A 111,642-nucleotide genomic window follows, 5' to 3' on the forward strand; every position below is an offset into this window, starting at 1 on the left:
GCGGCAGTTCAGGTCAATCGCAAACCGTGGGCGTGGAATCTGGCGCTCGACAGCCAGCAGGCCAAAGGCTCGGCCAGTCTTCCCGATGCCAAGGGCGCACCGATCGCGGTCAATCTGCAATACGTACGCCTGCCGGCACCGGATCCGACGGTGCAGGCCGACGAGAACTCGCCTGATCCGCTGGTTTCCGTCGACCCGACGAAGATTCCCGCGCTGGACATCACCATCAATCAATTGTTTCTCGGCGCGGATCTGGTGGGCGGCTGGTCGCTCAAGGTACGGCCAACGGCCAAAGGTCTCGCCCTGAACAATATGGACATGGGCCTCAAGGGCATCCTGTTACAAGGCAATGGCGGCTGGGAAGGTACCCCGGGTTCGACCAACAGCTGGTTCAAGGGCCGGATCAGCGGCAAGAACCTTGCCGATGTGCTTAAGGGCTGGGGCTTCGCGCCGAGCGTGACCAGTGAAGAATTCCACATGGACGTCGATGGCCGCTGGCCGGGATCGCCGGCGTGGCTGGCGACCAAGCGTTTCTCCGGCACGCTGGATGCCTCGCTGAATAAAGGTCAGTTCGTTGAAGTGGAGGGCGGCGCGCAGGCGTTGCGGGTGTTCGGTCTGCTCAACTTCAATTCCATTGGGCGCCGTCTGCGTCTGGACTTCTCCGACTTGTTCGGCAAAGGCTTGAGCTACGATCGGGTCAAGGGTCTGTTGGTGGCAAACAACGGCGTGTATGTCACCCGCGAGCCGATTCGGCTGACCGGTCCTTCAAGCAATCTTGAGCTGGACGGTACGCTGGATCTGGTTGGCGATAAGGTCGATGCAAAATTGCTGGTGACCTTGCCAGTGACCAACAATCTGCCGATCGCCGCGCTGATTGTCGGCGCGCCAGCGGTCGGCGGGGCATTGTTCCTCATCGACAAGCTGATCGGTGACCGCGTGGCACGCTTCGCCAGCGTCAAATACACCGTCAAGGGCCCGTGGAAAGAGCCGAAAATCACCTTCGACAAGCCTTTTTGAGTAGCATGAGGCTTTTCCCCGTGTAGGAGCTGCCGCAGGCTGCGATCTTTTGATCTGGTTTTAAAAAGCACAATCGAAAGATCGCAGCCTGCGGCAGCTCCTGCAGTGATAAGTGGACTCCCTGTCAGGAAGCGGCCATGTCTTTAGCGGTGATTCAAATGGTCAGCCAGAGCGATGTGCTGGCCAATCTGGCGCAGGCCCGACGCCTGCTCGAGCAGGCGGCAATCGGTGGCGCGAAGCTGGCAGTGCTGCCGGAAAACTTCGCCGCCATGGGCCGTCGTGACATTGCCGACATCGGTAGGGCCGAAGCGCTCGGTGAAGGCCCGATCCTGCCATGGTTGAAACAGACTGCTCGCGACCTCAAGTTATGGATAGTCGCCGGCACCTTGCCGTTGCCGCCGCTTGGGCAACCGGACGCCAAGTCTCACGCCTGCTCGCTGCTGGTCAATGATCAGGGTGAAACCGTGGCACGGTATGACAAGTTGCACCTGTTCGATGTCGATGTGGCGGACAATCGCGGGCGGTATCGCGAATCCGATGACTATGCTTATGGCAGTGGCGTGGTGGTGGCGGACACACCGGTTGGCCGAGTCGGCCTGACCGTGTGCTACGACCTGCGCTTTCCGGAGTTGTACAGCGAATTGCGCGCTGCCGGTGCCGAGTTGATCACCGCCCCGTCGGCCTTCACCGCTGTGACCGGAGCAGCGCACTGGGAGGTGCTGATTCGCGCCCGGGCCATCGAAACCCAGTGTTATGTGTTGGCGGCAGCGCAGGGCGGGACTCACCCGGGACCGCGTGAGACTTTCGGTCACGCGGCGATCATCGACCCGTGGGGCCGGGTGCTGGCGCATCAGGATCAAGGCGAGGCGGTATTGTTGGCCGCACGCGACAGTGACGAACAAGCGTCTATCAGGGCGCGAATGCCGGTGACCCGTCATCGGCGGTTTTTCTCGCAGGGCGCCCAGCGGCCTGCTTCAGAACATGAATTTAAGGCGTAAACCTATGAGCGAGTTGTTGTCCTCAGTCAGTGATCACCTGTTGGCGCCCGGCGGCGTAACCATCGAGAGCCTGCAAGGCGTGCTCGGCGATCTGGCCGGCCCGGGCATCGATGCCGCCGACCTGTATTTCCAGGGGCAGATCTCCGAGTCGTGGTCGCTGGAAGACGGTATCGTCAAGGAAGGCAGCTTCAACCTCGACCAGGGTGTTGGCGTGCGTGCGCAGTCCGGCGAGAAAACCGGTTTTGCCTACAGCAACGCGATCACCCTCGAAGCCCTGGGCGCTGCGGCGCGTGCTGCGCGTTCGATCTCCCGCGCCGGGCAGAACGGCACGGTGCAGGCGTTCAGCACTCAGGATGTCGCGCAGTTGTATGCGCCGGACAATCCGCTGGAAGTGCTGAGCCGCGCCGAGAAAGTCGAGCTGCTCAAGCGCATCGACGTTGCCACCCGCGCCCTCGACCCACGGATTCAGCAGGTCAGCGTGAGCATGGCCGGGGTCTGGGAACGGATTCTGGTGGCGTCCACCGACGGTGGCCTGGCCGCTGATGTGCGTCCACTGGTACGTTTCAACGTCAGCGTGATCGTCGAGCAGAATGGTCGTCGCGAGCGCGGCGGGCATGGCGGTGGCGGGCGTACCGATTACCGCTATTTCCTCGCCGAAGACCGCGCCATGGGCTATGCCCGTGAGGCGCTGCGTCAGGCGCTGGTGAACCTGGAAGCGATTCCGGCACCGGCCGGCACTTTGCCTGTCGTCCTCGGTTCGGGTTGGTCCGGCGTGCTCCTGCACGAAGCGGTCGGCCACGGTCTGGAGGGGGATTTCAACCGCAAGGGCAGTTCGGCCTACAGCGGGCGAATGGGCGAAATGGTCGCCTCCAAACTGTGCACCATCGTCGATGATGGCACCTTGAGCGGCCGTCGCGGTTCGCTGAGCGTCGACGACGAAGGCACTCCGACCGAGTGCACCACGCTGATCGAGAACGGTGTGCTCAAGGGTTACATGCAGGACAAGCTCAACGCGCGCCTGATGGGGGTAGCCCGTACCGGCAACGGTCGTCGTGAGTCATACGCGCATCTGCCAATGCCGCGCATGACCAACACTTACATGCTCGGTGGCGAAAGCGATCCGGCGGAAATCATCGCATCGGTGAAGAAAGGCATCTACTGCGCCAATCTTGGCGGCGGTCAGGTCGACATTACCAGCGGCAAGTTCGTGTTCTCCACCAGCGAGGCGTACCTGATCGAGGACGGCAAGATCACCGCACCGGTCAAGGGCGCGACGTTGATCGGCAATGGTCCCGAGGCGATGAGCCGGGTGTCGATGGTCGGTAACGATCTGGCACTGGACAGCGGTGTGGGCACGTGCGGCAAGGACGGGCAGTCGGTACCGGTGGGTGTCGGTCAGCCGACGCTGAAGATCGATGCGATTACCGTGGGTGGCACGGGCGCATAAACAAAAAAGCTGTAGGAGCTGCCGCAGGCTGCGATCTTTTGATCTTGCTTTTAACAATCAAAGTCAAAAGATCGCAGCCTGCGGCAGCTCCTACAGGGGCGAGATATCAACGCAGACCGCGTTGCGTATCGTCCAGCTCACGGATGTACTTGAAGATCTTGCGGCTGGAAGCAGGAGGTTTGTTGTGTGCAACCTCGTGCTGAGCCTGACGGATCAGCGAACGCAGTTGCTGGCGATCGGCATCGGGGTATTCGACGACGAATTTCTCCAGCACGGCATCGTCACCGGCGATCAGCCGGTCACGCCAGCGTTCGAGGTTGTGGAAACGCTCGTTGTACTGACGGGTGGAGGCATCAAGTTGATCGAGCAGGACCAGAATCGCGTCAGTGTCCTGATCGCGCATCAGTTTGCCGATGAACTGCAGGTGCCGTTTACGCGCGATGTTCGCGGTGTGCTTCGGCGCATCGGCCAGGGCCCGGCGCAAAGCGTCGGTCAATGGCAGTTTTGCCTGCAAGTCGGGCTTGAGTGTTGTAAGGCGCTCGCCAAGGTCAACCAGAGCATGCAGCTCGCGTTTGACCTGAGATTTGCTTTTTTCTCCCGTATCGAGGGAGTCGTCGTAAGAATCAACCATGGTGGCAGTCCGCAAAGAAACGCCGCCATGATAACCAGTCGGGGGCCGCTTGTCCGGCCCGGTCGCTCGATGACCCCAGCCGAAAGCAGAATTTGAGTGGAGATGAGCATGAGTGCAGTTCAAAGCGTCGGTCCGCAAGCATTGCCGGCACTGCAGGAACAGGTCGAGCAGATCATCGCCGAAGCCAAGCGTCAGGGCGCCAGTGCCTGCGAAGTCGCGGTGTCGCTGGAGCAGGGTTTGTCGACCTCGGTGCGCCAGCGTGAGGTCGAGACGGTCGAGTTCAATCGCGACCAGGGCTTTGGCATCACCCTGTACGTCGGCCAGCGCAAAGGCTCGGCCAGCACCTCCGCCACCGGGCCGGATGCGATTCGTGAAACCGTTGCTGCCGCACTGGCGATCGCCAAACACACCTCTGAAGACGAAGCCTCGGGCCTCGCCGATGCCGCGCTGATGGCCAGGGATGTGCAGGATTTCGACCTGTTCCACGAATGGGACATCACCCCGGAGCAGGCGATCGAGAAGGCGTTGCTCTGTGAAGCCGCCGCATTCGACGCCGATGCGCGAATCAAGAACGCCGACGGCACCACCCTCAGCACCCATCAGGGCTGCCGCGTGTATGGCAACAGCCACGGTTTCATCGGCGGTTACGCGTCGACCCGGCACAGCCTGAGCTGCGTGATGATCGCCGAAGCCGATGGTCAGATGCAGCGCGATTATTGGTATGACGTCAACCGTCAGGGCAGCCTGCTGGCGGATCCAGTGAGCATCGGCCAGCGTGCCGCGCAACGGGCCGCGAGTCGTCTGGGCGCGCGTCCGGTGCCAACCTGCGAAGTGCCGGTGCTGTTTTCCGCCGAGCTGGCGGGCGGGTTGTTCGGCAGCTTTCTGTCAGCGGTCTCCGGCGGCAGTCTGTATCGCAAATCGTCGTTCCTCGAAGGCACGCTGGGGCAGAAGCTGTTTCCGGAATGGCTGACCATCGATGAGCGTCCACATCTGATGCGCGCCATGGGCAGTGCCTCTTACGACGGTGATGGCTTGGCCACCTACGCTAAACCGTTCGTCGAAAAGGGCGAATTAGTGTCGTACATCCTCGGCACGTACTCCGGGCGCAAACTCGGCATGCCAAGCACCGCCAACGCGGGTGGCGTGCACAATCTGTTCGTCACTCACGGTGATGAAGACCAGGCGGCGCTGTTGAAACGCATGGGTCGTGGCTTGCTGGTTACCGAATTGATGGGTCATGGCTTGAACATGGTCACCGGCGATTATTCGCGCGGAGCGGCGGGGTTCTGGGTCGAGAATGGCGAAATCCAGTTCGCCGTGCAGGAAGTGACCATCGCCGGCAACATGCGCGACATGTTCAAACAGATCGTCGCCGTCGGTAATGATCTGGAGCTGCGCAGCAATATTCGCACGGGCTCTGTGTTGATCGAGCGGATGACTGTGGCGGGCAGCTAAAACCCGGCGGTTACAAAAAGGCGCGCCACCCAATCGGGTGGCGCGCCTTTTTCATGGCTCGACACAAAACCCTGTGGGAGCGAGCCTGCTCGCGAAAGCGATTTAACAGCCGACCGCAGCGGTGACTGACACGACGCCTTCGCGAGCAGGCTCGCTCCCACAATGAAGTTTGTGTAACCAAGTGCTCTTGTTTTGGTTCTCATTATCATCTAATAATTAATCTCATCTCCGCACGAGTCCCGGATCATGAGTTCTGCCTTGCACGAGCAGCCATACCTCGAAAGCTGGCGCTGGATGAGTCGCCAGATCCGTTGCGCGATGGACCCCGACGAACCGCGCCTGATCGAACATTACCTGGCCGAAGGCCGTTATCTGGCCTGCTGTACGGCGACTTCCCCGTGGACCATCGCTGAAACCTCCTTCCGTCTGCTGCTCGACACAGCCACCGACATCGCGTTGCCATGGCACTGGCGCAGCTTGTGTCTCGATCAAGCCTGGCGCCCGCTGCGTGAAATGGAGCGTCTGTCGCTGTGCAACTGCCGACTCCAGCGTTGGCAGCGCTACACCTGGCAACTGGCGACCTGCGAGTTGCAACCCTCGATTCCTCTCATTGAATCAGTCCAAGGATTTACCGATGACCAAGACTCGTATTGAGCGCGACAGCATGGGCGAACTGCAGGTGCCGGTGGACGCTCTCTACGGCGCGCAGACCCAGCGCGCAGTGGATAACTTCCCGATCAGCGGCAAACCGATGCCATCGCAGTTCATCCGTGCGCTGATCCTCGCCAAAGCCGCCGCCGCACGGGCCAACGTTGAACTCAACCAGCTCAGCGCCTCGCAAGGCAAGGCCATCAGCGACGCCGCGCAAGGCCTGCTCGAAGGCGATTTCATGCAGCATTTTCCGGTGGATATCTTCCAGACCGGCTCCGGCACCAGTTCCAACATGAACGCCAACGAAGTAATCGCGACCCTCGCCAGTCGCCTGCTTGGCGAGCCGGTCAACCCGAACGATCATGTCAACTGCGGCCAGAGCAGCAACGACATCATCCCGACCACCATTCACGTCAGCGCCGCCCTGGCGTTGCACGAACAACTCCTGCCGGCGTTGCTGCACCTGGTGCAGGTCATCGAAAACAAAGCCGTGCAAGTGCATCACCACGTCAAAACCGGTCGCACGCACCTGATGGATGCGATGCCGGTGCGCATGAGTCAGGTGCTCAATGGTTGGGCGCAGCAGCTCAAGGCCAATATCGGTCATCTGCAGGATCTGCTGCCGAGCCTGCAATCGCTGGCGCAGGGTGGCACGGCCGTCGGCACCGGGATCAATGCGCACCCGGAATTCGCCGCGCGTTTCAGCCGCCAATTAAGCCAGCTGACCCATGTGCAATTCACTCCAGGCAAAGATCTGTTCGCCCTGATCGGCTCGCAGGACACCGCCGTCGCCGTCTCCGGCCAGCTCAAGGCCATTGCCGTGTCGCTGATGAAAATTGCCAATGACCTGCGCTGGATGAACTCCGGCCCGCTCGCCGGTCTCAGTGAAATCGAGCTGGAAGCTTTGCAGCCAGGGTCGTCGATCATGCCGGGCAAGGTCAATCCGGTGATCCCGGAAGCCACCGCGATGGTCGCCGCGCAGGTGATCGGTAACGACTCGGTGATCACTATCGCCGGCCAGTCGGGCAACTTCGAGCTGAACGTGATGCTGCCGATCATCGCCCAGAACCTCTTGAACAGCATCGAACTGCTGGCCAACGTCAGCCGTCTGCTCGGCGACAAAGCCATCGCCAGCTTCAAGGTCAACGAGTCGCGGCTCAAGGAAGCGCTGTCGCGCAACCCGATTCTGGTCACCGCGCTCAACCCGATCATCGGTTACCAGAAAGCCGCGGAAATCGCCAAGCAGGCCTACAAACAGGGGCGCCCGGTGATTGACGTCGCGCTGGAGCACACCGATCTGTCGCGCAGCCAACTGGAAGAGTTACTCAACCCCGAGAAACTCACTGCCGGCGGCGTATAAATCCCGCAACCGCTTTGGAGGTTCACCATGGAGCACTGGAAACGCACGATCGAACGGGCCAATCGCTGCTTCATGCTCGGCGAGCTGATTGACGCCCGCGAGGCTTATCTGCAAGCCCTGGCGTTGGCTCAAGTGCTGTTCGAACGCTGGACGGATGCCGACGAAGCGGTGGCGGCCTGCGTTATCTCCCACCACAACCTGGCGGACCTGCACCTGCGCCTGAACCAGCCGGAGGAGAGCGCCGAGTACCTCTGCGCGATTCATCAACGGCTGTTGCAAACCATGCAGGACGAGCGCCTGCGCCCGACCCTGCGGGAGGCGGCGTTGCGCCAGAGCAGCAAGACCTACGTCGAGCTGCTGAATTTCATCGGCGAACACGGCGAATACCCGCGCACCCAACGCCTGCTGCACCCGGATACCGGCAACGCACGCCGCGCTTCGGCTTCACACCATCATGGAGTCCACTGAAATGGCCTTTACCTTGCCTGCCTTGCCGTACGCCTACGACGCCCTGGAACCGCACATCGATGCGCAAACCATGGAGATTCACTACACCAAGCACCACCAGACCTACATCAACAACCTCAACACTGCCGTCGAAGGCACAGAGTATGCCGAGTGGCCGGTGGAGAAACTGGTCGCCAGCGTCCAGCAGTTACCGGAAAAACTCCGTGCGGCCGTGATCAATCAGGGGGGCGGTCACGCCAACCATTCGTTGTTCTGGGAAATCATGGTGCCCAACGGTGGCGGCAAGCCTGAAGGCGCGCTGGCCAAGGCGATTGATGACCAACTGGGCGGCCTCGACAGCTTCAAGGAAGCCTTCACCAAAGCCGCACTGACCCGTTTCGGCAGCGGCTGGGCCTGGCTCAGCGTCACTCCCGAGAAGAAGCTGATCGTGGAAAGCAGCGGCAATCAGGACAGCCCGCTGATGAATGGCAATACGCCGATTCTCGGTCTGGACGTCTGGGAACACGCCTACTATTTGCGTTATCAGAACCGTCGTCCGGAATACATCAACGCGTTCTACAACGTGATCAATTGGCCTGAAGTTGCCGCGCGTTATCAGGCTGCTCTGGTTTGAGTCATCCATGAAAACAATCCAAGGCTGACTATGGGTACTGAAACACTGGCGATCGGCGGTGGACGTATGTTTCGTTACGCAGTCGGTACGCTGTTGCTGTTAGCGGGCACGACCTTGCTGGTGGCACACGGGCTGGAATGGCTGAATCTGGAGCCCAAGCTGTCCCGGGCATTGCAGGGCGGCGCGATCTGCGCCCTCGGCACGGCGCTCGGGGCGGTGCCGGTATTGGTGATCCGGCGCATGCCTCAGAGGCTCAGCGATACGCTGCTGGGTTTCGGCGCCGGGGTAATGCTGGCGGCGACCGCATTCTCACTGATAGTGCCAGGCATCGCATCTGCTGAAAACCTGGGCCTGACACCGTGGGCTGCCAGCGGGTTGATCTGTTTCGGCATCATGCTCGGTGCATTCGGTCTGTATCTGGTGGATCTGAAACTGTCCGGCGCCTCACCGGAAATGCTCGTCGGTACCCCTGAGCGCCCGGTGATCCCGCCAAGGATCTGGTTGTTCGTCTTCGCCATCATTGCTCACAACATCCCGGAAGGCATGGCGGTGGGGGTGTCTGCTGGCGGCGGCATGCCGGATGCCGACAGTCTGGCGATGGGCATCGCCTTGCAGGATGTGCCGGAGGGGTTAGTGATTGCGCTGGTGTTGGCCGGGGCCGGGATGTCGCGGGTCAAGGCGTTTTTGATCGGTGCGGCGTCAGGGCTGGTCGAGCCGGTGTTTGCGCTGCTCTGTGCGTGGCTGGTCAGCCTGGCAGAGTTGTTGTTGCCGTTGGGGCTGGCGCTGGCCGCGGGAGCGATGTTGCTGGTAGTGACGCATGAGGTGATCCCCGAGTCGCGACGCAATGGTCATGACAAGCTGGCCAGTATTGGTTTGCTGATCGGGTTTTGTCTGATGATGGTGATGGATACGGCGTTGGGCTGAAAAAACATCGCAGCCTTCGGCAGCTCTTACAGTGAACGCATTCCAATGTAGGAGCTGCCGAAGGCTGCGATCTTTTGTTTCTGAGCTGTCAGCCGCCTTCGTCGAAGTAGTTGTTGATCAACTTCACCAGCGCATCCAGCGCTTCCTGTTCCTGATGGCCTTCAGTACTCAGATAGATCTTCGTGCCCTTGCCGGCAGCCAGCATCATCATCGCCATGATGCTTTTACCGTCCACGGTTGTTTCTGGTGTACGACCCACTCTGATCGTGCAATCCGGGAACTGGCCCGCCACCCCGACGAACTTGGCCGACGCTCGGGCATGCAGGCCCAGTTTATTGATGATTTCGATTTCCAGAGCAGGCATCGCGGTGTGAATCCTTTAAGTGAGGTCGCGGTGGCGAACCTGGACGTTCTTCAGGGTTTTCTGCAGGGCCTGACCCAGGCGTTCGGTCAGGTAAACGGAGCGGTGATGCCCACCTGTGCAGCCAATGGCAATGGTGACGTAGGCGCGGTTGCTCGCAGCGAAGCGTGGCAGCCATTTATTCAGATAGCCGAAGATATCCTGATACATCTCCTCGACTTCCGGTTGCGCCGCCAGGTATTCGGCGACCGGTGCATCGAGACCCGATTGGGCGCGTAGCTCCGGCTTCCAGTACGGGTTGGGCAGGCAGCGCACGTCGAATACCAGATCCGCATCCACCGGCATGCCGCGCTTGAAGCCGAACGACTCGACCAGAAATGCCGTGCCCGGCTCCGGCTGGTTCAGCAGGCGCAACTTGATGGTGTCACGCAGTTGGTACAGATTCAGGTTGGTAGTATTGACCTTGAGGTCGGCCAGGTCCGCAATCGGGCCCAGCAGGGCCGTCTCGTCTTGAATCGCTTCGGCCAGCGAACGATTGGCAGTGCTCAGCGGATGGCGCCGGCGGGTTTCCGAGAAGCGCTTGAGCAGCGTTTCTTCGTCGGCATCCAGATACAACACATCGCACTGGATGTGCCGGGCACGGACTTCTTCAAGCAGTTCGGGGAAACGCGACAGGTGGCTCGGCAGATTGCGTGCATCGATCGACACGGCCACCAGCGGCTGGGCCAGCTCGGTATGAATCAGGGCGCGTTCGGCGAGTTCCGGCAGCAGGCCGGCCGGCAGGTTGTCGATGCAGTAGTAGCCGTTGTCCTCAAGGACATCCAGGGCAGTACTTTTACCCGAGCCGGAGCGGCCGCTGACGATGATCAAACGCATGATTAATGACCGTTCTGCTCGCTCAGGACGACCTGATACAAGGCTTCGTTACTCGGTGCGCTGCGCAGTTTTTCGCGCACTTCCTTGCGATCGAGCATGCTGGCGATCTGGCGCAGTAATTCCAGGTGAGCATCGGTGGCCGCTTCCGGGACCAGCAGGACAAACAGCAAGTCAACCGGAGCGCCGTCGATGGCATCGAAATCGATGGGGGCATCAAGGTGCATCAATGCGCTGATAGGCGCTTCGCAGCCTTTGAGGCGACAGTGGGGAATGGCGATGCCGTTGCCGAAACCGGTGGAACCGAGTTTCTCACGGGCGATCAGCGCATCGAACACATCCTGCATGGCCAGATCCGGCACTTCTTTATGGATGAGGTTGGCAATCTGTTCGAGGGCTTTCTTTTTACTGCCGCCCGGCACGTTCACCAGGGAACGGCCGGGGGTCAGGATACTTTCAAGTCGGATCATGGGTTGGGGGTGTTAACGACCGGTTGCGCCCTGGAGGAGGCTCTGGGTCTTTTCCTTATGCTTTTTGAGTTGGCGATCCAGCTTGTCGGTCAGTGAGTCGATCGCAGCATACATGTCGGTATCTTCTGCGTTGGCGACCACTTCGCTGCCGGGAATATGCAAGGTGGCTTCGATTTTCTGCTTGAGCTTTTCGACGCACATCGTGACCTGCACGTTGGTGATCTTGTCGAAATGGCGCTCCAATCGTTCGAGTTTCTCGTTGATGTAGGTGCGCAGAGGTTCGGTCACTTCCAGTTGGTGTCCACTGATGTTGACTTGCATACAGCTTCTCCTTCGTTGCCAGTGCATAAAGCGGCAGGCCGGATAGCCTGCCACTGGAACGCTGTAACGTGGCTTACATCAACCGCTTGCGTTCGCTCGAAGGCGCGATCCCGAGGGATTCGCGGTACTTGGCGACGGTGCGGCGAGCCACCTGAATGCCTTGTGCCTCCAGTAAACCAGCGATCTTGCTGTCACTCAATGGCTTTTTCTGATTTTCCGCCGCGACCAGTTTTTTGATGATCGCGCGGATCGCCGTGGAGGAGCATTCACCGCCTTCAGAGGTGCTGACGTGGCTGGAGAAAAAGTATTTCAGTTCATAAATGCCCCGAGGGGTATGCATGAATTTCTGCGTGGTGACCCGGGAAATCGTCGATTCGTGCATGCCGACCGCCTCGGCGATGTCATGCAGGACCAACGGTTTCATGGCTTCATCGCCGTATTCCAGGAAGCCGCGCTGATGCTCGACGATCTGGGTGGCCACCTTCATCAGGGTTTCGTTGCGGCTTTGCAGGCTCTTGATGAACCAGCGTGCCTCTTGCAACTGGTTGCGCATGAAGGTGTTGTCGGCGCTGGTGTCGGCGCGTCGCACGAAGCCGGCATACTGCGCATTGACCCGCAGACGAGGCACCGACTCCTGATTCAGCTCGACCAGCCAGCGTTCGTTGTCCTTGCGCACAATCACGTCAGGCACCACGTACTCGGCTTCGGTGGATTCGATCTGTGAACCCGGGCGCGGATTGAGGCTCTGCACCAGTTCGATGACCTGACGCAGCTCGTCTTCCTTGAGCTTCATGCGTCGCATCAGCTGGCTGTAGTCGCGACTGCCAAGCAGATCGATGTAATCGCTGACCAGACGCTTGGCCTCGTTCAGCCAAGGAGTCTTGGCCGGGAGCTGACGCAGTTGCAGCAACAGGCATTCGCCGAGGTTGCGTGCGCCGATGCCGGCGGGTTCGAACTGCTGGATGCGATGCAGGACGGCTTCGATCTCGTCCAGCTCGATGTCGAGTTCCGGATCAAAGGCGTCGAGAATTTCTTCGAGGGTTTCGTCGAGGTAGCCCTGATTGTTGATGCAATCGATCAGGGTCACGGCGATCAGGCGGTCGGTGTCGGACATCGGCGCCAGGTTCAGTTGCCACAGCAGATGGCTTTGCAGGCTTTCCCCGGCGGAGGTGCGGGTGGTGAAGTCCCACTCATCGTCATCGCTGCTGGGCAGGCTGCTGGCGCTGGTCTGGTAGACGTCTTCCCAGGCGGTATCAACGGGCAATTCGTTAGGAATGCGCTCGTTCCATTCGCCTTCCTCCAGGTTGTCCACCGTCGGGGCGGTTTCCTGATAGGAAGGTTCCTGAATCTCGGTGTTGGTTTTTTGTTCGGCGTTGTCGGCCAATGGATCGGAGTTGTCGAAGTCGTCGCCTTCTTCCTGGCGCTCGAGCATCGGATTGGATTCCAGGGCCTCCTGGATTTCCTGTTGCAGGTCCAGGGTCGACAATTGGAGCAGGCGGATGGCCTGTTGCAGCTGCGGTGTCATCGTCAGCTGCTGGCCCATTCTCAAGACTAGCGATGGTTTCATGGCAGGGGCTTAACACCTTATTCGCCGGCGCGCATGCGCCATCCACTACAGGGCGCCGAAGCGCCAAACTTAAGCAAATTATATGCCTGAAACTGTCGTGTTTGCCTAGAGCGCTGTAACAATAAAGCGTATAAAAAAAGCGCTTCAGCGTTACAGCACCCGGACGGCTGGCCGAATGCGCTCGCGCTTTAGAGGCGGAACTCGTGGCCCAGGTACACTTCCTTCACCAGATCGTTGGCAAGGATGGTTGCCGCATCGCCTTCAGCGATCAGTTGACCGTCGTTGACGATGTAGGCGGTCTCGCAGATATCCAGCGTCTCACGCACGTTGTGGTCGGTGATCAGCACACCGATGCCCTTGGCCTTGAGGTGATGGATGATCTGCTTGATGTCGCCGACCGAGATCGGGTCGACACCGGCGAACGGTTCGTCGAGCAGGATGAATTTCGGGGCGGTCGCCAGGGCGCGGGCGATTTCCACCCGACGGCGTTCACCACCGGACAGGCTCATGCCGAGGTTGTCTCGGATGTGGCTGATATGGAACTCCTGCAGCAGGCTTTCCAGCTCCTTGCGACGGCCGGCCTTGTCGAGTTCCTGACGGGTCTCGAGGATGGCCATGATGTTGTCGGCCACCGACAGTTTGCGGAAGATCGACGCTTCTTGCGGCAGATAGCCGATACCGGCCTTGGCGCGACCGTGCATCGGCTGGTGGCTGACGTCCAGATCGTCGATCAGCACGCGACCCTGATCGGCCTGCACCAGGCCGACGATCATGTAGAAGCAGGTGGTCTTGCCGGCACCGTTCGGGCCGAGCAGGCCGACGATCTGGCCGCTGTCGATCGACAGACTGACGTCACGCACGACCTGACGGCTTTTATAGGCCTTGGCCAGGTGCTGAGCTTTCAGAGTTGCCATTACTGGGTTTTCTCGTCGGTTTTCTTCTTCGGCTGGATCACCATGTCGATGCGCGGACGCGTCTCGGTGACCTTGTTGCCGGTAGCGCGACCGGCGCTGGCCAGTTTTCTCACCGTGTCATAGACGATTTTCTCGCCTTGGGTGGTGTTGTTGTCCTTGTCGACAACCTTGGCCTTGTCGATCAGCACGACGCGGTTTTGCGCGGCGTGATACTGGATCGTCACGCCCCAGCCCTGTACAGGCTTGGTGTCACCCTGGGTTTGCAACTGCTCGAAGTAGGCAAGGTTACCCACCGAGGTCACCACGTCGATGTCGCCGGTCGGGGTACGGGTGATGGTTACCGTATTGCCCTTAACGATCATCGAACCCTGGGTGATGATCACGTCACCTTTATAGGTGGCGATGCCGTTCTTGTCGTCCAGTTGGGCGTCGTCGGCCTGAATGCGGATAGGTTGCTGCTGATCGTTCGGCAGAGCCCAGGCGCTCACGCTTCCCAGTGCTGCGCCCAGACTGAGCAAAATAGGGAGGGTTTTAACGAGCCTCATACTGTCCTCTTACGTTCGATTGCAGGTGTATCCTGCTTTCCTTCAAATACGCCTTCATTCCCACGCCAGTCGATACACCGCCAGCGCCGTCGATTCTAACGGGTTGCTCGGTCTGCGCATATTGCTGCTGAGGGAACACCGTCATGCGGGTGCTGGTGATCAGGGTGTCGCGGTTCTTTTCATCGGTGCGCTTGATGCGTACCGAGTCGATCAGTTCTACCTGGGTTCCGTCCGGGTTCACTTCGCCACGCTCGCTGGTCACGTGCCACGGAAAGTCTGTGCCGCGGAACATGTTGAGGTCGGGTTTGGTGACCAGTGTCACGTCCGTCGCTTTCAGATGCTCGGCCTTGTCCGACGTCATTTCGTACTGCACCTTGCCGTCCGGAAGGTATTGCAGGGTATGCGTGTTCGTGGCGTACCAGTCGATGGCGGTGTCTTCGACCTTGGTCACAGGTTTGTCGAGGAACCGTTCAGGGCTGATGTTCCAGTAGCCGACCGCTGCGAACAGGGCAGCGATACAGCCGAACAACAGGAAGTTGCGAAATTTTTTGCTAAACATGGTTTGGCTCACAGGTACGCGGCGTTGGCCGCATCGAGGCGGCCCTGGGCGCGCAGGATCAATTCGCAGAACTCTCGGGCGGCACCTTCGCCACCGCGGGCCCGAGTGACGCCATGGGCGTGTTCGCGCACGAAGTCGGCAGCATTGGCCACGGCCATGCCCAAGCCTACGCGGCGGATCACCGGCAGGTCAGGCAGGTCGTCACCGAGGTAGGCGACCTGTTCATAGCTTAGGCCCAGTTGCGCCAATAGGCCGTCCAGAACCACCAATTTGTCTTCGCGGCCCTGAAACAGGTGCGGGATGCCGAGGTTCTTCGCCCGGCGCTCAACCACCGGCGTCTTGCGGCCGCTGATGATGGCGGTTTCGACGCCGGCATTCATCAGCATCTTGATGCCCTGGCCGTCGAGGGTGTTGAAGGTCTTGAATTCGCTGCCGTCTTCGAGGAAGTACAGGCGCCCGTCGGTGAGGACGCCATCGACGTCGAACACCGCCAGTTTGATCGCTTTGCCGCGTTGCAGCAGATCGGTTGTCATTACATCACTCCTGCACGCAGCAGATCGGAGAGGTTGAAGGCGCCGATCGGGCGATCTTCTTCGTCCACGACCACCAGTGCGTTGATTCGGTGGTCTTCCATGATTTTCAGCGCTTCGGCGGCGAGCATCTCGGGCCGTGCGGTCTTGCCGTGCGCGGTCATGACCTGGTCGATGGTGGCGCTGCGGATGTCGATGCTGCGATCCAGGGTGCGGCGCAAGTCGCCGTCGGTGAAGATCCCGGCGAGTTTGCCATCGGCTTCAACGATCGCGGTCATGCCCAGGCCCTTGCGGGTCATTTCCATGAGCGCGTCCTTGAGCAGGGTGCCGCGTTGCACTTGCGGCAGCTCCTGGCCGGCGTGCATGACGTTTTCCACTTTCAGCAGCAGGCGTCGACCCAGGGCGCCGCCCGGGTGGGAGAAAGCAAAATCTTCGGCGGTAAAACCCCGGGCTTCCAGCAGCGCCACGGCCAGGGCATCGCCCATGACCAGCGCAGCGGTGGTCGAGGAAGTCGGTGCCAGGTTCAGCGGGCAGGCTTCGTGCTCGACGTGAACGTTGAGATTGACTTCGGCGGCCTTGGCCAGCGGTGACTGTGGATTGCCGGTCAGGCTGATCAACTGGATGCCCAGGCGTTTGATCAACGGCAGCAGGGTGACGATTTCGTTGGTCGAGCCGGAGTTGGAGAGGGCGAGGATCACGTCATCGCGGGTGATCATGCCCATGTCACCGTGGCTGGCTTCGGCTGGATGAACAAAAAAGGCCGGGGTGCCGGTGCTGGCCAGGGTCGCGGCAATCTTGTTGCCGACGTGCCCGGATTTACCCATGCCGACCACTACCACACGGCCCTTGCTGGCCAGAATCATCTCGCAAGCGCGTACGAAATCGGCGTCGATATGGGGCAACAAGCCTTGTACGGCTTCCACTTCGAGGCGGATGGTGCGTTGTGCCGATTGAATCAGGTCGCTGGATTGGCTCATGTCAGAAATCGTATAGCCCGATGAAAAGGCGGCGATTATAGCGGTTATGTTGAAAAGCCTCACGCAAGTTCGTCGAGCTTTGTCATTCCTGGCAACCAAAACCCCGAAAAAGTGCCGTCGGGCCTGTCATATCGTTGAACGCGGAGGGGCATGGGCCTTGGGCGCTTGGCGTTTGCAGTGATATAGTTCGCCGCCAGTTCGGCCTGCCCGGGAGGTATGTGCTTTCTGCGGAAAGCCAGGCGTCCGAGTGAGAGGCTGCATCGCAAGGAGTTTAGATGAGTGCCGATAACGCCTACGCGGTCGAGCTGAAGGGAGTCTCCTTCAAGCGCGGTGCGCGCAGCATTTTCAATAACGTCGATATTCGCATCCCGCGTGGCAAGGTTACCGGCATCATGGGGCCTTCCGGGTGTGGCAAGACCACGCTGCTGCGACTGATGGGCGCGCAATTGCGTCCCTCCAGCGGGGAAGTCTGGGTCAACGGTCAGAACCTGCCGACGCTGTCGCGCAGTGATCTGTTCGATGCGCGAAAGCACATGGGTGTGCTGTTTCAGAGTGGCGCGCTGTTTACCGATCTCGATGTCTTCGAGAACGTCGCTTTCCCCTTGCGGGTTCATACCCAATTACCGGACGAGATGATCCGCGACATCGTCCTGCTCAAATTGCAGGCGGTTGGACTGCGCGGCGCGATCGAGCTGATGCCGGACGAGCTGTCGGGCGGCATGAAACGTCGCGTGGCGCTGGCGCGGGCGATCGCGCTCGATCCGCAGATTCTCATGTATGACGAGCCTTTCGTTGGTCAGGATCCGATCGCCATGGGCGTGCTGGTGCGCCTGATCCGTCTGCTCAATGATGCGCTGGGCATTACCAGCATTGTGGTTTCCCACGACCTGGCCGAAACCGCGAGCATCGCTGACTACATTTATGTAGTGGGTGATGGTCAGGTGCTGGGGCAGGGTACGCCGGACGAATTGATGAACTCGGATGAACCGCGTATTCGCCAGTTCATGACCGGCAACCCCGATGGCCCGGTGCCGTACCATTTTCCAGCGACGGATTACCGCGCAGATCTTCTGGGGAAGCGCTGATGCGCAGAATTTCATTGATAGAACGCGTACGCCGCTTTGGCGAGACGGCGATCGACGCCGTGGCGGTGTTTGGCCGCGCGACCCTGTTCCTGTTTCACGCCCTGCTCGGTCGTGGCGGCATCAGTGGCGGTTTTGGTCTGCTGGTCAAGCAACTGCATTCGGTTGGCGTGATGTCGCTGGTGATCATCGTCGTCTCCGGGATTTTCATCGGCATGGTGCTGGCGCTGCAGGGCTTCAGTATTCTGTCGAGCTACGGTTCGGAGCAGGCAGTGGGGCAGATGGTCGCCCTGACCTTGCTGCGTGAATTGGGTCCGGTGGTGACGGCGCTGCTGTTTGCCGGGCGTGCCGGTTCGGCGCTGACGGCCGAAATCGGCAACATGAAGTCCACCGAACAGCTTTCCAGCCTGGAAATGATCGGTGTCGACCCGCTCAAGTACATCATTGCTCCGCGCCTGTGGGCCGGTTTCATTTCCCTGCCGGTGCTGGCGATGATTTTCAGCGTGGTAGGCATCTGGGGTGGATCGTGGGTGGCTGTCGACTGGCTGGGTGTGTATGAAGGCTCTTATTGGGCGAACATGCAGAACAGCGTGAATTTCACCAGTGACGTGCTCAACGGCGTGATCAAAAGTATTGTTTTCGCCTTTGTAGTGACCTGGATTGCCGTATTCCAAGGCTATGACTGTGAGCCCACTTCCGAGGGTATCAGTCGTGCCACCACCAAGACCGTGGTGTTTGCCTCGCTGGCAGTGCTCGGCCTGGACTTTATTCTGACCGCTTTGATGTTTGGAGATTTCTGATGCAAAACCGCACCCTGGAAATCGGTGTCGGCCTGTTCCTGCTGGCAGGGATCCTGGCCTTGTTGCTGCTTGCGCTGCGGGTCAGTGGCCTGTCTCCGACCTCGACCACCGACACCTATAAGCTGTATGCCTACTTCGACAATATCGCCGGTTTGACGGTCAGAGCCAAAGTGACCATGGCCGGTGTAACCATCGGCAAGGTCACGGCCATCGATCTGGATCGCGACAGCTTCACCGGTCGGGTCACCCTGCAAGTGGATAAAAAGGTCGACAACCTGCCGACCGACTCCACAGCGTCTATCCTGACCGCTGGCCTGTTGGGCGAGAAATACATCGGTATCAGCGTGGGTGGGGAAGACACTCGTCTGAAGGATGGTGGAACCATCCACGACACGCAGTCGTCTCTGGTACTGGAAGACCTGATCGGTAAATTCCTGCTCAATACCGTTAGCAAAGACGCCAAATGAGGAGCTTTTGAATGATCTCTACCTTGCGACGTGGCCTGTTGGTGTTGCTTGCGACACTGCCACTGCTGGCTAACGCTGCGCCCGGGCAATCGGCGCACGATCTGGTTCAGGACACCACGAACCGGATGCTGGCCGACCTGTCGGCCAACAAAGCGAAATACAAGCAGGATCCGGCTGATTTCTATGCCGCGTTGAACAACATCGTCGGCCCGGTAGTGGATGCCGAGGGCATTTCCAAGAGCATCATGACGGTCAAGTATTCGCGCAAGGCCACGCCGGCGCAGATGCAGACCTTCCAGGAAAACTTCAAGAAAGGCCTGTTCCAGTTCTACGGCAATGCCTTGCTCGAATACAACAATCAGGGCATCACGGTTGATCCGGCCAAGGATGAATCGGGTGATCGCACCAGCGTCGGCATGACCGTCAAGGGCAGCAACGGCGCGATCTATCCGGTGCAGTACACGCTGGAGAAGATCAACGGTGAGTGGAAGCTGCGCAACGTGATCATCAACGGCATCAACATCGGCAAGCTGTTCCGTGATCAGTTCGCGGATGCGATGCAGCGCAATGGCAACGATCTGGACAAGACCATCAACAATTGGGCTGGCGAAGTGGCCAAGGCCAAGGAAACCACCGAGAAAGCTGCCGAGAAGCCAGCGCAATGAATGAGGCGGCAGTTCGTATGAGTGATGTCGACGAGCTATTGCTCAGCGGAGTGCTGGACTATCGCACGGGCCCCGACCTGCGCAAGGAGGGCCAGGCGCTGATCAAGTCCAGCAAGGCGGCATCGCTGGTGATTGATTGTTCGGCAGTGAAGAAGTCCAGCAGCGTCGGCTTGTCCTTGCTGCTGTGCTTCATGCGCGATGCTCAGGCGGCCGGCAAGGCCGTCAGCGTCCGCGCGATGCCGGAAGACATGCGCGAAATCGCTCAGGTCAGCGAACTGACCGAGTTGCTGGCGCACCCCTGAACCCGCATCGACAAACAAGCCCCCCGTCAGAGTCCTGCCAATGCGGGGTTCGCAGGCGCGGGGCTTTTTTGTATGATGTCCGACCCGTGCGCACAGGGCGCCGATTGAGGTTGAGCATGCAGGCCGTAGAAGTGAAGAGCTTCCTTGAAGGAAAGCTGCCAGGAACGCAGGTGGAAGTTGAAGGCGAAGGCTGCAACTTCCAGCTGAACGTGATTAGTGATGAACTGGCGGCGTTGAGCCCGGTCAAGCGTCAGCAAAGCATCTATGCCCATTTGAACCCTTGGATCGCTGATGGCAGCATCCACGCGGTCACTATGAAATTTTTCAGCAGCGCGGCCTGGGCCGAGCGCACCTGAGCCCTAGGGCGTCGAGATTCTTATGGATAAATTGATTATTACCGGTGGCGTTCGTCTTGATGGCGAAATCCGTATCTCCGGGGCGAAGAACTCCGCCCTGCCGATTCTGGCTGCCACCCTGCTGTGCGATGGCCCGGTGACCGTTGGCAACCTGCCGCACCTGCACGACATCACCACCATGATCGAGCTGTTCGGTCGCATGGGCATCGAGCCTGTGATCGACGAGAAACTCAGCGTTGAAATCGACCCACGTACCATCAAGACCCTGATCGCGCCGTACGAGCTGGTGAAAACCATGCGTGCCTCGATCCTGGTTCTGGGGCCGATGGTTGCCCGTTTCGGTGAAGCCGAAGTCGCTCTGCCTGGCGGTTGCGCCATCGGTTCGCGTCCGGTTGACCTGCACATCCGTGGTCTCGAAGCCATGGGCGCGGTGATCGACGTCGAAGGCGGCTACATCAAGGCCAAGGCGCCTGAAGGCGGCCTGCGCGGTGCGCACTTCTTCTTTGATACCGTCAGCGTGACCGGTACCGAAAACATCATGATGGCGGCTGCCCTGGCCAAGGGGCGCAGCGTGCTGCAGAACGCTGCGCGCGAGCCGGAAGTCGTCGACCTGGCGAATTTCCTCAACGCCATGGGCGCCAAGGTTTCCGGTGCCGGTACCGACACCATCACCATCGATGGCGTCGAGCGCCTGGGTTCGTGTTTCTACAAGGTCATGCCTGACCGTATCGAAACCGGCACCTACCTGGTGGCCGCTGCGGTCACCGGTGGCCGCGTCAAGGTCAAGGACACTGATCCGACCATTCTTGAAGCGGTCCTGGAAAAGCTCCGTGAGTCCGGTGCGGAAATCACCTGCGGTGAAGACTGGATCGAGCTGAACATGCACGGCAAACGCCCGAAAGCGGTCAACGTGCGCACAGCGCCGTACCCGGCATTCCCGACCGACATGCAGGCGCAGTTCATCTCGCTCAACGCCATTGCCGAAGGCACCGGTGCAGTGATCGAGACGATCTTCGAAAACCGTTTCATGCACGTGTACGAACTGCACCGCATGGGCGCCAGGATCCAGGTCGAAGGCAACACTGCGATCGTCACCGGTACTGAAGTGCTGAAGGGCGCGCCAGTGATGGCCACCGACCTGCGTGCTTCGGCGAGTCTGGTGATTTCGGCCCTGGTGGCCGAGGGCGATACCCTGATCGACCGCATCTACCACATCGACCGTGGTTACGAGTGCATCGAAGAAAAACTGCAGATGCTGGGCGCCAAGATCCGTCGCGTTCCGGGCTAGTCGCTGCACTGGGCACAGGGAGGTGTCCACTGAATTTGTTTCGAGTCGAGCCGGTATCCGGCTCGATGTGTGTCCGGCGCCGATTGCGACCGGACATGAGTACCTTGATAAGGACTGACGTTTCCCATGTTGACCATCGCACTGTCCAAGGGCCGCATCCTTGACGACACCCTGCCGCTTCTCGCTGAAGCGGGCATCGTGCCGACCGAGAATCCGGACAAGAGCCGCAAACTGATCATCCCCACCACTCAGGATGACGTACGTCTGTTGATCGTGCGTGCCACCGACGTGCCGACCTATGTCGAGCATGGCGCGGCCGACCTCGGCGTCGCCGGTAAAGACGTGCTGATGGAATACACCGGCCAGGGCCTCTACGAGCCGCTGGATCTGCAGATTGCCCAGTGCAAGCTGATGACGGCCGGCAAGATCGGCGCAGCCGAGCCCAAGGGCCGTCTGCGCGTGGCGACCAAGTTCGTCAACGTTGCCAAGCGCTACTACGCCGAGCAGGGCCGTCAGGTCGACATCATCAAGCTCTACGGCTCGATGGAGCTGGCGCCGCTGATCGGTCTGGCCGACAAGATCATCGACGTGGTCGACACCGGCAATACACTGCGCGCCAACGGCCTGGAACCTCAGGAACTGATCGCCACGATCAGCTCGCGCCTGGTGGTCAACAAGGCTTCGATGAAGATGCAACACGCCCGAATCCAGGCGTTGATCGATACCCTGCGCACGGCAGTGGAATCGCGACACCGCGGCTGATGTACCTGCGCGACCTTGAGTCGCGCCCGTCTATCCGCCTCATAGCCAGAATCTCAGGTGCCCAAGCGGAAACGACTGCTAAGTTAGGGCGCCTGAGTTTTTGCCATTCCTATGAGGCTCTCGCTATGACCGCACCGACTGCAATTCGCCGACTCAACGCTGCTGACCCGGATTTCGCGCATCATCTGGATCATCTGCTGAGCTGGGAAAGTGTGTCTGACGACTCGGTCAATCAGCGCGTGCTGGACATCATCAAGGCGGTGCGCGAGCGCGGTGACGCGGCGCTGGTCGAGTTCACCCAGAAGTTCGACGGCCTCGAAGTCGCCTCCATGGCCGACCTGATCCTGCCGCGCGAGCGTCTGGAACTGGCCCTGACCCGCATCACTGTCCCGCAACGCGAAGCGCTGGAAAAAGCCGCGGCGCGGGTGCGCAGCTACCACGAAAAACAGAAACAGGATTCCTGGAGCTACACCGAAGCCGACGGCACCGTGCTCGGGCAGAAGGTCACACCACTGGATCGCGCCGGCCTGTACGTGCCGGGCGGCAAGGCGTCGTACCCGTCGTCGGTGTTGATGAACGCGATTCCGGCCAAGGTCGCCGGCGTGACCGAAGTGGTCATGGTGGTGCCGACCCCGCGCGGTGAAATCAATGAGCTGGTGCTGGCGGCGGCGTGCATTGCCGGCGTTGACCGGGTGTTCACCATCGGCGGCGCGCAAGCGGTTGCTGCGCTGGCTTACGGTACCGAAAGCGTGCCGCAGGTGGACAAAGTCGTCGGCCCGGGCAACATTTATGTCGCCACCGCCAAACGACACGTGTTCGGTCAGGTCGGCATCGACATGATCGCCGGCCCGTCGGAAATCCTCGTGGTCTGCGACGGCCAGACCGATCCGGACTGGATCGCCATGGACCTGTTCTCCCAGGCCGAGCACGACGAAGACGCGCAGGCGATTCTGGTCAGCCCGGATGCCGAATTCCTCGACAAGGTTGCGGCGAGCATCGACAAACTGCTGCCGACCATGGACCGCGCGGCCATCATCGAAACTTCGATCAATGGTCGCGGTGCGCTGATTCACGTGCGCGACATGGCGCAAGCCATCGAAGTCGCCAACCGCATCGCCCCGGAACACCTCGAATTGTCGGTGGCCGACCCGCAAGCCTGGCTGCCGCAGATTCGCCACGCCGGCGCGATCTTCATGGGCCGCCACACCTCGGAAGCGCTGGGTGATTACTGCGCCGGCCCGAACCACGTGCTGCCAACGTCCGGCACCGCGCGTTTCTCCTCACCGCTGGGCGTGTACGACTTCCAGAAACGTTCGTCGATCATCTTCTGCTCCGAGGCCGGCGCTTCCGAGCTGGGCAAGACCGCGTCCGTGCTGGCCCGTGGCGAATCCCTGAGCGCGCACGCCCGCAGCGCCGAATACCGCATCAAAGACGAAGTGAAGGGGAATTGAACATGAGTAAATTCTGGAGCCCGTTCGTCAAGGATCTGGTGCCGTATGTGCCGGGCGAACAGCCGAAGCTGACCAGACTGGTCAAGCTCAACACCAACGAAAACCCTTACGGCCCGTCGCCCAAAGCCCTGGCGGCGATGCAAACCGAGCTCAACGACAACCTGCGCCTGTACCCGGATCCGAACAGCGATCTGCTGAAAACCGCCGTCGCCCACTACTACGGCGTGCAGAGCAATCAGGTGTTCCTCGGCAACGGTTCGGACGAGGTGCTCGCGCACATTTTCCACGGTCTGCTGCAACACGAGCAGCCACTGCTGTTTCCGGACATCAGCTACAGCTTCTATCCGGTGTACTGCGGTCTGTACGGCATCCAGTTCGATGCCGTGCCGCTGGACGCGCAGTTCCAGATCAACCCGGCGGACTACGCCAAACCGAACGGCGGGATCATTTTCCCGAATCCGAACGCACCGACCGGTTGCCTGCTGGCACTGGAAGCGGTCGAGCAGATCCTCAAGGCCAGCCCGGATTCGGTGGTTGTGGTGGACGAGGCTTATATCGACTTCGGCGGCGAAACCGCGATCAGCCTGGTGGACCGTTATCCGAACCTGCTGGTGACCCAGACCTTGTCCAAGTCGCGCTCGCTGGCCGGCCTGCGCGTCGGTCTGGCGGTGGGTCATCCGGATCTGATCGAAGCGCTGGAGCGAATCAAGAACAGCTTCAACTCCTATCCGCTGGATCGCCTGGCGATTGTCGGAGCGGCGGCCGCGTTCGAGGATCGCGAGTATTTCGACAAGACCTGCCGTCTGGTCATCGAAAGTCGTGAGTGGGTCATCGCGCAATTGCAGGTCAAGGGGTTTGAGGTGCTGCCGTCGGCGGCAAACTTCATCTTCGCCCGGCACCCGCAACACGATGCAGCGGGGCTGGCAGCCAAGTTGCGCGAGCAGGGCGTGATTGTGCGCCACTTCAAGCAGGAGCGGATTGCCCAGTTCCTGCGGATCTCGATCGGTACGCCGGAGCAGAATCAGGCGCTGATCGACGGCCTCGGCGACCTGTAGAACACCGCTAAACCTGTGGGAGCGAGCCTGCTCGCGAAAGCGGTCTGTCATTCAACATCATTGTTGACTGTGACGACCTCTTCGCGAGCAGGCTCGCTCCCACATTGATTTGTACTGGCGGCTTACTCTTCTTCTTTCACAGGCGCCGGCGGTGGACGCAGGCCGATTTCAGCAGTCAGCTTGATCTCTTTGCCGTTGCGCATGACCTGAATGGTGACCTTGTCGGTCGGTTTGATCCGCGCCACCTGATTCATGGACTTTCGCCCATCACCCGCCGGTTCTCCGTCGATACTCAGAATCACGTCACCCAGCTGCAGGCCGGCCTTCTGTGCCGGGCCATCGCGGAAGATTCCCGCCACGACAATTCCCGGACGCCCGGACAGGCCAAACGACTCGGCCAGTTCCTGGGTCAGCGGCTGCACTTCAATACCGAGCCAGCCACGAATCACCTGACCGTGCTCGATGATCGACTTCATCACCTCCATCGCCAGTTTTACCGGAATCGCAAAACCGATGCCTTGCGAGCCGCCGGACTTGGAGAAGATCGCGGTGTTGATCCCGGTGAGATTGCCGTTGGCATCGACCAGTGCGCCGCCGGAGTTGCCCGGGTTGATCGCCGCGTCGGTCTGGATGAAGTCTTCGTAATTGTTCAGGCCCAACTGGTTGCGCCCGGTGGCGCTGATGATGCCCATGGTCACGGTCTGGCCGACGCCGAACGGGTTGCCGATGGCCAGTGCGACGTCGCCGATGCGGATGTTGTCGGAGCGGCCGACGGTGATCGCCGGGAGGTTTTTCAGGTCAATCTTCAGCACCGCGAGGTCGGTTTCCGGGTCGCTGCCGATGACGCGGGCGAGGGTTTCGCGCCCATCCTTGAGTGCCACCACGATCTGATCGGCGCCGGTGGTCACGTGGTTGTTGGTCAGAATGTAGCCTTCCGGGCTCATGATCACGCCGGAACCGAGGCTCGATTCCATGCGTTTCTGCTTCGGCGAGTTGTCACCGAAGAAGCGCCGGAACTGCGGATCCTCAAACAGCGGGTGCGCCGGTTTGTTGATGACTTTGGTGGTGTAGAGGTTGACCACCGACGGTGCGGCGATGGTCACCGCGTCGGCATAGGACACCGGGCCCTGTTGCACACTGGTGGTTTGCGGGGCCTGTTGCAGGTTGACGTCGAGGCTCGGAAGCCCGACCCACTGCGGGTAACGCTGAATAATCAACAGAGCGATAAGCACGCCGGCCAACAGCGGCCAGCCAAAAAAACGCAGCGCCTTGAGCATTAAGCACGTCCTGGAAAAGTTGCAGGCGGGGGCAGACCGCCGATAATGTCGCGCATTATACGAGGCCGCGCGCGCCTCTGAACGGGATATTTAGGAGTCTTTCATGGCCGTCGCCCTCAGCACCCTGGTCGAAGAAGCCGACCGTTACCTCGGCAGTGCGAAAATCGCCGATTATTGCCCCAATGGCCTGCAGGTGGAGGGGCGTCCGCAGGTGATGCGCATTGTCAGTGGCGTCACCGCCAGTCAGGCCTTGCTCGATGCTGCGGTGGAAGCCGAAGCCGATCTGATACTTGTGCATCACGGCTATTTCTGGAAAGGCGAAAACCCGTGCATCACCGGCATGAAGCAGCGCCGCCTGAAGACCCTGCTCAAGCACGACATCAGTCTGCTCGCTTATCACCTGCCACTGGACCTGCACCCGGAGGTCGGCAACAACGTGCAGTTGGCGCGTCAACTGGACATCACCGTCGAAGGGCCGTTGGACCCGGACAACCTGAAGATCGTCGGGCTGGTCGGCTCGTTGAACGAGCCAATGACTGCGCGAGACTTCGCCCGCAAGGTCAAAGACGTCATGGGCCGCGAACCACTGCTGGTCGAGGGCAGTGCGATGATTCGCCGGGTCGGCTGGTGCACAGGTGGCGGGCAGGGTTATATCGATCAGGGCGTGGCGGCGGGCGTTGATCTGTTCCTCAGTGGCGAAGCCTCCGAACAGACCTTCCACAGCGCTCGGGAAAACGACATCAGCTTCATCGCCGCCGGCCACCATGCCACCGAGCGCTATGGTGTGCAGGCGCTGGGTGACTACCTGGCCAAACGTTTTGCCCTGGAACACATCTTCATCGACTGCCCGAACCCGATCTGACGTCTCGCGGCGAGCCTGATCTGAAATGCAGCTCCTACAGGGTTAGTAGGGCAAACTGGTGGGCATATTCATATGCCCTTTCGATCTAGTTGGCGTCCTGATTAGAAGAGGGCGCTGTGCTAGGATTCCCCGCTCGAACACGGCCCGCTGGCCGTTCATAAGAAAGCTTTCGTGAGTAGCCATGGTCGACAAACTGACGCATCTGAAACAGCTGGAGGCGGAAAGCATCCACATCATCCGCGAGGTGGCCGCCGAGTTCGACAACCCGGTGATGCTGTACTCCATCGGTAAAGACTCCGCCGTGATGCTGCACCTGGCACGCAAGGCGTTCTTCCCGGGCAAACTGCCGTTTCCGGTGATGCACGTCGACACTCGCTGGAAATTCCAGGAGATGTACAAGTTCCGCGACAAGATGGTCGAAGAGCTGGGCCTGGACCTGATCACCCACATCAACCCCGATGGCGTGGCGCAGAACATCAACCCGTTCACCCACGGCAGCGCCAAACACACCGACATCATGAAGACCGAGGGCCTGAAGCAGGCACTCGACAAGCATGGTTTCGACGCCGCGTTCGGTGGTGCCCGTCGTGACGAAGAGAAGTCCCGCGCCAAAGAGCGCGTGTATTCGTTCCGCGACAGCAAGCACCGCTGGGACCCGAAGAATCAGCGTCCGGAGCTGTGGAACGTCTACAACGGCAAGGTCAACAAGGGCGAATCCATTCGTGTGTTCCCGTTGTCGAACTGGACCGAACTGGACATCTGGCAGTACATCTACCTCGAAGGCATCCCGATCGTGCCGCTGTACTTCGCCGCCGAACGCGAAGTGATCGAGAAGAACGGCACCCTGATCATGATCGATGACGAGCGCATCCTTGAGCATCTGTCCGACGAGGACAAGGCGCGCATCGTCAAAAAGAAAGTGCGTTTCCGTACCCTTGGCTGCTACCCGTTGACGGGCGCGGTGGAGTCCGAGGCCGAAAGCCTCACGGACATCATTCAGGAAATGCTCCTGACGCGAACTTCCGAGCGCCAGGGCCGGGTCATCGACCACGATGGCGCCGGCTCGATGGAAGATAAAAAACGTCAAGGCTATTTCTAAGGGGTTGTCATGTCGCACGCATCTGATTTGATCAGCGAGGACATCCTCGCCTACCTGGGCCAGCACGAACGTAAAGAGCTGCTGCGCTTTTTGACCTGCGGTAACGTCGACGACGGCAAAAGCACCCTGATCGGGCGCCTGCTGCACGACTCCAAGATGATCTACGAAGATCATCTGGAAGCCATCACCCGCGATTCGAAGAAAGTCGGCACCACCGGTGACGACATCGACCTGGCATTGCTGGTCGACGGCCTGCAGGCCGAGCGTGAGCAGGGCATCACCATCGATGTTGCCTACCGCTACTTCTCCACCGCCAAGCGCAAATTCATCATTGCCGACACCCCCGGCCATGAGCAGTACACCCGCAACATGGCCACCGGTGCATCCACCTGTGACCTGGCGATCATCCTGGTCGACGCCCGTTACGGCGTGCAGACCCAGACCCGTCGTCACAGCTTCATCGCCTCGTTGCTCGGCATCAAGCACATCGTCGTCGCCATCAACAAGATGGACCTGAAAGACTTTGATGAAGGTGTGTTCGAGTCGATCAAGGCCGACTACCTGAAGTTCGCCGAAGGCTTGAAGATGAAGCCGACCAGCATGCACTTCGTGCCGATGTCTGCTCTCAAGGGCGACAACGTGGTGAACAAGTCCGAGCGCTCGCCTTGGTACAAAGGGCAGTCGCTGATGGAGATCCTCGAGACCGTGGAAGTGGCGGGCGACCGCAACTTCACCGATCTGCGCTTCCCGGTGCAATACGTCAACCGTCCGAACCTGAACTTCCGCGGCTTCGCCGGCACCCTCGCCAGCGGCATCGTGCACAAGGGCGACGAAGTGGTGGTGCTGCCGTCGGGCAAGAGCAGCCGCGTCAAATCCATCGTCACCTTCGAAGGTGAACTGGAGCAGGCCGGTCCTGGTCAAGCGGTGACGCTGACCATGGAAGACGAAATCGACATCTCCCGTGGCGACTTGCTGGTGCATGCCGACAACGTGCCGCCGGTCACCGACAGCTTCGAAGCGATGCTGGTGTGGATGGCTGAAGAGCCGATGTTGCCGGGCAAGAAATACGACATCAAACGCGCCACCAGTTATGTGCCGGGCTCGATTGCCAGCATCGTCAACAAGGTCGACGTGAACACCCTTGAAGAAGGTCCGGCGAGCGCGTTGCAGCTCAACGAAATCGGCAAGGTGAAGATCGCGCTCGACGCGCCGATCGCCCTCGACGGTTACGACAGCAACCGCACCACCGGTGCGTTCATCGTCATTGACCGTTTGACCAACGGCACCGTTGGCGCCGGCATGATCGTCGCTCAGCCACTGAGCCACGGCACGGCCACCCACCACGGCAAACTGGCCCACGTTGCTACTGAAGAACGTGCCCAGCGCTTTGGCCAGCAACCGGCGACCGTGCTGTTCAGCGGCCTGTCCGGCGCAGGCAAGAGCACCCTGGCCTATGCGGTCGAGCGCAAGTTGTTCGACATGGGTCGTGCCGTGTTCGTACTCGATGGGCAGAACCTGCGTCACGACCTCAACAAGGGCTTGCCACATGACCGTGCCGGTCGCACCGAGAATTGGCGGCGTGCGGCGCACGTGGCGCGTCAGTTCAATGAGGCTGGTCTGTTGACCCTGGCGGCGTTTGTTGCGCCGAGTGCTGAAGGTCGCGAGCAGGCCAAGGAGCTGATCGGCAAGGATCGTCTGTTGACGGTTTATGTGCAGGCCTCGCCGGCGGTGTGTGCCGAGCGTGATCCGCAGGGCTTGTATGCTGCGGGTTGCGATAATATTCCGGGTGAGTCCTTTCCGTATGACGTGCCGCTGAATGCCGATCTGGTGATCGACACGCAGTCGCTGTCGCTGGAAGAGAGCGTCAAGCAGGTGTTGGATCTGCTGCGCAAGCGTGGCGCGATTTAAGCGTTAGTTGGAAATGAAAGGCCCGCGGATGAGTGATCATCGGCGGGTTTTTTGTTGGCTGCGATTTTTGCGCGAGCTCATTCCACTGTGGGAGCTGGCTTGCCAGCGATGGCGCCCTTATAGGCGACCATGCTCTGTCTGGCTGAGTGAATATCCGTTTCTTCGGGTGCTGCGGCTGGCGGTTTCGCCCTTACGGCGACTCACTTTTTTTACAAACGCCTAAAAAAAGTAAGCAAAAAAACGCTTGCTCCTGCGTCCGGCCCGCTCGCTAAAGCTCGGGGTCCCTTCGCTGCGGGATTGATCCGGGTGCAGCGCCTACGGTTTGCTTCGCTGCACCTCCTCTCGCTGTGTTTGGCTGCGCCAAACGGTCGCTGCGCTCCCACCCCCGGATCAATCCCTCCGCTCAGCCTTCCGACGTCGCCCGTGGATCAAGATCAAGAGCTGCAGCCGAGCTTGCGCTCATCCTGGAGTGGTGCGGCATGCGCCGCGTGCGGGTTGTATTATCTTCCCTGTAGGAGCTGCCGCAGGCTGCGATCTTTTGATCTTGATTTTGTGGGGGCTGGCCTACCAGCCGACCGATACCTAACTGAACACACCCAACCCAATTGTGGGAGCTGGCTTGCCAGCGAAGGCGAGTCGACCAATCCCTAACTGAACGCACCCAATCCAACTGTGGGAGCTGGCTTGCCAGCGAAGGCGGCCTGCCAGCCGACCAATCCCTAACTGAACGCACCCAATCCAACTGTGGGAGCTGGCCTGCCAGCGATGGCGCTATGTCATTCACCAGTGATGCTTGCTGATCTCGGCCATCGCCAGCAGGCCAGCTCCCACAAGGTTAGTGCCGGTTCGGGAATTCGCGGTGCATCTGTTCCAGCAGCGCATCCTTGTCCTGCCACAGCTGGTTGATCCAGCCCTGAAACTGCAGACGGTATTCGCCGTCCTGATCGTAGTTCTTGCCAATGAACGCTGGCGGAATCTGCAGTTCTTCAAAGTGCACCACCACGTCGCGCACGTTGCCGCACAGCAGGTCCCAGAACCCTGGACGCCCGCCCGGATAGTGGATGGTCACGTTGACGATCGATTCCAGCTGTTCTCCCATTGCGTCCAGCACAAAGGCGATGCCGCCAGCCTTGGGCTTGAGCAGGTACTTGAACGGTGATTGCTGCTGAGCGTGCTTGCCTTCGGTGAAGCGTGTGCCTTCGACGAAGTTGAAAATCCCCACCGGGTTGTCGCGAAACTTCGCGCAGGTCTTGCGCGTGGTTTCCAGGTCCTTGCCTTTCTTTTCCGGGTGCTTTTCCAGATAGGCCTTGGAGTAGCGTTTCATGAACGGAAAGCCCAGCGCCCACCACGCCAGGCCAATCACCGGGACCCAGATCAGCTCCTGCTTGAGGAAGAATTTCAGCGGCTGGATGCGCCGGTTGAGTACGTATTGCAGCACCAGGATGTCGACCCAGCTCTGGTGGTTGCTGGTGATCAGGTACGAGTGTTGGTAGTCCAGACCTTGCAGGCCGCTGATGTGCCAGCGGGTGCGGCGCACCAGGTTCATCCAGCCCTTGTTGTTGCTGATCCAGGCTTCGTGGGTGTGGCTCATCAGCCACAGTGAGGCGCGGCGGGCGAGGTCGAAGGGCAGCACTTTGATCAGCGCGACGCAGAACAGGAACGAGCACAGCAGAATCGTATTGAGTGCCAACAGCAGCGCGGCGATCACGCCGCGAATCGGGGCGGGCAGAAAGTCCAGCATTTACACATCCATAGGTCGGTTGGCGGCTTGAATCGCGGTCAGGGCGATGGTGTAGACGATGTCGTCGACCTGCGCGCCGCGCGGCAGGTCGTTCACCGGTTTGCGCAGGCCTTGCAGCATCGGGCCGAGGCTGACGCAGTCGGCACTGCGCTGCACGGCTTTGTGGGTGGTGTTGCCGGTGTTCAGGTCGGGGAACACGAACACCGTGGCGCGGCCGGCCACCTGGCTGTTGGGCGCCAGTTGCCGGGCCACATCGGCGTTGGCAGCGGCGTCGTATTGCAGCGGCCCGTCGATCAGCAGCGAGTGCTGTTGCTCGTGGGCGAGCAGGGTGGCTTCGCGGACTTTCTCGACTTCTTCGCCGCTGGCCGACTCGCCGCTGGAGTAACTGATCATCGCCACGCGCGGGGTGATGCCGAAGGCCGCTGCCGAGTCGGCGCTTTGCAGGGCGATCTCGGCCAGCTCAGTTGCGCTTGGGTGCGGATTCATCACGCAGTCGCCGTAGACCAGCACTTCTTCGGGGAACAGCATGAAGAACACTGAAGACACCAGCGTGCAGCCTGGCGCGGTCTTGATCAGTTGCAGCGCCGGGCGGATGGTGTTGGCGGTGGTGTTTATCACGCCCGACACCAGACCGTCGACTTCATCCAGCGCAAGCATCATGGTGCCAATGACCACGGTGTCTTCCAGTTGCTGCTCGGCCATCGGCGCGTTGAGGCTTTTGCTTTTGCGCAGGGCGACCATCGGTTCGATATAACGCTCGCGGATCAGATCCGGATCGAGAATCTCCAGCCCCGGCGGCAGCTCGATGCCTTGCGCGCGGGCCACGGCTTCAACATCCGCCGGTTTGGCCAGCAACACGCAACGGGCGATGCCGCGCTCCTGACAGATCGCCGCCGCTTGCACGGTGAGCGGCTCGCTGCCTTCGGGCAGGACGATGCGCTTGTTCGCCGACTGCGCCCGTTGAATCAGTTGATAGCGGAATACTGCGGGTGACAGGCGCATTTCCCGCGGGGTGCCGCAGCGCTGGTGCAGCCACTTGGCGTCAAGATGGCTGGCGACGAAGTCGGTGATGATCTCCGCGCGCTCGCGGTCATCAATGGGGATTTCCTTGTTCAGGCCATTGAGCAGGTTGGCGGTGTCGTAGGAGCCGGTGCTCACCGACAATACCGGCAGACCGGCCTGCAACGCGCCACGGCACAAGTCCATGATGCGTGGATCGGGCAGGGTGTCACTGGTCAGCAACAGCCCGGCCAATGGCACGCCGTTGAGCGCCGCAAGGCTGACCGCAAGAATGATGTCGTCGCGATCGCCGGGGGTTACCACCAGCACGCCGGGTTTGAGCAGCTCCACGGTGTTGCGCATGGTGCGCGCGCAGATGATGATTTTGGTCATGCGCCGCGTTTCATAGTCGCCGGCGTTGAGCACCTGTGCGCCCATCAGGTCAGCGACGTCGCGGGTGCGCGGTGCGTTGAGCTCGGGCTGGAACGGAATGCAGCCGAGCAGGCGGAAGTCACCGCTGCGCAGCAACGGCGAATGCTCCTTCAGGCGCGTGGCGAAGGCCTCCATGCTCTCCTCGGTCTTGACCTTGTTGAGGATCACGCCGAGGACTTTCGGGTCTTTCGGACCGCCAAACAGTTGCGCCTGCAATTCCACGCGGCCGGAGAGTTCGGCGAGCACTTCGTTTTCCGGAGCCGACACCAGAATCACTTCGGCATCCAGGCTTTTCGCCAGGTGCAAATTGACCCGCGCCGCATAACTGGCGCTGCGGGTCGGCACCATGCCTTCGACCACAAGCACGTCCTTGCCGACAGCCGCTTGCTGATACAGGGCGATGATTTCTTCGAGCAGCTCATCGAGCTGACCGTCGCCGAGCATTCGCTCGACGTGGGCCAGGCCCAGTGGTTGCGGCGGTTTCAGGCCGTGAGTACGTGCCACCAGTTCGGTGGAACGCTCGGGGCCGGTGTCGCCCGGATGCGGCTGGGCTATCGGTTTGAAGAAGCCGACTTTCAGTCCGGCCCGCTCCAGGGTACGCACCAGCCCGAGGCTGATGGAGGTCAGACCCACGCCAAAATCGGTGGGCGCGATAAAAAAAGTTTGCATGCGGATTCTCTAAGGGTGCATGGCAAGGGTGGCGATCTATACGTGACCGCCTACCGAAATTCAGTCGCCAAGGTTATCGCTAACCGAGCCTTGTGCGCACCAACCGCAGGTAAAGGCTTGGCCTATTTTTTCAATACGTTGCGCCGGGTCAAGGACCCAGGCGCGCGATTGCCATGGCGGCTGATGACGCAGGTGCTGGGTGTGGCCACAGGAAAGCTCGGCCACCCAGTGACCGTCCTCGTCCTGATGGAAGCCGGTGATCGTCGAAACCCGTTTGTCCGGGTTGTGTTCGCTTTCGCGCGATTGCTTCGCTAAACTTGGCCTTTCTATATTCTTATGCAAAAGGTCTCGCCCCATGCTGATCGCCGCCAATAAGGCTGTCTCCATCGACTATACCCTGACCAACGACGCTGGTGAGGTCATCGACAGCTCCGCCGGCGGCGCTCCGCTGGTCTACCTGCAAGGCGCAGGCAACATCATCCCGGGCCTGGAAAAAGCGCTGGAAGGCAAGGCTGTTGGTGACGAGCTGGAAGTTTCCGTTGAGCCGGAAGACGCTTACGGCGAATACGCTGCCGAACTGGTCAGCACCCTGAGCCGCAGCATGTTCGAAGGCGTTGACGAGCTGGAAGTCGGCATGCAGTTCCACGCTTCGGCGCCGGACGGCCAGATGCAGATCGTGACCATCCGTGACCTGGACGGCGACGACGTCACCGTTGACGGTAACCACCCACTGGCCGGTCAGCGCCTGAACTTCAAAGTGAAGGTCGTTGCTATCCGTGACGCCAGCCAGGAAGAAGTCGCTCATGGCCACGTCCATGGCGAAGGTGGCCATCACCACTGATTTTCTGCGCTAAGCTTCGAGTACTGGAGAGGCGCCTGCGGGCGCCTTTTTAGTCCGCGGCTGTCCTTGGTGGCCTCGCCAAGTGGCTGTTTCGAATAGAACACGGGAATCTGGAGTCCGTCATGAGTGCTTTTCACGACCTTAAGTTGACAGCCCTGGATGGTCAGGAGCTACCGTTGGCGCCTTTCAAGGGCCAAGTCGTGCTGGTGGTCAACGTCGCCTCCAAATGCGGCTTGACCCCACAGTACGCGGCACTGGAAAACCTCTACCAGCAATTCAAGGGCAAAGGCTTCAGTGTGCTGGGCCTGCCGTGCAACCAGTTTGCCGGCCAGGAACCAGGCACGGAGCAGGAAATCCAGGAATTCTGCAGCCTGAACTATGGCGTGACGTTCCCGTTGTCGAGCAAGCTTGAAGTCAACGGTCACGAGCGGCACCAGCTGTACCGCTTGCTGGCGGGCGAGGGCGCGGAGTTTCCCGGGGATATCACCTGGAACTTCGAGAAGTTTCTGCTCGGCAAGGACGGCCGGGTGCTGGCGCGGTTCTTGCCGCGTACGGCGCCGGATGATCCGACCATCGTTCACGCGATTGAAAAAGCGCTGGGCTGAACCAGCAAGATCAAAAGATCGCAGCCTGCGGCAGCTCCTTGTATCTCGACTATCGCTCCGTCAGGAGCGATAGTTCTCGACTGATCATCGAGGGAGGGACTTGGAAGCCGTGCAGCTCCTTAGGCTTTTTGCCTGTGATGTAGATCGTGCTCCAGCCCTCCACACTCACTCATATAGTTCGAACGGTATCTTGGGCCCGTCTCTGGCGAGAGCTCGCATTCGCAAGGTTGGACAGAGTGCAGTGATGATCGAAAACAGATCAATGGAGAGACACTCATGTCCAGTTTCGTCGGTGTCGATATCGCTAAAAACACCTTTGATATCGCCACGCACTTGCCAAACGGTAAGCACAAAACCAAGGCCAAGCTGCCTAATGACGCGAAGGGTTTCAAAGAGTTTGAAGCTTGGTTGAACAAGCAGGTCGAGCCTACAGCCTTGATCGTGATGGAAGCCACCAGCGTCTATCACCTGGAACTTGCCGAGTTCATCTACAACAAGGGTTACCGGGTCTGTGTCGTCAATCCGGCCACGACCCATGCTTACGCCGACAGCGAATTGCGCCGGATCAAAACCGATAAAAGCGACGCCAAACTGCTCGCTGATTTTGCTCGGGAAAAGGCTGAAAAGCTTCAGCTTTGGGCTCCGGAGCCACTGAAATACCGCCAACTGAAGGCGATGGTGCGTCGATTGGATGATCTTCAGGAAATGGAGCAGATGGAGCTCAATCGTCTGGATGTGTCCGACGAAAAGGTCAAAGACTCGATCAACTCCGTTCTGCGCCACATCGAAAAAGAGATCGCTGAAACGCACAAAGCGATCAAGAAACACATCGATGATGATCCGGACATGCGCCAGATGCGCGACTTGATCGTGACCATCGACGGTATCGGGCAGAAAACCCTTGAGCGGCTGCTGGCCGAGCTGGGCGACCTGCGCAAATACGACGACCCTCGCAAACTGGTCGCTGCTGCAGGGTTGAACCCTAAGCTGCAGGAGTCAGGAAAACTCAAAGGCAGAACAATTATTTCGAGGGTCGGCTCGGCTCGCGTTCGGGCGGGTCTGTACATGCCAGGCCTGGTAGCGCTGAGGCACAACGAGGCGATCATCGCCATGAAGGAACGCTTGAAGGCCAATGGCAAAGCCCCCAAACAGATCATCTGTGCAGCCATGCGCAAGTTGTTGCACTTCGTCTACGGAGTGCTCAAATCGGGCCAACCATTTGACCCGAAATTGGCACTTGCCCGGTGAGGGGCAAGACGGTATCTACACGTCATCGAGTTATCGAATAATTGTAGGCGCTGCCGCAGGCTGCGATCTTTGCTTTGGCCCTTTTGATCCTTGATCACTCAAATCAATAATGCTGTTCAAGGCTTGCAACTCTCCATATTATCGCCGTCATAAAGTCATTCCCTGTGGAGCCTTCCAATGCCGGTGCAAGCCCTGTTCAAACCGTTCCATCTCGGTGCCCTCGAACTGCCGACCCGCGTGGTCATGGCGCCAATGACCCGCTCATTTTCCCCGGGTGGCGTACCCAATTCCAAAGTGATCGAGTACTACCGTCGCCGCGCTGCGGCCGGTGTCGGTCTGATCATCACCGAAGGCACCACGGTCGGTCACAAGGCCTCCAACGGTTACCCGAACGTGCCGCAGTTCTTCGGTGAAGCGCCACTGGCCGGCTGGAAAAAAGTGGTCGACGCGGTGCACGCCGAGGGCGGCAAGATTGTTCCGCAACTGTGGCATGTCGGCAGCGTGCGCCGTATCGGCACCGAGCCGGACGCCAGCGTGCCGGGTTACGGCCCGACGGAAAAACTCAAGGACGGTCAGGTCGTGGTGCACGGCATGACCAAACAGGACATTCAAGACGTAATCGCCGCATTCGCCCAGGCCGCCAAAGATGCCAAAAGCATCGGCATGGACGGCGTGGAAATCCACGGTGCCCACGGTTACCTGATCGACCAGTTCTTCTGGGAAGGCAGCAATCAGCGCAGCGACGAATACGGCGGCAGCCTCGCCAACCGCTCGCGTTTCGCCATCGAATTGATTCAAGCGGTGCGCGCCGCCGTCGGCGAAGGCTTCCCGATCATCTTCCGATTTTCGCAGTGGAAGCAGCAGGATTACACCGCGCGTCTGGTACAAACGCCCGAGGCGCTGGGCGAGTTCCTCAAGCCGTTGGCAGACGCTGGCGTGGACATTTTCCACTGCTCGACGCGGCGTTTCTGGGAACCTGAATTCGAAGGCTCCGAACTGAATCTGGCGGGCTGGACACGCAAGCTGACCGGCAAGCCGACCATTACCGTTGGCAGCGTCGGCCTGGACGGCGAGTTCCTGCAGTTCATGGTCAACACCGACAAGGTCGCGCAACCGGCCAGTCTGGAAAAACTGCTGGAGCGTCTGAACAACGACGAGTTCGACTTGGTGGCGGTGGGCCGTGCGCTGCTGGTGGATCCGGACTGGGCACTGAAAGTCCGTGAAGGGCGTGAGCAGGACATTCTGCCGTTCAGCCGTGAGGCGTTGATGACGCTGGTTTAAGCGGCGCTCAAACTGATGCTATCGCTGGCAAGCCAGCTCCCACAGGTATTGCGGGTGTTCACAAAAATTGTGTTCACCGCAGCCCCTTGTGGGAGCTGGCTTGCCAGCGATGGCGGCTTCAAAATCAGCAAAGATCTAAGGCAATGTCTGCGCATTCGGCAACACCTGCTCCCGCAGACACGCCCCACGCAAATGCTTTTCAAATTGCTCGATGATCGCCGCCCACCCCTGGCGACTGGCATGCTGACGCGCATTCAGGCGCACGCAGCGCAACCGCTCATCTTCTTCCAGCAGCCAAGCCGCCGCATCGCAAAACGCCTCTTCATCACCCGGCATCGCCAGCACACCGTTGTAGCCGTGGCGAATATGCTGCGCTGCCGCTGCCTGATCGTACGCCACCACCCCCAGGCCTGAAGCCAGTGCTTCGAGCACCACATTGCCGAAGGTTTCGGTCATGCTCGGGAACAGAAAAATATCCCCCGAGGCATAGTGCGCCGCCAGCGCTTCGCCGCGCTGTGAACCACAGAAAATCGCCTCAGGCAGCTCTTTTTCCAACGCAAGCCGTTGCGGTCCGTCGCCGACCACAATCAGCTTCAGGGTGCGCTGTGGATAAGTGCTGCGGAGTTTATCGAAGCAGCGCTTGAGCAGGCCCAGGTTCTTCTCCGTGGCCAGACGTCCTACGTGAATCACTGCGATGTCCTGCTCGCTCAGGCCCCATTGCTCACGCAACCCGTTCAGGCGCCTGGCCGGGTGGAACAACTGGCTGTCCACGCCTCGGGAGAGCAGGGCGAGGCGGTCGAAATGCCGGCGCTCCAGTTCCAGACGCTGACTGACGCTCGGCACCAGGGTCATCGACGAGCGATTGTGGAACCAGCGCAGATAATGCGTCAGCAAGCGCGTCAGCAAACCCAGCCCGTACTGATGGGTGTACTGCTGGAAATTGGTATGAAAACCGCTGACCACCGAGATCCCCAGGCGTCGCGCCGCCCGCAAGGCTGACAAGCCGAGCGGACCTTCTGTGGCGATGTACAGCACGTCCGGACGATGACGCTGCCAGCGCCGCAGCAGCTTGTGCATCGACGACTGACCCCATTGCAACCCCGGATAACCCGGCAACGGCCAGCCCCGGCACAACAGCAAGGCATCGTCCTCGACACGCTGCGGATCGCCCGCTTGTCGCGGTCGCACCAGTTCCACTCGATGCCCGCGCGCGCGCAAGCCATCGCACAAGCGACCAAGGGTATTGGCCACCCCGTTGATTTCCGGTGGGAAGGTTTCGCTGATCAGAGTGATATGCAGAGCTGTCGTCATGACCTCAGTGTCGGCTGAGGCCATGTCGTGCCTGTGACGTTCGGATGATGGATTTGTGACTGGCGGTCTGTGAGCGGCTCAGCGCTGTGCGACAAGGTTCTCCGCGCCGCGCTCACGTACCCAGAACAAGGTCGCGCCGGCAACGGCGGCCGGCATCATCAGGATGTTGACCACCGGAATCAGCAGCGCCAGGTAGACGATTCCGCCAAAACTCATGCTCTGCCAGCGCTTCTGGCGCAGCCAGGCGAGCATTTCGTTCCAGCCCAGTTTGTGGTTGTCCGCGGGGTAGTCGATGTACTGGATCGCCATCATCCACACGCCGAACAGCAGCCACAGCGGTGCGGCGACGATATTGACCACCGGAATGAACGAGAGAATGAACAGGCCAATTGCCCGCGGCAGGAAGTAGCCGAGTTTGCGCATTTCCCGGGCGAGGGTGCGCGGGATCATCGCGATCAGTTCGCCCCAACTGAAGGCCGGGAAATCATCAGTGCCGCGCACCACCACTTCAACTTTTTCCGCGAGGAAACCGTTGAACGGCGCCGCGATCACGTTGGCCAGCATGGTGAAGGTGAAGAACACCATCAACGCCACCAGCACCACGAACAGCGGCCACAGGATGTAGCTGAGGAAACTCAGCCAGTCGGGCAGCGACGGCATCAGGCTGTCGACCCACAGGCTGAACTGATGGCCGGCCAGATAGATCAATCCGACGAACAGCACCAGGTTGATCGCCAGCGGCAGCAGCACGAACAGGCGCAGGCCCGGGCTGAGAACCAGTTTGAGGCCTTCGCGCAGGTATTGCGGGCCGGACAGAACGGGGGCGGGCATAAGGGGCTCCGAGCAAGGGAAAACGCGCCGACCTTACCGACTTTGCAACAGGTGCGAAAGCGCGGCAGAGCGATCGACATTCACTGTAACAAAGACGTCGATCCGGTCGGAGTCTGCGCATAGAGACCACCTATGAGCTGGATTGTTAATCCGTATTTCCTTAATCTTGCCCCCCTCGATACGCTGCACCCAACTTTTTACAGGACTGTCGAGCTCATGCCTTCCCCAAGGTTATCCACAGTCCTTTTTTATTCCCGCCGGCAGTCCGGCGTTCCGCGCCAGTGTTTCGGCCCGGTCAACAGGAGCAGGTCATGTCTGAAGTCCGTCATTCGCGAGTGATTATTCTCGGTTCCGGCCCTGCCGGTTACAGCGCTGCGGTCTACGCCGCCCGTGCCAACCTCAAGCCACTGCTGATCACCGGCATGCAGGCTGGCGGTCAGCTGACCACCACCACTGAAGTCGACAACTGGCCGGGCGACGTGCACGGCCTGACTGGTCCGGCGCTGATGGAGCGCATGCGCGAGCACGCCGAGCGGTTTGAAACCGAGATCGTTTTCGACCACATCAACGCCGTGGACTTCGCCGCCAAGCCGTACACCCTGACCGGTGACAGCGCGACCTACACCTGCGACGCGCTGATCATCGCTACCGGTGCCAGCGCGCGTTACCTGGGCCTGCCGTCGGAAGAGGCGTTCATGGGCAAAGGCGTGTCGGCCTGCGCGACCTGCGACGGTTTCTTCTACCGCAACAAGCCAGTGGCTGTGGTCGGCGGCGGCAACACCGCTGTTGAAGAAGCACTGTACCTGGCGAACATCGCCAGCACCGTGACCCTGATCCACCGTCGCGAAACCTTCCGCGCCGAGAAGATCCTGATCGACAAGCTCAACGCCCGTGTGGCCGAAGGCAAGATCATCCTCAAGTTGAACGCCAACCTCGACGAAGTGCTGGGCGACAACATGGGTGTGACCGGTGCGCGCCTGAAAAACAACGACGGCAGCTTCGACGAAATCAAGGTCGACGGCGTGTTTATCGCGATCGGCCACACTCCGAACACTTCGCTCTTCGAAGGCCAGTTGACCCTCAAGGACGGTTACCTGGTGGTGCAGGGCGGCCGTGACGGCAACGCCACTGCTACCAGCGTTGAAGGTATCTTCGCTGCCGGTGACGTCGCTGACCACGTTTACCGTCAGGCCATCACCTCGGCCGGCGCCGGCTGCATGGCGGCACTGGACACCGAGCGTTACCTGGACGGTCTGCAGAACGCTTCGTTCTAAGACCGCAGGCACAAAAAAACCGGCTTCGGCCGGTTTTTTTATGAGAGTCAAAAGATCGCAGCCTGCGGCAGCTCCTACAGGGATCAGTGTAGGAGCTGCCGCAGGCTGCGATCTTTTGATCTTGAATCAGCGACGTGTCAGCGGCTGTGCTTCGAACTTCACACCGGCCAGCCCGTGCTTGATCAGCGCACGGATATTGCCGTGGTCACTGCCTTCAGGCGTCGCCAGCACCGAGCGGTAATGCTCGCCGAATGCCAGCAGCGCTTCTTCATCGCTCAAGCCTTCCAGCAGTGCCAGACCCAGGGTCTTGCACGAACCTTCGTTCTGCCCGGCAGCGTTTTCCACGCCACCATTGTTGAACGCTTGCGGCTGGTAGTCATAACCGGCAGCGATGAACGCCAGGGTATCGGCGAAAGCGTGTTCGCCGCTGTTGAGGCTGGCGCGCAGGGTGTTCAGATCACTCATTGGGTTTTCCTTTGGCGAACGCCGCCTGTTGTTCGGCGCTGGCCTCTTGCTGGTATTGGGCTTTCCACTCGGCGTACGGCATGCCGTAAACCACTTCGCGGGCGTCATCGAGGCTGACCTCGATCTGACGGTCATCGGCGGCGGCCTTGTACCATTTGGACAGGCAGTTGCGGCAGAACCCGGCAAGGTTCATCAGGTCGATGTTCTGCACGTCCTTGCGGCTGTCCAGATGGGCGACCAGCCGGCGGAAGGCGGCGGCTTCGAGTTCGAGGCGTTGTTGCTCGGTCATGATGGGCTCTGTGCAGTCTATTCGTGGCGCGGATGATAAAAGTCTGGCGAGCAATGCGCCAGACGCGCTCAGCGGCTTGCCGCGAGGGTGATCGACACCGACTCGGCAAATCGCAGGGCATGCGGCTTGTCGACTTCGACTTCGGCGTAAAGCACGGCGGTATTGCTCATCACCAGATCCAGCAGCTCCTGGGTCAGGCGTTCGAGCAGCGCAAAGCGATTGCCCTCGACGTGGGCGATGATCGCCTTGGTGATGGTGCGGTAGTTGAGCGCGTGATCGATGTCGTTGTCGCGCACCGCTTCCTGCGCGGCGTACTGGATGGTCAGGTTGATCAGCACATCCTGTTTGTTGAGGATCTCGTCCTCATTGATCCCGATAAAGGTGCGCAAGCGCAGATCCTTGACCCGGATGCGCGCCATTCCCGGTTGAAGTTGTGACATTTACTTGCTCCGTCCAATCAATTGCAGGAACTCCTGGCGGGTGTTGCTCGAGTCGCGAAAGGCGCCGAGCATGACCGAGGTGTTCATGGTCGAATTCTGTTTCTCGACACCGCGCATCATCATGCACATGTGCCGGGCCTCGATGACCACCGCGACGCCAGCGGCATCGGTGACCTGTTGCACCGCTTCGGCAATCTGCCGGGTAAGGTTTTCCTGAATCTGCAGGCGCCGGGCGAACATGTCCACCAGCCGCGCAATCTTCGACAGTCCCAGCACCTTGCCGGTCGGAATATATGCCACATGGGCCTTGCCGATGAAGGGCAGCAGGTGATGTTCGCACAACGAGTAGAGCTCGATGTCGGCGACGATAATCATCTCGTCGCTGTCGGAAGCAAACAGCGCGCCGTTGACGATCTCCTCCACACGCTGTTCGTAGCCGTGACACAGGTATTGCATGGCCTTGGCCGCGCGCTGCGGAGTGTCGAGCAGACCTTCGCGGTCGGGGTCTTCGCCGAGGCCGATGAGGATCTCGCGGTAATTCTCGGGCAGGGTACGGCTCATGGGAGATCCTCGCGCAGCAGCTTATTTGACGTGCCGTCCGCCGTTGACGGTCAGGGTCGTGCCGGTGACATAGGGGTTGTCGAGCAGATAGCGCAGGCTCTGGTAGATCACTTCGCTGCCGGGTTCGATGCCCAGCGCGGATTTGGCCAGCGCCTTGGCGCGGTACGCCGCGTCGTCGTCGGGATTGAACAATAGCAGGGCTGGCGCGATGCCGTTGACCTTGATTGCCGGCGCATAGCGCGCGGCGAAGGACAGGGTCAGGCTGTCGAGCCCGGCCTTGCTGGCGCAATAGCCGATGTGTTTGCTGCTGCCCTTGCGCGTGACGTCGTCACTGATGTGGATGATGTCGGCCGGTGTCGAGCGCTTGAGCAGGTCGGCGCAGTGCAGGTTGATCAGGTACGGCGCGAGCAGGTGCACGTTGAGCATGCGTTCGAAGGCTTCGGCTTCGTTGCCCGGGGTTTCCGCCAGCCATTCGGAGGCGTTGTGGACGATGGCGCGCAGGCGGTCGGTATGGGCTTTCAGTTCATCGATGAAGGCGAGAATGGCGGCTTCGCTGGAGAAGTCGGCGAACACTCCGATCGCGCCCAGATCCCGCAGCGCTTGCACGCCGGGACGTTCGCTGCGGTAGGTGAAAATGACCTGATGGCCGTCTTCAAGCAAACGCTGCGCGCAGTGCAGACCGACACGCTGGCCGGCACCGGTGATGAGAATCGGGGCGGAGGAAATGGTCATGAACGGCTCGCGTCGCGGCTGGAGCAAAAACTATAACAGCGACGCTGTCGAAAAGATCGCAGCCTTCGGCAGCTCCTACAGGGGCGCCTTCATCTGTAGGAGCTGACGAGTGCAACGAGGCTGCGATCTTTAGCGATTCTGCGTAGAGGGTGTTGCAGGCAAAGGTCGCGCCGGCACAGCGTTCAACCAGTTGGACAGCAACCGCGTCGACAGCGGAATAAAGAAATACACCATCAACGGCGTCAGGCACGCCGTGCTGATCAACACCCGCGGCAGCAGGCTCATGTCGCCGAGCAACGGCCCGAGAACAAAGTTGAACAGCAGCGACACCGGAAAGAACGCCAGCCAGATGGCCACGGCCTGTTTCCAGCGCGGTGGCCGCTGACCGGCCGCGCCGAACCAGCCTTCGATACCACTGACCCGATGTTCTTTGGGATGCGCGAACAGATCGCTGCCTCGCGCGAGCCACGCGGTACGCGAGACCGAGTGCTCCCAGGCATGCAGGGTCTGTTCGTTGACAAAGCGGAAAATGATCTGGAATTCGTTGTCACCGGGTGGCGGAGCGAGCACGCCGGAGCCCAGATAACCGGGAAAGTCAGTGGCCAGTTGTTCGCCTTCGCGTAGCCAGGCAATCAGGTCCTGATAGCGGCCGTCGGCGACGCGACGCGCAACCATCAGCGTGACGGGGGAAGTAGACATTATGTATCTCCGTATTCCGAGTGCGTCGCTCCGGGTAGGAGTTTCGCAATACGCAGGCGGGGGTAGGAGCCTGCGCTTTTTGACAAGCAAGGATTATTCCTGATTTTAATGACAGTTTCAGAGACTTTCGTCTCTATTCATGGGTTGAACCGATAGAGGGCATCGGAGGTAGAATGGGATCCAAATCTACCGAGTGGATGCACCTGCACAATGGCTGTTATCACGGACGCTGACCCTGCTTCGCAGGCCTCTGTCGCACTTGAGCGCGAAGAGTTGTTCCCTATTCGTGAGGTGTCGCGCCTGACCGGCGTCAACCCGGTAACGCTGCGTGCATGGGAGCGTCGCTACGGTTTGATTCAGCCGACTCGCACCGAAAGCGGGCATCGGCTGTATTCGATGACCGAAATCGAGCGCGTGCGCAGCATCGTCGACTGGATCGACCGCGGCGTGGCGGTGAGCAAGGTCGGCAAGATCCTCGCCAAGACCGAGCCGCTGAAAGTGCTGGCGCATATCATTCCTGATGATCTGGTGCAGGCTGATTACGCGCAGTGGCAACAACAGGTGCAGGTTGCAGTCAGCGCATTCGATGACCGCGCGCTGGATCAGGTCTACAACCAGATTTTCTCTTCATATTCGTTGTCAGTGGTGTTCCAGGACATTCTCATGCCGTTGTGGCTGCAGATGCTGCAGCGTCAGGATGCCTTCGGCCAGACCAGCGAATGGTTGTTTTTCGACGGGTTCCTGCGGGCGCGAGTCCTGCAGCGGATTGTCGCGCTGCGCGGCGCGCAACCGCGCAAAGTGATTGTCAGTGCGCTCGCCGGTCAGTGTCGTGAACTCGAATTGCTGGTTGCCGCGTTGTTTCTGAGTGGCAATGACGCCGGAGTGCGGGTGCTCACCACCGGTCAGCCATTCGATGAGTTGGCGCTGGTGTGCGAGCGGATCAAGCCGCAGGCGCTGGTGCTGTTTTCCAATCACGCCCCGACAGCCGATTTGCCGCGACGGTTGAACCGTCTGGCGTTAAGTCTGGATTGTCAGGTGATGCTGGCCGGCGATACCGCCGATCTGGCACAGGACAGCCTGGCGGGATCGTCGATCGGCTGTCTGGGCAATGAAGGGGCGACGATGCGTCAACGCATGACGCAGTTTCTCGCGGGGACGCTGGATACCTGAATATCAGGTGTGCAGGGCGGGGTGGGTCAGACGGTGTTGTTGCAGGATGAACTGGCGCAGGCGTTCGGTTTCATCGGCATCGGTCTGGCTCAGCTCGTAGGCGTAGAAGCCGTGCTCGGTTTCGCGCTCGAAATTGCCGCGCAGGGAGATCCGCTCATACCCTGAAGGGCTGAACCACAGGGCGAAATGCTTGGGCGGTTTGGTCTTGTTGCGCATTTCCAGCAGCACGCCTTTGTGCGACACCTCGTGCACCCACATCATCCCCGGTTGGCCCTTGGCATTTTCCAGCGCGACCGGCTCTTCGAGGGTCAGACGCCATGGGCGAACCATCGGCCCGTCTTCGTAAATGCTTGGTACGCCCAGACGCAGGTGCAACGCGTGAAATTCGTCTTCCACCAGGTGCAACGGGAAGGTCATCTGCTGATTTTCGAAGTTGGCCTGGATGGTCACTTGCTCATGAGCCGCCAGGCGCGTGAGCAGGTCACGGATCTGCGAGCCACCATTGACCAACAGGCTCGACGTCGCATCCCGCACATTGAGTTGCGGGTTGTGCTGCATGGTCTGGATGAAATCCAGCTCATCCTGGGTCAGGAGGGCGTCGCGTTGCATGGCCTGGCTCGAAAGAATTAGTTACAAAGTCATTGGTGATTGTAGTTACTGACACTTAGTTCGCAGTTTTGTTTGCGCCGTTCGTCGCTTTCAGGGCAGAGAGTTCGGCTTGCAAGGCGGCAACCTGTGCTTCCAGTTGCGCGACGCGTTGCTGCGCCTTGACCTGAACCGTGACGTCCTTCTGCACGCCGACGAAATAAGTCTGGCCGTCCTTGTCGTTTTTCACTGTCGACAGCGACAGTTCGTTCCAGAATGGCGTGCCGTCCTTGCGGTAGTTACGCAGGATTTCCCGGCACGCCCCGCCATTGCGCAAGGTGTCACGAATCCGCGTCAGATTGGCCTGATCGCGGTCGCCGGACTGCAGAAAACGGCAATCCTGGTAGAGAATTTCTTCGCTGGTGTAACCGGTCAGGCGCTCGAAGGCCGGGTTTACGTAAATCAGGATGTTGTCCTGTTCGCCTTCCTTTTCTGCAACCACGATCCCGTCGTTCGAAGCGTTGATCACCATTTGCAGCAGATTGGCGTTGATCATCAATGAATCCTTTCAGTGTCGATATTGGCTGGCATTCTAGAAGTTCCAGCCAGTCTGTCTACTGGCCATCACGGCTATTCGGGCCTGGATCGCGGCTTTTACGTCGGACTGCTACTATCGCCGCTCTTTTTTTCAGCTTCAGGATCAGATTGATGAAAGTCGCCATCCTCTCCGGCTCGGTTTACGGCGCGGCCGAAGAAGTCGCCCGTCACGCGCAGAACCTGCTGAAAGACGCCGGTTTTGAAACCTTCTACAACTCGCGCGCCAGCCTGGCGGATATACAGGCGTTCGGCCCTGAAGCGATTCTCGCGGTGACCTCGACCACCGGCATGGGCGAATTGCCGGATAACCTGCAGCCGCTGTATTTCAGCCTTCGCGATCAATTGCCAATGGCCTGGCGCGGCTTGCCCGGCGCGGTGATCGGTTTGGGCGATGCCAGTTACGGCGATACGTTCTGCGGTGGCGGCGAGCTGATGCGTGAGTTGTTCGCCGAGCTGGGCCTGCGCGAAGTACAAGAGATGCTGCGTCTGGACGCCAGCGAAAGCGTGACCCCGGAAACCGATGCCGAGCCTTGGCTGGCGCAATTGATCGCCACGCTCAAGGGCTGATCGCGCGCTCGCGCAGCAGGGCCAGCCAGGCCTGCGCGGCTTTCGACAGATAGGCGCCGCGACGCCAGATGAACGCGATATCCCAACGCAGATAATCTGGCGCGCGCAAGGTCAGGCGCACCACGCCCGGACGCTCCAGTGCCCGGGCGACCACGCTCGGCAACAGCACCACGCCTTGCCCGGCCGCCACCAGCGCCACGAGAAAATCCGCCTGGCCACTGCGCCCGCCTTCTTTCGGGGTAAAGCCCAGTTGCTGGCACGCCTGCAATAACCGGTCATTGAGCACGAAGCTGCGCTGATACAGCAGGAACGGTGTCTCGGCCAACTCCTCCAGAGCAATTTCACCGCGCGCCGCCAGCGGATGATCCACCGGCAGCAACGCGTCGAGCTTCTCATCGCAGAACGGCTGAAAATCGAACTGCGGATCCTTGGGCAGCAAGCTGCCACCCAACTCCAGTTCACCGCTGAGCACCGCCTGCTCGACGTTACGGCTGCCGCCCTCAAGCAATTGAATGCTGATGTTCGGATAGCGCCGTCGATACTCGGCGAACAACCCGGCGAACAGCGCATCGCTGCCCAGCAACGGCAGACCGAGGCGCAATTCGCCGCGCGCCAGTTGGCTCAGATCATCCAGTTCGCTGAGCAACTCCTGACGCAAGCGCAGCATGCCCTCGGCGTGTGACAGCACCACGCTGCCCGCAGCGGTCAGGTGCAACTGGGAGCCGAGCCGTTCGAGCAATGGCGTGCCGAGACTCTGCTCCAGTTGCGCGACTTGTTTGCTCACCGCCGACTGACTGACGTGCAGGGTTTTCGCCGCCTGGGTAAAGCCGCCTTGACGCATGACTTCGACAAAACTGCGCAGCTGTTTGAATTCCATGGTCCGATTCCGTTTTGGAATAGCCATGAGTCTAACAATTCGCTTCTGGTATGGCAGGCCGCTTCGTAAAATAGCCCCCTGTAAGGAGCCCATCATGAACGCTGCATCCCTCACGTATGTTTCCCGTCTGATAGCAGAACTGGCCGTGTTGCTCGGTCTCTATCTGCTCGGCTGTCAGATCGCCGCGTGGCTGGCCTGGCCAATTCCCGGCGGCGTCATCGGCATGGCCCTGTTGCTGCTGGCGTTCGCGTTTGGCTGGGTCAAACCGGCGGCGCTGCAATTGGGTGCCGGATTGCTGATGGCCGAGATGCTGCTGTTCTTTATTCCGGCACTGATGAGTCTGCTCGACTACGGCGCACTGCTGCGTGATGACGGTTGGCGGATTTTGCTGGTGATTGGCGCCAGCACCCTGATGGTGATGCTGGTGACGGCCTTTACCGTGGAGTTGGCTGTGCGTCTGAGGCGGTCCCATGAAGCTTGAATGGATGCCGATGTTCTGGCTCGCTTTCACCCTGTTGGCGTACCTGTTCAGTCGCTGGATTTACCGGCGTACCGGGCGCTATCTGCTGTCGCCGCTGATTCTGGTGCCGGCGCTGCTGCTGGCGCTCGCCATACCGTTGCACACGGCCTATGCCGAATACTCAAGCAACACCCATTGGCTGATGCTGGTGCTCGGGCCGGTGACCGTCGCTTTCGCGGTGCCGATCTGGCAGCAGCGACGTCTGCTGGTGCGGCACTGGTCAGCGCTGTTGCTGGGCATGCTCGCCGGCAGCGCGGCATCGATCGCTACCTCGTTTGGTCTGGCCAGGGCGCTGGCGCTGGATACCTCAGTCACGATGTCGCTGGTGCCGCGTTCGATCACCACGCCGTTCGCCATGCCGCTGGCGCAGAATCTGGGTGGCGTACCGGAACTGACGGCCGTGTTCGTGATGTTCACCGGCGTGTTCGGTGCGATGCTCGGCGGCGTGCTGCTCAAGTGGCTGCCGCTGCGCAGTGCCTTGGCGCGCGGTGCGTTGTTTGGGGTTGGCGCGCACGGTGCCGGCGTCAGTCGGGCGCATGAAGTGGGCGGTGAAGAAGGCTCGGTGGCCGGGCTGGTGATGGTGCTGACAGGACTGCTCAATCTGTTCGCTGCGCCTTTGTTGGCGTCGTTGCTTTGACATGGATCCAAGCTGTTTGCATGGCTGACCCGCTCAGTCATCAAGCTGGCTGGCAATGCAACTACGTGAGCCCCGGGAGCTGACTAGACTGCTGACACGTGCAAAACAATAAGAACGCAGAGGTGCATACAGTGAGCGTAGCCCCCGTCCAGTCGCCCGTTAATGTCAAAGACCAGGTCAGTGCTGCGGAGTGGCAGACCCGGGTCGATCTCGCCGCCTGTTATCGACTGGTCGCCCTGCATGGCTGGGACGACCTGATCTTCACCCACATTTCCGCCAAGGTCCCGGGCACCGAAGACTTCCTGATCAATCCGTTCGGGTTGATGTTTCATGAGATCACCGCGTCCAGCCTGGTCAAAGTCGACCAGGCCGGCAACAAGCTGATGGACAGTCCCTACGAAATCAATCCCGCCGGTTACACCATCCACAGCGCCGTGCACGAAGTGCGGCACGACGTGGTGTGTGTACTGCACACGCACACTGCGTCCGGCGTGGCCGTTTCAGCGCAGAAGCAGGGCGTGTTGCCGATCAGCCAGCAGTCGCTGTTCGTGCTGTCGAGCCTGGCCTATCACGCCTACGAAGGCGTGGCGCTGAATCACGAAGAGAAAGCGCGCTTGCAGGCCGACCTGGGCGAGAACAATTTCCTGATGCTGCACAACCACGGTCTGCTGACCTGTGGCGGCACCATCGCCGACACCTTTCTGATGATGTTCACCTTCCAGCGTGCCTGCGACATTCAGGTCATGGCGCAGACTGGCGGTACTGAATTGATCGCCATCGAACCGCAAATTCTGGCGGGCGCCAAGGCGATGATCGCCGGCGTGACCAAAAGCGCTCAAGGCATGGGCGGCGCGCTGGCCTGGCCGGCGTTGCTGCGCAAACTCGATAAACAAGACCCCGGATATAAACTCTGATGCCTCTTGCCGAGATTCCTCTGTGTGTCTGGCGCAAACGCAGCCGGACATTTGTCTTTCGCGGCCAGTCGATCCGTTATTGGACGGCGGGGCAGGGTGAGCCGCTGTTGCTGATCCATGGCTTTCCGACGGCCAGTTGGGACTGGCACTACTTGTGGCAGCCGCTGGCCCAGCGTTATCGGGTGATCGCCTGTGACATGCTCGGTTTCGGTGATTCGGCCAAACCGTTGCATCACAGCTACAGCTTGCTGGAACAGGCTGATTTGCAACAGGCGCTGCTGGCCCATCTGCAGGTCGAGCAACCTCTGCATATTCTGGCTCACGATTACGGCGACAGCGTCGCCCAGGAACTGCTCGCGCGGCATTACGAAAACCGGCTCGCCGTCGCCAGTTGCGTGTTCCTCAACGGCGGGCTGTTCCCGGAAACCCATCGCCCGGTGCTGATGCAAAAGTTGTTGCTCAGCCCCTTGGGCTGGATGATTGGCCGGGCCTTCAGCCGTGATGCATTGGTGAAAAGCTTTCGGCAGATTTTCGGCCCGCAGACCGGCCCCAGCGAAAGCGAACTGGATGATTTCTGGAGCCTGATCGAGACCCACCGCGGTCCGCGCATCCTGCACAAACTGATTGGCTACATCCCCGAGCGCCGGGCGCAACGCGACCGCTGGGTGGCGGCCATGCAGCGTGATGACATCCCGTTGCGAGTGATCGACGGCGAAGTCGATCCGGTCTCGGGTGCGCACATGGTCGAGCGTTACCGCCAGTTGATCGCCGACGCCGACACGGTGTTGTTGCCGGGCATCGGCCACTATCCACAGATCGAGGCGCCGGTGCAGGTGCTCAAACATTATCTGGCGTTTCGTGACCGCCTGGAGTTGCCGCCGCGCAAGGTCGCGTGCTCCTGAGAGATCAAAAGATCGCAGCCTGCGGCAGCTCCTGCACAAATTAATGCAGGAGCTGCCGCAGGCTGCGATCTTTTGATCTTTTGACGCCCTCATCATCCCCCACCCTTATCGCGCACCATTCAGCCTCAGCCGTATTTGTTGTGACCCAAAGCCCTGTGCCTGACACTCGGACTCAATACTGGCCTGCTGGAGATTCTGCGATGAATGAGTCCGTACGTTTCGAAGATAAAGTCGTGATCGTCACCGGAGCCGGTGGTGGCCTGGGCCGGGCGCATGCTTTGCTGTTCGCCCGGCACGGCGCCAGAGTGCTGGTCAACGACCTCGGCGGCTCGACCCAGGGCGAGGGCGCCAATGCCTCCGCCGCCGACCGTGTGGTGGCGGAAATTCGCGAAGCCGGCGGCATTGCCGAGGCCAACCACGACTCGGTCACCGACGGCGACAAACTGGTGCAGAACGCCCTCGACGCCTTTGGCCGTGTCGACGTGGTGGTGAACAACGCCGGGATCCTGCGCGACAAGACCTTTCACAAGATGGACGACGCCGACTGGGATCTGGTCTATCGCGTTCACGTCGAAGGCGCCTACAAAGTCACCCGCGCCGCCTGGCCGCACCTGCGCGAGCAGAACTACGGCCGGGTGATCTTCACGGCATCCACTTCGGGCATCTACGGCAACTTCGGTCAGTCCAACTACGGTATGGCCAAACTCGGCCTCTACGGATTGACCCGTACCCTGGCCATCGAAGGGCGCAAGAACAACATTCTGGTCAACGCCATCGCGCCCACTGGCGGTACGCGCATGACCGAGGGGCTGATCCCGCCACAAGTGTTCGAACAGCTGAAACCGGAACTGGTCAGCCCGCTGGTGGTGTACCTGGCCAGTGAGCAGTGCCAGGAAACGTCCGGTCTGTTTGAAGTCGGTGGTGGCTGGATGGGCAAAGTGCGCTGGGAGCGCAGCCTCGGCGCCGGATTCGATCCACGCAGCGGTTTCGCCCCGGAAGACGTCGCGGCGCATTGGCAGCAGATCTGCGATTTCGAAGGGGCGGCGCATCCCAAGGACAACATTGAAGCGCTGAAGGAAATGATGGCGAATCTGCAGAAGTATTCGCTTTGACATCTGCCATGACCGTCAAGCGACCTGTCCCACCGGCATGAATCTCGCCCATAAAAAAGGCCGCTGCAAACGCAGCGGCCAAGGTAAGACGTTGGATCAAGGAGCTACAAATCAACGTCAGTGAACACCGGGGCGATCAATCGAAGCATCGATTCATCTGAAATCGGTCAGCGCAGGCGCGAGTTGCTCGGCAGCCAAGGCTGGTTGCTTTGCGGCGTGCGCCGTGAAAGCCCGCTCAGAATAAGCACTTGAGATCGAAGGAAACAGAGCGATTCCGGACATGCACTGTTACGGGGCATGCAACAGTCGTGTCCGGCTACGCTATTGGGTCACTGAAGGGATTGTGGCTGTTGTTTCAAGGGCGCAGGTCGTCGGCCTGATAGCCCATGCGCCAACTGACGGCGCGTGCCGCCGCCAGCAATCGCCGGGCGGCCGGACCGTTTTCATCCGCATGAAACAATGAAGTCGGGCCGACAATCGTCAGTACTGCTGCGATCTGCCCGACGGCGTTGAACACTGGCGCCGACAACGCATCCACGCCCGGCATCAACAAACCGTGCACATGATGCAGACCGCGTTCGCGGATCTGTTCACACAGGCTGACGTAGTTTTTTTCATCGGCCAGCGGATGGTCGGCGATGGCGGTTTCCAGCACGCGCAGTTCATCGGTTTCGCGATGCGGCAGATAGGCACTGAACACCAGGCCAGTGGATGAACTGAGCAGCGGCAATACCGAACCCAATTGCGTGACCACCGTCACCGCGCGCACCGCCGGCTCGATGTGCACCACGGTCGCGCCCTGATTGCCCCACACCGCCAGAAAACAGGTTTCATTCAGTTCGTCGCGCAACTCGGACAGCGGCAGGGCGGCGACTTTCAGCACGTCCATACTGTTCAGGGCTGCCAGGCCCACGCGCAACGCTTCACGGCCGAGTCCGTAATGGTTGGTGGCAGCGTTCTGCTCGGCGAAACCACTGGCGATCAGTGCCTGGAGATAGCGGTGCACCTTGCTTGCCGGCATCTGCACATGTTCGGCCAGACGCGACAGTGAGGTAGAGGGCGACAACTCGGCCAACGCCTTGAGGATGTCGGTGCCGACCTCGGCGGAGCGGACTTTCTGTTTGCCGTTGCTGTCGCTGGTTTTTTCCATGGTGCGGCCGGGATCCGAAAACGAATGGGCGTCTTTATAGCTTGACGCTGGATAGCGAGCAAATTACGTTATGCGTAATCGAATTACGATAATAACAACCCCGGCGTGCGCAAAGCTCTGAGCCAGAGCGATGGGCCACTGCCGACTCCCTGTTCAGGAGGCTCCATGAACCTCGATTCAAACGCGTCGGCGCTGGCGTACCAGTCCGGTTTCGGCAACGAATTCAGCAGTGAAGCGTTGCCCGGCGCCTTGCCCATCGGCCAGAACTCCCCGCAAAAAGCCCCGTACGGTCTCTACACCGAATTGCTCTCCGGCACGGCGTTCACCATGACCCGCAGTGAAGCCCGGCGTACGTGGCTGTACCGGATTCAACCGTCGGCCAATCACCCGGCGTTCGTCAAACTGGAGCGGCAACTGGCCGGCGGCCCGCTGGGTGACGTAACCCCGAATCGTCTGCGCTGGAATCCACTGCAGATGCCCGCCGAGCCAACCGACTTCATCGACGGCCTGGTTGGCATGGTCGCCAACTCGGCGGCGGAGAAGCCTGCCGGCATCAGCATCTATAACTATTGCGCCAACCGCTCGATGGAGCGGGTGTTCTACAACGCCGACGGCGAGCTGCTGCTGGTGCCGCAACTCGGGCGACTGCGGATTGCCACCGAACTCGGTGAGCTCGAAGTCGCGCCGCTGGAAATCGCCGTGTTGCCACGCGGTCTGAAATTCCGCGTCGAACTGCTTGATCCGCAGGCACGCGGTTACGTTGCCGAGAACCACGGCGCGCCGCTGCGCCTGCCGGACCTGGGGCCGATCGGCAGCAACGGTCTGGCCAATCCACGGGACTTCCTCGCGCCGGTCGCTGCCTACGAAAACCTGCAGCAGCCGACGACGCTGGTGCAGAAATTCCTCGGCCAGTTGTGGGGCACCCAACTCGATCATTCGCCGCTGAATGTGGTCGCCTGGCACGGCAACAACGTGCCGTACAAATACGATCTGCGCCGTTTCAACACCATTGGCACCGTGAGTTTCGATCATCCTGATCCGTCGATTTTCACCGTGCTGACCTCGCCGACCAGCGTGCATGGCATGGCCAACCTCGACTTCGTGATCTTCCCGCCACGCTGGATGGTCGCCGAGAACACCTTCCGTCCACCGTGGTTCCACCGCAACCTGATGAACGAATTCATGGGCCTGATCCACGGCGAATACGACGCCAAGGCTGAAGGCTTCGTGCCCGGCGGTGCATCCCTGCACAGCTGCATGAGCGCCCACGGCCCGGACGGCGAAACCTGCACCAAAGCAATCAACGCCGAGCTCAAGCCGGCGAAGATCGACAACACCATGGCCTTCATGTTCGAGACCAGTCAGGTGCTGCGTCCAAGCCGCTTCGCCCTCGACTGCCCGCAACTGCAATCCAATTACGACGCCTGCTGGGCCACGCTGCCCGCCACGTTCGACCCGACCCGGAGATAACCCATGACTCAGACTTCCATCACCCGCAGCTGGGTTGCTTCGGCCAACGGCCACGCGGATTTCCCGTTGCAGAACCTGCCGCTGGGCGTATTCAGCATCAACGGCTCGGCGCCGCGCGCGGGCGTGGCGATTGGCGAGCACATTTTCGATCTGCAAGTGGCGCTTGAAGCCGGTCTGTTTGACGGCGCCGCGCGCAGTGCGGTCGAGGCCATGCACGGCGGCCTGTTGAACGCCTTCTTCGACCTCGGTCGCGAAGCCCGTGTCGCCTTGCGTACGCGCTTGCTGGAACTGTTCAGCGAGGGCAGCAGCCATCGCGGCGCCATCGAAGCCCAAGGCGCAAAACTGCTGCCCTTGGCTGCCGATTGCCAGATGCACCTGCCGGCACGCATCAGCGATTACACCGACTTTTACGTCGGCATCGAACACGCGCAAAACGTCGGCAAACTGTTCCGCCCGGACAACCCGTTGTTGCCGAACTACAAGCACGTGCCGATCGGTTATCACGGTCGCGCCTCCACCGTGCGCGCCTCCGGTACCGACGTGCGCCGCCCGAAAGGCCAGACCCTGCCGGCCGGTGCCAGCGAGCCGACCTTCGGCCCTTGCGCCCGACTGGACTACGAGCTGGAGCTGGGCATCTGGATCGGTCAGGGCAACGACATGGGCGAGCCGATTGCGATTGGTGACGCCGCCGAGCACATCGCCGGTTTCTGCCTGCTCAACGACTGGTCGGCCCGCGATATCCAGGCCTGGGAATACCAGCCGCTGGGCCCGTTCCTGTCCAAGAGTTTTATCACCAGCGTCTCACCATGGGTGGTGACGGCCGAAGCGCTGGAGCCGTTCCGCACGGCACAACCGGCGCGCCCTGAAGGTGATCCGCAGCCGCTGCCTTACCTGTTCGACAAGCGCGATCAGGAGGCCGGTGCCTTTGACATCGAACTGGAAGTGCTGCTGCTCACCGAAGCCATGCGCGAGCAGAATCTGCCCGCCCATCGCCTGACCCTGAGCAACACGCGTTACATGTACTGGACCGTCGCACAAATGGTCGCGCACCACAGCGTCAACGGTTGCCAGTTGCAGGCCGGCGACCTGTTCGGTTCGGGCACCTTGTCAGGTCCGGAAAACGGTCAGTTCGGCAGCCTGCTGGAAATCACCGAGGGCGGTAAAAAGCCGATCGAACTGGCCTCCGGCGAAGTTCGCAAATTCCTCGAAGACGGCGACGAAATCATTCTGCGCGCGCGTTGCGCCCGAGACGGTTTTGCCTCGATCGGCTTCGGCGAATGCCGCGGCACAGTGCTGGCGGCGCGCTGACAGGAGCGGCTCATGGATCTCTACACCTATTACCGTTCCACCTCGTCGTACCGGGTGCGTATCGCTCTGGCGCTGAAGGGGCTCGACTACAACGCGCTACCGGTCAATCTGATTGCGCCGTCCGGGGGCGAGCATCGGCAGGCTGCCTATCTGGCGATCAATCCGCAGGGCCGGGTGCCGGTTTTGCGTACTGATGACGGCGAGTTGCTGATTCAGTCGCCGGCGATCATCGAGTACCTGGAAGAGCGTTATCCACAGCAGCCGCTGCTGCCGGAAGACCTCGCCGCCCGCGCCCATGTGCGTGGCGTCGCGGCGGTGATTGGCTGCGACGTGCATCCGCTGCACAACGTCAGCGTGCTCAATCGTCTGCGCCAGCTGGGCCACGAAGAGCCGCAGGTGGTGGAGTGGATTGCGCACTGGATCAGTCAGGGGCTGGCGACCGTCGAGCAATTGATCGGTGACAGCGGTTTCTGCTTTGGCGAGTGGCCGTGTGTGGCGGATGTCTATCTGATTCCACAGTTGTACGCGGCGGAGCGCTTCGGTGTTTCGCGGGAGGCTTATCCACGGATTTGTCGCGTAGCCGCGTTGGCGGCTGAGCATCCGGCGTTCATCAAGGCGCATCCGGCGAACCAGCCCGATACACCGTAAGACCCTGTGGGCGCGAGCCCGCTCGCGAAGAGGTCGTATCAGCAGACATTCTTTTAGCTGGCACACCGCTTTCGCGAGCAGGCTCGCTCCCACATGGGGTTCGTGTTGCCCCTAAACAATCATAAAAACAAAACAGGTACCTTGCGATGCACAACCAGATTGCCAGCTTCCGCGCGGCACTCGACGCCCGTCCTGTGTCCCGCTATCAGTGGTTGCTCTTGATCCTGCTCGCCTTGTTGCTGGTCACCGACGGCTATGACGCCCAGGTGCTCGGTTACGTGGTGCCGGCCCTGGCGCAGGACTGGGGCCTGGAGAAAGCCGCCTTCGGGCCGGTTTTCAGTGCCAACCTGTTGGGCCTGACCCTTGGTTCGCTCGCGGTGACGCCGCTGGCCGACCGCTTCGGCGTGCGGCGGATTCTGCTGGCGTGCGTGCTGATCTACGCCACCCTCACGGTGCTGATGGTGTTCGCCGATTCCCTGAATACCCTGATGATCGCGCGCTTTATCTGCGGCATCGGCATGGGCGGGGCGATGCCCAGTGCCATGGCCCTGATGTCGGAGTATTCGCCGCCGCGCCTGCGCACCTTGATGGTCACGCTGGCCGCTTGTGGGTTTTCGTTTGGCGGTGCGGCGGGTGGTTTCGTTGCGGCGGGCTTCATTGATCGCTTTGGCTGGCAAGCGGTGTTCCTCGCCGGTGGTGTCACGCCGTTGCTGCTGTTCCCGTTCCTGTGGTGGATGCTTCCGGAATCGCTGCCGCGTCTGCTGCGTGACGCACCGCCTTATGCGCGCTTGCGCCAAGTCACCGCGCGAATGCTGCCGGACTGGCAGCCACCGGCTGCCTCGGTCGAGCAGAACGAGCGCGAGCAGGGCAGCAAACTGACCGTGGTCGAGCTGTTCCGCAACGGTTATGCACGACCGACCCTGCTGATCTGGGCGACGTTTTTTGTCAGCCTGATTCTGCTGTATTTCATGATCAGCTGGCTGCCGACGCTGTTGCTGGAAAGCGGTCTGCAACTCAATGAAGCTAATCTGGTGACCTCGATGTTCCTGTTCGCCGGCACCTTGGGCGCGGTGTGCATGGCGTGGTTCGCCGACCGGCTCAAGCGCAAGGTGCGCCTGCTCTGCGCGGTATTGGCCGGGGCGGCTGTGTGCACGGTTCTGCTGGGCCTGAATCACGACAATCCGCGCTATCTGGTGGCCTGCGTGTTTGCTGCCGGGTTTTGCATCATTGGTGGGCAACTGACGTTGAACGCCTTCGCCAGTAACTTCTATCCGGCGCAGGTGCGCGCCACGGGCACTGGCTGGGCGTTGGGGGTAGGGCGCTTCGGTTCGATCCTCGGGCCGCTGTTTGGCAGCCTGCTGCTGGCGATGCACATTCCGGTGGCGCAGATATTTTTCTTCTGCGCGATTCCGGCGGTTATTGCGGCACTGCTGATCATCCAGGTGCGTTCGCCCTCAGAAATCCCGCAATCCAATGTAGGGGCGAGCCTGCTCGCGAAGAACGATAACGCGGTCTAAAGGATAAACCGAGGCGCCTGCTTCGCGAGCAGGCTCGCTCCCACACAGGGATTAGTGGACCACGGAATTCGGAGGCAGGTGCCCGAGCCGTTCGGTCAGGCGCAGGCGCTGGATCGGATCGTCACTGAGCAGCAGCGCATGTTCCAGATCGAAGCGTTCGGCGTTGGGGCAGTCGAGGCGCTGATACAGGCTGGCGCGGGCCAGATAATCGGCAGCGCTGGCACCGCCCAGTTCCAGCACGCGTTCGGCATCGATCAACGCAGCGATGTAATCCTCGTGCGCCAGATGCAACTGGCGCAGGTTGCGTGACAGGCGCTGCAGCATTTGGATCGGGGTGGCGACCAATAGATGCTCGGCATTGAGTTTCATGTGCGCGCCGTACTGACGCTGCAACAACTCGCGACAATCATTCGGGTAAAGCCGCCGACCGCCGCAGGGATCCAGCAAGTGATCAGCGCCGGGCACCCGCAGCAGGAAATGCCCGGGAAAGTTCACGCCGACCAGCGGAATCTCCAGACTGCGTGCCAGTTCCAGGGCTATCAGGGACAGGCTCAGTGGCTGGCCGCGACGGGTCTGCAACACCTTGTGCAACAACGCGACCTGTGGGCGCAGCGGCAGAAAATCGTCCTGAGAAAAGCCCAGATCATTCATCCGCCGCAGCAACGGTTGCGCCAGTTCGCTGACTGGCAGCATCGGCAAGCCGTAGCTGACGCGCTGTTGCAGCTCCTTGAAGTCCTGTTGCAGTGCTTCGACATCCAGGCCTTTTTCGTGCTCGGCAGCCATCCACAACGCCGCTTCGAACAGTGCGGGCGGTGAACGGTGCAGACACTCGAAAAAACGTTGGCGCGGACTCATCGAAATCTCCGGGGCATGCCTCGTTTTAGCCCCGTCCGTGCCATTCGTCCAGTACCGGCCGGGTTATGCCGCAAAGTCGCCGTCGGCGCCGACGCTTATTCCGGTGCGCTTCAGCAATTTTTGGGCGCAAGCCTATACTGGCGACTACCAGAAGTGATTCGGGAGCCTGCCGATGTTCGCTCTCATGCAAAGCACTCGCCTGGAATCGCTGCACCTCAGCGTTGACCCGGTCACCGGGTTGAAGGCGGTCATTGCCATTCATAACAGTCGCCTCGGGCCTGCCCTGGGCGGTTGCCGTTATCTTGCCTATCCCAACGACGAATCCGCAGTCGAGGACGCCATTCGCCTCGCGCAGGGCATGAGCTACAAAGCGGCGCTGGCCGGACTGGCCCAGGGTGGCGGGGTGGCAGTGATCGTACGCCCGGCGCATGTGGAAAACCGCGGTGCGCTGTTCGAGGCTTTCGGGCGCTGCATCAAGCAGCTCGACGGTCGCTACATCACCGCCATCGACAGTGGCACGTCGGTGGCGGACATGGATTGCATCGCCCAGCAGACCCGGCATGTCACCAGCACCACCTCGGCCGGTGACCCGGCACCGCACGCGGCGATGGGGGTGTTTACCGGAATTCGCGCCACCGCCATGGCGCGGCTGGGCAGCGACAATCTCGAAGGATTGCGCATAGCGATTCAGGGGCTGGGGAATGTGGGTTATGCACTGGCGGAACAACTGCATGCGGCGGGCGCCGAATTGCTGGTCAGCGACATCGATCACGGCAAGGTGCAACTGGCGATGGAGCAACTCAACGCGCATCCGATCGCCAACGATGCGTTGCTCAGCACACCGTGCGACATCCTTGCGCCGTGTGGCCTCGGCGGGGTACTCAACAGTCACACAGTGACGCAACTGCGTTGCTCGGCGGTGGCGGGTTCGGCGAACAATCAACTGACGCATCTGGACGTGGCCGATCAACTGGAGCGTCGGGGGATTCTGTATGCGCCGGATTACGTGATCAACGCGGGCGGGTTGATTTATGTTTCGCTCAAGCATCGCGGTGAAGAGCTGGGGACGATCACTGCGCATCTGTCGAAGATTTCCTCGCGACTGACCGAAGTGTTTGCCCATGCGCAGGCCGAGAAACGCTCGCCGGCGCGGGTGGCGGATGAGTTGGCGGAGAAAGTCCTGTATCGCTGAAAAGCAAAAGATCGCAGCCTGCGCCAGCTCCTACATATGGAATGCGTATTCCCTGTAGGAGCTGCCGCAGGCTGCGATCTTTTCGATTCAAACGTGGTTACTTGGCAGCTTTCGCCGCTTTAACCGGCTTCACTGGAGCTTCTTCCGGCTCAGCTGCTTCGTTTTTTTCGACTACTTCTGCCGGTGCATTGATCAGCTCCGACAGCGCATCAGGCTGGCTCTTGAACGCCTTGGCGAACACATCGCGGTTCTTCGCCATGTAGATCCCGACTTCTTCAACCTGTTGCTCGTTCAGCGACGGCACGGCTTTTTGCAACACTTCGGACAGCATCTCGGCCAGTTCGAGCATTTTGTCATGACGGTCAGCTTCGGCTTTATCCATGAACAAGCGCTCCAGATCTCGGCTGCTGCGGTATACCACTTCGACGGCCATTCACCACCTCACATGCCTTCACATTTAGTTGTCTTAGCGACTACTGTATTTATATACAGCGAAAGGATAAGCGAATCCCTGCGCTTTGGGTAGTGGCTTTTCAATGTAGACCGGATTCGGCGATTTTCCTGATTTACGCCCCTCAAACAAAACGACCCGCACACGGCGGGTCGTTGGTTTATTTGATGTCAGAACTTGCCGCTGGCGTAACCCCCATCGATGGGCATGATCACACCCGTGACGTATGCGGATTGATCGCTGAGCAGCCAGAGCACCGCGTTGGCCACTTCGTCCGCCGTGCCGAAGCGTTTCATCGACGTCACGTTGATTTTGCGCTGGGTGTTTTCCGGTGCGGCTTTCAGGCGTGCCTCGCTGTTCATGCCGCCGAGGATCGGCCCCGGGGCGACCGCATTGACGCGAATGCAGCCACCGTCTTCCAGCCGCGCATTTTCGATCGACGCCACCTGGGTCATGCCATTGATCGCCTGCTTGCTGGCGACATAGGCCACCTGGCCGCCAATCGGCACCACGCCGGCGCAGGACGAGGTGTTGACGATGGCCCCGGTGCCGCGGTCGAGCATCAGTTGCAGTTCATGACGCATGCAGTGGTAGGTGCCGTTGACGTTGATGTTCATCACCTTCATCCAGTCATCCGGGCACGATTGCGCGAGCGCTCCGTACTTGGCGGTCACGCCGGCATTGTTGAACGCGCAATCGAGGCGGCCGTAGACCGAACGAATGGTCGCGAACGCCTGCTCGACCTGCGCCGGATCACCGACATCGCAGGCGATGAAGCGGCAGTGTTCACCCAGCCGATCGGCCAGCGCCGCGCCTTTTTCCTCGTCCCGGCCGAACACGATCACATCGGCGCCGGCCTTGATCAGGCGTTCGCTGACGGTCTCGCCAATGCCGCTGGTGCCGCCGGTGACCAGGCATACTTTTCCCAGAAAATCGTACATATGTCGCATCTCCTTATGCCAACGCGGGGCGTAAATATTTCGGGTTCACGCAGCAATACACCCGATCCAGTCGCGGATTGCTCTTGTCGCTGAAGCACTGGCTGTCCCACCGGCATTTGTGGATATCGGCGGAGCGGCCCTGCAGGGTTTTGTTGATCAGGTCGTTGTCGGCAAACAGCGCCCGCGACATGCCCACCCAATCGCATACGCCGTCGGCCAGCAACTGCTCGGCCTTGTCCAGACCGTCGATGAAACCGGCGTACCCCACCGGCACTGTCGCCACGGACTTGATCGCCCGCACGCCGGCTTGCAGGTAGTGGTCCATGGTCTCGGAGTGCACGATCAACTGGCCGAAGGTCGCGCCCATGCACATCGAACATTCCAGCGCGGCAACGCCGGCCTGACAGAGCGCTTGAACGGTTTCCTTGAGGTCCGGATATTGCAGCCCTTCCGCGCCCAGGCGGTCGTCGATGCCCAGACGAATGGTGACGATCAATTGGCCCTGGGTGCGCTCGCGGATGGCCCTGACCACGTCGAGCAACAGCCGCGCGCGGTTCTCTTCGCTGCCGCCATAGCGGTCGGTGCGCTTGTTGGTGTGCGGTGAAAGAAAGCTGCTCAGCAGGTAGCCGTTGGACGCCTGCAACTGCACCAGGCGTGCGCCGTTGGTCCAGGCCAGCCAGGCGGAGTGGGCGAACTGCTCGATCACCAGGGCGATGTCGGTTTCGTCCATGATCCGCACGCGATAATCCGGATCAAGTTTCGACACGCGCGGGCAGGGCACGCCGCTTGGGGTCAGCACGGCAACCCCGGTGTGCGTGGTGGTGCCCTGGCCGCCGTAATGTTGCAGTTGCACACCCACCGGCGTGTTGACCTGCTCGGCCATGGCGAACATCGCCCTGAGCGATTCGCCCTGATGCGCCTCGAACAGGCCGAGCCCGGTGCTCTGTAGACGCGACTGCGGCGAGACCGTGGCGTTGCACAGAAACGCCATGGAGCAGCCGCCCTCCATGATGCCCTGATAAAACTCGATCATGGCGGGCGTCACGCACCCGCTGTGATCGGCCAGGTCCACGCCCATCGACGCGAAGAACAGCCGATTGCGCAACTCCAGCCCGCCGGCCAGCCGCAGCGGCTCCAGCACGTGGGGATAGCGCGTCATCATGCTTCCTTCCTGTGTTCGGGCATTGCGGTGGTCTGATCGAAGGTTATCCACACCGGTTGTCCGAGAGCGGGCGCCGGGGCCGGGGCGGTTTCTTCGTGGGAGAAGTAAGCGAATTGTTTGAGCACCTCGCGCCACTTGAAGCGCAACGGCGAATCCAGCTCTGCCAGGTGCAGTTTGAGCGTGCCGGCCTTTGTCGCGTCGCTGGCGTGCAGCGATTGCAATGGCAGGCTGAGCATCCCTTCGTTTTCCAGGTACAGGTAGACGTGTCCGCGCTCGGAGGCGTCAAGCGGACTGTCGCATTGCACTTGCAGCCCGGCCATCGACAGCAGCTCCAGACGGGCGGAGAGGTGACGACCGGAATCCAGGCGCACCAGCACTTCATGGCGTATGCCCTTGAGCGGGCGGAACCAGCAGGCCGGGTCGATGTTGATATTCCGCATTCGCTTGAACACCGGCATCTTGATCACTTCGCCATGCAGGCGAATGTCGGCCACCAGTTCGCCGCGCTGAAAGAAGCGCGCACGCTTGTCGACCTTGCGCGCCCGTGGCTGGGCCATGCCCTCGTAGTCGCCGACCAGCACATCCACCTGAAACGAAGACTCGGTGTAACGGGGAAAACTCGACAGCAGATCAACGATGGAAATCGACACCTCGCCGCGGGCGTAACCGCTGTGCTCGTAGAACTGCGCGTACATGGCCTGGCGTGCCGCTTCGATCAGCATCAGGCCCGGGACGTGCTCGTGGTGCTTGCGGTAGAAAAAGTAATTGGCGGTGTCGTTGAACAGGGTGAAATACAGCAGGCCCTGTTGCGGGCAACCGTCCAGGGTTTTCAGGACGTCATGCACCTGTCGGCGCTGATCGAGGCTCAGGCCATTGCCGCAACCGGGCAGTCGCGCCAGTTTGGCTTCGGTGCTTTCCAACACCCAGACGCCGCTGAGGATCAGGTGGTCGGTGGTCTTTTCGTAATTCGTCAGCAGCTCCGGCAGACAGTCCGACAGGCCCGCCTCTTCGAGCGCCTGCAGGTCGATGATGGTTGGCAGTGAACGCAGCACCAGTCGCTCGCTGTCCAACCGATAGGCCTGATTGATAACCTCCAGATCCATCGGATCAAGGTTCGCCCGTTGCACGATGGCCGCAGGCAGCCAGGCCGGCAGCAAGTGGTGAGCGTCGTAAATCAGCACATCGTCATCGTGGCCCTTGTGGACGATGTCTTTGGCAACTTTCCTGTGCATGTCGATCATGATCATCCCTCTGTGTTGAACGTTGGTTTAAGGCAGTTGCTATCCATGGCGTGAAATCGACCCACACCGAAAGGTGCTGCTCGACGCGTGTCAGCAGCTTCAGTTGATGTGTTTTTTTGTTATCGCGTGTCGGGCAGTTTTACTGCACCGTGATGTAGCAGGCGCCGAGGGTTCGGTTGTCCAGGACCTGAGGCGGCGCCAGCCATTTGTAGTCAATACCGCCGCGTTTGAGCAGGCGGCCGATGGCAACCGGGGACACCGACACCAGATGTGAAACGCCGCAGGTTCGGGCGTACTCGAGCGTGGCCATGAACAGGCCGACGGTATTTTCGTCGGACATCACTTGTTCGTTTTTGCCGCCCTCGGCATCGAGGTCCAGTGAGGTGAAGCGTGACAGCTCCCAGATGTCATCGCCGCACGGTGCAGGCTGGTCACCGAGCAACGCGGTGAACACCTCACTCAGCAAATACGGCTGGGTGGTCGGCAACAGGCGTGCGCAACCTTTGATGTTGCCGTCTTCTTCTTGCGCAACAATGTAATGGGTGCCGCTGTGGTCGAACTGATCAAACTCGAAATCGTCCGGTGTTGATAATTGCCAGCCGAGGCGTTCGACAAAGACCTGATAGCGATATTGAGCCAAGCGTTGACGCTTTACTGTCGTCAACTGGTCATAACGTCCTGACAAATAATCCATCACAGATTCCGTTTAGTGATTGGTTGGGTGGCGATTAAAGTGCACACTGCGCTCGCAGACTACCTGTCACCCTTGACAGCTAGCGGAAACATTTGGAAATATGCTAGGCATGTTGGCAAGAGGCCGACAGCAATAACTGTGGGAAAGGAATCTCTATGTCATATTGGCAGGCTGAACTGTTGGAAAACGCCATGTCTGCAACGGATGTCGAGTTGTTGTTCGACAATATCAAGACCGTTGCCAGGCAGTTGGAGTTTGATTATGTGGCCTATGGTTCACGCAGGCTTTTCCCCATCACCAAACCTTGCCTGTTTCTCGCCAATAACTATTCGCCGGCCTGGCAAGCTGCCTATTCCGCCAATCGTTACCTGGACATCGACCCTTACGTGATGCGCGCAATGCGCAGCGTGAAACCGGTGCTGTGGGATGCTGAACTCAAGGCTCAGGCGCCCGAATTCTGGCAGGAAGCGCATGCTCATGGCATCTGCGAAGGTTGGGGGCAGACGCTGCTGAACAGCGAAACTCAAGGGCTGGTGACGTTTGCCCGGGGCAGCGAAGCGATCACCGCACTGGAACTCGAAACCAAGCAGGCAGCGCTTTCATGGCTGGCCCAGATCACCCATCTGGGCCTGACGCGCCTGCAGATGCGCGGCGCCGATTCGGTAATCCCGGTACCCATAGAACTGTCGCAAAGGGAAAAGGAAATTCTGCAATGGACCGCTGACGGAAAGTCATCGGACGATGTTTCGGTGATCCTCGGCATCAGCAAAAGGACCGTAAACTTCCATATAAACCATTGCCTGAAGAAACTCGGTTGCCAAAACAAAATCGCCGCTGCCGTTAAAGCTTCGCTGATGGGCCTGCTCTGGAAATAATTACACGAATAATTTATTCGATAACTAACTGGTGAATTACCGGGGAGTGTGCGCGAGTTCACAGAATGACCCGGTTAACAATATTTCATTTATAAGCTAATGCTTTTTCAGCGTAACGAACTTATCAAGAAACTTTAGTTGGATCGTCACAATCATTCCTGTCGACGATGCCTGTTCAACGGTGCGACCAAACGCCACGGCGCAGGTTTCATCCCGGCTCGCCATGATGCGTGGCCTCGTTTCTGCATGGCGCACAGCGCATACGGAAAACCGTCACGTCCAACCGGCATCATCCGCTCGCATCGGGCTAAGGAACATCATCGTGAAAATCAACTGGGCCGAGAAATTGCGGCAAAACGTGCATCAACTGGCCGAGTCCCTGGGCAACCTGTTTGTCGAGACCTTCCACTACCTGGCGCTGTTCGCCATCGGTGCGGTGACCGCGTGGGCGGCGGTGATGGAATTTCTCGGCATGCTCGAAGAAGGCCACATCAAGATCGATGACATTCTGTTGCTGTTCATCTATCTGGAACTGGGCGCAATGGTCGGGATTTACTTCAAGACCAACCACATGCCGGTGCGCTTCCTGATCTACGTGGCGATCACTGCGCTGACTCGCCTGCTGATCTCCAACGTCTCGCACCACAACCCGCCGGACATGGGCATCATCTACCTGTGCGGCGGCATTCTGCTGCTGGCGTTCTCGATTCTGGTGGTGCGTTACGCCTCGTCGCAATTTCCGTCGGTGAAGATCGAAAAACCGCAACGCAAACTCGGCGCCGGTTCCGGTGAACACCCCGAGATCGAGAAGGGCGAGCTTTAAAGGCCCATCGACGGCCGAGGCTGGCCGTTGTTCTGCTGCGGTGGCGGGGGCAGCCCGTCGCCGCTGGTCATCGCTTCGAGGATCGCCATAGCACTGTGGCCCTGTTCGATGGCAATGCCGAATTGAATGCTTTGCACCAGCCGCTTAAGCCGTACCGGGTCGTTGCGCTGTTCGGCGCTGATCATCCGTTTGGCGACGATCCGGCCGCTGTTGGACAGGGTCAGCATGATGCTGCCGTCCAGTCCCTGAATGCTCAGGTTGATCTGATAGTCCGGCGCGAAGGCATCGGTAATGATCTGAAAAGGGTTGTCCATGATGCGTCACCGCCTGATTGAACGTGCAGTTGTTGACCGGCCGTGATCGGGTTGGTTCGCAATACCTGATCATCGGCGATTCCGTGGCCTGTGTTGTTGCGTTTTGTAGGAGCTGCCGAAGGCTGCGATCTTTTGATCTGCGCTGTTTTGACTTCGGTCACAAAGATCAAAAGATCGCAGCCTGCGGCAGCTCCTACATAGGAATTGCAAGGGCTGTGCCGGGAAAATTGTTGGACAATGGATACGGCATAAAAAAGGCGAGCTCATGGCTCGCCTTTGTCATTTGTGGCCCGTTTCAGGGCAGAACCGAGTAGATGATCGCCGACAGTGCAATCAGGCCGATCAGCACCACGAACACGTTGGACGCCTGTCCCGAGTACTGGCGCAAGGCTGGCACGCGGCGGATGGCGTACATCGGCATCAGGAACAACAGGCAGGCGATCACCGGCCCGCCAAGGGTTTCGATCATGCCGAGGATGCTCGGGTTGAAGGTGGCCACGGCCCAGCAACTGAGGATCATGAACAGCGCGGTCGCACGGTTCAGCCAGCTCGCCGACATCACCTTGCCACGGCCACGCAAACTCTTGACGATCATGCCCTGAAAGCCTTCGCTGGCGCCGATGTAGTGGCCGAGGAAGGATTTGGTGATCGCCACCAGCGCAATCAGCGGTGCGGCGTAGGCGATGACCGGGGTCTGGAAGTGGTTGGCCAGGTACGACAGGATCGATATGTTCTGCGCCTTCGCTGCTGCAAGATCCGCCGGCGACAGCGCCAGTACGCAACTGAAGCAGAAGAACATCACCGTCACCACCATCATGCCGTGGGCCATGGCGAGGATGCCGCTGCTCTTGCGTTCGGCTTCCGCGCCGTAACGCTGTTTCTGATCGACCGCGAAGGCGGAGATGATCGGCGAATGGTTGAACGAGAACACCATCACCGGGATCGCCAGCCACAGGGTCTTGAGGAACGTCGACAGCGGCATTGGCTCTTGAGCGCTGGCGAAGAACGCGCCGTTCCAGTTCGGAATCAAACTGAGGCCGAGTAACAGCAGCGCGGCGACGAACGGGTAAACCAGCACGCTCATGGCTTTGACGATCACGTTCTGGCCGCAGCGCACGATCGCCATCAGGCCGAGGATCAGCACCAGCGACAGGATTGCCCGTGGTGGCGGGGCGATGTGCAACTGGTGTTCGAGAAAACTGCTCAGGGTGTTGGTCAGCGCCACGCTGTACACCAGCAGGATCGGAAAAATCGCGAAGAAATACAGCAAGGTAATCAGCTTGCCGGCGCCGATACCGAAGTGTTCTTCGACGACTTCGGTGATGTCGCCGGAACGCCCGGACAGCACGAAGCGGGTCAGGCCTCGGTGGGCGAAGAAGGTCATCGGGAAGGCCAGCAGCGCCAGAATCAGCAACGGCCAGAAACCGCCGACGCCGGCATTGATAGGCAGGAACAATGTGCCGGCACCAATCGCGGTGCCGTACAGACCGAGCATCCAGGTGGTGTCGGATTTGCTCCAGCCCTTGTGAGCAGTTTCGGTGTTGCGCGTGCGATCTACAGCGGGATTTTCGGCAGCAGGTGTACGTACATCGGTCATCGTTTTTGCCTCGTTATTATTTTTGCTCGGGCTCACGTTTGGCAGGCCGCTGTCTGCGGCCTGCCGGGGCGCTCAGGGAATGCGCGTCAGCACTCCACCCAGCTCACGGCCAGGCCGCCCCGTGAAGTCTCTTTGTATTTGTCGTGCATGTCGGCGCCCGTGTCGCGCATGGTGCGGATCACCCGGTCGAGGGAAATGAAGTGTTTGCCGTCGCCGCGCAGGGCCATTTGTGTGGCATTGATCGCCTTCACGGCGGCGATGGCATTGCGCTCGATGCACGGCACCTGTACCAGGCCGCCGACCGGGTCGCAGGTCAGGCCGAGGTTGTGTTCCAGGCCGATTTCAGCGGCGTTCTCCAGTTGTTCCGGGGTTGCACCCAGCACTTCAGCGAGGCCCGCCGCGGCCATCGCGCAGGCCGAACCGACTTCGCCCTGGCAGCCGACTTCAGCGCCGGAGATCGAGGCATTTTTCTTACACAGAATGCCGACAGCGGCGGCGCCCATGAAGAACGCGACCACGTCATCGTCAGAAGCGTCCGGGTTGAATTTCATGTAGTAGTGCAGCACCGCCGGAATGATCCCGGCCGCGCCATTGGTCGGCGCGGTCACCATGCGCCCGCCGGCAGCGTTCTCTTCGTTAACGGCGAGGGCGAAAAGATTGACCCACTCCATCGCCGACAGCGTCGAACTGATGACATTCGGCTTGCCGATTTCCAGCAGGCTGCGGTGCAATTTCGCCGCGCGGCGCGGCACGTTCAGCCCACCGGGCAGGATGCCTTCGTGGCGCAGGCCCTGTTCGACACACTCGCGCATCACCGACCAGATGTGCAGCAGGCCGTTACGGATTTCAGCGTCGCTGCGCCAGGCCCGTTCGTTGGCCATCATCAGCTCCGACACGCGCAAGTTGTGCTGCTTGCACAGGCTCAGCAGTTCGGCGGCGCTGGAAAAATCGTACGGCAACACCACGTCGCCGGCCGGCGCCACACCGGACTCGGCTTGCGCCGCTTCGATGATGAAACCGCCGCCAATCGAGTAGTACGTTTGCGTGAACAGCTCGGCGCTTTCGCCAAAGGCTGTCAGCGACATGGCGTTGGGGTGGTAGGGCAGGCTTTCGTCCAGTAGCAGGAGATCGTGCTGCCAGTTGAAGGAAATTTCTCTCTGACCCGCCAGAAGCAACTGGCCGCTTTCGCGCAGTTGCTGAATGCGTGGGTCGATGGTCGCCGGATCAATGCTGTCCGGCCATTCGCCCATCAGGCCCATGACGGTGGCGCGGTCGGTGGCGTGGCCGACGCCGGTGGCCGACAACGAGCCGTATAAACGGATTTCCACGCGGCGCACATCGTTGAGCAGGCGTTGCTCGATCAACGCCTGAGCGAAGGTCGCGGCGGCGCGCATCGGGCCGACGGTGTGGGAACTGGACGGACCGATGCCGACTTTGAATAGATCGAAAACACTGATAGCCATGCTAAACCCTTACAAGCAATGGAGTAGGAATCGCTGCCATTTTTTGTAGGACAAGCGCAATGTCGGCGATACTGCCCACCTCGGTCCTACGTGACCAACGAAACTTCCTAAGAAAGCCTTTAGCAGGACTAAACGATGAGTCGTCAATTGCACGCCCAGACCTACGTCTGGCTGCAGGTGTTTTCCTGTGCCGCGCGGCACCTGTCTTTCACCCGTTGCGCGGAAGAGCTGCACATCACTCCGGGGGCGGTCAGCCAGCAGATTCGTCAGTTGGAAGAGCGTCTTGGTTTTCGCCTTTTCCATCGCCGGGCGCGAGGGGTCGAGTTGAGTGCGGAAGGCCAGCGGCTGGCCATCACCGTCAATGAGGCCTACGGCAGCATCGATGCTGAATTGCGTCGTCTGGATGCCGGGATGATCAGCGGAATTTTGCGGGTGCGTTCGATTCCGTCGTTCCTGAGCAAATGGCTGACCCCGCGTCTGCCGCGACTGCAACAGCGCTATCCGGACATCCAGTTGCGGCTGGTGGCCGAGGACAGCAGCGTGCCGTTGCACGAGGGCGATTTCGATCTGGCGATTGACCTGAACGACGGCAGCTACCCGGGGCTGTTATCCACAGCCTTGCTCGATGAGCAGATTTTCCCGGTGTGCGCGCCGAGCCTGTTGCGCGGGCGCCCGCCGCTGCATGGGCCGGCGGATCTGGTGCATTTCCCGTTGTTGCACGACATCACCGCCTGGCGCGGCAGTTATGAATACGCGGAGTGGGAGTTCTATCTGAATGCGATTGGCTTTGAAGGCGCCGACGTACGGCGGGGGCACACGTTCAATCGCAATCACCTGACCATCGAAGCGGCGATCGCCGGCATGGGCGTGGCGATTGCCCGGCGCACGTTGCTCAACGATGAGCTGGAGCGTGGGACGTTGATTGTTCCATTCGGCCTGTCGGTGCCCAACCACAAACGCTACGTGCTGCTGTATGCGCCGGGGGCGTTGAGCCATCCGGGCGTGCGTGCGGTGCATGACTGGCTAGTGGAGGAAGCGGGGATTTTCCGCAGTTTGCATCCGTTGAACGACGGGCAATTGTGAGCAGATTTTGCAGGGTTGCGAGGCAACCCAACTCCCGACCTTACCAGTGACTTGCTCGGTTGTCCGGCTTTTTTTGCGAATGAATATTTATCTTTTTTCAGGGGTTGAAATGTTCGTCAGTCGGGCCGATTGTTGTAACCAAGGGGTCAGGAAATTCAATTCAAGGCCTCTCGCGAGCTAGCTGAAATAAGGGATGAACTATGCAAATCCAAGTCAACAGCGATAACCATATTCAAAGCAGTAAACGACTGGAGGAGTGGGTACGTACAACCATTGAGAGCACGCTCGACCGTTATGAAGAAGACCTGACCCGTGTCGAAGTCCACCTGAGCGACGAGAACGGCGACAAACCAGGTCCCCATGACTTGCGCTGCCAACTGGAAGCGCGGCCAAAAGGCCATCAACCGATTTCCGTCACCCATAAAGCCGATTCGCTGGAACAGGCGATCGACGGTGCAGCCGAAAAACTGGAACATGCGCTGGAGCACCTGTTTGGCAAACTGCGGGGCAAACCGCGCGCTGCCATCGTGCCATTCAGCAAGGCGAACGACGCACTGCTGGAAGAAGAGTTTCTGGAGAACGAACAGGCAGCGATCAACAGTTGATGCGCTGATTTTTCAAGCCACCCCATGAGAACGGGCCTGCGCAAGCAGGCCCGTTTTTGTTTGTGTTGCTGAACAGTGTGGCGAGGGAGCTTGCTCCCGCTGGGCTGCGAAGCGGCCCCAAAACCTGCAAAGGCGTTCAACAGCCAGACCGCATTAGCAGGATTTACGGCTGCTTCGCAGCCGAGCGGGAGCAAGCTCCCTCGCCACAGTTCTTTTAGAAAGCTACAGACGTTTGTACATACACCGTGCGCGGTTCACCCACGTACTTGCCCTTGTTGTTGTCGTCAAACGAGCGGGTGAAATACTGCGTGTTGAAGATGTTCTTCACCCCCACTGCCACGTTCAGATCCGACAGTTGCGGGCCGAAGTCGTAACCGGCGCGGCTGCTGAACAGCATGTAGCCGGGGATCTTGCCGGTGCTGCCGTCAGCACTTTCCTTGGAGGTGTTGGCGTTGTCGGCGAACTGGTCACTCTGGAAGCTGCTGTCAAAGTTGAGCTTCCATGGCCCTTCGGTGTAGCCGACGCCAATTGTGCCTTTGTGTTTCGAGGAGAACGGCACGCGGTTGCCCTTGTTCGGCCCGTCTTCGCGGATCGTCGCGTCGACATAGGCATAAGTGGCGTACACATCGAAACCGGCCAGTGCCGGGCTCAAGTCATCCAGCGCGTAATTGACGCTGGTCTCAATGCCCTGATGGCGGGTCTCGCCACGGGCAATTACCGAATCGTTGGTCTGATTGCTTTCGTACTGGTTGTCGAAGTTGATCAGGAATGCACCGATCTCCGCGCGCAATGCACCGTTGTCGTAACGGGTACCGAGTTCCCAGGTGCGAGCCTTCTCCGGTTTCACTTCGCCGCTGCTCACGCGGTTAGGCATCTGGCTGTACTGCACGCTGCCGAACGAGCCTTCGGTGTTGGCGTACAGATTCCAGCTGTCGGTCAGGTGATACAGCACGTTCAGTGCCGGCAGCGCGGTGTTGTAGTCGCCTTGGTATTTGACGTTGGTCAGATTGTTGGTCTGCTGCGACTCGATCATCTCGTAGCGCACGCCCGGGGTGATGGTCCATTTGCCGATGTCGATGCGATCGTCGACGAACAACGCATTGGCTTCAGTGCCACCTCGGGTGTCGCGGTCGTTGCGGCTGTTGGTGGTCGGGTATTGGTTGCTGCTGATCGGCGTGCGATAGCGCAACTCGTGGCCGGCCTCGTTGATGTAGCGGTAGCCGACGCCGACTTCATGGCTGGTCGGGCCGAGATCAAAACCTTGGGCGAAGCGCGTTTCGAAACCGCGTACCCAATACTCACGCGGCGACAGCGAGAGAAAGCTGCCCTGGTCCAGATAACCGCTACGCAGGGTTTTGGTGAAGAAGGTGTTGGCGGTGAATTCGCGGCGATCTTCCTGATAGCGATAGCCAAAGTTGAACATCGTCCGGCGACCCCAGAACTGGTCTTTCAAGCGCGTCGACTGGTACGGGTCGGCGTCGTAATCGGCGACGCTCAGGCCACCGGGCATGTCGGCCTTGCCTTCGTAATACTGGGCCATGGCGTTGAAGCTGTTGGCCTCGTCGAGCTGGTATTTGCCCTTGAGAATCAGGTCGTCGATCTCGCTGTCGCTGTGTTCACGCCAGTCGCCACCGCGAGTGCCAGAGTACAGCAACGCGCCGCCCAGACCGTTGGCATGGGTGCCGCCGGCCAGCAGATTGGCGCTGGTCTTGAAGCCGTCATGGCTCGACGACGGACTGGTTTCTGTCTGGAACCCACCCTTGACCGTCGGCTCATCGGGGATGGCACGGGTGACGAAGTTGACCACACCGCCGACGTTTTGCGGGCCGTAACGTACCGCGCCGCCGCCACGCACCACATCCACCGCGTCCATGTTGCCCATGCTGATCGGCGCAAACGACAACTGTGGCTGGCCGTAAGGGGCGAACGGCACGGGAATGCCGTCCATCAGTACCGTCGAACGTGCAGCCAGGCGCGGGTTAAGACCGCGAATGCCAAAGTTCAGCGCCATGTCGTGGCTCCCGGTGCCGTTGTTTTCCGGCGCGTTGACCCCGGGGATGCGGTTGAGCACATCGCGCGCCTGGGTCGCGCCTTGGCGTTCGAAGTCTTCACGGCGGATCACGTCGCGGGCGCCCGGATGCTCGAACACGTTGACCTGCGCCGCGTCACCGAGCCAGTCACCGACGACTTTCGAGGCGTCCAGCTCCAGCGCGGTGTCGCCGACCGGTTGCAGGCTGAACGCGTTGTTACCTTCGGCGCGGGCTTGCAGGCCGGTGCCTTCGAGCAGTGCCTCGAGACCTTGGGCGGCGGTGTAGCTGCCTTCCAGGCCACGACTTTGCACGCCGCTGGTGATCTGCGAGCCGAAGGAAATCAGGACGCCGGCTTCACGACCAAACTGGTTGAGGGCATTTTCCAGCGACGCCGGGGCGATGTGGTAAACCTTGGTTTCGGCGGCCATCGCGGCGGGCAGGACGCTGAAACTCAGGCTGGCGCCCAGTACGAGGTTGCGCAGGCGGCGGGCCAGTGGCGTGAGGCGGGTGGGGTGCATGAAGGTTGATCCTGAGAAGGTTGAATCAAGGGGGCTTTCCTTCTCTGTCACGCCAGATCTGAAAAACGGCTCATTTATTTTCGAGAGCAAAAGATCGCAGCCTTCGGCAGCTCCTACATTGGCTTGATGTACATCCTGTAGGAGCTGCCGCAGGCTGCGATCTTTGGATTTTGCCTCTAAGCCCGCGCTTCGACGCTCACCCAATAGCGGGTAAACCGCCGTACGTTCACCGGCAGACTGATTTGCAGCAGATCCAGAATCCGCTCGCTGTCGTCCAGTGGATAGGTCCCGGAGATCAGCAAGTCGGCCACTTTCGCATCGCAATGCAACTGGCCGCGTCGGTAGCGCCCGAGCTCTTCAAGGAAGTCGCCCAGGCGCATGTGCGCGGCGATCAACATGCCGTCGGCCCAGGCGCCGCTGTTGGCGTCCAGTGGCTTGGCTTCGCTGATCGAGGTGGCGCTGAAGCTCAGTTGACGGGCGATGGGCAGCCACACCGGCTCGTGCCCGGGGCGGGTCAATTCAACCTGGCCTTCGAATAGCTCCACCTGCGTGCGATCGGCAAATTGCCGGACGTTGAGCCGGGCAGCAGCGGTTTTCAACAGCCCTTGCGCCGTGCGCACTTCGAACGCTTGCGTGGTGCTCAGGAGGATCTCGCCTTCCAGCAGACGGATCAGACGTTGCGTGCTGTCCACGTCCGCTGCACTGGCGGTATTGAGCTGCAACTGGCTGCCCGTGCCCAGCGCCACCTTGCGGCGCTGACCCAACGGGCTGCGGTAATCGGCGAGCAGCGTCGGCAGCGGATTGTGCTCGCGCATGCCCCAGGTGACGGCGGAACCGGCACCGAGAAGCAGGAGCAATTTGAGCGCCTGACGGCGGCTGGAGGACTTCGGCCCGTTCAACGCGGCATGGGCCAATGGCGAAGATACACCGCGCAAGCGCTGGTTGACCCGCTGCATGTGCTCCCACGCGCGACGGTGTTCGCTGTGGGCGTCCAGCCATTGTTGCCAGGCTTGTTGCTGGCGCGGGGAGAGCGACCCCTGCTGCATTTCCATCAACCAGTGCACGGCCTGCTCGGCCACTTGCGCAGAGAAATCCGGAGCGCGGTTCATAAAGCGAAATAGCAGCGCAGGGCGGCTTTTTGCAAGTGACGCTTGACCGTGGCTACGGAGATGCCCAGCTCGGCGGCGATTTGCGGATAAGTCAGGCCATCGACCTGCGCCAGCAAAAAGGCGCGTTTGACCAAGCGCGGCAAGCCATCGAGCAACTGGTCCAGCTCGATCAGGGTTTGCAGGATGATCGCTTTGTCTTCTTCCGATGGCGCAACCATTTCCGGCATCTGCGCCAGGGACTCGAGATAGGCGCGTTCCAGGTCCTGGCGACGGTAATGATTGAACAGCACGCGTTTGGCGAGGGTAGTGAGAAAGGCGCGCGGTTCGATGATCGCTGCAGGTTCGCGGGCGCTGAGCACGCGAATGAAGGTGTCCTGGGCCAGATCTGCGGCGCTGTCCGGGCAGCCGAGTCTGCGCCGCAACCAGCCGGTGAGCCAGCTGTGGTGGTCGTGGTAAAGCGATTCGACGGGATGGGCGGACGACAAGGGAATTACTCCGGGCGCATGATCGATGCGTTAGAGAACAAGAACTGTTCGCATTGTAGGGGTGTGTAGCGCTGCCCGGCAATCAGATGCTTTTGCGTATGAGAATATTTATCATTAATATTGTTCGCCTGTTGGTTCGGCTTTATCGGCTGGACGTTTTTTCGTTTCAGGGTCGAAACATGAAAGGCAAACTCGCCTCACTTTCCATGTCCTATCGTCTGGCCATCACCTCGCGGGTGCTGGCGGCGGTGTTCGGCGGCTATCTGGTTGCGGCGCTGGCCAGTGTCGCCCTGACGCTGTGGCTACCGTTAAGTCGTGCAGAAGCGGTGGTGACCGGCATGACCATTTCCTTTCTGGTTTATCTGGTCGCGGCGCTCTGGTGTTTCGCCTGTCGCACGGCGTGGTCGGCGTGGGTCGGTCTGCTGGTGCCCAGCGTGATTCTGGCGACAGTGTCCGGCGCCGCGCGGGGCTTGGGCTACGCATGAAGGAGGGCTTTCGTCAGTCGATGGCCTGGCTGCATACCTGGACGGGACTGGTGTTTGGCTGGCTGCTGTTTGCGATTTTCCTGACCGGAACGCTGGCCTATTTCAAGGCTGAAATCAGCCACTGGATGCAGCCGGAAATTCCCGTGCACGCCATCGATTCAGCGAACAGCCTGAGCCTGGCGCAAGGCTATCTGCAGCAGCACGCGCCGGCTGCTTCGCGTTGGTTGATTGATTTGCCGAATGCCCGTGATCCTGCGTTGATTGTGCGCTGGCAAGACACACCGGCCGAAGCCGGCAAACGTGGAAGCTTCACGCAAAAAACACTCGATGCGCAGACCGGTGCAGAAATACAGGCCCGGGACAGCCGGGGCGGCGAGTTCTTCTACCGCTTCCATTTCCAGCTGCAAATGCCTTATCCGTGGGGCCGCTGGCTGGCGACGGCGGCCGCGATGGTAATGTTCATTGCGCTGATCACCGGCATCATCACCCACAAGAAAATCTTCAAAGACTTCTTCACCTTTCGCCCGCGCAAAGGCCAGCGTTCATGGCTCGACGGGCATAATGCGGTCGGCGTGCTGGTGCTGCCGTTTCATCTGATGATCACTTACAGCAGCCTGGTGATTTTCATGGCGATGGTCATGCCGGCCAGCATTCTGGCGTCCTACGGCACTGATCGCGAAGCGTTTTACCAAGACATGTTTCCCGAAACGCCAACCCCGCAACGCGCCGCTCAAGCGAGTTCGCTGCCACCGCTGGCACCCTTTTTGGTACGGGCGAGCGAGCAGTGGGCGGGGGGGCATACGGCGCGAGTCAGCGTCATCAACCCCGGCGACGCCAATGTCACGGTGCAGCTGTCGCGCGCGAGTTCCGACCGGATCGCCTATGAGTACGCCAGCAACCTGACCTTCAACGGCGTCACCCGGCAGATGCTCGGCGCCACGCCCGACAAGCCGCTGCCGATGACGATCGCCAGTGGTTTCTACGGTTTGCACATCGGTCATTTCGCCGGTCCGATCCTGCGTTGGCTGTACTTCATCTGCGGTCTGGCGAGTACCGCTATGATCGGCACCGGGCTGGTGATCTGGCTCGGCAAGCGCCAGCTCAAACATGCCAAAAGCGGCGTGATGCCGTTCGAATTGCGCGTGGTGGAGGTGCTGAACATTGCCAGCATGGCCGGGCTGACAGCGGCGGTGGCGGTGTTCTTTTTGGCCAATCGCCTGTTGCCGGCGGATCTGGCCGGGCGCGCCGATCAAGAAGTGAATGCGTTTTTTATCGCCTGGGCCTTGAGCGTGGTGCATGCGCTGCTGCGCAAGGGGCGAACGGCCTGGGTCGAACAGCTGGGGCTGGCTGGCGTGCTGTTTATCGCGGTGCCACTGATCAATCTGGCCACGCCATGGAGTCTCGGCGTAACGCTGGCGCAAGGCGACTGGACGCTGGCGGGTTTCGATCTGACTTGTTTGGGCGCAGGCCTGTTCCTCGGTTGGGCCGCCTGGAAAATGCAGCGTGCCGGCAGCGCCGTCAGCGTGAAAAAAACTCCCCGCGAAAAGCCGCGGCCGATCACGCTTGAACAGGAGGTGAGCTGATGTTGCTGGCGTTATTGCTGTGCTATGCCGGGTTCAGCGCGTTGTGTCTGTCGATGCCACGGCACCACGATGAGCTGCTTGGCAACAAACCCTCGGCCCGACGTGCACGGGTTCTGAAACTCGCCGGGTGGCTGTTGCTCGGGCTGTCGCTTTGGGCAGCTGTCGGGGCGAACGGCTGGAGTTTCGGTCTGGTCGACTGGTTTGCGGTCCTCATGCTCAGCGCCTTGGCGTTGGTGTTGTTGCTGCCCTATCGCCCACGTCTGGCCCTCGCACTGGCCGGGTTGAGCCTGCTGGCCGGTCCGGTCGCTGCTTGGGCGCAGGGCTGACATGCTGATCGGTCATCCTCCGGAGTCCCGCGACGACGAGCCGCACGGCGCGCGTGCGCATTTTCTCCAGGTGTTCCTGTCGCAGCGCTCGCAAATGGAAGCGCTGGTCAACCGACGCGTTGGTTGCCGGGCCACGGCGGCGGATCTGGTGCAGGACCTGTTCCTGCGGTTCTGGCGCAGGCCGCTGGTGCAGGTCGAAGAGCTCAGCACCTACCTGTTGCGATGCGCCGGCAACATCGCCATCGATCATTTGCGCAGCGAAGGCACGCGGGTGCGGGTCAACGAGGGCTGGCAACCGGATGCGCCGGACAGCCACGGCAGCGAACCGCAGGCCGCGCTTGAAGCGGGCAATGATCTGCGCCATGTCGAGGCAGCGTTGCGCGCCTTGCCCGAGCGCACCCGGCAGATTTTTTTGCTCAATCGCATTCACGGTCGCAAGTACGCAGACATCGCCAAGGCGATGGGCCTGTCTCAAAGTGCCGTGGAAAAACATATGATGCGCGCCCTTGAGGCCTGCAAGGCCAGCCTGCGCGAACCCGCGCCACGCCTGCCAGGGAAAGCACCGTGAAAGCCACCGACCGCATCATCCCTACACCCGCTCAGGAACAGGCCGCACTCGCCTGGCTGAGCCTGTTGCACGACCGCCCGAGCACTGGCGATCAACTGACCTTCAGCCAGTGGCTGCGCGCCGACCCGGCCCACGCCGAGGCCTACGCCCAGGCGCAAGTCGTGTGGGAGTTGAGCGAAAGTCCGGCGCGCACCCTGGCCGATGAGGACGCGTTTGCGTTGCAGGGCTACCTCAATGCAATGGAGCGTCCGCGTCGTTCAACGCTGCTGCGCTGGTCGGGCGCGCTGGCGATGGCCGCGTGTCTGATGCTGATGCTCAGCCTTGGCACGGGTTGGCAGCCGCAGCGCTGGATCGATGATCTGGGCGCCGATTACGTTTCGGCACCGGGGGAAGTCCGCACGGTGACCCTGGCCGATAATTCGCAAGTCACGCTGGACGCTGACAGCGCTATTGCCGTGGATTTCAGTCGAGGTGAGCGGCATGTGCAGTTGCGGCGTGGCGCGGGTTTTTTCAATGTGACGCACACCGGTGATCCCTTTGTGGTCGAGGCCGAGAAAGGCCAGGCGCGGGTCCTCGGTACGCAGTTCGAAGTCCGTCTGCAACCGCAGGGCGCGCAGGTCACGGTGTTGTCCGGGCGCGTTGGCGTGACGGCGGATCGCAATGCGCAACAGCAGATTCTGACGGCTGGCCAGCAAGTGGCGTACGGACAAGGCCGCGCAGAAAAACTGCACGCCGTGGACAGCGAAGCACAACTGGCCTGGCGGCAGGGCTGGCTGACGTACTACAAGGCGTCGCTGGCCGATGTGGTGCAGGATTTGCGTCGCTATTACCCAGGGCGGATTGTTGTACTCAACGATGAGTTGGCTGCGCGCAAGGTCAGCGGCAGTTTTCCGAGCGAGGATCCGCAGGCTGTTTTGAGTTCGCTGCAAGGGGTGATGGGGTTTGAGCAGCGTCAGGTGTTGGGGCATCTGATTATTTTGCGCTGATTCAACGTCAAAAGATCGCAGCCTGCGGCAGCTCCTACAGGTACACGCGATCACCTGTTGGAGCTGCCGCAGGCTGCGATCTTTTGATCTTCAGAAATATTTTCAGATTTGTGGTGAGGTAAACCACAGCCCCATCCGTGTAGTGACTGAAACTGCGAGTCATTCGCATCCGTAGCGGTTCTACACAGGTCATTGAGCAATGAAGTCCAGGGCAAAATCGGGTTCGGTCAAACAGTGGTTGGGCGTTTCGGCATTGAGTTTTTCAGCATTGGCGCTGTTGCCGATGAGCGTTGCACTCGCCGCTGAAGCCGTCAGCAGCCCCGCGCAGAAGCAGTTCAATTTTTCCCTGAGCGCCAAACCGCTGCCCCAGGCCCTGAGCGATTTCAGCCGCGTCACCGGGCAGAGCGTGGTTTACACCGATGAGGCGCCGTACGGCATTAACGCCCCGGCCGTCAGCGGCCAGATGAGCGCCGAACAAGCGCTGCAACGCCTGCTCAGTGGTTCGGGCATGACCTTCCGCCGTACCGACAGCCACACCCTGGCGCTGGAACCGCAGCCCACCGCCGGTGCGCTCAACCTCGGCGCCACCACCATCACCTCGTCCCGCGACGAGTCGATGAGCTACCAGCCGCCGCAGACCAGTTCGGTGATGCGCTCCTCGGCGTCGCTGCAGGAAATCCCGCAGACCGTCAACGTGATCCCGGCCCAGGTGATCCGCGATCAGGCCCCGCGCAATCTCGACGATGCGCTGGCCAATGTCAGCGGCATCACCCAGGGCAACACCTTGGGCAGCACCCAGGACTCGGTGATGACCCGCGGCTTCGGCGACAACCGCAATGGCTCGATCATGCGCGACGGGATGCCGATCGTGCAGGGCCGTGGCATGAACGCGACGGTCGATCGGGTCGAAGTGCTCAAGGGCCCGGCCTCGTTGCTCTACGGCATTCAGGACCCGGGCGGGGTGGTCAACCTGGTCAGCAAAAAGCCGGAATTGACCCAATACAACGCGCTGACCCTGCGCGGTTCGAGCTACGGCGACGGCAAGAATGGCAGCGGCGGCACCTTCGACAGCACCGGGGCACTGGGTGAATCCGGGCTGGCCTACCGGCTGGTGCTGGACCATGAAGACGAAGATTACTGGCGCAACTACGGCACCCATCGCGAGACGCTGATCGCGCCTTCGCTGGCCTGGTTTGGCGAGCGCACCCAGCTGTCGTTCGGCTACGAGCATCGCGAGTTCCTCACGCCGTTCGACCGGGGCACGGTGATCGATCCGCGCACCAACCACCCGCTGGACATCTCGCGCAACGAGCGTCTGGACGAGCCGTTCAACGACATGGAAGGCCGCTCGGACCTCTACCATTTCGAGGCCGACCACGAACTCAACGACGACTGGAAAGCCCACTTCGGTTACAGCTGGAACCGCGAAACCTACGACGCCAGCCAGGTGCGCGTGACCGCCATCGACACCAAAAAAGGCACGCTGACGCGCAGCATGGACGGCACGCGAGGCGCGATCAGCACCGACCGCTTCACCACCGCCAGCCTTGAGGGCAAGGTCAACCTGCTGGGCATGCAACATGATCTGGTGTTCGGCGTCGACGACGAGTACCGCAAAATCTACCGTGCCGACCTGATCCGCCAGAAAAGCCTGAGCACCTTCAGCTACGTCAATCCGGTGTATGGCCGTGAAGTCGAAGGCACCACGGTCAGCCCGGCGGACAGCGCGCAGACCGATCTGCTGCGCAGCGATTCGGTGTTTCTGCAGGACTCCATTCACCTCAATGACCAATGGATTCTGGTCGCCGGTGGACGCTTTCAGGAGTACGACCAGTACGCCGGCAAAGGCGTGCCGTTCAAGGCCAACACCGACAGCAACGGGCAGAAGTTCGTGCCGCGCGCCGGTCTGGTGTATCGCTACACCGACGAGTTGTCGTTCTACGGCAGCTACACCGAATCGTTCAAACCCAACTCGACCATCGCCCCGCTCAGCGGCAGCAGCACCGTGCTCGACGGCAGTATCGCGCCGGAAGAAGCCAAGTCGTGGGAACTGGGGGCGCGGCTGGATATACCAGGACGAATCACCGGCAACATCGCACTGTTCGACATCAAGAAGCGCAACGTGCTGGTCTCCAATTCTGAAGGCCCGACCACCATTTACAGCGCGGCTGGCGAAGTGCGTTCCCGAGGTCTGGAACTGGACCTGACCGGTCAACTGACTGACCGTTGGAGCCTGATCGGCGCCTATGCCTACACCGATGCCGAGGTCACCGAAGACCCGGACTACAAAGGCAATCGCCTGCAGAACGTGGCGAAAAACAGCGGCTCATTGTCAGCGGTGTATGACTTCGGTAGCGTGATCGGTGGCGACCAACTGCGGGTCGGTGCCGGGGCGCGGTATGTTGGTGAGCGTGCGGGCAACGCGGTGAATGATTTCGACCTGCCGAGCTACACCGTGGCCGATGCGTTCGCCACTTACGACACCCGACTCGAAGGGCAGAAGGTCAAGTTCCAGCTCAACGTGAAGAACCTGTTCGACCGCACCTACTACACCTCGGCGGCGAGCCGGTTCTTTGTATCGATGGGCGATTCGCGGCAGATTTCGCTCTCCAGCACGCTGGAGTTCTGATCCGAAAACAGCAAAAGATCGCAGCCTGCGGCAGCTCCTGCAGGGGAAACGCATTCCTACTGTAGGAGCTGCCGAAGGCTGCGATCTTTTGATCTGGCTCTAACGCAAAAACGCCTGCCGATATTCCCCCGGCGTCCCACCCAACACCTGGCGAAACCGGTTGGTGAAATGACTGGCGCTGGCAAACCCGCATGCCAGCGCAATCTCTCCCAGCGGCAACGCCGTGCAGCGCAACAACTCCCGCGCCCGGCTCATGCGTCGCGCCAGCACGTACTGATGCGGCGGCAAGCCGAAGCTCACGCGAAACATCCGCGCAAAGTGGTATTCCGACAACGCACACAGACCGGCCAGTTGCCCGAGGCTGATCGGTTCGGCCAATTGGCTGTCGATGAACTCCACCAGCTGCCGGCGCTGGTGGGGCGCCAGTCCGCCCTTGAGGCGCAAATCCTGGCGCGCGCCGACCTGGCTGAGCAGGGTGTGGCTGATCAATTCGTGAGCGAGGCTGCTGGTCAGCAAACGTTCGGCCGGCTCGTCCCAGTTCAGCGTGAGCAATTGCCGAAAGCGCTGTGCCTGTAGCGGATCTTCGAGAAAAGTCTGCTCGCGCAACTGCATTTCTCGCGGCTCGCGATCGAGCAAGGTGACGCAGCCCAACGCAAATTGCTCAGCACTGAAATACAGGTGAGCGAGGCGAATGTCACCGTTGATCACCCAGCCGGATTGGTGATCGGCGGGCAGGATGCACAACTTGTCCGGCCCGCCCTTGTGCCCCGGCTGCCCGCGCCGAAAGGTGCCGGTGCCACCGGCGATGTAGCAGGACAGCGTGTGGTGGCTCGGCGCTTCGTATTCCTGGGCATCGTGGTGGTTGGTCCACAGGGCCGCAGACAAGCCGTCACCGAGCTCGGCGCTGTGCACAAGGCGTGCGTTCGGCGAGCGGTTGAGGGCTTGAAAGACTTGCAGGGTATCAATAGCGGCCATGTGCGGTTCTCTCCAACGCCTTGCATCCTACTCCGTAGACGTCGCGCTGCCAGCCTGCCGGGCGACAAAAGCGCAAGAATCTGCAAGCGCCCCGATCCTGGCTGCCGCACCCTGAATCTCCATACAACACAACCCTGTGGCGAGAGAGCTCGCTCCCGCCGAGTGCGCAGCACTCATGAACGGGGCTGCTGCGCAGCCCGGCGCGAGCAAGTCCGCTCGCCACAGAGGTCCGGTGTCCTCAGGAGTCTCGCCATGAACCTTTCGCTGTATCTGCTGACTGTGCTGATCTGGGGCACCACCTGGATTGCCCTGAAATGGCAATTGGGGGTGGTGGCCATTCCGGTGTCGATCGTCTATCGCTTCGGCCTCGCCGCGCTGGTGCTGTTTGTGTTGTTGCTGCTCAGTCGGCGGCTGCAACCGATGAATCGGCGTGGGCATCTGATCTGCGTGGCGCAGGGTCTGTGCCTGTTCTGCGTCAACTTCATGTGCTTTCTGACGGCCAGCCAGTGGATTCCCAGCGGTCTGGTGGCGGTGGTGTTTTCCACCGCCACCTTGTGGAACGCGCTCAATGCGCGGGTGTTCTTCGGCCAGCGCATTGCGCGCAATGTGTTGATGGGGGGCGCGCTCGGTTTGTTCGGTCTGGGAATGTTGTTCTGGCCGGAACTGTCCGGCCATCAAGCCAGTCCGCAGACCTTGCTCGGTCTGGCGTTGGCCCTGTGCGGCACGCTGTGTTTCTCGGCGGGCAACATGCTGTCGAGTCTGCAGCAGAAGGCCGGTCTGAAACCGTTGACCACCAATGCCTGGGGCATGGCCTACGGGGCGGCGATGTTGTCGGTGTGGTGCCTGGTCAAAGGTATTGCGTTCGACATGGACTGGTCGCCACGTTACGTCGGCGCGCTGTTGTATCTGGTGATCCCGGGTTCAGTGATTGGCTTCACTGCCTACCTGACGCTGGTCGGGCGCATGGGCCCGGAGCGCGCGGCCTATTGCACGGTGCTGTTCCCGGTGGTGGCGCTGAACGTTTCGGCGTTTGCCGAAGGCTACCAGTGGACTGCTCCGGCGCTGCTCGGCCTGGTGTTGGTCATGCTTGGCAACGTCTTGGTGTTTCGTAAACCTCGTGCCGTGGCATTGCCCCGTCAGGGCAAGTTGGCTTGAGCCTGTAACTGTACGAGCGCTGATGTTCAGCGCTCGACTTTTATCACGATGTAAATCATCAGCGGCAAGATAAAGTCGACAATATGTCGGGCCCAATCCTTGGCGTTCCAGACTTTCGAAGTGTCCATGTCGAACCATTCGACACCGACAACTTGAAAGCATACGTAGTAAATGAAAACAGCGATTAAAAGACCAATGATCGAAAACTTCTTGGCTTCATGGAATTCCTCGCTGGAGCCGTTGATGTTCTTGAGTAATTGATAGACACCCAACATGCAAAATGCGCTGAAAGTGACTTCCAGGGTAATGATCAGCCAATATATACGGTGGTGCAGCATTGGCGAGGTGATGGCGCGGTAGCGCAGGTTGGCGTTGTGTTCGGTCGTGTCCATGCTCAGGACGTGCGCGACATATTCGTAGTTTGAACCGTAGTCGGTGAAATTGCTGAACATCATCAGCAAGCCAAAAAAACTGAAGTAACTCATCAGTATGACTTTGCTGTAGCGGATAATTTTATCCATGGTCAGAGCGTTCAAGTGTGTTCTCCATAACATTTGTCGAGGGTTCGATATGTCGGGAGAGTTTATAGCGGGGTCTATTGTTTTGGTGTCGGGTTGAATTGCAAAGTATGTGTGCGTGCATAACGTGTCGGGCAAGTGTCTTTTGGCACTTGCCCGATTTTGTTTAACCGCGCCAGACCTGCGGGTTCACCAGATCCTGTGGACGCTCGCCCATCAAGGCGCTGCGCAGGTTGGCCAGCGCGCGATTGGCCATGGCTTCGCGGGTTTCTCCGGTGGCCGAGCCGATGTGCGGTAATGTCACAGCATTTTTCAACTGGAACAGCGGGGACTCGGCCAGCGGTTCTTTTTCGTAGACGTCCAGACCGGCGCCACGGATGCGATTGTTCTGCAGCGCCTCGATCAGCGCCGGCTCGTCGACCACCGGGCCACGGGAGATGTTGACCAGGATCGCGCCCGGCTTCATCAGGCCCAGTTCGCGATGGCTGATCAGGTGGCGGGTCTTGTCGCTGAGCGGCACCACCAGGCAGACGAAATCGGCTTCGGCGAGCAACTGGTCGAGGCTGCGAAAATGTGCGCCGAGTTGTTGTTCCAGTTCGGGCTTGCGGCTGTTGCCGCTGTAGATAATCGGCATGTTGAAGCCGAAGTGGCCACGGCGGGCGACGGCGGCGCCGATGTTGCCCATGCCGACGATGCCCAGGGTCTTGCCGTGGACGTCGCAGCCGAACAATGGCGCGCCGACGCTGGCTTGCCACTGCCCGGCCTTGGTCCAGGCATCGAGTTCGGCGACGCGGCGGGCGCTGCTCATGATCAGGGCGAAGGCGAGGTCGGCGGTGCTTTCGGTGAGCACGTCCGGGGTGTTGGTGAGCATGATTCCGCGTTGGTTGAAGTAATCGAGGTCGTAGTTGTCGTAGCCGACGGAGACGCTGGAGACCACTTCGAGTTTTGTGGCGGTTTCGAGTTGGGCTTTGCCGAGTTTGCGGCCGACGCCGATCAGTCCGTGGGCGTGGGGCAGGGCTTCGTTGAATTGGGCGTTGATGTCACCGTTCTTCGGGTTGGGGACGATGACGTCGAACTCTTGCTGGAGGCGTTCGATCATGGGCGGGGTGATGCGGCTGAAGGCCAGGACTGTTTTTTTCATTGGGCTTGGGCTCGGCTGTCTTTATTACCAAGCACGCTAACATTTCTTTGTGGGGTTTGGCTTGTCTTGGCGGCCTCTGGGCCGACCATGCTCCTGGGGTTTTGGGTGTTTATCCGTTGCTTCGGGTGTTGCGGCTGGCGGTTTCGCCCTTACGGCGAGTCACTTTTGCAGACGCCCAAAAGTAACCAAAACGCTGGGCCCCGGCGTACGGCCCTCGCTCAGGCTCGGGTTCCTTCGTTGCGGGGTTCATCCGGGGGCATCGCCTCCGGTTTGCTTCGCTGCACCTCCTCTCGATGCCTTTGGCTTCGCCAAACGGTCGCTGCGCTCCCACCCCCGGATAAACCCCTCCACTCAGCCTGCCGATGGGGCCGGCACGGCAAGATCAAGAGCTGCAGCCGAGCTAACGCTCATCCTGTTGAGTGGTGAAAAGCATGCGGTCTGCCTGAACTGCTTTGCTTTTCTGTAGGAGTGAGCTTGCTCGCGAAGGCGGCCTGACAGCCGACCAGTCTCTAACTGAATCCACTCAGTCCTTGTGGGAGCTGGCTTGCCAGCGATGGCGGACTGACAGCCGACCAGTCTCTAACTGAATCCACTCAGTCCTTGTGGGAGCTGGCTTGCCAGCGATGGCGGACTGACAGCCGACCAGTCTCTAACTGAATCCACTCAGTCCTTGTGGGAGCTGGCTTGCCAGCGATGGCGGACTGACAGCCGACCAGTCTCTAACTGAATCCACTCAGTCCTTGTGGGAGCTGGCTTGCCAGCGATGGCGGCCTGACAGCCGACCAGTCTCTAACTGAATCCACTCAGTCCTTGTGGGAGCTGGCTTGCCAGCGAAGGCGGCCTGACAGCCGACCAGTCTCTAACTGAATCCACTCAGTCCTTGTGGGAGCTGGCTTGCCAGCGAAGGCGGCCTGACAGCCGACCAGTCTCTAACTGAATCCACTCAGTCCTTGTGGGAGCTGGCTTGCCAGCGAAGGCGGCCTGATAGCCGACCAGTCTCTAACTGACTCGCCCTCTCCCACAATGGCTCAGCTGTGTGCTGCAGATTGGCTGATTTCCACGTTGTCCAGCACCCGGTTCACCGCCAGTTCGGCGAGCATGATGATTTGCTGGATCGCCAGTATCGTTTGTCGCTGCGGGCTGTCGACGTAGGCCGCAATGTCGCTGGTCATGATGTTCGCCGAGGCCAGTGATTCGCAGGCGTGAACCAGCAGGCTTTCGTTGTCCATGTCGGGGGCGACCTGGAACATGCTGCTGGGTTTGTGGCATCTCACAGCGGCGGCGGGCGGTTTCAGGTAGTGGTCGAGGGCGCGTTCGGCGGCGTCGTGGAGCTTTTTTGAATCGAGGGATTCGTAGGGGGAGGTGCTTTCCGCTTGGGGCGGATTGGGTGAGGGCTTAATCATGGCAAAGATCCTTTTAACGAAATGGAACTGCCACTTTTCGTTTCCAGGCGAAGTGGGTGGCAGCTGTACGCAGGCTGGAAAAACCGGCAAAGGATCAAACCCGGCAGACCCGAGGGTCTCCCACGTACAGCCGCCATAACTGAAACACCGGCGCTGAAGAAGCGCGGCATTATGTCATGTGCTTTGACCCTTCGGGTTTTCCAGACCCGGTCGCTGATGTGTCAGCGACCGAACCAGCCTATCCACCCAACTTCCGAGCCACAACCGTCAAAACCTGTCGGAAAACTCCCTTCAAATGACCGCTTCTGTAGGAGCTGCCGCAGGCTGCGATCTTTTGATTTTTAAACATCAAAGGCAAAGATCGCAGCCTGCGGCAGCTCCTACAGGTTTGGCGGTGTGTTTAAGTCAGGTGGCGACGCGGGCGCCGGCGAGGCTGCCGCTGAGTTCGTAGGCGGCCAGTTCTGCCTGGTGCGCGGCAAGGATTTCCGGCAGTGACCCGCGCAAATACTCGACCCAGGTCTTGATCTTCGCATCCAGGTATTGCCGCGACGGGTAGATCGCGTACAGGTTGAGTTCCTGCGAGCGGTAGTTGGGCATCATCCGCACCAGTGTGCCGTTGCGCAGGCCTTCGATGGCGGCGTAGACCGGCAGGACACCGACGCCCATGCCGCTGATTATCGCGGCCTTCATCGCGTCGGCGGAGTTCACCAGGAAGGGCGAGCTGTTGATGGTGACCATTTCCTGGCCATCGGGGCCGTTGAAGGCCCATTTTTCCAGGGGGATCACCGGGCTGACGAGGCGCAGGCAGGCGTGGTTCAGCAGGTCGCTGGGTTTTTGCGCGCAGCCGTTGGCTTTCACGTAGGCCGGGGAGGCGCAGACGATGCTGTAGGTGATGCCCAGGCGTTGCGAGACGAAGCCCGAGTCCGGCAGTTCGCTGGCCAGCACGATGGACACATCGTAGCCCTCGTCGAGCAGGTCCGGCACGCGGTTGGCCATGGTCAGGTCGAAGGTCACGTCCGGGTGGGTCTTGCGGTAGCGGGCGATGGCGTCGATCACGAAGTGCTGGCCGATACCGGTCATGGTGTGCACTTTCAGTTGGCCGGCGGGGCGCGCGTGGGCTTCGCTGGCCTCGGCTTCGGCTTCTTCGACATAGGCCAGGATCTGTTCGCAGCGCAGCAGGTAGCGCTTGCCGGCCTCGGTCAGGGCGATGCGCCGGGTCGTGCGATTGAGCAGGCGGGTTTGCAGGTGGGCTTCCAGGTTGGAGACCGCGCGCGAGACGTTGGCCGTGGTGGTGTCGAGTTGCACGGCGGCAGCGGTGAAGCTGCCGGCTTCGGCCACGCAACTGAAGGCGCGCATGTTTTGCAATGTGTCCATGGGGTGCTCTCAAGGGAGATGGCAAATTGTGACACGAAGTTTCAGGGGCTGAGACCCCCGACCAAGGGATTATCTCGTTAACGGTAACAAAGATTCACAGGAATCCCAGCTTATCGCCACCAAGGCGTCCACCTAGAATTGCGCCGTTCCCTGTAGGAGCTGCCGAAGGCTGCGATCTTTTGATTCTGTTTTAAGGGAATCAGGATCAAAGATCGCAGCCTTCGGCAGCTCCTACAGAAGGGAACACGTCCCGCCTTATCCTCTTTCAGGAATTCGCAGCTGTGCCGCGTCGCATCAACAGAGCGCTTTTGCCGCTCAGTGTTCTGGCTTTTACTTTGGGTCTTGGCGGCTGCATCGGTACCGGAGGAATTGCCCCGCAGGGCAAGGCACTGGAGGCCAATACCCTGGCCACCGACGACGCGATTGCCCACGCCGCCAAAGACGCCAATTGGCCCACCGCACAATGGTGGCAAGCCTACGGCGACCCGCAACTCAATCGCTGGATCGACCTCGCCGTGCAGGGCAGTCCGAGCATGGCCATGGCCGCGGCGCGGGTGCGTCAGGCCAAGGCGCTGGCCGGTGTCGCCGAAGCGGCCGAGTCGTTGCAGATCAATGGCGAGTCGACGCTCAAGCGCCACAATTGGCCGACCGACCAGTTCTACGGCCCGGGCGAGCTGGCCAACACCACCACCTGGGACAACAACGCCGCGCTGGGTTTCAGCTACGCCCTCGGCCTCTGGGGGCGTGAAAGCAATGCCAGCGAACGCGCGGTGGATCTGGCGCACATGAGCGCCGCCGAAGCGCGGCTGGCGCAGCTGGAATTGCAGAACAATATCGTGCGCGCCTACATCGAGCTGTCGCTGCACTATGCCCAGCGCGATATCGTCGCCGCGACCCTCAAGCAGCAACAGCAGATTCTGGATCTGGCGCAGAAGCGTCTGGATGGCGGGATCGGTACGCACTTCGAAGTCAGTCAGGCCGAAACACCGTTGCCGGAAACCCATCGGCAACTGGATGCGCTCGACGAAGCCATCGCCCTGAGCCGCAACCAGATCGCCGCGTTGGCGGGCAAAGGCCCGGGCGACGGTGCGCAGTTGCAGCGGCCGACGTTGGCGCTGGGGGCTGCGTTGAAACTGCCGTCGGCATTGCCCGCCGAGTTGCTCGGTCAACGCCCGGACGTGGTCGCCAGTCGCTGGCAGGTCGCGGCGCAGGCGCGCGGTATTGATGTTGCGCATGCCGGTTTCTATCCCAACGTCGATCTGGTTGGCAGCCTCGGCTACATGGCCACCGGCGGCGGGGCGCTGGAGTTTTTGACTGGCAAGAAGCTCAACTACAACGTCGGCCCGGCGATCTCCTTGCCGATCTTCGACGGTGGGCGTTTGCGCAGTGAGCTGGGCGAAGCGTCCGCCGGGTATGACATCGCCGTGGCGCATTACAACCAGACGCTGGTCAATGCGCTGAAGAACATCTCCGACCAGTTGATTCGCCGCGAGTCGATGGACAAGCAGCAAGCCTTCGCCGCCGAATCCGTGGCCACTGCGCAGAAGACCTACGACATCGCGATGATCGCTTATCAGCGTGGCCTCACTGATTACCTCAACGTGCTCAATGCGCAGACCTTGCTGTTCAAGCAACAGCAGGTGCAGCAGCAGGTGCAGGCGGCGCGCTTGAGTGCGCATGCCGAGCTGGTGACGGCGCTGGGCGGCGGCCTCGGGGCGGGCAATGACGTGCCGACTGCCGAGCAAACAGCAGCCCCGAAAACCCCGACCCTGTTGCGGTGAACACACAATCCACTACACAAAACCTTTGTGGTGAGGGGATTTATCCCCGATGGGCTGCGGAGCAGCCCCAAAACCTGCAAACCGGTTCTGCTTGGCACACCGCATTGGCTTTTCTTGGGGCTGCTGTGCAACCCATCGGGGATAAATCCCCTCACCACAGAGTTTGTGTTCACCACAAAAATTGATGTTTGCCACAGATAACTCTTCAGTCCTCAATCATTGAGCAAGATTTAATGACTCCCTTGCCCGCACCTCTACGCTGGCTCTCCTCCCTGGAATGGCGCCGTGGCTTCTTTGACTGGGCGCGCAGTGATGGCGTGACCTGGGTCTACATCTTCAAGGTATTGCTCGCCGCGTTCCTCACGCTATGGCTGGCCATGCGTCTGGAGCTGCCGCAGCCGCGCACGGCGATGATCACCGTGTTCATCGTCATGCAGCCGCAGAGCGGCCAAGTGTTCGCCAAAAGTTTCTATCGCTTTCTCGGCACTCTGGCCGGGTCGGCGATGATGGTCACGCTGATCGCGCTGTTCGCGCAGAACACCGAATTGTTCCTGGGCTCGCTGGCGATCTGGGTTGGCATCTGTTCGGCGGGGGCGGCGCGCTGCCGTAACTTTCGCGCCTACGGTTTTGTCTTGGCGGGCTACACCGCGGCGATGGTCGGGCTGCCGGCGCTGGCGCATCCGGACGGTGCGTTCATGGCCGCCGTGTGGCGAGTGCTGGAGATCTCGTTGGGGATTCTCTGCTCGACCGTGATCAGCGCCGCGATCCTGCCGCAAACCGCCAGCGCAGCCATGCGCAACGCGCTGTATCAGCGCTTCGGTGTGTTCGCGCTGTTCGTCACCGATGGCCTGCGCGGGCGCAGCAAGGCCGAGTCGTTCGAAGCGAGCAACGTGCGCTTCATCGCCGAAGCCGTAGGCCTGGAAGGGCTGCGCAGCGTCACCGTTTTCGAAGACCCGCACATGCGCCGACGCAACGGTCGCCTCAGCCGTTTGAACAGCGAGTTCATGGGCATCACCACACGCTTCAACGCCCTGCATCAGTTGCTCGAGCGCCTGCGCGGCAACGGCGAAGAACATGTGGTGGCCGCGATCAAACCGGGCCTGCAGGACTTGGCCGAAGTGCTCGACGGCTTCAGTGGCCGTGCCTTGACCAGCCCGGACGCGGCACGTCTGGCGACGGCGTTGGCGACGTACAAGGAAGGCCTGCCGACACGCGTGCGAACCTTGCGCGGGATTTTCCAGGAAACCGCTCCGAGTGAAGCCGAGCAACTGGACTTCCACACCGCCTACGAATTGCTCTATCGCTTCGTCGATGACTTGCACAGTTATGCACAGACCCACGCCTCGCTGGCCGATCACCGCCACGAGCGTGAGCGCTGGGACGAGCCGTTCACCCCGCAAACCAACTGGTGGGCCGCGGCGGCTTCGGGGATCCGCGCGTCGTTCATCCTGATTGTGCTGGGCAGCTATTGGGTGGCCACCGCGTGGCCGAGCGGCGCGACCATGACCTTGATCGCCGCCGCCACCGTGGGTTTGTCCGCCGCCACACCGAACCCGAAACGCATGGCGTTCCAGATGGCCTGCGGGACGTTCCTCGGGGCGCTGATCGGCTTCGTCGAGATGTTTTTCATCTTTCCGTGGATCGACGGTTTTCCGCTGTTGTGCGTGATGCTCGCGCCGGTGATCGTGCTCGGTTCGTTCCTCACGTCGCGGCCGCAATATGCCGGGGTCGGCCTGGGGCTGCTGATCTTCTTCAGCACAGGTTCGGTGCCGGACAACCTGACCGTCTACAACCCCTACACCTTCATCAACGACTACATCGCCATGGTCATGGGCATGCTGGTGTGCGCGGCGGCGGGGGCAATCATTCTGCCGCCGAACAGCCGCTGGTTGTGGAAGCGCCTGGAGCAGGATTTGCGCGGTCAGGTGGTCTACGCCATCAGCGGCAAACTCAAGGGGCTGGCGTCGAGTTTCGAGAGTCGTACCCGCGATCTGTTGCATCAGGCATACGGCCTCGCTGCCGGCCAGCCGAAGGTACAAAAAAACCTGCTGCGCTGGATGTTTGTGGTGCTTGAAGTCGGCCACGCGATCATCGAGTTGCGCAAGGAACAGGCAATCCTCCCGGTGCACCCGGCGTATGCCGAATCGCAGCCGTGGCGCCAGGCTATTCGGGTGATGGGCCGGGCGCTGGTGCGGCTGTTTCTGCAACCGAACCCGAGCAATCTGGAGCGCGCACTGGTCGCGGTCGATCACGCGATCAGCCGGGTCGCCGCGACCGACGAGCCGTTCGCGCCGCACTTCGACACGTCCGCGCTGCGTCGGGTGAAGAGCTATCTGCACTTCATCCGCACCTCGTTGCTCGACCCGCAATCACCACTCGCTGCCTACGCCGTCGCCAAGCCCGAAGGACTTGCCCATGCCTCGTGAAATCGCCTTCCACGGCGTGTACATGCCGACCATGACCCTAATGTTTTTTGTCGCTGCGGCGCTGGCCTGGGCGCTGGACCGGTTCCTCTCGGGGTTCGACCTGTACCGCTTTTTCTGGCACCCGGCGCTGCTGCGCCTGAGTCTGTTTACCTGTCTGTTCGGCGCCATGGCGCTGACCGTCTACCGTTGAGAACGTTCTGATGAAAAAGTTTTTCAGCCTGCTCGCGACCCTGCTGGTGCTGGCCCTGGCACTGTGGATTGGCCGGACCCTGTGGGAGCATTACATGAACACCCCGTGGACCCGCGACGGCCGGGTGCGGGCGGACATCATCAACGTCGCGGCCGATGTCACGGGTGAAGTCATCGATGTGCCGGTGCGCGACAACCAGTTGGTGAAGAAGGGCGACCTGCTGATGCAGATCGACCCCGAGCACTACCGCATCGCGGTCAAGCAGGCGCAGTCGCTGGTCGCTTCGCGCAAGTCGACGTGGGAGATGCGCAAAGTCAACGCACATCGCCGCGCCGACCTCGACAACCTGGTGATCTCCAAGGAAAACCGCGACGACGCCAGCAATATCGCCGACGCCGCGCTGGCCGATTACCAACACGCGCAAGCGCAACTGGAAGCCGCCGAACTTAACCTCAAACGCACCGAAGTGCGCGCGGCGGTGGACGGTTACGTGACCAACCTCAACGTGCATCGCGGCGACTACGCGCGCATTGGCGAAGCGAAAATGGCCGTGGTCGACATGAACTCGTTCTGGGTCTACGGCTTCTTTGAAGAGACCAAGCTGCCGCATGTGCGCGTGGGTGACAAAGCCGACATGCAACTGATGAGCGGCGAAGTGTTGAAGGGCCACGTGGAGAGCATTTCCCGCGGCATCTACGACCGCGACAACCCGGAAAGCCGCGAGCTGATCGCCGACGTCAACCCGACATTCAACTGGGTGCGTCTGGCGCAGCGGGTACCGGTGCGCATTCACATCGATGAAGTGCCGGAGGGGGTGTTGCTGGCGGCGGGGATTACTTGCACGGTGGTGGTGAAACAAGAGCCTGTGGATAACTGACAGGCCGCGTCGCGGCCATTCGCGAGCAGGCTCGCTCCCACAGGGGATCTTCGATGTGTCACAGATCCAGTGTGGGAGCGAGCCTGCTCGCGAAGCGAACAACCCGGTCTTTCAGACCAATACCGAGTAATCATTCAGCGCAAAACGTCTCCTGCAAATGCCGCCACAACACCCGCCCGTCTTCGCTCTTTTCAAACACCACTGTCGACCGGCGATCGGTGTGCAACCCGCTCGCATCGCTCTGCTGCTCGCGATAACTCAACGTCGCGCTATGCGCATGCAGGGCAATCCCGCGCAGCTCACTGAGCTCGATCCGGAACCCGGGCTTCTTCCCGCCTGCTGACTGAAACAGCCCGCGCAAGGCTTCGATATCCAGCACCCGGCCCAGCGGCGTGACCATGGAAAAATCCGTGGAGAACCGGCTCAGCAAACGCGCCAGTTCCGCCGGATCCTGCTCCACGGCAAACCAGCGTTCGATGACCAGGTGGGCCTGGATCACTTCATCAAAATATTCGTTGTAGTCAATCATGTGGATTTTTCCTGAAGGGAAGGTGGGCTCAGCAGGGCGAGCACTTTGGAGGCGTCGAAACGCAGCACGGCGATCATCGGCAGCAATGTGAGCAAGGCAGCCGCGACAAAACAGTATTTGAATCCGTTGTTGCCCAATGCGCCCAACAGCGAACTGAGCAGCGCGGCGCCAAGACAGAAACCGAGCTGGCGATTGATGTTCCACAGCGCGCTGGAGTGGCCCATTTTTTCCGGCGCGATGCCGACAAACGCCAAGGTCTGTGCGGTCACGCTGCACAGGCTGCCGCCCAGTCCCATCAAGGCATAGGCGATGATCAGCGGCGCGGCGGCGGGCTGCTCGATGCGCATCAACAAGACAATGCCCAGACATTGCAAAAGCATTCCGGCGATCAGCAACGGTTTGGGGCCGATGCGGTTGAAACTGCGTTTGCCGAGCATGATCGCCACGCCCGAGGCAGCGGCCCAGGACAGCATCAGCGCACCGGTTTGCGCGGCGCCGAAGCCGAGGTCATGCAGGTACAACACGGCAATCATGTTGGTGCCGGTAAACACCCCGGGCACAAACAGATAAATCAGCATTGCCAGGCGCAACGACGGACTCTTGAGTAGTTGCAGGTCGAGCACCGCGTCGGGCTTGTGCCAGCCATCACGCAGGTATAGCCATAAGGTGATGGCGCCGATCAGCAGCACGCCGCCCGCAAGATGTCGGGTCGTGGGCGCGCTCGCCAGACTCACGGCCATCAACAACAGACTCAGGGTTGCCACCGCCAGCAGCAGGCCGCGTACGTCCAGCGTCGGACGCTCGGTGGTGGGTTGATCCGCTTGCAACCACAACAGACCCAATGCGAACACGAGCAGCGCCAGCGGCATGTTCAGGTAGAAAATCCAGCGCCATGACAAGGCCTCGACGATCAGGCCGCCCGCCGCCGGCGACAGGGCTGGCACCATCAGCGCAACCAGCAACACCACACCAGTGAGGTGTGCCCGCTGCGTCGCCGGGAATTGCCGATACGCCAGGGCCTGCCCGATCGGCAGCAACAATCCGCCGCCGAGCCCTTGCAGCAGACGCCAGCCGATCAGGCTTTCAATCGACCCGGCCTGGGCCACCAGACCGGAGGCGATGCCGAACATCAGCAACGAGCCGAGAATCAGCCGCCGCTCGCCCAGCCGCGCCGCCAGCCATACGCTCAGCGGAATGATCAGCGTCAGCCCGAGCATGTAGGCGTTGGTGATCCACGCCAGTCGCGTCACCGAGGCGTGCAACTCCCGCGCGATGTTCGGGTAGGCAATGCTCGCGGCGAACATGTTCAGCAGGTCGAGGGCGAACCCGGACAAATACACCAGCGCGACTTTCGAGCGATAGGCCATGACAGCCTCCCTGTGATGAGGTGTGCAGGGTAGGGCGGTTCGGACGTTAGGAAAACGCGGGTTTGCCTGCTAGTTTGTCAAAATTATTTTGACAGGGAGTGCACCGGAGATGGTCAGCCTGGACCGTTTTGACACCTTCAAAGCCGTGGTCGAGGCCGGGTCACTGACGGCCGCCGCCGATACCTTGGGCCAGACCCGCGCCGTGGTGAGCTTCAACCTCAAGCGTCTGGAAGAGGAATTGGGCGTCACGCTGCTCACGCGCAACACCCGGCAACTGGCCCTGACCGATGCCGGCGAGCGCTTTTATCGCCGCTGTCTGCGCACCCTCGACGAAGCGCGATTGGCGATCGAGGAGGCGCGCTCCGAGCATGCGCAACTCAAGGGCACGTTGCGCATCACCACCACCGTGGAATTCGCCTTGGCTCAGGTGGTGCCGGCGCTGGAGGTGTTTCGTCAGCAACAGCCGCAACTGAACATTCATTTGTCGACGTCCTCGACCCATGCCGATCTGATCTCCGAACGCTTTGACCTGGCGATTCGCCTGGGCCGCATGCACGACTCCAGTCTGCGCGCGGTGCAGTTGTCGACGTTCGAAGTGTTTGCGGTGGCGGCGCCGCCGCTGGTCGAGCGCTTTGCCCCGGCTGCCACGTTGGCGATGCTGGAATCAATGCCGACGCTGGGGCATGGCCGCGTCCCGGAAATGCCCGTGACCGACCCGGCGGGTACTGAGCATGTCTACCAGCCCAAACCGGGGACCACCGCCATCGTCGCTGACAACTCGGCAACGCTGCGAGCGTTTGCGTTGACCGGGCAAGGCGTGGCGATTCTGCCGCAGTGGCTGATTCAGGATGATCTGGAGGCGGGGCGATTGGTGCGATTGCTGGCCGATTACCGTTTTGCTCAGCAGGGGGTGTATGCGCTGTACCCGGATACCCGGCATTTGCCGCTGAAGGTGCGGGCGTTCATTGATTTCATGAAGGGCTGGGGCTGAGTGTTGGCTGATCTGGCCCCTTCGCGAGCAGGCTCGCTCCCACATTTGGAACGCATTCTCTTGTGGGAGCGAGCCTGCTCGCGAAAGCGTCAACCCGGTCTCAGAGCTTCCCACGCAACCCGAACCGCCGCATCAACGTCGTTTCCAGCAACCCCTTGGGCAACACCATCGCCAGCAACGGCAACGCCCGGCTGCCATTACCGATACGAATCAAGCGTGGTGGCTTGTCCCGCTGCACAGCCTTGAGCAACTCAGCCGCAAACTCACTGGCCGGCGTCGGCTTGTCCTGCGAGGCCTTGGCCCGTGCGCGGATCCCCTCACGCAAGGGAAACCAAGGCGACTGCTCGTTGATCAACTGCTCGGCCTCATGCCCTGCGTTCTTGGCGAAGCTCGACTGAATCGCCCCGGGCTGGACCTCCATCACGCGAATGCCGAATGGCGCCAGTTCCATGCGCAGTGCATCGCTCAACGCATGCACCGCCGCTTTCGAGGCGCAATACGCGCCAGCGAACGGCGTCACCAGCACGCCTGAGACACTGCCGATGTTCACCACCAGCCCCTTGGCCCGGCGCAGTACCGGGAACAGTGCGCGAGTCACGCCGACAATCGAGAACACGTTGGTTTCGAACTGGCGCTGCATGGCCGGCACGCCGCCGTCGAGCAGCGGCCCCATGGCGCCATAACCGGCGTTGTTGATCAGCACATCGAGGCCGCCGTGTTGCTGGTTGAGGCGTTCGGCGAGCTGTTCCAGCGCCACGTTGTCATTGACGTCCAGCGCAATGGCGGTGAACCCGGCAGCGGTGAGGGCCGCGACATCTTCGGTTTTGCGCGCCGTGGCCCAGACTTCGTAGCCGGCGGCTTTGAATGCATCGGCGAGGGCGCGGCCAATGCCGCTGGAGCAACCGGTAATCAACGCAACGGGCATGGCGCATTCCTTGTGCAAAAAAGGGTGGGGAGAAGGATCAGTCGGAGAAACTGCCCTGCAAACGCTCGGCGCGAAACTCCAGGGTTTGTGGGCGATAACCGGGGCGCAGCGGTGGCATGGGCAGGCAGTCTTCCCAGTTACCGCCGGCCTGCAGTTCGCCGGGGCCGCGATAGCGCGGGGCGGTGTATTGGTTGTCGGCCAGATTGACCGTGTCGCCGGGCGCGTAGGCTGCGATGCGCCAGCGTAATTCGGTCAGCGGCACGTCGTTGCCGTTTTTCATTTTCAGTTGCAGCGGACGATCCGCCGGGCATTGTTCAGGCGCATAGACAATGCGCATCTCCAGACGCGCCAGTTGCTTGAGCTCGCGGTTGTCCAGCCACACTACCCAGACCGCGACCAGTCCCAGACCCACGGCGGCCGCGACGGACACCGGCACGGCCTTGGCCGGATAGCGCAGCAACAGGATCAGCCAGGTAATGACCAGCAGCACGCCGATGAACATGTTTGAACGCTCCTTGAACTCATGAGCACCATCCTACCGAAGGGGCGCGGGAATGGATATTCACCGAGCAAGGCATGACGCCATTGGTCGGGACTGTAATTTCTGACAGTGGGCATCCGGACTGTCGAGCGGTTTGATGTCTCCGCCGGAACGAAATGGCGCGGTCATGAATATTGAGTACGAGACATATGGGCGTTCATTACAAGACTCCGACCCTTTCGGCGAACGACCCTCGGGGGCTTGCGATTCGCACGGTCGACTATTGGCGCGGTGATGACGTCGGCCCCGCTCAAAGTCGCATCCACCGTACCTTGCACGACGTGGCCGGGCGTGCTGTTGCGCAGTGGGACCCGCGTTTGTGGGCACTGCAAATGTCCGACCCACTGACCCCGGCCAATCTGACCACGGTGTACTCGTTGAATAGCCAGGTGTTGCGCTCGGACAGCGTCGACGCGGGCACGCAGGTCGCGTTGTACGGTCTCGGAGCGCAAGTGCTGCTTGATTGGGACAGCCTTGGAACCCGTCGTGAGGCGGAATATGACGTGTTGCTGCGACCGCTGGCGGTGTTCGAAGAAGGTGTAGCGACGCCCCGACGCTGCGTCGAGCGTTACCGGTATGGCCAGCCCGGCGCCGGTGAACCGAGTAAAAATCAGCTCGGCCAGCTGATACGCCATGACGATCCGGCGGGCAGCGTGTTGTTTGAAACCTTTGCGATCACCGGCCAGTGCAGTGAAAACATCCGCTATTTCACCCACGACCCTGTCGCCCCCGATTGGCCCGAGCGAATTGAAGACCGTGCACGGTTGCTTGAGCCGGGCGAGGGCGCCGCTAGCCGATGGCGCTTCGGCCCGCTGGCACAAGTGCTCGAACAAGTCGACGCGCGAGGTAACAGGCAGGGGGTTGAACTGACCGTCGACGGGCGCTTGCGTGCGGCACATGTGCAGTTGAAGCTGCAGCCCGATACCCGGCCCATGGTCAGCGACATTCGTTACAACGCTGACGGGCAGGTCGAACATGAGTTGGCGGGCAACGGCGTTCGTGCCTCGCTGATCTATCAGCCGCAGAACGGTCGTCTCGTCAGCCGTCGCACGACTGACGCCAGCGCCAAGCTGCTGCAGCATCTGCTTTACACCTATGACCCGATGGGTAATGTGTTGAGCATCGAAGACGCGGCCCAGCCTATCCGTTACTTCGCCAATCAGCGTATTGACCCGATCAGCCGTTTCACTTACGACAGCCTCTATCAATTGAGTGAGGCGAGCGGCTGGGAGGCGGGGGCAAATAATCAGGGGCCGACGCCGGTGAGTCGCGCTGATCCAGCGGCGTTCAGCAACTACCGGCAAACCTATCGTTACGATGCCGGCGGCAATTTGCTCGAGTTGACGCATGTCGGCGCTCAAGCGCACGGACGCCAGTTCAAGACCGCCCGCTACAGCAATCGCGGCCTGTCGTGGCGCAACGGCGTGGCGCCGACTGAAGCGCAAATCGCGGCAGCTTATGACGCGCGTGGCAATTTGCTGGAGCTGGATCAAGGGCGGTTTGTGCAGTGGGATCTGCGCAATCAGCTGCACCTGGTCAGCCCGGTGGAGCGCGTGAGCGAATCTGACGATCAGGAAATTTATCTGTACGACGCCGGCGGTCAGCGCGTGCGGAAAATCCGTTCGCTGCAGACCCATACCCGTACTGTCATCAACGAAGTGCGCTACCTGCCAGGACTGGAGTTGCGGGTCGACAGTGCTGGCGAAGTCCTGCAGGTGATCTCGGCACAAACGGCGATTAACAGCATCAACGTCCTGCACTGGGAAGGTCCGCCGCCGGCGGGAAGCAATGATCGGTATCGGTACAACGTTGTTGATCATCTTGGGTCGGCCAGCCTGGAGTCAGGCGAGGACGGGCGGATCATCAGTCAGGAAAGCTATTACCCGTTTGGCGAGACGGCGTGGAGCCGTGAGTCCGAGGTCAGTTACCGCACGCTTCGATATTCGGGCAAGGAGCAAGATGCGACGGGACTGTATTACTACGGTTTGCGCTATTACGTCCCGTGGCTGCAGCGTTGGATGAACCCGGATCCCAAAGGCTTCATCGATGGAAGTAATCTCTACAGGATGGTGTTGAACAACCCGATGACCTATCTCGACAGCGATGGAGCGATCACGCGAAAACCGTTGGCCAATGGCTTATGGGAACCTGTCATTGCATCAGGCTCAAAGCGCGAAATGACCGCCGTCGCATTCACGGATAAAGGCGAACCCAATCGGTTTGTACCTGCAATGGGTAAGCCCACCAATATCGGGAAAGCATTGCAAGTACCTGAGTTCGGCAAGGTGGTGGTCGACACCAAGTTTTTAGACCCGACGCCCGGGCGTTATTCCAAAGCGGTGGTCAGCGGCCTCAGTAATACTGCGGGTGGAGCCGAATTCATATTCACCATGGATAAGCTGACCTACTCAGGAGCCAGCAATGGTGCTTTCAACGCATTGAGAATTGTCGACATCGCTGCCGGCCAGATGCCTGATAAAGCCAACGCCGTTTCTGGCTATTGGGCGCCTCAGGGGGGGTATGTCGATATTCCTGTGAATCCTTCCGGGGTCCAGCCAGATCATGTCTTTACCCCGGCCTTCAGTGGCTGCTCGCTGACGGTGGAACAGTTGAACAGAAACGTCCTCCGCGTGCGTCACGTGGAGGGTGGCAAGGAAGATACCCAGTTCAATAACCTGCCGCGCAGCGAGCATGGTCTGGGCCTCGGTGCAACAATGGAGTACCCGGACTATGGCTATGCCGCTAACGACAGCGGACAGCTACAGGAGTTTAAAAACGCGTTCGCCTTCATGAAATTCGATCGCAAACAGCAGACATGGAATATCCACTACCAGACCATTGAGGGTACCGCCAGCATTACGCGTTACGAGCCGGCCAAGAGGGGCTTGTTCACCAAAACCAATGCCAGTGTATCCGCGCATGCTTCTATCAAAGTCCGGCAGTCGATGAGCAAGCGTGTGGCGATTGCGCGGTAACCGACAAAAGAATGAAAAAGCCCCCGCCCAACCCACTGCGGATAGGGGACGCAGCGGGCTGGACGGGGGCTTCTTATTGCCGGGAGATCACTGTGCGATGGTTTTCACCGACACGCCGCGTTCGATCGGGGTGGAGCGACCGTAGATGTCTTCGAAGCGCTCGATATCGTCTTCACCCAGGTACGAACCCGACTGCACTTCGATGATTTCCAGCGGGATCTTGCCCGGGTTGCGCAGGCGATGCACCGAAGCGATCGGGATGTAGGTCGACTGGTTCTCGCAGAGCAGGAACACGTTGTCATCACAGGTCACTTCGGCGGTGCCGCTGACCACGATCCAGTGTTCGGCGCGGTGGTGGTGCATCTGCAGCGACAGGCACGCGCCCGGCTTCACCGAGATGTGCTTGACCTGGAAGCGGCCACCCATGTCCACCGAGTCATACGAGCCCCACGGACGGTAGACCTCGCAGTGGTTCTGGGTTTCGCTGCGGCCCTGTTCGTTGAGCGTGTTGACCATCTGCTTGACGCCCTGAACCTTGTCCTTGTGGGCGATCATCATCGCGTCTTTGGTTTCGACCACGACGATGTTTTCCAGGCCGATCACCGACACCAGTTTGCCGTTGCCGTGGATCATGCAGTTCTTGCTGTCCTGGATCACCACGTCGCCTTTGCTGACGTTGCCGTTGGCATCCTTCTCATTGACTTCCCACAGCGACGACCAGCAACCGACATCGCTCCAGCCGGCGGTCAGCGGCACCACGCAGGCGCGCTGGGTTTTTTCCATGACGGAGTAGTCGATGGAATTGTCCGGGCAGCAGGCGAAGGTGGCTTCGTCGAAGGTGATGGTGTCGGCGTCCTGCTGGCTGCGCTCAAGGGTCAGCAGGCAGGTGTCGTAGATGTCCGGATCGTGCTTTTTCAGCTCTTCGAGGAAGCGGCTGGCGCGGAACAGGAACATGCCGCTGTTCCAGTAGTAGCCGCCGGATTCGACGTATTCGGTGGCGCGTTTGACGTCAGGTTTCTCGACGAAGTGCGAAACGCGGCTGACGCCTTCGGGCAGCAGCGAGTCGCCGGTGGATTTGATGTAGCCGTAGCCGGTTTCCGGTTTGGTCGCCGGCACGCCGAACAGCACCATCTCGCCGTTTTCGGCGGCGACGGTGGCCAGGGCGAGGGCGCGTTGCAGGGCTTTCTGGTCTTCCAGCACGTGGTCGGCCGGCAGCACCAGCATCAGTTCGTCACGCCCTTCGTTGACCAGCATCATCGCGGTCAGCGCCACCGCCGGCGCGGTGTTGCGGCCAAACGGTTCCATGAGGATGCGCTGGCATTCGAGATTACGGTTGGCCAGCTGTTCGTTGACGATAAAGCGGTGATCCTTGTTGCAGACCACGATCGGCGTGTCCATGCCTTCGAACACCAGGCGCTCCAGCGTTTGCTGGAACAGCGTGTGTTCACCGGTCAGGGCGAGGAATTGTTTAGGGAATTGCTTACGCGAAAGCGGCCAAAGACGTGAACCGCTACCACCTGACAAGATCACCGGAATCATGTTGTTTACTCCATAAAAATCGATTGGTTAGAGGCACGAACGTTGTGTCGTTTCACTCTTGTTGTTGTCGCGTATCCGAACTCTTGCCTCGGTCCCTGTGGGAGCCTGGCTTGCCAGCGATGGCATCACCTCGGTGTATCTGCAGAACCGAGGTGTCTGCATCGCTGGCAAGCCAGCTCCCACAGGGGGCCGGGTCAGTTCATGAAATGTGTTAGCGCGTCGACACCGGGCGTTTCACCCAGACTGGCGACAGGCTGCTGCCGGAGCCGGTGACATACAGCACCGCGGCCTCGCCACGCTCCAGCGCGACCGGTTTCACGTCGCCGACTTTCTTGTCGCCTTCGTACAGCGCCAGGCTGACTTTCACCGGGTTGATTTCACGTTCGCCACGGCCCTTGGCGGCCACGTTCGGCACCACCTCGGTCTTGCCGTCGGCGGTCTTCAGGGTTAGCGGCTTGTCGCTGAGGTTCTGCACGCGCACCAGGGATTTCTGCTTGTTCTTGAACGGCGGTTCTTCGATCAGTTGCGGCGCGGCGGACGCGTTGTTGACCAGGGTGTAGTAGTGGTCACCGGCGAGTTTGACCGGCAGGGTCTGGCTGCCGACTTTGGCGCTGTAGTCGCCGCCCGGCATGAAGCTGAAGTCGCTGCTGGCCAGTGGCGCAACGTCGCTCAGGTTGGTGCTGCCGACGGTGGCGCTGACTTCGGCGTTGCTGGCGTTGTAGACCCGCACGAAGGTCGAGCCTTTCGGGGCGGTCGGGCCGTACAGCGCGGCGTCGCCACCGGCGAAAGCCTGGACGGAAAGCACGCTGAGGCCTGCAACCAGTGCGAAGCGTTTGGCGAGACGACGAGGAGTAGTAGTGAAAGTCATGGTGTACCTCTCTTTCAGTTTTGCGCCCGATCGGGCGTCTCGGATTTAGTGTTGATTGCTACGTTTTGTTGGCGCGCGCCGGCTTGTTTGAGCTCTGCGACCCACTGCGGGTCGGCGTCGCCGATTTCGTTGTTCACAGGCAGATATCGTTCAGGAAACTCCCAGATCAGCACCTGTGGCGGGCTGTTCTTGAAGTCATCGCTTTTCAGGTAGCTGAGCATCGGCAGGATCGGGCCGTGGCCGTCCTCGGCGTAGTTCACGACGTCGCTGTGCAGCGCTTGCTTGAGCGCCCCGACGAAGTTCCAGTTGGGGTTGGCGCTGTAGCTGGTGCCGATCAGTGCGACCGGTACTTCGCTGCTGGCGAACAGTGCGTCGTCACCGGCCGGTTGCTCGGCGGCCACGGTGTTGCGCTTTTGCAGCGGCTCTTGCGCCGGCATCAGGTTTTCGAACAGCGGATCCAGCGGCAGGAACAGACGCAGGTCGCCCTTGTGCGTGACCTTTTCGGCTGGCGTGGTGACGAAGCGCTGCGGCTCGCCGCTGAGCGGGAACTTGTCGGCGATGGTCTTGGCCAGGGTGTTGGCGGCGATTTCGGCGCCTTCCGGGGTCCAGTGGGTGTCGGTGCGCAGGAACACTTGCTGACCGTTTTGCTTGGCTTGTTGCAGCGGGCCGAGCAGGTCCGGGGCGAGGATCTTGTCTGCCGCGACACGGGCGTGGAAGTCCTGATAAAGGTTGGCGTGAATGCTTGCCGGTTTCACTTCACCCAGGTGTTCCGGGTACAGGCGCACCTTGGCCGGCACGATGGCCATCACCAGTTTCACGCCTTTCTCTTTCAGGGTCTGACGCACGCCTTCGACCAGCGCGTAGTTGCCTTGCAGGTTCAGCTCTTCGTTGACGATCGGGTTGAATTCCTCGTCGCTGTACAGCCACTGATCGCGACCAAGCACTACGCCCGGACGACCTTCGTTGAACAGTTTGAAATCCAGCGCCGCCCAGAGGTTGGTGCCCAGTCGCTTGATCGGAAACTGATCGTCGTAGTGGGTTTCCACGGCTTTGGTCCAGCGGCCGTTGAGCACCGTCGCGTCGGCATTGGTGTTGAAGCCGAAGAAGCTGCGCACCGACCATAGACCGAGCACCAGCAGGGTCAGCAGAAACAGCGCGATGTAGAAGATGCGTAATGAGCGGGTCATGTCAGATCCCTCAGAACTGGAAGTAAAGGAACGGCGAGAAGCTTTGCGCCGAGAGTTTGAGAATCGAGGCGATGAACAGCAGCAGGATCAGCCCGCGCATCACGTAGCGCGACCAGTCCGCCGTCCAGTACGCCGGTTGCACCTGGGCTTCGACGCCGACGGTGTAGCCAGGCTCGTGGATGCTCGCCGGGTTTTCGCCGGGGGCTGCCTTGATCATGCCCGGGGTCGCGGTGGCAGGGCCGTTGGCCTCGACGTTGACTTCAGGTTTGCTCTTCACCGGAGGCTGATTGGTGTACAGATCACGCAAGCCAAAGAACGCCAGCGTTGCGTACGCCACCACCAGGGTTGCCACTTGCAGACCGGTGAGGCTGGCACGGTTGAGTTCCGACAGCGACCAGTCGCTGAAGCTGAACATCGCGCCGTACATGCGCCCGGCGACGTGCAGGTTTTCGGCACGGAAGATCACCCAGCCCATCACCACCAGCAGGAAAGTCAGCGCCCAGCGGATCGGGTTGAGGCTGCGCGGCGAGGTGTTGATGCCGAGCATTTTTTCGATCGCCAGCCACATGCCGTGCCAGGCGCCCCAGACGATGTAAGTGATGTTCGCGCCGTGCCACAGACCACCCAGCAGCATGGTCAGGAACAGGTTGCGATAGGTCATCAGCGTGCCTTTACGGTTACCGCCGAGGGTGATGTACAGGTAGTCACGCAGCCAGGTCGACAGGCTGATGTGCCAGCGACGCCAGAACTCGGTGATCGACTGGCTGATGTACGGCTGCTTGAAGTTTTCCATGAAGCGGAAACCCATCATCAGGCCCAGACCGATGGCCATGTCGCTGTAACCGGAGAAGTCGAAATACAGCTGCGCGGTGTACGCCAGTGCGCCAAGCCAGGCATCCCCGGTGGTCGGGTTTTGCAGGGCGAAGCAATGGTCGGCGACCACCGCGAGGGTGTCGGCGATGAACACCTTCTTGATGAAACCCTGCATGAACCGCGTGCAGCCTTCGGAGAACTTGTCGAGGGTGTGGGTGCGGTTGTTGAATTGATCGGCAAGGTCGCGGAAGCGCAGAACCGGGCCGGCAATCAGGTGCGGGAAGATCGCCACGAACGCCGCGAAGTCGATGAGGTTGCGCGTGGCCGGGGTGTCGCCGCGGTACACGTCGATGATGTAGCTGATCGATTCGAAGATATAGAACGAGATGCCGATCGGCAGCAGCACGTGGGTCAGGATGAACGGCTCCAGACCGAACGAGGTCATGATCGCGTTGATGCTGTCCACGCCGAAGTTGGCGTACTTGAAGTAGCCGAGGATGCACAGGTCGACCGCGACGCCGAGCAGCAGCCAGCGCTGCGCCGGTTTGGTGCGCACGCCGGCGGCGCCGACTTTCAGGCCGATCCAGTAGTTCCACAGGGTGACGCCGGCGAACAACGCCAGGAAGTCCACCCGCCACCACGCGTAGAACACGTAGCTGGCGATCAGCAGCAACAGGTTGCGATAGCGTTGCCCGCTCAAGTAGTACAAGCCGAGAAAGATCGGCAAGAACAGAAACAGGAACACGTTGGATGAAAATACCATCCCGATCTCTCCATGTTTGAACCAACAGTCAAGGGCCAAAGCCCCCCCAAACCCCCCCACGTAAAACCGGAGGGCTAACTCAAATCTTGCTGCCCCCTGTAGGAGCTGCCGAAGGCTGCGATCTTTTGATTTTTGTCTTTGGAAATCAAAGTCAAAAGATCGCAGCGTGCCGCAGCTCCTACAGGGTTTTGTGTCCTGCCTTAAGAACCCTTATTGCCCTTCTCATGCGACGGGTCGTAGACCTTGGTCAGGTCGCCGCCGAGGCGGAAGGTCTTGAACGGTTGCATGCCGTGCTTCTTCTCGATCACATCCGCCGGGCAGGTGTAGAGGGTGCAGAACGGTTCGAGCCAGGCGAATTTCATGTCCTCTTTCAGGTCGGTCATGTCCTGCTCTTTGCCGTTTTTCTTCTCGAACTGATCCGGGTCTTTCACCCCGGCCAGCACCCGGTCACCCAGACGCTTGAGCGCGCTGTTGTTTTCCTGACGCAGATCGACGCCGTTGACCTGGGCGAAGCTGGCAATCATCGCCAGTGGCGGCAGGGCGTAGTTGTGATAGGCGAGGGCGCGTTGCTGGCGCTTGAGTTCGTTGGGCAGGAAGCCGTCGGCGTCGACTTGATTGACCCCGACCTTGTATTCCTTCACCGCCCAATCAAACAGGTCGCGACGGTTGGTGGCGATCGAGGTCGCCATCACCGACCACGCGGCCCAGTACGAGTGGTTGTTGGTTTTTTCCAGCGGCAGGTTGTCCCAGTCGCTGACCACCTGATCGGCCATCTTGCTGAACCACGCCTCGATCTGCTGCGCTTCTTGCTGATGCGTGGCCAGCGGATGCGAGTCGGAGAACTTCAGGCGAATGTACGACGAGGCCATGCTGCCCAGCGCCCATTTGCGCATCGATTTGCCGGTGTGGTTGAAGTCTTTCGACATCAATGCATCGGCCTTGGCCCACGCGGTCAGCCAGTTCAGCGTGCAGTCGAGCTGCTCCGGGCGACCGTCGCGCATGAACTGCATCACTCGTTTGGCGGTGCCGCGCTCCAGCGTGGTGATGTCCTTGGTGGTGTCGCGGAAGGCTTTTTCCGACTGCACGTTCAGCGTCGCGCGAGCCTTGTCCGAGCCTTCGTATTTGCTGCGAAATTGCAGCGGTCCGGTGTACGGCGCCGGCATCGCATCGCAGCCTTCGCTCTTGTCGCCGCTCTTGAATTTATCCACCGGGGCGAAGTAGCCCTGCGGCGGGCGCAGTGGCGCGGCGGCCTGAGTGGCCCCGGCGAACATCGCCAGGGTCAGCAGGGATGGCGCAAGCAAGTGTTTGATCGTTCGATTTCGCATAGCAGACCTCATTGCCCGAGCTGAGCGGTTTGTGGCCCGGCGCCCGGGAATACGTTGCGTTTGCAGATTTTCGCTTCGACTTTTTGCGGCGCGGTACCCGCTTCCGGGCCCTGAACTTCGACGGCCAGCAGATTTTGCGAGGCCCAGTCTTCGTCCGTGCGCAGCTCAAAGGCGAAACGACCGTCGGTGTCGGAGGTTTCCGGTTTCTCGATCTTGATGTCCTCGTGGCGACCGTTCATGTACCAGAGGGTGGCTTGCAGGGTTTTCACCGAGGTGTCGGCGAAGCGGATGTCGACCTGATGGCTGCTGTTCTGCAGGTTCAGGTTCTTGCTGTTGACCAGCAGTTCCTGTTTGCCGCCAGGCTTGAGCGTGGTGCTGGCGGACATTTGGGTTTCCTTGCCTTCGCAACCGTTATCCAGCAGCGCCATCATTTGGCGATAGATGGTTTCCTGGTCGAGGCGGTACAGCGGCGAGAATTCCCAGATGAGGATCTTCGGCGGGGTCTTCTGGAATTCGTCGCTACCGAGGTACTGCAGCATCGAACCTTCGAGACCACCGCCGGGGAAGGCGACGTTGAGGATGTCGGCGCCGATTGCCTCTTCGAGGAAGCCGGCGAAGTTGTAGTTCTTGCCGCTGTGCGAGGTACCCACGAGGGTGATTTGCGGGTTGCCGGAATCACCGAACAGGTCGCCGTCACCGGCTTCGCCTTTCGGCTCGGTGGTGAACTGGTCCATGTACTGGATCGCGTAACTGGTGCCGCACAGTTGCCCGGCCATGTTGTGCAGGGTGCCGGTCTTGCCCATGCGCCCGGTGCGCTTGGTCTCGAATTCACGCTTGGGAATGTCGGCGAAGGCCGGAATCTGCTTGACCTTCTCGGCAACGATTTTCGCTGTGCGCTGAGCACCGTATGGGGTCCAGTGCTGGTCGCCACGGAAGTAGAAATCGTGGGCGGGCAGGGTGTCCGGCAGCGATTCGTTGGTCAGCGGCGACAGGTCCGGTACCACGTAACCCATCTTGGCGAAACGGCCGAGCATGGTCTTGTAGTTACCCAGCGCTTTCTCGTAATCGAACGCGGCTTTTTCCTGCGGGTTGAGCTTGTTGCGGTTCACCAGGCCACGGGTCGGCTGGTAGACGATCACCAGTTCGACGCCTTTGGCCTTGAACGCATCGTGCAGCTGTTGCAGGCGTTTGTAGCCGGCCGGGGTGGTGTTGAACTCGGTGCGCAAATCTTCCTGGGTACGGAACAGCCAGTCGCCCTGCGCCTGCACCAGGGTGGTGAAGTTCTGCTGATAACGGGTGGTGTAGTTCTTCGCGTCGTGCGCGGCCGGGCACAGGTTGCAGCACGGTTCGGCGCTGAATTTTGGCGCGGTGGCGCCCGCCGCTTCATCGGCGCGAGCAGCATTGCTGGCCGCCAGAATGCCCACGGTCAGGGCCGACAGGCTGAGTAATTTGATCAAGTGTGGGTGCATAAAATTATCCTCAGTCCCGCAGTTCGGTCTGGCGTTCGACAGGGTCGATCAGTACGGCTTTCTGCTGGCGTACCAGCAGGTCGAGAATTTCATCCTGGCGCTCGCCGAGGATGCCGTTGAAGCTGATGCCGCTGGACTTGGTCGGCGCCAGCATCGATACGCGATACAGCTCGACGCTCAACGGCGAGTCGATGGCCATCGGGCCGCTGCCGTTGGCCGCCAGTTCACCGCCGACCACGATCAGCGAGACTTGCGCGTCGAACGGGTCGAGCTTGATGTCACGGTCGGTGTCGGTCAGGTCCTTGATGTGGCCGTAGACGCCGGTCAGGCCGTTGGCCATGGCGACGTTTTCGTAGAGGCGGATGTTCACGCTGTTACGAATGCGGATGCCGTGACGTTTGTTGCTGATGACCTTGTTGCCCCACAGCAGGTTGTCGGCGGACTCGTAGAGTGTGATGCCGTCGGTGTGGTTCTTGTAGATCTCGTTGTAGGCAATGATGTTGTTGACGCTGTTACGGTCGATCACCAGGCCCGAGAGGTGGTTGTCGTAGCTCTTGTTGTTGAAGATGAAGCTGTCGTTCACTTCTCGGGAAATGATGATGCCGTGCTTCTTCTTCGTACCGTGGACGGTGTTCTCGGCAATGATCAGACCGTGGGAACGGTCGTGCGGGTCGATGCCGTAGACGATGTTGTCCTTGTAGGTGTTGCCCTTGACCACGAAGTCGCGGGTCTCGTAGCAGTAGAAGCCGTACCACATGTCGGAGAACTCGGAGCCGACGATCCAGCCGGTCGGTTCAGGGCGCTTGAGCACCTTGGCCATGTTCGGCGTGTACTGGGAAATACTCACCCCGTACGACTTACTGTTGGCGTAACCGAAACTGGCCATCTTGCTGTTGACGATGTAGGTCTCGGTGCCGCCCCAGGCCAGCAGGAACGGACGGAATTCCTTCGGCGAACGGAAGGTGGCCGGGCCGTTGTCCTTCTCGCGCCAGCCAGTGACTTTGGTGTCACGCACAAACAACTGACCGTCGTTGACCAGGAACGAACCGGCCTCTTGCGACAGGCGCAATTCCTGGGTCTGGCCGTCGATTTCGAGGATGCCTTTGCGGCCCACCACGATCGGCAGCTTCGCCAGGTACACGCCCGGCGCGGTCTCGCTGAAGTACTGCTTGGGCAGCTTCTGCGCCAGGTCCTTGAGGTTCAGGTAACCGTCATCGACGAAGATCGCCTGCGGGATACCGTGCTGACGCACCACCCATTCGGCCATCTTGTTGTCGCCGCCGATGAAGTCCTTCAGGGCGTCTTCCTGCATCATCCGGCGTACGCTGATCTTGCCCGGTTTGCTGCGGTTGATCTTCGCAGCGGCAGCCTCGGCGGTGAAGCCGGACAGGTCGGGCAGTTTCGGCTTGGCCAGTTCCAGCGCCTCGGTCGGCGCGCTGCTGACGGTGTAGGTCTTGGCTTGTTGCAGCTCTTTGGCGGTGGTCACCGGTTTGCCCTGTTGAGGCACGGCCGGTTCCACCGTGGCGAACGCGCCAGCGGAGGCCAGCAGCATGGCGCCGGCCAACAGGCTGAGCGAGCCTTTCCTTGCATGGTGCATGTCGGGCACTCCCTTGGCGGTTTGCATCAGAAGCGCCAGATCACGTCGATGAACGCGCGGTGCATGTACGAATCGACCTGGCTGCCATAGGCATCACCGGGCTTGAACACACCGCCACGGAAACGCACCAGCGCCGACGGTTCGTCGATCGACTGGCTCAACGCCGCCGGCAGCAAGCCTTGCTTGAAGTACTTGGTCACCACCAGATCCATTTCCTGACCCAGGTCCTTGTTGCCATCCTGCAGCGGCAGCGAGGTGCTGGAGAGGATCGCGCCAGTGACGTCGTCGGTGTTGTTTTCCACGGCGTTGATGCCGTTGCTGCCCACCGGCTTGTTGCCGTCCACGCGCCAGAACTTGTGGTAGATCACGCTGGCGTCGTACTGGTCGTTGAGCATCCACGAACCGAACAGGGTGGCGGTCTGCATGTTGTTCATTTCGCCACGGAACGCTT

General features: G+C 60.6%; 111 protein-coding genes and 1 pseudogene (2 of these 112 only partly in view). 56 read left to right on the forward strand and 56 right to left on the reverse strand.

All coding sequences use genetic code 11. From position 1 onward, the window contains the following. The 3 genes from ACYZUM_RS00740 to tldD form a co-directional block, all read left to right on the forward strand. Positions 1-1,017, forward strand: the 3' portion of a protein-coding gene (locus tag ACYZUM_RS00740) for a YhdP family protein (RefSeq protein WP_108181678.1). 2,787 nt of this gene lie to the left of the window's left edge; only the last 1,017 of its 3,804 coding nucleotides appear in the window; its start codon lies beyond the left edge, outside the window; the stop codon is at positions 1,015-1,017. A gap of 137 nt (positions 1,018-1,154) precedes the next feature. After that, positions 1,155-2,015: a carbon-nitrogen hydrolase family protein gene (locus tag ACYZUM_RS00745; RefSeq protein ID WP_108181679.1), complete on the forward strand. Its 861-nt coding sequence runs from the start codon at positions 1,155-1,157 to the stop codon at positions 2,013-2,015. A 4-nt stretch (positions 2,016-2,019) separates the two neighbouring features. Beyond that, positions 2,020-3,462, forward strand: a complete 1,443-nt coding sequence (tldD, locus tag ACYZUM_RS00750) for a metalloprotease TldD (RefSeq protein WP_007961588.1) — start codon at positions 2,020-2,022, stop codon at positions 3,460-3,462. A gap of 106 nt (positions 3,463-3,568) precedes the next feature. Here tldD and yjgA read toward each other — a convergent pair whose 3' ends face one another. Beyond that, positions 3,569-4,093: a ribosome biogenesis factor YjgA gene (gene yjgA / locus ACYZUM_RS00755; protein WP_007961589.1), complete on the reverse strand. Its 525-nt coding sequence runs from the start codon at positions 4,091-4,093 to the stop codon at positions 3,569-3,571. Positions 4,094-4,201: 108 nt separating this feature from the next. Here yjgA and pmbA point away from each other — a divergent pair, with 108 nt between their 5' ends. From pmbA to ACYZUM_RS00785, 6 genes are all read left to right on the forward strand, one after another. Next, the gene (pmbA, locus tag ACYZUM_RS00760) at positions 4,202-5,548 is read left to right on the forward strand and encodes a metalloprotease PmbA (RefSeq protein WP_027610838.1); all 1,347 of its coding nucleotides are present in this window, start codon (positions 4,202-4,204) and stop codon (positions 5,546-5,548) included. Between the two features lie 246 nt (positions 5,549-5,794). Then, positions 5,795-6,202, forward strand: a complete 408-nt coding sequence (locus tag ACYZUM_RS00765; protein ID WP_108181680.1) for a FagA protein — start codon at positions 5,795-5,797, stop codon at positions 6,200-6,202. Continuing rightward, positions 6,183-7,559 (forward strand): class II fumarate hydratase, encoded by a 1,377-nt coding sequence (locus ACYZUM_RS00770; protein ID WP_108181681.1) that lies wholly within the window; start codon positions 6,183-6,185, stop codon positions 7,557-7,559. The genes ACYZUM_RS00765 and ACYZUM_RS00770 overlap by 20 nt, the downstream gene beginning before the upstream one ends. 27 nt (positions 7,560-7,586) lie before the next feature. Next, complete coding sequence (locus ACYZUM_RS00775) at positions 7,587-8,027, forward strand: hypothetical protein (RefSeq protein ID WP_108181682.1); 441 nt, start codon at positions 7,587-7,589, stop codon at positions 8,025-8,027. Between the two features lies 1 nt (position 8,028). Further along, complete coding sequence (locus ACYZUM_RS00780; protein ID WP_108181683.1) at positions 8,029-8,640, forward strand: superoxide dismutase; 612 nt, start codon at positions 8,029-8,031, stop codon at positions 8,638-8,640. Positions 8,641-8,670: 30 nt separating this feature from the next. Then, the gene (locus ACYZUM_RS00785) at positions 8,671-9,564 is read left to right on the forward strand and encodes a ZIP family metal transporter (protein WP_108181684.1); all 894 of its coding nucleotides are present in this window, start codon (positions 8,671-8,673) and stop codon (positions 9,562-9,564) included. An 88-nt stretch (positions 9,565-9,652) separates the two neighbouring features. Here ACYZUM_RS00785 and ACYZUM_RS00790 read toward each other — a convergent pair whose 3' ends face one another. The 10 genes from ACYZUM_RS00790 to ACYZUM_RS00835 all read right to left on the reverse strand — a co-directional run bounded on the left by ACYZUM_RS00790 (position 9,653) and on the right by ACYZUM_RS00835 (position 16,681). After that, entirely contained in the window at positions 9,653-9,928 is a 276-nt protein-coding gene (locus tag ACYZUM_RS00790) for an HPr family phosphocarrier protein (protein ID WP_041072841.1), read from the reverse strand. Between the two features lie 15 nt (positions 9,929-9,943). Beyond that, positions 9,944-10,801, reverse strand: coding sequence for an RNase adapter RapZ (rapZ, locus tag ACYZUM_RS00795; protein WP_041072843.1), 858 nt, complete (start codon positions 10,799-10,801; stop codon positions 9,944-9,946). A 2-nt stretch (positions 10,802-10,803) separates the two neighbouring features. Beyond that, the gene (gene ptsN, locus ACYZUM_RS00800; RefSeq protein ID WP_041072845.1) at positions 10,804-11,268 is read right to left on the reverse strand and encodes a PTS IIA-like nitrogen regulatory protein PtsN; all 465 of its coding nucleotides are present in this window, start codon (positions 11,266-11,268) and stop codon (positions 10,804-10,806) included. Between the two features lie 12 nt (positions 11,269-11,280). Further along, a complete protein-coding gene (gene hpf, locus ACYZUM_RS00805) occupies positions 11,281-11,589 on the reverse strand; it encodes a ribosome hibernation-promoting factor, HPF/YfiA family (RefSeq protein ID WP_025109458.1) in 309 nt (102 codons plus the stop codon). Positions 11,590-11,662: 73 nt separating this feature from the next. Further along, positions 11,663-13,156, reverse strand: a complete 1,494-nt coding sequence (locus ACYZUM_RS00810) for an RNA polymerase factor sigma-54 (protein WP_108181685.1) — start codon at positions 13,154-13,156, stop codon at positions 11,663-11,665. 188 nt (positions 13,157-13,344) lie between these two features. Further along, complete coding sequence (lptB, locus tag ACYZUM_RS00815; RefSeq protein ID WP_041072850.1) at positions 13,345-14,070, reverse strand: LPS export ABC transporter ATP-binding protein; 726 nt, start codon at positions 14,068-14,070, stop codon at positions 13,345-13,347. Next, positions 14,070-14,615: a lipopolysaccharide transport periplasmic protein LptA gene (lptA, locus tag ACYZUM_RS00820; RefSeq protein ID WP_025109456.1), complete on the reverse strand. Its 546-nt coding sequence runs from the start codon at positions 14,613-14,615 to the stop codon at positions 14,070-14,072. Before lptA ends, lptB begins: the two co-directional genes overlap by 1 nt. Next, positions 14,602-15,174 (reverse strand): LPS export ABC transporter periplasmic protein LptC, encoded by a 573-nt coding sequence (gene lptC, locus ACYZUM_RS00825; RefSeq protein ID WP_041072852.1) that lies wholly within the window; start codon positions 15,172-15,174, stop codon positions 14,602-14,604. Before lptC ends, lptA begins: the two co-directional genes overlap by 14 nt. An 8-nt stretch (positions 15,175-15,182) precedes the next feature. Beyond that, on the reverse strand, positions 15,183-15,707 hold the full coding sequence (locus ACYZUM_RS00830; protein WP_007967216.1) for a KdsC family phosphatase: 525 nt from the start codon (positions 15,705-15,707) through the stop codon (positions 15,183-15,185). Further along, a complete protein-coding gene (locus ACYZUM_RS00835) occupies positions 15,707-16,681 on the reverse strand; it encodes a KpsF/GutQ family sugar-phosphate isomerase (protein ID WP_027610849.1) in 975 nt (324 codons plus the stop codon). The genes ACYZUM_RS00830 and ACYZUM_RS00835 overlap by 1 nt, the downstream gene beginning before the upstream one ends. Positions 16,682-16,956: 275 nt before the next feature. Here ACYZUM_RS00835 and ACYZUM_RS00840 point away from each other — a divergent pair, with 275 nt between their 5' ends. From ACYZUM_RS00840 to hisC, 10 genes are all read left to right on the forward strand, one after another. Continuing rightward, complete coding sequence (locus tag ACYZUM_RS00840) at positions 16,957-17,766, forward strand: ATP-binding cassette domain-containing protein (RefSeq protein WP_003221703.1); 810 nt, start codon at positions 16,957-16,959, stop codon at positions 17,764-17,766. Further along, on the forward strand, positions 17,766-18,563 hold the full coding sequence (gene mlaE / locus ACYZUM_RS00845; RefSeq protein WP_025109452.1) for a lipid asymmetry maintenance ABC transporter permease subunit MlaE: 798 nt from the start codon (positions 17,766-17,768) through the stop codon (positions 18,561-18,563). The genes ACYZUM_RS00840 and mlaE overlap by 1 nt, the downstream gene beginning before the upstream one ends. Further along, the gene (mlaD, locus tag ACYZUM_RS00850) at positions 18,563-19,030 is read left to right on the forward strand and encodes an outer membrane lipid asymmetry maintenance protein MlaD (protein WP_007967220.1); all 468 of its coding nucleotides are present in this window, start codon (positions 18,563-18,565) and stop codon (positions 19,028-19,030) included. The genes mlaE and mlaD overlap by 1 nt, the downstream gene beginning before the upstream one ends. A gap of 11 nt (positions 19,031-19,041) precedes the next feature. Further along, positions 19,042-19,695 (forward strand): MlaC/ttg2D family ABC transporter substrate-binding protein, encoded by a 654-nt coding sequence (locus ACYZUM_RS00855; protein WP_041072855.1) that lies wholly within the window; start codon positions 19,042-19,044, stop codon positions 19,693-19,695. Beyond that, positions 19,692-19,997 carry an STAS domain-containing protein gene (locus tag ACYZUM_RS00860; RefSeq protein ID WP_108181687.1) on the forward strand — a complete coding sequence of 102 codons (306 nt, stop codon included), beginning with the start codon at positions 19,692-19,694 and terminating at the stop codon, positions 19,995-19,997. The genes ACYZUM_RS00855 and ACYZUM_RS00860 overlap by 4 nt, the downstream gene beginning before the upstream one ends. Positions 19,998-20,113: 116 nt before the next feature. Further along, the gene (locus ACYZUM_RS00865) at positions 20,114-20,353 is read left to right on the forward strand and encodes a BolA family protein (protein ID WP_007953556.1); all 240 of its coding nucleotides are present in this window, start codon (positions 20,114-20,116) and stop codon (positions 20,351-20,353) included. A 22-nt stretch (positions 20,354-20,375) separates the two neighbouring features. Then, positions 20,376-21,641: a UDP-N-acetylglucosamine 1-carboxyvinyltransferase gene (murA, locus tag ACYZUM_RS00870; RefSeq protein WP_027610854.1), complete on the forward strand. Its 1,266-nt coding sequence runs from the start codon at positions 20,376-20,378 to the stop codon at positions 21,639-21,641. A gap of 126 nt (positions 21,642-21,767) precedes the next feature. After that, entirely contained in the window at positions 21,768-22,403 is a 636-nt protein-coding gene (gene hisG, locus ACYZUM_RS00875) for an ATP phosphoribosyltransferase (protein WP_041072861.1), read from the forward strand. A gap of 125 nt (positions 22,404-22,528) precedes the next feature. After that, on the forward strand, positions 22,529-23,854 hold the full coding sequence (gene hisD, locus ACYZUM_RS00880) for a histidinol dehydrogenase (protein WP_108181688.1): 1,326 nt from the start codon (positions 22,529-22,531) through the stop codon (positions 23,852-23,854). A gap of 2 nt (positions 23,855-23,856) precedes the next feature. Continuing rightward, a complete protein-coding gene (hisC, locus tag ACYZUM_RS00885; protein ID WP_108181689.1) occupies positions 23,857-24,909 on the forward strand; it encodes a histidinol-phosphate transaminase in 1,053 nt (350 codons plus the stop codon). A gap of 122 nt (positions 24,910-25,031) precedes the next feature. On the opposite strand, the gene algW is transcribed toward hisC, so the two are convergent. Next, positions 25,032-26,186, reverse strand: coding sequence for a Do family serine endopeptidase AlgW (gene algW / locus ACYZUM_RS00890; RefSeq protein WP_108181690.1), 1,155 nt, complete (start codon positions 26,184-26,186; stop codon positions 25,032-25,034). A gap of 103 nt (positions 26,187-26,289) precedes the next feature. On the opposite strand from algW, the gene ACYZUM_RS00895 reads away from it, so the two are divergent. From ACYZUM_RS00895 to cysN, 3 genes are all read left to right on the forward strand, one after another. After that, positions 26,290-27,048 carry a Nif3-like dinuclear metal center hexameric protein gene (locus ACYZUM_RS00895; protein ID WP_095139506.1) on the forward strand — a complete coding sequence of 253 codons (759 nt, stop codon included), beginning with the start codon at positions 26,290-26,292 and terminating at the stop codon, positions 27,046-27,048. A 181-nt stretch (positions 27,049-27,229) separates the two neighbouring features. Beyond that, a complete protein-coding gene (gene cysD, locus ACYZUM_RS00900; protein WP_007912374.1) occupies positions 27,230-28,147 on the forward strand; it encodes a sulfate adenylyltransferase subunit CysD in 918 nt (305 codons plus the stop codon). Between the two features lie 9 nt (positions 28,148-28,156). Then, positions 28,157-30,055 (forward strand): sulfate adenylyltransferase subunit CysN, encoded by a 1,899-nt coding sequence (gene cysN / locus ACYZUM_RS00905; protein ID WP_108181691.1) that lies wholly within the window; start codon positions 28,157-28,159, stop codon positions 30,053-30,055. 835 nt (positions 30,056-30,890) lie between these two features. Here the strand turns inward: cysN and ACYZUM_RS00910 are convergent. Genes ACYZUM_RS00910 through ACYZUM_RS00920 form a run of 3 tightly spaced genes read right to left on the reverse strand, consistent with a single transcriptional unit; the run spans position 30,891 to position 34,283 of the window. Further along, entirely contained in the window at positions 30,891-31,796 is a 906-nt protein-coding gene (locus tag ACYZUM_RS00910) for an acyltransferase (protein ID WP_108181692.1), read from the reverse strand. After that, entirely contained in the window at positions 31,797-33,896 is a 2,100-nt protein-coding gene (gene pta / locus ACYZUM_RS00915; RefSeq protein ID WP_047291738.1) for a phosphate acetyltransferase, read from the reverse strand. It lies immediately after the preceding gene. A 60-nt stretch (positions 33,897-33,956) separates the two neighbouring features. Beyond that, the gene (locus tag ACYZUM_RS00920) at positions 33,957-34,283 is read right to left on the reverse strand and encodes a DUF3565 domain-containing protein (protein ID WP_041073923.1); all 327 of its coding nucleotides are present in this window, start codon (positions 34,281-34,283) and stop codon (positions 33,957-33,959) included. Between ACYZUM_RS00920 and ACYZUM_RS00925 the strand changes: the two genes are divergently transcribed. From ACYZUM_RS00925 to ACYZUM_RS00940, 4 genes are all read left to right on the forward strand, one after another. Then, the gene (locus tag ACYZUM_RS00925) at positions 34,252-34,737 is read left to right on the forward strand and encodes an FKBP-type peptidyl-prolyl cis-trans isomerase (protein ID WP_007968032.1); all 486 of its coding nucleotides are present in this window, start codon (positions 34,252-34,254) and stop codon (positions 34,735-34,737) included. The two genes, ACYZUM_RS00920 and ACYZUM_RS00925, sit on opposite strands and share 32 nt — an antisense overlap. 122 nt (positions 34,738-34,859) lie before the next feature. Further along, positions 34,860-35,342, forward strand: a complete 483-nt coding sequence (locus tag ACYZUM_RS00930; protein WP_108181693.1) for a glutathione peroxidase — start codon at positions 34,860-34,862, stop codon at positions 35,340-35,342. A 276-nt stretch (positions 35,343-35,618) separates the two neighbouring features. Continuing rightward, on the forward strand, positions 35,619-36,590 hold the full coding sequence (locus ACYZUM_RS00935) for an IS110 family RNA-guided transposase (protein ID WP_473061225.1): 972 nt from the start codon (positions 35,619-35,621) through the stop codon (positions 36,588-36,590). 177 nt (positions 36,591-36,767) lie between these two features. Beyond that, entirely contained in the window at positions 36,768-37,871 is a 1,104-nt protein-coding gene (locus ACYZUM_RS00940; protein WP_041073927.1) for an NADH:flavin oxidoreductase, read from the forward strand. Positions 37,872-38,006: 135 nt separating this feature from the next. Here the strand turns inward: ACYZUM_RS00940 and ACYZUM_RS00945 are convergent, their stop codons facing one another. Then, entirely contained in the window at positions 38,007-39,206 is a 1,200-nt protein-coding gene (locus tag ACYZUM_RS00945) for a glycosyltransferase family 4 protein (RefSeq protein ID WP_108181695.1), read from the reverse strand. 54 nt (positions 39,207-39,260) lie between these two features. After that, positions 39,261-40,013, reverse strand: a complete 753-nt coding sequence (gene cysZ, locus ACYZUM_RS00950; RefSeq protein ID WP_108181696.1) for a sulfate transporter CysZ — start codon at positions 40,011-40,013, stop codon at positions 39,261-39,263. A 311-nt stretch (positions 40,014-40,324) separates the two neighbouring features. Here cysZ and trxB point away from each other — a divergent pair, with 311 nt between their 5' ends. Next, positions 40,325-41,287, forward strand: coding sequence for a thioredoxin-disulfide reductase (gene trxB, locus ACYZUM_RS00955; RefSeq protein ID WP_003221727.1), 963 nt, complete (start codon positions 40,325-40,327; stop codon positions 41,285-41,287). Between the two features lie 126 nt (positions 41,288-41,413). On the opposite strand, the gene ACYZUM_RS00960 is transcribed toward trxB, so the two are convergent. The 6 genes from ACYZUM_RS00960 to ACYZUM_RS00985 all read right to left on the reverse strand — a co-directional run bounded on the left by ACYZUM_RS00960 (position 41,414) and on the right by ACYZUM_RS00985 (position 44,473). After that, a complete protein-coding gene (locus ACYZUM_RS00960; RefSeq protein WP_108181697.1) occupies positions 41,414-41,752 on the reverse strand; it encodes a HopJ type III effector protein in 339 nt (112 codons plus the stop codon). Next, complete coding sequence (locus tag ACYZUM_RS00965) at positions 41,745-42,041, reverse strand: DUF1244 domain-containing protein (RefSeq protein WP_007968038.1); 297 nt, start codon at positions 42,039-42,041, stop codon at positions 41,745-41,747. The genes ACYZUM_RS00960 and ACYZUM_RS00965 overlap by 8 nt, the downstream gene beginning before the upstream one ends. 68 nt (positions 42,042-42,109) lie before the next feature. Next, positions 42,110-42,481: a dihydroneopterin triphosphate 2'-epimerase gene (folX, locus tag ACYZUM_RS00970; RefSeq protein WP_041073935.1), complete on the reverse strand. Its 372-nt coding sequence runs from the start codon at positions 42,479-42,481 to the stop codon at positions 42,110-42,112. Beyond that, positions 42,482-43,042: a GTP cyclohydrolase I FolE gene (gene folE, locus ACYZUM_RS00975; protein WP_108181698.1), complete on the reverse strand. Its 561-nt coding sequence runs from the start codon at positions 43,040-43,042 to the stop codon at positions 42,482-42,484. It abuts the gene before it with no gap. A 21-nt stretch (positions 43,043-43,063) separates the two neighbouring features. Continuing rightward, positions 43,064-43,774, reverse strand: a complete 711-nt coding sequence (gene folM / locus ACYZUM_RS00980; protein ID WP_108181699.1) for a dihydromonapterin reductase — start codon at positions 43,772-43,774, stop codon at positions 43,064-43,066. 129 nt (positions 43,775-43,903) lie between these two features. Next, on the reverse strand, positions 43,904-44,473 hold the full coding sequence (locus ACYZUM_RS00985; protein WP_108181700.1) for a putative antibiotic biosynthesis monooxygenase: 570 nt from the start codon (positions 44,471-44,473) through the stop codon (positions 43,904-43,906). A gap of 210 nt (positions 44,474-44,683) precedes the next feature. On the opposite strand from ACYZUM_RS00985, the gene ACYZUM_RS00990 reads away from it, so the two are divergent. Continuing rightward, positions 44,684-45,643, forward strand: coding sequence for a MerR family transcriptional regulator (locus ACYZUM_RS00990; RefSeq protein WP_142579860.1), 960 nt, complete (start codon positions 44,684-44,686; stop codon positions 45,641-45,643). Between the two features lie 3 nt (positions 45,644-45,646). On the opposite strand, the gene ACYZUM_RS00995 is transcribed toward ACYZUM_RS00990, so the two are convergent. Next, positions 45,647-46,252 carry a hypothetical protein gene (locus ACYZUM_RS00995; protein WP_025109427.1) on the reverse strand — a complete coding sequence of 202 codons (606 nt, stop codon included), beginning with the start codon at positions 46,250-46,252 and terminating at the stop codon, positions 45,647-45,649. 55 nt (positions 46,253-46,307) lie between these two features. Then, entirely contained in the window at positions 46,308-46,784 is a 477-nt protein-coding gene (locus ACYZUM_RS01000; protein WP_108181702.1) for a PAS domain-containing protein, read from the reverse strand. A gap of 152 nt (positions 46,785-46,936) precedes the next feature. On the opposite strand from ACYZUM_RS01000, the gene ACYZUM_RS01005 reads away from it, so the two are divergent. Next, positions 46,937-47,392, forward strand: a complete 456-nt coding sequence (locus ACYZUM_RS01005) for a flavodoxin (protein ID WP_041073948.1) — start codon at positions 46,937-46,939, stop codon at positions 47,390-47,392. On the opposite strand, the gene ACYZUM_RS01010 is transcribed toward ACYZUM_RS01005, so the two are convergent. Next, complete coding sequence (locus tag ACYZUM_RS01010; protein ID WP_108181703.1) at positions 47,382-48,269, reverse strand: LysR family transcriptional regulator; 888 nt, start codon at positions 48,267-48,269, stop codon at positions 47,382-47,384. The genes ACYZUM_RS01005 and ACYZUM_RS01010 overlap by 11 nt on opposite strands. A gap of 94 nt (positions 48,270-48,363) precedes the next feature. Here ACYZUM_RS01010 and ACYZUM_RS01015 point away from each other — a divergent pair, with 94 nt between their 5' ends. The 5 genes from ACYZUM_RS01015 (at position 48,364) to ACYZUM_RS01035 (ending at position 52,354) form a co-directional block, all read left to right on the forward strand. Beyond that, entirely contained in the window at positions 48,364-48,750 is a 387-nt protein-coding gene (locus tag ACYZUM_RS01015; RefSeq protein ID WP_041073952.1) for a CidA/LrgA family protein, read from the forward strand. Continuing rightward, on the forward strand, positions 48,740-49,426 hold the full coding sequence (locus ACYZUM_RS01020) for an LrgB family protein (RefSeq protein ID WP_108181704.1): 687 nt from the start codon (positions 48,740-48,742) through the stop codon (positions 49,424-49,426). Before ACYZUM_RS01015 ends, ACYZUM_RS01020 begins: the two co-directional genes overlap by 11 nt. Positions 49,427-49,557: 131 nt before the next feature. Next, positions 49,558-50,340, forward strand: coding sequence for a class II aldolase/adducin family protein (locus ACYZUM_RS01025; RefSeq protein ID WP_108181705.1), 783 nt, complete (start codon positions 49,558-49,560; stop codon positions 50,338-50,340). Next, positions 50,340-51,242: an alpha/beta fold hydrolase gene (locus ACYZUM_RS01030; RefSeq protein WP_108181706.1), complete on the forward strand. Its 903-nt coding sequence runs from the start codon at positions 50,340-50,342 to the stop codon at positions 51,240-51,242. The genes ACYZUM_RS01025 and ACYZUM_RS01030 overlap by 1 nt, the downstream gene beginning before the upstream one ends. Before the next feature lie 200 nt (positions 51,243-51,442). Next, positions 51,443-52,354 (forward strand): SDR family oxidoreductase, encoded by a 912-nt coding sequence (locus ACYZUM_RS01035; RefSeq protein WP_108181707.1) that lies wholly within the window; start codon positions 51,443-51,445, stop codon positions 52,352-52,354. A gap of 355 nt (positions 52,355-52,709) precedes the next feature. Here the strand turns inward: ACYZUM_RS01035 and ACYZUM_RS01040 are convergent, their stop codons facing one another. Further along, a complete protein-coding gene (locus ACYZUM_RS01040) occupies positions 52,710-53,504 on the reverse strand; it encodes an IclR family transcriptional regulator (protein ID WP_047291777.1) in 795 nt (264 codons plus the stop codon). Positions 53,505-53,669: 165 nt separating this feature from the next. Here ACYZUM_RS01040 and hmgA point away from each other — a divergent pair, with 165 nt between their 5' ends. The 4 genes from hmgA (at position 53,670) to ACYZUM_RS01060 (ending at position 58,447) form a co-directional block, all read left to right on the forward strand. Further along, positions 53,670-54,974 (forward strand): homogentisate 1,2-dioxygenase, encoded by a 1,305-nt coding sequence (gene hmgA, locus ACYZUM_RS01045; RefSeq protein ID WP_108181708.1) that lies wholly within the window; start codon positions 53,670-53,672, stop codon positions 54,972-54,974. Between the two features lie 3 nt (positions 54,975-54,977). Continuing rightward, positions 54,978-56,282: a fumarylacetoacetase gene (fahA, locus tag ACYZUM_RS01050; protein ID WP_108181709.1), complete on the forward strand. Its 1,305-nt coding sequence runs from the start codon at positions 54,978-54,980 to the stop codon at positions 56,280-56,282. A 12-nt stretch (positions 56,283-56,294) separates the two neighbouring features. Continuing rightward, positions 56,295-56,930 (forward strand): maleylacetoacetate isomerase, encoded by a 636-nt coding sequence (gene maiA, locus ACYZUM_RS01055; protein ID WP_108181710.1) that lies wholly within the window; start codon positions 56,295-56,297, stop codon positions 56,928-56,930. 146 nt (positions 56,931-57,076) lie between these two features. Beyond that, positions 57,077-58,447, forward strand: coding sequence for an MFS transporter (locus ACYZUM_RS01060; protein ID WP_108181711.1), 1,371 nt, complete (start codon positions 57,077-57,079; stop codon positions 58,445-58,447). 51 nt (positions 58,448-58,498) lie between these two features. Here the strand turns inward: ACYZUM_RS01060 and ACYZUM_RS01065 are convergent, their stop codons facing one another. After that, positions 58,499-59,302, reverse strand: coding sequence for a SirB1 family protein (locus ACYZUM_RS01065; RefSeq protein WP_041073965.1), 804 nt, complete (start codon positions 59,300-59,302; stop codon positions 58,499-58,501). Between the two features lie 172 nt (positions 59,303-59,474). Here ACYZUM_RS01065 and ACYZUM_RS01070 point away from each other — a divergent pair, with 172 nt between their 5' ends. Next, a complete protein-coding gene (locus ACYZUM_RS01070; RefSeq protein WP_108181712.1) occupies positions 59,475-60,494 on the forward strand; it encodes a Glu/Leu/Phe/Val dehydrogenase family protein in 1,020 nt (339 codons plus the stop codon). A 178-nt stretch (positions 60,495-60,672) separates the two neighbouring features. Here ACYZUM_RS01070 and ACYZUM_RS01075 read toward each other — a convergent pair. From ACYZUM_RS01075 to ACYZUM_RS01095, 5 genes and pseudogenes are all read right to left on the reverse strand, one after another. Then, a pseudogene (locus tag ACYZUM_RS01075) lies at positions 60,673-60,927 on the reverse strand (YebG family protein); the annotation flags it as partial. A gap of 188 nt (positions 60,928-61,115) precedes the next feature. After that, complete coding sequence (locus ACYZUM_RS01080; RefSeq protein WP_108181714.1) at positions 61,116-61,886, reverse strand: SDR family NAD(P)-dependent oxidoreductase; 771 nt, start codon at positions 61,884-61,886, stop codon at positions 61,116-61,118. A 13-nt stretch (positions 61,887-61,899) separates the two neighbouring features. Beyond that, positions 61,900-63,048, reverse strand: coding sequence for an oxidoreductase (locus ACYZUM_RS01085; protein ID WP_108181715.1), 1,149 nt, complete (start codon positions 63,046-63,048; stop codon positions 61,900-61,902). Next, positions 63,045-64,289, reverse strand: coding sequence for an AfsA-related hotdog domain-containing protein (locus ACYZUM_RS01090; protein ID WP_108181716.1), 1,245 nt, complete (start codon positions 64,287-64,289; stop codon positions 63,045-63,047). The genes ACYZUM_RS01085 and ACYZUM_RS01090 overlap by 4 nt, the downstream gene beginning before the upstream one ends. 139 nt (positions 64,290-64,428) lie before the next feature. Continuing rightward, positions 64,429-64,983 (reverse strand): acyl-homoserine-lactone synthase, encoded by a 555-nt coding sequence (locus tag ACYZUM_RS01095; protein ID WP_108181717.1) that lies wholly within the window; start codon positions 64,981-64,983, stop codon positions 64,429-64,431. A gap of 179 nt (positions 64,984-65,162) precedes the next feature. Here ACYZUM_RS01095 and ACYZUM_RS01100 point away from each other — a divergent pair, with 179 nt between their 5' ends. Both ACYZUM_RS01100 and ACYZUM_RS01105 read left to right on the forward strand, forming a co-directional pair. Continuing rightward, a complete protein-coding gene (locus tag ACYZUM_RS01100) occupies positions 65,163-65,858 on the forward strand; it encodes an autoinducer binding domain-containing protein (RefSeq protein ID WP_473061226.1) in 696 nt (231 codons plus the stop codon). 322 nt (positions 65,859-66,180) lie between these two features. After that, positions 66,181-66,681, forward strand: a complete 501-nt coding sequence (locus ACYZUM_RS01105) for a phosphate-starvation-inducible protein PsiE (protein WP_003221775.1) — start codon at positions 66,181-66,183, stop codon at positions 66,679-66,681. On the opposite strand, the gene ACYZUM_RS01110 is transcribed toward ACYZUM_RS01105, so the two are convergent. From ACYZUM_RS01110 to ACYZUM_RS01120, 3 genes are all read right to left on the reverse strand, one after another. Continuing rightward, the gene (locus tag ACYZUM_RS01110; RefSeq protein ID WP_108181719.1) at positions 66,678-66,995 is read right to left on the reverse strand and encodes a DUF3509 domain-containing protein; all 318 of its coding nucleotides are present in this window, start codon (positions 66,993-66,995) and stop codon (positions 66,678-66,680) included. The two genes, ACYZUM_RS01105 and ACYZUM_RS01110, sit on opposite strands and share 4 nt — an antisense overlap. Before the next feature lie 295 nt (positions 66,996-67,290). Beyond that, positions 67,291-68,592: an HAAAP family serine/threonine permease gene (locus ACYZUM_RS01115; RefSeq protein ID WP_108181721.1), complete on the reverse strand. Its 1,302-nt coding sequence runs from the start codon at positions 68,590-68,592 to the stop codon at positions 67,291-67,293. 86 nt (positions 68,593-68,678) lie between these two features. Further along, positions 68,679-70,055: an L-serine ammonia-lyase gene (locus tag ACYZUM_RS01120; protein ID WP_108181722.1), complete on the reverse strand. Its 1,377-nt coding sequence runs from the start codon at positions 70,053-70,055 to the stop codon at positions 68,679-68,681. Positions 70,056-70,190: 135 nt separating this feature from the next. On the opposite strand from ACYZUM_RS01120, the gene ACYZUM_RS01125 reads away from it, so the two are divergent. Continuing rightward, on the forward strand, positions 70,191-71,138 hold the full coding sequence (locus ACYZUM_RS01125; protein WP_007914183.1) for a LysR substrate-binding domain-containing protein: 948 nt from the start codon (positions 70,191-70,193) through the stop codon (positions 71,136-71,138). Between the two features lie 200 nt (positions 71,139-71,338). After that, entirely contained in the window at positions 71,339-71,743 is a 405-nt protein-coding gene (locus tag ACYZUM_RS01130) for an HPF/RaiA family ribosome-associated protein (RefSeq protein WP_007968091.1), read from the forward strand. Between the two features lie 214 nt (positions 71,744-71,957). On the opposite strand, the gene fecA is transcribed toward ACYZUM_RS01130, so the two are convergent. From fecA to ACYZUM_RS01145, 3 genes are all read right to left on the reverse strand, one after another. Continuing rightward, on the reverse strand, positions 71,958-74,291 hold the full coding sequence (gene fecA, locus ACYZUM_RS01135; protein ID WP_108181723.1) for a TonB-dependent Fe(3+) dicitrate receptor FecA: 2,334 nt from the start codon (positions 74,289-74,291) through the stop codon (positions 71,958-71,960). Between the two features lie 176 nt (positions 74,292-74,467). After that, positions 74,468-75,400 (reverse strand): DUF4880 domain-containing protein, encoded by a 933-nt coding sequence (locus ACYZUM_RS01140; RefSeq protein WP_108181724.1) that lies wholly within the window; start codon positions 75,398-75,400, stop codon positions 74,468-74,470. After that, a complete protein-coding gene (locus ACYZUM_RS01145; protein ID WP_108181725.1) occupies positions 75,397-75,885 on the reverse strand; it encodes a sigma-70 family RNA polymerase sigma factor in 489 nt (162 codons plus the stop codon). The genes ACYZUM_RS01140 and ACYZUM_RS01145 overlap by 4 nt, the downstream gene beginning before the upstream one ends. Before the next feature lie 179 nt (positions 75,886-76,064). Between ACYZUM_RS01145 and ACYZUM_RS01150 the strand changes: the two genes are divergently transcribed. From ACYZUM_RS01150 to ACYZUM_RS01175, 6 genes are all read left to right on the forward strand, one after another. After that, complete coding sequence (locus ACYZUM_RS01150; protein WP_108181726.1) at positions 76,065-76,370, forward strand: DUF3649 domain-containing protein; 306 nt, start codon at positions 76,065-76,067, stop codon at positions 76,368-76,370. Further along, positions 76,367-77,953 carry a PepSY-associated TM helix domain-containing protein gene (locus ACYZUM_RS01155; protein ID WP_108181727.1) on the forward strand — a complete coding sequence of 529 codons (1,587 nt, stop codon included), beginning with the start codon at positions 76,367-76,369 and terminating at the stop codon, positions 77,951-77,953. Before ACYZUM_RS01150 ends, ACYZUM_RS01155 begins: the two co-directional genes overlap by 4 nt. Continuing rightward, positions 77,953-78,279, forward strand: coding sequence for a DUF3325 domain-containing protein (locus tag ACYZUM_RS01160; RefSeq protein WP_108181728.1), 327 nt, complete (start codon positions 77,953-77,955; stop codon positions 78,277-78,279). The genes ACYZUM_RS01155 and ACYZUM_RS01160 overlap by 1 nt, the downstream gene beginning before the upstream one ends. A 1-nt stretch (position 78,280) precedes the next feature. Next, a complete protein-coding gene (locus ACYZUM_RS01165; RefSeq protein ID WP_003221797.1) occupies positions 78,281-78,847 on the forward strand; it encodes an RNA polymerase sigma factor in 567 nt (188 codons plus the stop codon). Further along, positions 78,844-79,833, forward strand: a complete 990-nt coding sequence (locus ACYZUM_RS01170; protein WP_108181729.1) for a FecR family protein — start codon at positions 78,844-78,846, stop codon at positions 79,831-79,833. Before ACYZUM_RS01165 ends, ACYZUM_RS01170 begins: the two co-directional genes overlap by 4 nt. 199 nt (positions 79,834-80,032) lie before the next feature. Next, on the forward strand, positions 80,033-82,462 hold the full coding sequence (locus ACYZUM_RS01175) for a TonB-dependent siderophore receptor (RefSeq protein ID WP_108181730.1): 2,430 nt from the start codon (positions 80,033-80,035) through the stop codon (positions 82,460-82,462). Positions 82,463-82,561: 99 nt separating this feature from the next. Here ACYZUM_RS01175 and ACYZUM_RS01180 read toward each other — a convergent pair whose 3' ends face one another. Then, positions 82,562-83,437 carry an AraC family transcriptional regulator gene (locus tag ACYZUM_RS01180; RefSeq protein ID WP_108181731.1) on the reverse strand — a complete coding sequence of 292 codons (876 nt, stop codon included), beginning with the start codon at positions 83,435-83,437 and terminating at the stop codon, positions 82,562-82,564. Between the two features lie 252 nt (positions 83,438-83,689). On the opposite strand from ACYZUM_RS01180, the gene ACYZUM_RS01185 reads away from it, so the two are divergent. Continuing rightward, positions 83,690-84,592, forward strand: coding sequence for a DMT family transporter (locus tag ACYZUM_RS01185; protein ID WP_108181732.1), 903 nt, complete (start codon positions 83,690-83,692; stop codon positions 84,590-84,592). A gap of 26 nt (positions 84,593-84,618) precedes the next feature. Here the strand turns inward: ACYZUM_RS01185 and ACYZUM_RS01190 are convergent, their stop codons facing one another. From ACYZUM_RS01190 to ACYZUM_RS01205, 4 genes are all read right to left on the reverse strand, one after another. After that, on the reverse strand, positions 84,619-85,128 hold the full coding sequence (locus tag ACYZUM_RS01190; protein WP_108181733.1) for a DUF2165 family protein: 510 nt from the start codon (positions 85,126-85,128) through the stop codon (positions 84,619-84,621). A 148-nt stretch (positions 85,129-85,276) separates the two neighbouring features. After that, entirely contained in the window at positions 85,277-86,251 is a 975-nt protein-coding gene (locus ACYZUM_RS01195; protein ID WP_041073989.1) for a 2-hydroxyacid dehydrogenase, read from the reverse strand. Between the two features lie 1,028 nt (positions 86,252-87,279). Beyond that, on the reverse strand, positions 87,280-87,654 hold the full coding sequence (locus ACYZUM_RS01200) for a DUF6124 family protein (protein ID WP_108181734.1): 375 nt from the start codon (positions 87,652-87,654) through the stop codon (positions 87,280-87,282). A 405-nt stretch (positions 87,655-88,059) separates the two neighbouring features. Next, a complete protein-coding gene (locus ACYZUM_RS01205; protein ID WP_108181735.1) occupies positions 88,060-89,028 on the reverse strand; it encodes a LysR family transcriptional regulator in 969 nt (322 codons plus the stop codon). A 281-nt stretch (positions 89,029-89,309) separates the two neighbouring features. Between ACYZUM_RS01205 and ACYZUM_RS01210 the strand changes: the two genes are divergently transcribed. The 4 genes from ACYZUM_RS01210 to ACYZUM_RS01225 all read left to right on the forward strand — a co-directional run bounded on the left by ACYZUM_RS01210 (position 89,310) and on the right by ACYZUM_RS01225 (position 94,302). After that, positions 89,310-90,809: an efflux transporter outer membrane subunit gene (locus ACYZUM_RS01210; RefSeq protein WP_473061227.1), complete on the forward strand. Its 1,500-nt coding sequence runs from the start codon at positions 89,310-89,312 to the stop codon at positions 90,807-90,809. A gap of 233 nt (positions 90,810-91,042) precedes the next feature. Then, complete coding sequence (locus ACYZUM_RS01215; protein WP_108181737.1) at positions 91,043-93,235, forward strand: FUSC family protein; 2,193 nt, start codon at positions 91,043-91,045, stop codon at positions 93,233-93,235. Then, on the forward strand, positions 93,225-93,425 hold the full coding sequence (locus ACYZUM_RS01220) for a DUF1656 domain-containing protein (RefSeq protein ID WP_003221811.1): 201 nt from the start codon (positions 93,225-93,227) through the stop codon (positions 93,423-93,425). Before ACYZUM_RS01215 ends, ACYZUM_RS01220 begins: the two co-directional genes overlap by 11 nt. 10 nt (positions 93,426-93,435) lie before the next feature. Next, the gene (locus ACYZUM_RS01225) at positions 93,436-94,302 is read left to right on the forward strand and encodes an efflux RND transporter periplasmic adaptor subunit (protein ID WP_108181738.1); all 867 of its coding nucleotides are present in this window, start codon (positions 93,436-93,438) and stop codon (positions 94,300-94,302) included. Between the two features lie 130 nt (positions 94,303-94,432). Here ACYZUM_RS01225 and ACYZUM_RS01230 read toward each other — a convergent pair whose 3' ends face one another. Next, positions 94,433-94,831, reverse strand: a complete 399-nt coding sequence (locus tag ACYZUM_RS01230) for a DUF4440 domain-containing protein (RefSeq protein WP_108181739.1) — start codon at positions 94,829-94,831, stop codon at positions 94,433-94,435. Then, positions 94,828-96,198 (reverse strand): MFS transporter, encoded by a 1,371-nt coding sequence (locus tag ACYZUM_RS01235; RefSeq protein WP_108181740.1) that lies wholly within the window; start codon positions 96,196-96,198, stop codon positions 94,828-94,830. The genes ACYZUM_RS01230 and ACYZUM_RS01235 overlap by 4 nt, the downstream gene beginning before the upstream one ends. Before the next feature lie 109 nt (positions 96,199-96,307). On the opposite strand from ACYZUM_RS01235, the gene ACYZUM_RS01240 reads away from it, so the two are divergent. Then, positions 96,308-97,189 carry a LysR family transcriptional regulator gene (locus tag ACYZUM_RS01240; RefSeq protein WP_108181741.1) on the forward strand — a complete coding sequence of 294 codons (882 nt, stop codon included), beginning with the start codon at positions 96,308-96,310 and terminating at the stop codon, positions 97,187-97,189. 100 nt (positions 97,190-97,289) lie between these two features. Here the strand turns inward: ACYZUM_RS01240 and ACYZUM_RS01245 are convergent, their stop codons facing one another. Together ACYZUM_RS01245 and ACYZUM_RS01250 are read right to left on the reverse strand one after the other, a co-directional pair. Next, positions 97,290-98,114: an SDR family oxidoreductase gene (locus tag ACYZUM_RS01245; RefSeq protein WP_108181742.1), complete on the reverse strand. Its 825-nt coding sequence runs from the start codon at positions 98,112-98,114 to the stop codon at positions 97,290-97,292. 37 nt (positions 98,115-98,151) lie between these two features. Further along, positions 98,152-98,616 carry a hypothetical protein gene (locus tag ACYZUM_RS01250; RefSeq protein WP_047601459.1) on the reverse strand — a complete coding sequence of 155 codons (465 nt, stop codon included), beginning with the start codon at positions 98,614-98,616 and terminating at the stop codon, positions 98,152-98,154. 188 nt (positions 98,617-98,804) lie between these two features. On the opposite strand from ACYZUM_RS01250, the gene ACYZUM_RS01255 reads away from it, so the two are divergent. Further along, positions 98,805-101,630, forward strand: a complete 2,826-nt coding sequence (locus tag ACYZUM_RS01255; protein ID WP_108181743.1) for an RHS repeat domain-containing protein — start codon at positions 98,805-98,807, stop codon at positions 101,628-101,630. 87 nt (positions 101,631-101,717) lie between these two features. Here the strand turns inward: ACYZUM_RS01255 and ACYZUM_RS01260 are convergent, their stop codons facing one another. The 8 genes from ACYZUM_RS01260 to ACYZUM_RS01295 all read right to left on the reverse strand — a co-directional run. Further along, positions 101,718-103,169, reverse strand: coding sequence for a mannose-1-phosphate guanylyltransferase/mannose-6-phosphate isomerase (locus ACYZUM_RS01260; RefSeq protein ID WP_041064843.1), 1,452 nt, complete (start codon positions 103,167-103,169; stop codon positions 101,718-101,720). 211 nt (positions 103,170-103,380) lie between these two features. Next, the gene (locus ACYZUM_RS01265) at positions 103,381-104,037 is read right to left on the reverse strand and encodes an alginate O-acetyltransferase AlgF (RefSeq protein ID WP_108181744.1); all 657 of its coding nucleotides are present in this window, start codon (positions 104,035-104,037) and stop codon (positions 103,381-103,383) included. A 14-nt stretch (positions 104,038-104,051) separates the two neighbouring features. Beyond that, positions 104,052-105,224, reverse strand: a complete 1,173-nt coding sequence (locus ACYZUM_RS01270; RefSeq protein WP_047292663.1) for an alginate O-acetyltransferase — start codon at positions 105,222-105,224, stop codon at positions 104,052-104,054. Between the two features lie 10 nt (positions 105,225-105,234). After that, positions 105,235-106,800 (reverse strand): MBOAT family O-acyltransferase, encoded by a 1,566-nt coding sequence (locus ACYZUM_RS01275; RefSeq protein WP_007969546.1) that lies wholly within the window; start codon positions 106,798-106,800, stop codon positions 105,235-105,237. A 200-nt stretch (positions 106,801-107,000) separates the two neighbouring features. Further along, positions 107,001-108,125: a mannuronate-specific alginate lyase gene (locus ACYZUM_RS01280; RefSeq protein WP_108181745.1), complete on the reverse strand. Its 1,125-nt coding sequence runs from the start codon at positions 108,123-108,125 to the stop codon at positions 107,001-107,003. 8 nt (positions 108,126-108,133) lie between these two features. After that, the gene (locus ACYZUM_RS01285; protein ID WP_047292668.1) at positions 108,134-109,594 is read right to left on the reverse strand and encodes an alginate O-acetyltransferase; all 1,461 of its coding nucleotides are present in this window, start codon (positions 109,592-109,594) and stop codon (positions 108,134-108,136) included. A 10-nt stretch (positions 109,595-109,604) separates the two neighbouring features. Further along, entirely contained in the window at positions 109,605-111,191 is a 1,587-nt protein-coding gene (gene algG, locus ACYZUM_RS01290; RefSeq protein WP_108184363.1) for a mannuronan 5-epimerase AlgG, read from the reverse strand. Positions 111,192-111,217: 26 nt separating this feature from the next. After that, on the reverse strand, positions 111,218-111,642 hold the 3' end of the coding sequence (locus tag ACYZUM_RS01295) for an alginate export family protein (RefSeq protein WP_108181746.1). 1,057 nt of this gene lie beyond the right edge of the window; the window shows 425 of its 1,482 coding nt (coding positions 1,058-1,482); its start codon lies beyond the right edge, outside the window; it ends in the stop codon at positions 111,218-111,220.

This window comes from Pseudomonas sp. m6p (assembly GCF_055760375.1).

Excerpts from the sequence above, each read along its gene's own strand:
- ptsN (WP_041072845.1), bottom strand. The coding sequence starts at position 11,268 with ATGATCCGACTTGAAAGTATCCTGACCCCCGGCCGTTCCCTGGTGAAC.
- ACYZUM_RS01240 (WP_108181741.1), top strand. The coding sequence starts at position 96,308 with ATGGTCAGCCTGGACCGTTTTGACACCTTCAAAGCCGTGGTCGAGGCC.
- ACYZUM_RS01035 (WP_108181707.1), top strand. The coding sequence starts at position 51,443 with ATGAATGAGTCCGTACGTTTCGAAGATAAAGTCGTGATCGTCACCGGA.
- ACYZUM_RS01010 (WP_108181703.1), bottom strand. The coding sequence starts at position 48,269 with ATGGAATTCAAACAGCTGCGCAGTTTTGTCGAAGTCATGCGTCAAGGC.
- cysD (WP_007912374.1), top strand. The coding sequence starts at position 27,230 with ATGGTCGACAAACTGACGCATCTGAAACAGCTGGAGGCGGAAAGCATC.
- ACYZUM_RS00940 (WP_041073927.1), top strand. The coding sequence starts at position 36,768 with ATGCCGGTGCAAGCCCTGTTCAAACCGTTCCATCTCGGTGCCCTCGAA.
- ACYZUM_RS01250 (WP_047601459.1), bottom strand. The coding sequence starts at position 98,616 with ATGTTCATCGGCGTGCTGCTGGTCATTACCTGGCTGATCCTGTTGCTG.
- ACYZUM_RS01030 (WP_108181706.1), top strand. The coding sequence starts at position 50,340 with ATGCCTCTTGCCGAGATTCCTCTGTGTGTCTGGCGCAAACGCAGCCGG.
- ACYZUM_RS00985 (WP_108181700.1), bottom strand. The coding sequence starts at position 44,473 with ATGTCTACTTCCCCCGTCACGCTGATGGTTGCGCGTCGCGTCGCCGAC.
- ACYZUM_RS00765 (WP_108181680.1), top strand. The coding sequence starts at position 5,795 with ATGAGTTCTGCCTTGCACGAGCAGCCATACCTCGAAAGCTGGCGCTGG.
- ACYZUM_RS00830 (WP_007967216.1), bottom strand. The coding sequence starts at position 15,707 with ATGACAACCGATCTGCTGCAACGCGGCAAAGCGATCAAACTGGCGGTG.
- ACYZUM_RS01140 (WP_108181724.1), bottom strand. The coding sequence starts at position 75,400 with ATGAACCGCGCTCCGGATTTCTCTGCGCAAGTGGCCGAGCAGGCCGTG.
- ACYZUM_RS00860 (WP_108181687.1), top strand. The coding sequence starts at position 19,692 with ATGAATGAGGCGGCAGTTCGTATGAGTGATGTCGACGAGCTATTGCTC.
- lptA (WP_025109456.1), bottom strand. The coding sequence starts at position 14,615 with ATGAGGCTCGTTAAAACCCTCCCTATTTTGCTCAGTCTGGGCGCAGCA.
- ACYZUM_RS01085 (WP_108181715.1), bottom strand. The coding sequence starts at position 63,048 with ATGATGACGCGCTATCCCCACGTGCTGGAGCCGCTGCGGCTGGCCGGC.
- ACYZUM_RS00965 (WP_007968038.1), bottom strand. The coding sequence starts at position 42,041 with ATGACCGAGCAACAACGCCTCGAACTCGAAGCCGCCGCCTTCCGCCGG.
- cysZ (WP_108181696.1), bottom strand. The coding sequence starts at position 40,013 with ATGCCCGCCCCCGTTCTGTCCGGCCCGCAATACCTGCGCGAAGGCCTC.
- ACYZUM_RS01265 (WP_108181744.1), bottom strand. The coding sequence starts at position 104,037 with ATGACTTTCACTACTACTCCTCGTCGTCTCGCCAAACGCTTCGCACTG.
- ACYZUM_RS01110 (WP_108181719.1), bottom strand. The coding sequence starts at position 66,995 with ATGGACAACCCTTTTCAGATCATTACCGATGCCTTCGCGCCGGACTAT.
- ACYZUM_RS01125 (WP_007914183.1), top strand. The coding sequence starts at position 70,191 with ATGAGTCGTCAATTGCACGCCCAGACCTACGTCTGGCTGCAGGTGTTT.
- cysN (WP_108181691.1), top strand. The coding sequence starts at position 28,157 with ATGTCGCACGCATCTGATTTGATCAGCGAGGACATCCTCGCCTACCTG.
- ACYZUM_RS01060 (WP_108181711.1), top strand. The coding sequence starts at position 57,077 with ATGCACAACCAGATTGCCAGCTTCCGCGCGGCACTCGACGCCCGTCCT.
- ACYZUM_RS01005 (WP_041073948.1), top strand. The coding sequence starts at position 46,937 with ATGAAAGTCGCCATCCTCTCCGGCTCGGTTTACGGCGCGGCCGAAGAA.
- ACYZUM_RS01020 (WP_108181704.1), top strand. The coding sequence starts at position 48,740 with ATGAAGCTTGAATGGATGCCGATGTTCTGGCTCGCTTTCACCCTGTTG.
- pmbA (WP_027610838.1), top strand. The coding sequence starts at position 4,202 with ATGAGTGCAGTTCAAAGCGTCGGTCCGCAAGCATTGCCGGCACTGCAG.
- folX (WP_041073935.1), bottom strand. The coding sequence starts at position 42,481 with ATGTCACAACTTCAACCGGGAATGGCGCGCATCCGGGTCAAGGATCTG.
- maiA (WP_108181710.1), top strand. The coding sequence starts at position 56,295 with ATGGATCTCTACACCTATTACCGTTCCACCTCGTCGTACCGGGTGCGT.
- ACYZUM_RS00865 (WP_007953556.1), top strand. The coding sequence starts at position 20,114 with ATGCAGGCCGTAGAAGTGAAGAGCTTCCTTGAAGGAAAGCTGCCAGGA.
- ACYZUM_RS00840 (WP_003221703.1), top strand. The coding sequence starts at position 16,957 with ATGAGTGCCGATAACGCCTACGCGGTCGAGCTGAAGGGAGTCTCCTTC.
- ACYZUM_RS01150 (WP_108181726.1), top strand. The coding sequence starts at position 76,065 with ATGAAAGGCAAACTCGCCTCACTTTCCATGTCCTATCGTCTGGCCATC.
- lptB (WP_041072850.1), bottom strand. The coding sequence starts at position 14,070 with ATGGCAACTCTGAAAGCTCAGCACCTGGCCAAGGCCTATAAAAGCCGT.
- ACYZUM_RS00935 (WP_473061225.1), top strand. The coding sequence starts at position 35,619 with ATGTCCAGTTTCGTCGGTGTCGATATCGCTAAAAACACCTTTGATATC.
- hisG (WP_041072861.1), top strand. The coding sequence starts at position 21,768 with ATGTTGACCATCGCACTGTCCAAGGGCCGCATCCTTGACGACACCCTG.
- ACYZUM_RS00770 (WP_108181681.1), top strand. The coding sequence starts at position 6,183 with ATGACCAAGACTCGTATTGAGCGCGACAGCATGGGCGAACTGCAGGTG.
- tldD (WP_007961588.1), top strand. The coding sequence starts at position 2,020 with ATGAGCGAGTTGTTGTCCTCAGTCAGTGATCACCTGTTGGCGCCCGGC.
- ACYZUM_RS00855 (WP_041072855.1), top strand. The coding sequence starts at position 19,042 with ATGATCTCTACCTTGCGACGTGGCCTGTTGGTGTTGCTTGCGACACTG.
- ACYZUM_RS00745 (WP_108181679.1), top strand. The coding sequence starts at position 1,155 with ATGTCTTTAGCGGTGATTCAAATGGTCAGCCAGAGCGATGTGCTGGCC.
- folM (WP_108181699.1), bottom strand. The coding sequence starts at position 43,774 with ATGACCATTTCCTCCGCCCCGATTCTCATCACCGGTGCCGGCCAGCGT.
- ACYZUM_RS00775 (WP_108181682.1), top strand. The coding sequence starts at position 7,587 with ATGGAGCACTGGAAACGCACGATCGAACGGGCCAATCGCTGCTTCATG.
- ACYZUM_RS01270 (WP_047292663.1), bottom strand. The coding sequence starts at position 105,224 with ATGACCCGCTCATTACGCATCTTCTACATCGCGCTGTTTCTGCTGACC.
- ACYZUM_RS01160 (WP_108181728.1), top strand. The coding sequence starts at position 77,953 with ATGTTGCTGGCGTTATTGCTGTGCTATGCCGGGTTCAGCGCGTTGTGT.
- mlaE (WP_025109452.1), top strand. The coding sequence starts at position 17,766 with ATGCGCAGAATTTCATTGATAGAACGCGTACGCCGCTTTGGCGAGACG.
- pta (WP_047291738.1), bottom strand. The coding sequence starts at position 33,896 with ATGCAAACTTTTTTTATCGCGCCCACCGATTTTGGCGTGGGTCTGACC.
- ACYZUM_RS01000 (WP_108181702.1), bottom strand. The coding sequence starts at position 46,784 with ATGATCAACGCCAATCTGCTGCAAATGGTGATCAACGCTTCGAACGAC.
- ACYZUM_RS01115 (WP_108181721.1), bottom strand. The coding sequence starts at position 68,592 with ATGACCGATGTACGTACACCTGCTGCCGAAAATCCCGCTGTAGATCGC.
- trxB (WP_003221727.1), top strand. The coding sequence starts at position 40,325 with ATGTCTGAAGTCCGTCATTCGCGAGTGATTATTCTCGGTTCCGGCCCT.
- ACYZUM_RS01235 (WP_108181740.1), bottom strand. The coding sequence starts at position 96,198 with ATGGCCTATCGCTCGAAAGTCGCGCTGGTGTATTTGTCCGGGTTCGCC.
- ACYZUM_RS01255 (WP_108181743.1), top strand. The coding sequence starts at position 98,805 with ATGGGCGTTCATTACAAGACTCCGACCCTTTCGGCGAACGACCCTCGG.
- ACYZUM_RS01260 (WP_041064843.1), bottom strand. The coding sequence starts at position 103,169 with ATGATTCCGGTGATCTTGTCAGGTGGTAGCGGTTCACGTCTTTGGCCG.
- ACYZUM_RS01180 (WP_108181731.1), bottom strand. The coding sequence starts at position 83,437 with ATGGCCGCTATTGATACCCTGCAAGTCTTTCAAGCCCTCAACCGCTCG.
- fahA (WP_108181709.1), top strand. The coding sequence starts at position 54,978 with ATGACTCAGACTTCCATCACCCGCAGCTGGGTTGCTTCGGCCAACGGC.
- ACYZUM_RS01205 (WP_108181735.1), bottom strand. The coding sequence starts at position 89,028 with ATGGACACATTGCAAAACATGCGCGCCTTCAGTTGCGTGGCCGAAGCC.
- ACYZUM_RS00835 (WP_027610849.1), bottom strand. The coding sequence starts at position 16,681 with ATGAGCCAATCCAGCGACCTGATTCAATCGGCACAACGCACCATCCGC.
- ACYZUM_RS00920 (WP_041073923.1), bottom strand. The coding sequence starts at position 34,283 with ATGGAGACAGCCTTATTGGCGGCGATCAGCATGGGGCGAGACCTTTTG.
- algW (WP_108181690.1), bottom strand. The coding sequence starts at position 26,186 with ATGCTCAAGGCGCTGCGTTTTTTTGGCTGGCCGCTGTTGGCCGGCGTG.
- hmgA (WP_108181708.1), top strand. The coding sequence starts at position 53,670 with ATGAACCTCGATTCAAACGCGTCGGCGCTGGCGTACCAGTCCGGTTTC.
- ACYZUM_RS01065 (WP_041073965.1), bottom strand. The coding sequence starts at position 59,302 with ATGAGTCCGCGCCAACGTTTTTTCGAGTGTCTGCACCGTTCACCGCCC.
- ACYZUM_RS00930 (WP_108181693.1), top strand. The coding sequence starts at position 34,860 with ATGAGTGCTTTTCACGACCTTAAGTTGACAGCCCTGGATGGTCAGGAG.
- ACYZUM_RS00910 (WP_108181692.1), bottom strand. The coding sequence starts at position 31,796 with ATGCTGGACTTTCTGCCCGCCCCGATTCGCGGCGTGATCGCCGCGCTG.
- ACYZUM_RS01225 (WP_108181738.1), top strand. The coding sequence starts at position 93,436 with ATGAAAAAGTTTTTCAGCCTGCTCGCGACCCTGCTGGTGCTGGCCCTG.
- ACYZUM_RS01120 (WP_108181722.1), bottom strand. The coding sequence starts at position 70,055 with ATGGCTATCAGTGTTTTCGATCTATTCAAAGTCGGCATCGGTCCGTCC.
- ACYZUM_RS01080 (WP_108181714.1), bottom strand. The coding sequence starts at position 61,886 with ATGTACGATTTTCTGGGAAAAGTATGCCTGGTCACCGGCGGCACCAGC.
- ACYZUM_RS00990 (WP_142579860.1), top strand. The coding sequence starts at position 44,684 with ATGGCTGTTATCACGGACGCTGACCCTGCTTCGCAGGCCTCTGTCGCA.
- lptC (WP_041072852.1), bottom strand. The coding sequence starts at position 15,174 with ATGTTTAGCAAAAAATTTCGCAACTTCCTGTTGTTCGGCTGTATCGCT.
- ACYZUM_RS01155 (WP_108181727.1), top strand. The coding sequence starts at position 76,367 with ATGAAGGAGGGCTTTCGTCAGTCGATGGCCTGGCTGCATACCTGGACG.
- ACYZUM_RS01165 (WP_003221797.1), top strand. The coding sequence starts at position 78,281 with ATGCTGATCGGTCATCCTCCGGAGTCCCGCGACGACGAGCCGCACGGC.
- ACYZUM_RS01215 (WP_108181737.1), top strand. The coding sequence starts at position 91,043 with ATGACTCCCTTGCCCGCACCTCTACGCTGGCTCTCCTCCCTGGAATGG.
- mlaD (WP_007967220.1), top strand. The coding sequence starts at position 18,563 with ATGCAAAACCGCACCCTGGAAATCGGTGTCGGCCTGTTCCTGCTGGCA.
- hpf (WP_025109458.1), bottom strand. The coding sequence starts at position 11,589 with ATGCAAGTCAACATCAGTGGACACCAACTGGAAGTGACCGAACCTCTG.
- ACYZUM_RS01095 (WP_108181717.1), bottom strand. The coding sequence starts at position 64,983 with ATGGATTATTTGTCAGGACGTTATGACCAGTTGACGACAGTAAAGCGT.
- fecA (WP_108181723.1), bottom strand. The coding sequence starts at position 74,291 with ATGCACCCCACCCGCCTCACGCCACTGGCCCGCCGCCTGCGCAACCTC.
- ACYZUM_RS01285 (WP_047292668.1), bottom strand. The coding sequence starts at position 109,594 with ATGCACCCACACTTGATCAAATTACTCAGCCTGTCGGCCCTGACCGTG.
- murA (WP_027610854.1), top strand. The coding sequence starts at position 20,376 with ATGGATAAATTGATTATTACCGGTGGCGTTCGTCTTGATGGCGAAATC.
- yjgA (WP_007961589.1), bottom strand. The coding sequence starts at position 4,093 with ATGGTTGATTCTTACGACGACTCCCTCGATACGGGAGAAAAAAGCAAA.
- ACYZUM_RS01220 (WP_003221811.1), top strand. The coding sequence starts at position 93,225 with ATGCCTCGTGAAATCGCCTTCCACGGCGTGTACATGCCGACCATGACC.
- ACYZUM_RS00785 (WP_108181684.1), top strand. The coding sequence starts at position 8,671 with ATGGGTACTGAAACACTGGCGATCGGCGGTGGACGTATGTTTCGTTAC.
- ACYZUM_RS00780 (WP_108181683.1), top strand. The coding sequence starts at position 8,029 with ATGGCCTTTACCTTGCCTGCCTTGCCGTACGCCTACGACGCCCTGGAA.
- ACYZUM_RS01280 (WP_108181745.1), bottom strand. The coding sequence starts at position 108,125 with ATGCGAAATCGAACGATCAAACACTTGCTTGCGCCATCCCTGCTGACC.
- ACYZUM_RS01245 (WP_108181742.1), bottom strand. The coding sequence starts at position 98,114 with ATGCCCGTTGCGTTGATTACCGGTTGCTCCAGCGGCATTGGCCGCGCC.
- ACYZUM_RS01230 (WP_108181739.1), bottom strand. The coding sequence starts at position 94,831 with ATGATTGACTACAACGAATATTTTGATGAAGTGATCCAGGCCCACCTG.
- ACYZUM_RS01015 (WP_041073952.1), top strand. The coding sequence starts at position 48,364 with ATGAACGCTGCATCCCTCACGTATGTTTCCCGTCTGATAGCAGAACTG.
- ACYZUM_RS01070 (WP_108181712.1), top strand. The coding sequence starts at position 59,475 with ATGTTCGCTCTCATGCAAAGCACTCGCCTGGAATCGCTGCACCTCAGC.
- ACYZUM_RS00925 (WP_007968032.1), top strand. The coding sequence starts at position 34,252 with ATGCTGATCGCCGCCAATAAGGCTGTCTCCATCGACTATACCCTGACC.
- ACYZUM_RS01130 (WP_007968091.1), top strand. The coding sequence starts at position 71,339 with ATGCAAATCCAAGTCAACAGCGATAACCATATTCAAAGCAGTAAACGA.
- ACYZUM_RS00895 (WP_095139506.1), top strand. The coding sequence starts at position 26,290 with ATGGCCGTCGCCCTCAGCACCCTGGTCGAAGAAGCCGACCGTTACCTC.
- ACYZUM_RS01040 (WP_047291777.1), bottom strand. The coding sequence starts at position 53,504 with ATGGAAAAAACCAGCGACAGCAACGGCAAACAGAAAGTCCGCTCCGCC.
- hisD (WP_108181688.1), top strand. The coding sequence starts at position 22,529 with ATGACCGCACCGACTGCAATTCGCCGACTCAACGCTGCTGACCCGGAT.
- ACYZUM_RS01175 (WP_108181730.1), top strand. The coding sequence starts at position 80,033 with ATGAAGTCCAGGGCAAAATCGGGTTCGGTCAAACAGTGGTTGGGCGTT.
- folE (WP_108181698.1), bottom strand. The coding sequence starts at position 43,042 with ATGAGCCGTACCCTGCCCGAGAATTACCGCGAGATCCTCATCGGCCTC.
- ACYZUM_RS01195 (WP_041073989.1), bottom strand. The coding sequence starts at position 86,251 with ATGAAAAAAACAGTCCTGGCCTTCAGCCGCATCACCCCGCCCATGATC.
- rapZ (WP_041072843.1), bottom strand. The coding sequence starts at position 10,801 with ATGCGTTTGATCATCGTCAGCGGCCGCTCCGGCTCGGGTAAAAGTACT.
- ACYZUM_RS00945 (WP_108181695.1), bottom strand. The coding sequence starts at position 39,206 with ATGGCCTCAGCCGACACTGAGGTCATGACGACAGCTCTGCATATCACT.
- ACYZUM_RS01090 (WP_108181716.1), bottom strand. The coding sequence starts at position 64,289 with ATGATCGACATGCACAGGAAAGTTGCCAAAGACATCGTCCACAAGGGC.
- ACYZUM_RS00995 (WP_025109427.1), bottom strand. The coding sequence starts at position 46,252 with ATGCAACGCGACGCCCTCCTGACCCAGGATGAGCTGGATTTCATCCAG.
- algG (WP_108184363.1), bottom strand. The coding sequence starts at position 111,191 with ATGCACCATGCAAGGAAAGGCTCGCTCAGCCTGTTGGCCGGCGCCATG.
- hisC (WP_108181689.1), top strand. The coding sequence starts at position 23,857 with ATGAGTAAATTCTGGAGCCCGTTCGTCAAGGATCTGGTGCCGTATGTG.
- ACYZUM_RS01200 (WP_108181734.1), bottom strand. The coding sequence starts at position 87,654 with ATGATTAAGCCCTCACCCAATCCGCCCCAAGCGGAAAGCACCTCCCCC.
- ACYZUM_RS01185 (WP_108181732.1), top strand. The coding sequence starts at position 83,690 with ATGAACCTTTCGCTGTATCTGCTGACTGTGCTGATCTGGGGCACCACC.
- ACYZUM_RS01275 (WP_007969546.1), bottom strand. The coding sequence starts at position 106,800 with ATGGTATTTTCATCCAACGTGTTCCTGTTTCTGTTCTTGCCGATCTTT.
- ACYZUM_RS00790 (WP_041072841.1), bottom strand. The coding sequence starts at position 9,928 with ATGCCTGCTCTGGAAATCGAAATCATCAATAAACTGGGCCTGCATGCC.
- ACYZUM_RS00960 (WP_108181697.1), bottom strand. The coding sequence starts at position 41,752 with ATGAGTGATCTGAACACCCTGCGCGCCAGCCTCAACAGCGGCGAACAC.
- ACYZUM_RS00810 (WP_108181685.1), bottom strand. The coding sequence starts at position 13,156 with ATGAAACCATCGCTAGTCTTGAGAATGGGCCAGCAGCTGACGATGACA.